The following is a 115,343-nucleotide window of genomic DNA, read 5'->3' as shown; positions in this document are numbered from 1 at the left end:
GACCTGCGTTGTTGACGATAATATCTACGCCGCCGTAAGCCAGAGCCGTTTCGGCATAAGCAGCCTTAACCATCTCTTCGCTCGTTACATCCATCTTAACGGCGATCGCACGGTTCTCACCATACTTCGCGTTAATTTCCGAAGCAACCTTCTCTGCGCCCTCCAGGTTCAAATCCGCCAGCACTACATGAGCGCCTTCGGAAACCAGGCGACGGGCTGTTTCACTGCCGATACCGCCTGCTCCGCCTGTGATGAACGCAACTTTGCGGGAGAATTCCGCCTCTGCCGGAGCCAGGGACAGCTTGTAAAGCTCAAGCGGCCAGTACTCGACGTTGTAGGATTCATTTTCGCTCAGGGAAACGAATTGACCAAGAGCCGTTGCGCCTCTCATAACAGCAATCGCACGATGGTACAATGCGCCGCTCACTTGAGACATCGCCCAGCTTTTGCCGGTGTTGATCATCCCTACGCCAGGGATCAGAATAACGCGCGGCGCAGCTTCGAACATGACGTCGCCTTCGTTTTTGTTGCGCTCGAAGTAAGCTTTGTAATCTTCTTTATAGGCAGCAATGCCTTCTTTTAATTTGGCCTTCAATCCGTCTACATCGTCTGCGTTCGGAGTCCAATCGATGAACAACGGTACGACCTTCGTATGCACCAGGTGATCCGGGCAAGCGGCGCCGACTTGGGACAGCTTGGCAGAATCCTGTCCGCCTACGAACTGCAATACATCTTCAGCGTCATCGAAAGAAAGAATCATTTTCTTAGCATCGCTAACAGCTCCGCGGATCGCAGGCATCACTTGTGCAGCAATGCTTCTGCGCTGCTCAGCCGTCAACGCGCCATGCTTCACGCCGCCGAATACTTTGCTTTCGTTAATGCGTGCTTCGATAAAGCTTTCCGCTTCAGTGATGATTTTAATCGTTTGAGCATAAGCCTCTTCGGAGGTTTCTCCCCAAGTCACAAGTCCGTGTTTCTCCATAAGGACAAGCTCGGCTTTCGGGTTGTTTCTTACGCCTTCTGCGATCATTTTGGACAATTTGAAGCCTGGGCGGATGTAAGGAACCCATACGAAACGGTCTCCAAAAATTTCACGGGCCAGCTCCTTGCCGTTATCTGCGCAGCAAAGGCTGATAATGGAGTCCGGATGTGTGTGGTCTACATGTTTAAATGGAAGAAATGCATGAAGCAAAGTTTCGATAGAAGCACGCGGATGTTTGGCGTCAATCATACAATTTGCCAGATAGGCAACCATATCTTCGTCGGACATCTCGTCTCTTTCATACAATGGACGAATGTCATCCATGCGCAAGCCGGTAAAATTAGACGCCTTCATCGTAGCAAGGTCAGAGCCGCTGCCTTTGACAAACATAACTTCGACGTCGCGACCGCGGAAATCCTTCACGATCGTTTTGCTGGAGGTGTTCCCGCCGCCGTAGTTACATACGCGACGATCCGTACCTATCAGATTCGAGCGATAAACCAATTGATCAAGACCTGTAGTGAGCTCTGCTGCTTTGGATGCATCCCATAAACTTTGTACCATGATTAAACCTCCGCTTTGATGTTTATTTTGTTTTGTTTACATCTTATCATATTTGTTTATTTTTGAATATAGTGTTTTCTGTTGAAAAACAAAACAAAACAAACAAAATATTTTTCTCCCTATCGATTTTTTCGTAGGGGAAGCAGGATATCTCTACAGCGCAGCAAGGCCGCCATCCGGCAGCCTCGCTTTAACCTGAATAGATTCGTAGGGTTTATCATTTTTCTATCAATACCGGATACAGAAAAAGAAAAAAAGCTTCCTTCCAGTAGAAGAAAGCTGAGTTTGTTGAAAAACCTATGAGGCCTGAACTATTGCCAATATACTCCAGTGGGATATCCCCCTACGGCCGGGCTGGTACTATCTCCTGAGTTATCCAATGAAACCGGGGGCCTCTATCATAACCTATTCTTGCCGCGAGCCTCCGCATAGGCTCCTCCTGGGTCCATAAGACGAAACGGGGATAGCCCATGCCGGCACAATAGGCTTGAGCGTACCTTAGCATTTTTTCACCATACCGCTTGCCCTGATAGGGCTCCGATACCTGGATCCACTCTACGTCGGCCACTCCCGCTTGTCTTAAACTGCACGCTGCTTCTGAAGGGAACCATACATCTATTTCTCCTAAGTCTTGGTCCCCCAGGAAAAATTGAAAATGCACCTGAAGCTCAGGAAGATTATCCGTAACCTCTACCTTTATTAAAGAGCTAGTAGTCTCTTCTCTGCTCCCTGAATGAAACCAATAACTGTCCCATATATCTGCAGTCAACGTTGTAGTCGACATGGCTTGCAATAGATGCGGCCAAGCATCCGGGATTCCTGACCAGCCGGACCCAAACGGGTTTCTCGAAGTCGTAAGTCTTTGGTATCCCTTATCGTTCACTACCTGTAAAATAGCTTTATAAAAAGATGCCGTATCGCGCTGCCTGCATCTGTCTGCAAACAACCAGTTCAGTATCGCTTCCGTTGTATCTCCGGCGTCCCCATCCTCGGATTTGACGGGAAAAGTAATTTGAGCCGCCCTGAACAGCTCCCCGTCAACCATTCCAACCAGCGTAACGATATTCCGTTCAAATGAGCCGTAGATCTTATCCGTCATATGGCACGGGTTATGCAAGATCGTAAGGAACTCATCGAAGGTTATCCCGACATAAGGAGGGATTTGAATGATATGATCATGAACCAGCTTATATAACGGCTTACTGTGTGATGAATGGTATAAAGCAGCTTCCATACGAACCTCGTCCCCTCCTCGTTCCGTTAGCGGAGCATCTGGATTGGGGCTGCCGGCAATTTCTTATCCAGCATGGACTTTATATCCTTAACCAGCTGCACGGATGCCTCGATTTCTATTTTCCGGGTAGAGACGCTTTCGACGCTGCAGCCGATAGGGATTCCTTTTTCAAGCGCAAAATCCAACAGATCTTCAAAGATTTTTTGAGACCATGTGATGGATTTCTCCAGAACATCGCTGGAGTATTTCAGATCATTTTCCAGCCACGCCGGTATGCTGATCCCGAGCCACTTCATAAAATCCAACGTTTTGATGGAGCCGCAAGGGGCAAGATTAAACAAGATTGGCACCATGTCCAATTCGTTATTTTGACAGTAGTAATAATAATCCGACAAAAAGTTTTTCGATGCCTCTACATTATAGGTGGCTTGGGACACGAAGAAGGAGCATCCGTTCTTGACCTTATGGACGACACGCAGATGCTCGTCATTCTTTGTCATATGTCTCTCAGGGATGACGACTCCCCCAAACGTTAACCGGCTGTTATGCTGCCTGCTTAATTGATAAGCACCGGATAAATCCAGCTGAACCTCCTGCTTGCTGGAGGAAGCACCGACATAGACGGAGAACCGTTCCTGATCCCTATCCGCGGCCAGCCAGTCCACAAACTGTTCCTCACTGTATTTTCCTACACAGCGGTAAATAATTCGGGGGACCTGCAGCTCACTTAAATATTCATGGCTATAGGTAGTAGGATCGATAGTCGGCAGATACGGAAAAGGCCGCTCTTCCTCCACCCTGTCCGCTTCTTCCTGAACATCGTACAGAAGCAGTGCGTCGATATCGAGATCCTTTATTCTTTCCACTTGTTTCTGGGCAATTTCCGTGATCTTCTCCGGTGTATGCGCTGCTTTTGGCGGAGTCATACCGTACACGACAATGCCGGTCTCTTTCTTTTGTATTTTCTCTTTTAGCATGTTCTCGCCGCTCCTAATTTAGTATTTCTTTACTATTCAGCCTGAAGCTGTGAAACTCCTGTTTGCACCTAGCAGTGCGCCTGATCCTATTTACGCTCTTGATAGTACAAATAAGACCAGCTTGCAATGAAAAACAGCAGCAGTATGAGGTAGTAGTAATTATGGCTCAAACCCATACGATCAAGGATATAATCAGCTGCCGCCATGCAGATGCTTTGAACGGCAAAGATGAGGAGAGCTGCTCGTTTCAATCTCTTTTTCCCCAATTGGTCTTGTTCCAATCCTTTGACCTCCCGGTACAGCACATCATGTATTCATTATTGCTTCGACAAAAGCAATCTCCTCTAGCAGACTTGAATATTCCTCGGAGGCTAATCCGTCTTCTATACGCCAGCACACTCCCATAGCGGCTTCGACGTAAAGGCATTTTTTTAATATTTCGTTCGGAATATGAAGGGTCTTTTCTAAGAAAGCTATAATATCCGCTATTTTGCCATGTAATTCCGAGTTTTTCTCATCTTCAAATTCATTCAATATAAACCGCGGAACATCAAATACCGGATCGCCTAGTACGCCTTTAGGATCGATAATTTTATATGTTTCATGCCCGCATAATAAAATATTATCATGATGGAAGTCGCCATGAAGCAGCATGATTTGCGAAAATGCAGATGAAACCGATAAGCAAATATCTTTTGCTTTTTTCATATGCAAATATAATTCTGTATAGAGCTCCTGCTTGCTCATGTAATCCGTTATTCTGCTTACCCATTCCGTATAAGTTGGAAAGGCTCCTGAGTTGGAGGGCATTCTATGCAAACCTTGATACAACGAACAGAATACCGCTAATCTCCTGTGAAGAGATTCTTCATCCCTTAAAGACTTCCCCGGTTGCACCTGCTCTTCCAGCAGGACTCCCCTTTCAACATCAGCGGCAAACACGGTACAAAACCGTCCACCGTTATATTCAAGCAAGGCCCCATACTCTGTTGCTACCTGCGCGGGATTTCCTATTTTAAGCACGGCGCTTCCAAAAATGTCCGAATGGCATTTTACAACTAAATTTGCCGAATAGGAAGGAATCAATCGTAAGCGGCTCAGGCCCCATTTATCAGAGAAGGTGTCCAGTTCTCTCATAGCTTTTTCATAAAAATCCAGACCAAAGCGTCGTACTATCCTTGCAACCTCATTTGGCTTGAAACCATATCGATCGTTCATCCTATTAGGGACCTCCCTAAATACAAGATGTTTACAAAAAGATACCATGAAACGGAAGCGAAAGGGTAACTCCATTTATCTATATCTAGTTATAGCCTGAGGCTATAGCAACAACTATGTGATAGTGAAATTGGCTCCGTACAAGGACAGGGCTGTTTTTCTAGCTACGCTCTGAGAGGCCAGATTGTCCCATGACGTGCTATATAAAGGAAGAGCCCCTGATTCCCTCACTGCTGCCGCCCATCCGGCGACCGCTTCAGCCGCATATCCTTGGCCGCGGAATGCCTCCAATGTTTCAAGTCCCGCCTCGTGGGCCTTAAGAGTGATACGAACGCTGCGGCAGACCGAAACAGCTTGACCCTCGCGCACTAGTGCTACACAGGGCTGGGCGTAGTCTATTTCTGAAAGCAGCCATTCAAAACCGTTCCGCAAATAGTCCATCCCGTTATCCCTCGTGATAGTGACAACCTGCATGGACGTAGTCAGCTTATCGGGAACTTGAAAACAAGGGCCCATCGTAAATCGCTCCCCGCTCAGGAGACTCATATAGGCTTCAAAATGCTTGGGCTTCGCCTGCAAATCTGTGGCGGCAGGCTCGTCAGCGCACAACGCCTCCAGCTGTTCAATCAGTTCCTCCGGGACATCATGCCGGAACCGGCAGAGAGTCCCTTCCTCTATCGTACGTCCCAAGAAAAAACGGGGCGCCTGCGCCTTTCCCGGCCAAGGCTCGTTAATCAGCCAAAGACGCTTGTTCGAATCGCGGGTAAACAATGCCTCGACATGGAGCTCCATCAGATCTTGGGCGGTTAGACCTATAGCTTCCTTATCACTCAAGCTTCCATCCCCTATCTTTGTATCACTATTCATAGTATCAGAACAGACTGAGATTGCCTGGAAAATTTTTAATTTAATTCAATGTTCCCACTCCCACCTATGGTTCCATCGTCACTATTCTTCTCCAAAAAATGCAGGAAGGATTTCCCTTATTTCACATCGAATTGTTATTTCCAATAAGTACCCGATGGTTGGGAGATACACAGCGTGCAAATGCCCTCAGGAAAGCATGGTCTAAAATAATTCCATAAAGGCGGCGGGAACCTATGACATTAACCAAAATCGTTAAAGACGATTTGAAAAAGCAGTTAAAAGGAGTATTTTCCACAGGAGAAAAGAGCAAGCAGGTCAGAATACATACCTTGCCAGATTTGAAGTATATCATGACAACGAAGGTGGGCGCCTTTGACATCCGTAAGCTGCTGGATTCCAACAAAATTTACAAATGCTTAAACCGGATCAAGCATTACACGGTAAAACACCTCAATAAAAATTTTATTATTGGGCCGGCGGAATTTGAATGTGCGGATCGAACCGGGAAGGAATCTCTCATTACCTTTATGATCTGCGTACCCGATTATCTAGAGGATCTGCATCTGCATAGTGCGATGGTAGATAGTCTGGGCTCCATCGACCCTTCCATTTTCTTCAAGACGGTCCCCGGCGGCATGTTCGCACAAATTTTGCACGAAGGCTACTATGACAACATTGCGCTAACCAAAGCAAAGCTTGAAGAAGAATTACGAGTACAAGGATATGAAGCGATAGGTGCCAGTACCGAAATTATTATGACCCCTATGTTTTTTCATAATCGTTGTAAGGTGATTATTAGACAGCGCATCGAACACGCAGAATAATAGAAGGGTTATCGAGTCCGCACCCAGCCTAACATCGCCGAACGAGGCCGCCGGATCAAACCGGACAGCCTCGTTCAGGCTGCTTGTTACTTCACAGCTTATCCCTTTTAATCGACAATACAAGCTAACGCTGCATCATTAAAATATTCAAAATAATGATAAGGACGATCCTTGATTCTCTTCATCGTCACTTGGAAGTTTATTGCAATGAGTTCATTGTCCGGGTCCACCATAATCTGCGTATTGCCGCGGCCGGAGTGCGAATATGTCCTCTCGGACCTTAAGGTCCCTGTGTAATCATGCTTGGTTCCGCTCACATTCCAGCCCAATCCCCAGGAGGCTTCCTTAAAAAATTCCTCCCCAAGCCGCGATGAAACGCCGGGAACCTGATTCGTGGTCATTTTTTGAACGCTTAGCTTGCTGAGAAGCCTGTTTCCTTCATAGGTTCCGCCGTTTAAAAAGGTTTGGCAAAATACCGCCATATCGTATGCGGTAGAGCATAATCCGCTGCTTCCCCACGGAACCGTCAAATTCTCATAATCAGCAAAGCTCGGGAACGGCGCATTCGGCGGATGCTTGGCTACCCGTGCATATTGCTCGGGAGGTACGACAAACGTAGTATCCTTCATTCCTAACGGCCGGAACATTCGCTCCGCCATAAACTGCTCGAAGCTTTGCCCGGTTACGCGACGGATGATTTCCGTCAGCAGCACAAAGCCGTAGCTGCAATAGCTCATCTCCGTTCCGGGAAATGCGGACAACGGGGCCGTATATCCGGCCGTCACATATTTATAAACCTCCGGATGCTGATTATCCGGACAGCTGTTCATCTGGCTGATAAATTCGGGGTTATTTGATAATTTCCATACGTTCGATGTGTCGATGCCGGAGGTGTGGGTCAATAGATGGTGGATGAGAACGTTTTCTTTTTTCTCTCCGACAAATTCGGGTATGTAATCCTGCACCGGTAAAGCGACGGATACTTTCCCCTCTTCCGCCAGCATCAGGATAGCGGTGGCCGTTACCGGCTTGGAGATCGAGGCCAGCTGAAATATCGTGTCCAGCTTCATCGGGCCGTAGGCTTTATCGTATTCAAGATCGACATACAGCTTGTGGGAAACGATGATGCCTTTGCGTGCAATTAACGAAACGATAATCGGTGCGACCCCGCTGTCGACCCATTGCTGCTGCAGCGACTCCAATCTGGCGATACGCGATTCACACATTCCGGCTTCCTCCGGATGCCCATAACGCAGCTTCATCTTCAACCTCCTCAGAAAATTTGACTTCAAATGAAAATTATACCATATACTTCCACGTTGCAGTGTAACTGTTTTAAATTAGGATCGGCTTGCGCCAAACGAACATGCTGCCAATCATGATCAAACTTCCTGCTATTTAACTGCATATATGGATAACCATTGAGGAAGAGCCGCCAGGGGATTGCTTTGCCAGCTGCACAGGCGGTCAAGCTCTTCTTTGGATACCCCGTCTCGTTCCTGCTGTGAATCGTCGATCCAAAATGAACCCGCTTCATCCGCCATTTCTTCGATTTGCTTCAAGCTGAGGCCGGATGAAACGATAGCATTCAATAGATCCTGGACACGCCATGCATATCTCGGGATCTCATCATTCTCGTAACGAATGATAGAATCATACGGATAGACAACCTGCAGTGTATCGGTATTTTTCCCAAACGGACGGTTAAATGGATGTACATCATACATCAGATAAGTACCTTGATCCTTAAGAATTCTATGTATCTGGGTATACATGGACGCAAGATCATGAATCCAGATATGGACCCCGTTAGAGGTGTATACCAAATCGTATGCCCCGCTTTGCAGCTTGCTTAATTCCATCGTGTCATCGCATACAAACTCAATGTCCCAAGCGTATTGGCGGGCTATCGCTTCGCTGTTTTCCAATTGCCGCTCTGAGATATCACATGATGTTACTTGAGCTCCGAGCAAATGAAAAGCGAATACGGCATGGTTATCCCCGCTTGACGGAACACATATTTTTTTGCCCTGAAAACTGGGCAGCGCCTTGTTCAACAAGGCGAAAGCGGCCGGATGAAATGCCGACGCAGGATTGTCTATGAGCTTCGCAATGGCCTCCTCTGTTCTATACTGCCTGTACCATGTATCCGACCATTCATTCCAGACGGCTTTGGCTTTATGATCCATCCCAGCACTCCCTTCCGATAAAAGCATTCCTCTAAACTAATGTACAACGAGGGCATCCGTTCTACCATGTTAAAAAATCATTAGAAACCATTTATTCCTCTTTTTCCCATTCCATGCGGCAGACTCTGTCGGAGGCGATGCCATTAGCGCCCTGGAAAATAGGCCTTGTGTTGAGTTACCGGCCCATTCCCCCTCAGGTATAATAAAAGAAAAATTCAGACTCACCCGACCTGAATAGAGAAAGAGGTTGAAGGAATGCTGTTATTATCGGATCCCCGATGGCAAGAGCTGCGCGGTCCCTTCGGATCGTCGCACAGGGTCCCTATGCTGCTCAGCCGATTGAAAGAGCAATACGACCCTGAGGTTCGGGACGAATTGTATTGGGAGCAGCTTTTTCATCAAAATACGATATACAGCTGTACCTACGCTGCCGTCCCTCATCTGGTCATGCTCGCGCAAACGTCCGGCCATCTGGAGACGCAGCTGGATATTTACATCTCTTGCGGCATGTTCGAAGCGAATAATCCCAATGAACCGGATTGCGAGATTCCGGCCGAGTTTCCCAGAGACCGTATAGCTCTGGAGCCAGAGGCGGCCAAGGAGATCTGTCGGGCGTATCGGGAGGCTCTAGCGGTTCTGGCCGGTATGGGAGAATCGCTCGTCTCCTATGTACGAACTGAAGAGTCGGAGAAGCGATACTTTCTTGCCGCTTCCGCCGCCTATGCAGGCTTTAGGGATGCGGCCTCCATGCTGACTGTTTTCCCGGACGGCGAGGAATACGTCCTCGGGTGTCCGGCTTGCGGTGAAGACGTGTATTTGTGGCCGGACGCTCAGCAGAGCGGTCCGCTGCTCCTGTATAAGGAGGATCCCGTGTTTGCTCCAAAAAAAGAAGGCCTCCGGATAGGGGTCCGGCCCCCGGAGACGATCGAGGAGCTTAACTGGAAGCACCTGTATCTCCAAGCCAAGCGGATTGAAGATGAGGCATTTCTAGCTCAGCTCCCCTGGTTAGCGGGTGAGTCAGACTGTCCTCATTGCGGCGTCCCCCTGAGACTGTGGCCCGCTCTGCTTCACATGTTCTAATTATTGTTAGTCCACACCCGGCTGGCCTGCAAAAGAAAAAAGCCGACAGTGCGCGCCGTCGACTTCTTTTTTCCCTTATTCCAATGGATTCCCGCCCTCAACGATTCTGCATCGCGACTTTAAGTCCGAGTCCAATATAAATGCCGCCGATCAGCTTGCCGCTCCACCGACCAAGCCAGGATACTTTGTTCACCAGCCGTCCCAGCTGACGGATGCCTAGAGCTATCCCGATTGTGTATAGGGTACCCAGTATGACAAAGATAAGGCCGAGAATAAGGAACTGGGGAACCGATCCTCCCCGCTCCGGATGGACAAACTGGGGCAAAAACGCTAAAAAGAATAGAGCTGTCTTAGGATTCAAAAGCTCCGTCACTATCGCCTGCCCAAAGGACAGCAGAGGCGGCAGCTCCTGAACCTTCGGCAGCGCTGGATCGGACGGCTTCTCGATTAGGGCACGAATGCCCAAATAGATCAAGTAGGCAGCTCCGGCATATTTGACCAATTGAAATGCAATAGCCGAGGTCATCAATATCGCCGAGAGCCCGATTGCAGCGAATAAGGTATGAAGCAAGTCACCGGTTGCGATGCCCAGCGCAGCCATAATGCCGGCCTTCGGCCCGCCTTGAACGGCGCGGGTGGCGGTTAGCAGCACAGCGGGACCAGGCACGAGAAACAGCCCGATAAGGACAGCTACAAACGTACTCAAGGTGGCCCAATCAAACATGAGGTCTCTCCTCCAAATCTAGCATTCGTAAGGAGATTGTACGGAGTGTCTTGCATCTTGTCAATTTGTTATGGTGTCGCAGCAGCAGGCTAAATTCCGCTCTCCCGCCAGATGAAATCCCCAATAGCCTATCCGATCTTGCTTCACAATGAGAGCACCCATCCGTCATATGCGACCTGGATACCGGCCGGCTCGAAGAGCTCCATCAAATCTTCATGCAGCAGCCTTGCATTATGCGAGAAATGCGTAACGACGGCCGGCGCTCCCGGCTTCAACACCCCGTTGGCGTCGAGCCAGGCCTTCGCCTCTATCACAGCCTCGATGTTCATATGATTGTTACGGTGCACACTTCGTCCGGTGGTGCATTCCAGAATCGCCAAATCCAGCTTTTTATCCTGCAGCCAGGCCCATGTCTGTTCGGGAAACCAACCGCTGTCGTGACCGTAAAGGATGGTTTTCCCGTCTTTTTCTATGTAATACAGCAAGCAGGTTTCCCGCTTATCATGATCCGCCAGCAGTGGAACAATTGTCGCCGTTTGGGTCTGGACAGGCTCAAACGGAAGCACCCGATGAAATTCATAGCTGTGGTTGTACTCCTGAAGCGTCTGAAGGCAGAGCCTCAGAGGAAGGTCGTGGCCGTAGACATGAAGGGGGCTACCCCCGTACTGCGCAAACCCTTTGGCCCGAATGACCATATCTTCGGCATACAAGTGGTCGGAATGCGAATGGGTGATCAACAAATCCCGTACCTGGTTCATATGAATTCCATATCGATGAGAATGATATAGCGTATCCGGCGGCAGGTCGATCTTCAGCTCGTTATCGATGATAACGGATGTGCGCGAGCGGATATTTTTCCCTCCGCGTTCACGGGCCTCCTCACAAGTCGGACATTGGCAAAAGAGCGACGGGATGCCTTCAAAAGCCGCCGTTCCGAGAAAATGCACCTTCATAGTTAGGTTCCTCCTTTTATTGGATAGAGCACTTACCATCATCATGCTGGAACCGACTGTTTTTTTCAAGACATTTACAAGGTTTATCATTAGAAACAGGCCTGAGGACCATTAGCTAGGTCTTTTTAAAATATGCTATTATGAAGTGTAAGGGTATATTCGGGTAAGGAGGCCCCTCATTTCATGAGTAAAGGTACAGCCCTGCTAAGGCAGCAAAATGAAAAACGGACGTTGGCGCTCCTTCGCGCAGGACATCACACGTCCAGACAAGAAATCGCTGCCGCTTTGGGTTTAAGCAAAAATACGATTTCATTGATTGTAGATAAATTTATTAAAGACGGCGTCATTAAGGAAGCCGGCATCGATGAACAAGGGGGCGTCGGCAGACCGCGCATCCAGCTGCGGCTGCAGGCCGAAGCGTACAAAAGCATCGGCATCCTGATCCAGCATTCGTACTTTCAGTACGTCGTTACCGATTATTGCTCTACCGTGTTGGACAAGGGCAGCATTCCGATGGACGGGGATGATCCTGATCCGTATATTGAAAAGCTGATTCAGCTGTGCAGCTCCCTTGTAGAGCAGCACCCCGAGGTGCTTGGCATCGGAGTTGCCGTTCCGGCCTTGGTCGATCCGATCGAGGGGGTCGTCCACTTTTCCTCCCATTTAAGCTGGAGAAACGTGCGTCTTAAAGACAGGATGGACGCCAGACTCCCGGTAAAAACCAAGGTGCTGAACCTTGTGAAGGCGGCGGCCATAGCCCCATCCTCCGGGCTTCCTGCCGAGCATGCGTCGAACTCCTTCTATATGCGGATTGACGAGGGCATAGGGGGAGCTCATATCATTGACAGCCAAATTTATAGCGGGGCCAGTTGGACAGCCGGGGAGGTAGGACATTTGTGTGTGGAGCCCAACGGGCCTCTCTGCAGCTGCGGCCAAAGAGGCTGCCTGGAAGCCTTGGTCAGCATTCCCGCGATCATGAGACAAGTACAAGAGCAGCTTCCCGATATCCGGACGGATGCGGATTTGGAGCCGTATCTGTCGAGCCAAGGGGCTGGATCTGCTTCCTTCAATGACCTCATGCGGCGTGCCGGTCAATATGCCGGTATCGCCGTCTCGCAAATTATTTTGCTGCTGAATCCCGGGGTTATCGTCATCGACAGTCCGTTTGAGAAGGTGGAAGCCTTCAAGCAATCGGTGATGTCTTCTGTCGAAAGCCGGGCGTTACAATTTCCGACCGAGAAGACCCGCATACGGTTCATCAAAAGTCATTTTGCCTCCGGCATCGGGGCCGCTTTCGCTGTTATTCTTGATTTTGAAAAGGAATAACAGCTTTTTTCTTGCCATAAAATAAAGTGACAAAATGGTGAATAGATGATTGACACAGGAAATGTAAGCGTGTTAATTTAGTAGTGTTAATTAGTCCTAGTTTAGGATTAATTGTCCGCATCCTATTAAAAATGCAGAGGTGAACTCCATTATGTCAATGTTAGACTGGATCGTGTTGGGGCTGTTTTTCCTTCTCATGGTGGGCATCGGGGTTTGGTCTTTTCGCCAAATCAGCGGTACTCAAGACTTTTTTGCGGCAGGCGGTAAGATGCCTTGGTGGCTGTCCGGCATTTCTCATCACATGTCCGGTTACAGCGCGGCTGTCTTTGTCGCCTATGCGGGTGTCGCTTATACTTACGGGTTCACGCTGTACGTATGGTGGGCCATCCCGGTATCCATAGCGGTATTTGCAGGCGCCGCCCTTATCGCTCCCCGCTGGGCCCGGCTGCGCCAACGGATGAATATCGAATCCCCCATGGAGTATCTTTCCACCAGATATAACGTGCCTACCCAGCAATTGATGGCCTGGAGCGGCGTGCTGCTCAAGCTGTTTGACGTCGGGGCCAAATGGGCCGCCATCGCCGTCATCCTCAATGTGTTCGCCGGGGTCCCGTTAAACCTGGGCATCTTCTTATCCGGCTTGATCTCCCTTATTTACTCAGCTATCGGCGGCTTGTGGGCGGATGCCTGGACCGACTTTGCCCAATTCATCGTTCAGCTCATTGCAGGAATCGCCATGTTCGTCATCGTGGTCATGAAGCTCGGCGGAATGGAAGCGATTACAGGGATTTGGGATAAGCTTCCCCCTTCCCACAGTCAGCCTTTGGTCGGTCCGTATACCTTGGGATTCGTCCTTGCTTACGTTCTGATTGACTTCCTTAGCTACAACGGCGGCACATGGAACCTGGCGCAGCGCTACATCGCTTCTCCGAACGGTTCCGAGGCACGCAAAGCGGCCTTGCTGTCCGGTGTGCTGTATCTGGTATGGCCTCTCATCCTGTTCTTCCCTATGTGGGCCGCCCCCCTCTTCTATCAAAATTTGAAGGATCCGACCCAGTCTTACTCGATGATGACGATGGATCTGCTGCCGCACGGCTTGATCGGCCTGGTGCTGGCCTCCATGTTTGCCCATACGATGGCTATGACCACGTCGGATGCCAATGCCATTACAGCGGTAATTACCCGCGATATATTGCCTGTAATGTCCAAGCGATACCGTTCGCTTAGCGAGAAAGCAGCGCTTCGTGTCGCCCGCGGGGCGATGATCACCTTCGTGGTGCTTACCCTTATTATAGCGGTGTACTCCAGCACCTTCGGCGGCATATTGAATCTGCTTATCGTCTGGTTCGGCGCTCTGGTCGGTCCGATCTCGATCCCGATGCTGCTCGGCTTGATCCCCGCCTTCAAGCGCAGCGATTCTACTGCGGCCATCGTATCTTGGGCGGCCGGGATCGTCACCTTCGTTATCGTCAAATATGTGATTACTGTTAGTACAGCAACACTGGTGGCTTCTCCCGTTGTTGTCTCGGCCATTCTGTTTATTGGCATGGGCTGGCTCAAAGGCAGCGCCCCGGTTGCTCCAAAGGTTGAGGAGCTCCTTCAATCACTCAGTTCCGATACGAAGGAAGCAAATTCTTCAGATCATGGAATGAAAGTTTAAAATGAACCGAATCGCGGGGAGCAAGTACAGTTGAACCGAACCGTTGCAAAACTTGCTCCCATCTACAGGAGGAACTTGCTATGAACAGCATCATGAACGAAGCTTGGGACCCCCGTACGCTGCTGTCATTTTATAAACGCCACCTGCTGGAAGACCTGCTTCCCTTCTGGAAACGTGCAGTAGACCAGCGTCACGGCGGCCTGTTTACCTGCTTTACCAATTCGGGAAGCGAGCTTGTCAGCACAGATAAGTATACCTGGTCGCAAGGACGATTCCTCTGGATCTGGTCACGGATTGCAAGATTAATCGACCAGGGTGTACTGCCAGGGGAAGCTTCTGTCTTTCAACGAGAAGCGGAGCATGCTGCGGCTTTTCTCAAGAACCATGTCGTGCTTAGCAACGGAAATTGTGCCTTTCTCCTGACGGAGGATGGCCGCATGAAGGAGAGCGTTCCGGGCGAGGGCTTTGACACGAGCTTTTATGCGGATTGCTTCGTCGTCCTCGGATTTGCCGAATTATCCCGCTGCAGCGGACGACAGGAGCACGCGAACGACGCGCTCGAACGATACGACCGGATACGGCTTCGCTTGCGGGATGGGCAAATCCGCAGTGAGCCCTATCCAATCCCTCAAGGCTTGAAGTCCCACTCTGTCACCATGATTATGCTGAATATTTCCGAGCAGCTTATGGAGGCGCTGCAGCATTTCCGCCATCCTGCATACGAGCGTCTCAAGAAGGATTGCCTCCATTATGCGGAATCCATCATGACAGAGTTCCGCATGCCCGATCAACGGATTGCCGAGCTGCTCCCTGTCAGCGGCGAGACACCTCCTACCGTTCTATGCCGCCACGTCAATCCCGGCCATACGCTGGAATGCATGTGGTTCGTCATTCAGGCAGCCAGGCAGCTGGGCCGGGAGGATCTCATTACTCAAGCGCTGCCCGTCATTCGAAAGGCCTTTGAGCTGGGATGGGATACGGAGCAAGGAGGCCTGCTGCGCTTTGTCGACCAGGACGGCGGCCCGCCGACAGGCCAGCGGACAGGAGACCCTTACGAAGCGCTGATTCTGGATACATGGGACACCAAGCTGTGGTGGCCCCATTCCGAAGCGCTATATGCCTCTTTATTGGCCTATGAGCTGTCCGGCGATCCGGGCTTCAAGGAGCTGTATAGGCAGACTCATGACTATGTCTTTCGGACCTTCCCCCACACGGACCCTCGGATCGGGGAATGGATTCAGATTCGCGACCGCAGCGGAGAGCCGATGGACAAAGTCGTGGCGCTGCCCGTCAAAGACCCGTTCCATATTATACGCAACGTGCTGCTGATCATCGAGCTTTATTCAGATGCTTCGAGCGCATAAGGAGGCAGGCTATGACAAGATCCTTACATCTCGGAAACGCCAAAGTGGATATTACTCCAGCCATGCCCGTCCCCCTTGCCGGCTTCGCCCACCGTATAGGCACGTTCGAACAGATTGCCCAGCCGTTATACGCGAGAATTCATTGCTTGCAGCAGTCTCGAGATTCAGGCAGCAAGACAACGGTTCTCTTGGTATCGGCGGATTTGATTTGGTGGGGCAGCGACCTTGTGAACCGGCTCTCGCCCAAGCTGCGGGAACGGTATGGCTTGGATTCGGTGCTGCTCCATGCAACCCATAACCATTCCGGTCCCCAGACAAGCGCCTGCTTTACCGATGCTCTTGGCAGGCCGGACCCCGGTTATTTGCTGGAATTGGAGCGAAGGCTCGAGAGCGGCATCGAACAAGCGCTTCAAAGCATGGAGCCCGTTATGATGGAAAGGGGAACCGGACAATGCCGGATCGGACTTAACCGGAGAAAAGACATCGACGGACATATCGAAATGGCCCCGAACGAGAACGGCCCCATCGATCCGGAAGTCACCGTAATCCGGTTCCGCACCCCTGACGGAAGGACCAAAGGGCTGTTCGTTCATTATACCTGCCATCCCACTACGACGGGGGATAACGAAATTTCTCCCGAGTACTGCGGAGCGGCCCTGGAACGGATCGAGCAAGCTCTGGGCAGCGGCGTCACCGGCGCTTTCCTGCAAGGATGCTGCGGGGATATTCGGCCGGCCCTGGTTCAGGACGGTCAATTTTATCGTGGGCACCGCATGGAGGTAGAGCGCTTCGGGAGCTGGCTGTGTGAAGAGGCGCTTCGCATTTGCTGCCAGCCGATGAACGAGCTAGCTCCAGCTTTATTGCCCAGTCACACCCTGGTGCTGCCGCTGCCCTTTCAGTCCGTCCCGACCGTAGAAGAGCTCGAGGAGCAGGCGAAGCTGGCAGACATTCAGGGAGAGCGGGCCCGCCTGCTGCTTGGTCAGCCTACCCGCAGGCAAGGCTCCATTCCGCTCGAAATTACGAGGCTGACTTTGGCAAAGGAGCTTTCCCTTATTACCTTTAATGCGGAAATGGTGGTGGATTACGGTCTTTTTGTAAAAAAAGCCTCCCGCGGAACTATGCTTCCGCTCGGCTACACCAACGGAATGATCGGCTATGTGCCAACGGCGGAGCAGCTGGAACAGGGCGGCTATGAATCACACGGCTCCGTCCCGTATTTCGGGCTGCAGGCGCCTTTTCAGCCGCAGATTGAAAGCCTCATCCGGAATGCCCTAGCCCAAGAGATAAGAGAGGAGATTGAACCATGAACGAAACCATACACCCCTTAAGAACGCAAACCGTCGACCGGCTGCAAGTTCACGTCTACGAGAATAGAGAGCAGCTTGGAAAAGCGGCCGGCAGCGATGTCGCCGCCAAAATGAAGGAGCTGCTCGGCAGCAAGAGCAGCATCCGGATGATTTTTGCCGCAGCGCCTTCACAAAACGAATTTCTGCAGACGTTGAAGCAGGCCGACGGGATCGACTGGTCCTGCGTTACCGTGTTTCACATGGACGAATATATCGGGCTTGCCCCGGAAGCTCCGCAGCGGTTCAGCGCCTTTCTGCGGGAACGGCTTTTTGACGATGTCAAGCCGGGGAACGTCCATTTGATCAACTGCTCGGGTGATATCAACGAGGAATGCCAGCGGTACGCTGGATTGCTAGGGGATGCTCCCATCGATATCGTCTGCCTGGGTATCGGAGAGAATGGTCATATCGCCTTTAATGATCCGCCTGTCGCAGACTTTAACGATCCGGCTCTCGTCAAGAGTGTCGAGCTCGATTTGCCGTGCCGGCAGCAGCAGGTCAACGACGGCTGCTTTGCCAGTCTGCAGGACGTCCCTACCCATGCTCTGACGCTGACCATCCCTGCCCTATTCTCCGGAGCGCACCTATACTGCATGGTTCCGGGTGTCACCAAAACCGCGGCCGTTCAAAGGACGCTGCGCGGTTCCATTTCTACGGAATGTCCTTCTACGATTCTCCGCCGGCATTCGGATTGTACGCTATATCTGGATAAAGACGCATACGGAGACCTCGGTTAGGAGATGAAGGACATGTCGGGAAACGTAACGACGGTAGAAGGAATTCACTACAGGACAAAGGAACCCGTTACGGTTCACATCGAGCGCGGCCGAATCTCGGCTATTCAGCCCTTGTCAACGAAGAAGAAAGCAGCACTGCCCTGGATCGCTCCCGGGCTGGTGGATTTGCAGATCAACGGATACTGCGGATCCGATTTTAATACGATACCGATTGCCGCTGGAGCGGTACAACGCGCTACACGCGGGCTTTGGAAGGAAGGCGTGACCTCTTATTATCCTACGGTCATTACGAACGGGGACGCAGAGATCGAGCAGGCCATGCAGTCTATTGCCCGCGCCTGTGATGAGGATCCTGCCGCGCATGCCGGGGTTGCCGGCATCCATCTGGAAGGCCCCTTCATATCGCCGGAGGACGGGCCCCGCGGCGCACACGACAGCCTGTATACGAAAGCACCGAGCTGGCCTTTATTCCAGCGGTGGCAGGAGGCGGCTCGAGGCCGGATCAAGATCATCACGCTGTCGCCGGAATGGCCGGGATCGGTCGAATTCATTGAGCGGTGCGTGGAGCAGGGCGTGATCGTCTCCATCGGCCACACCTCCGCCTCCCCCGGGCAAATCGACGCTGCCGTCAAAGCGGGGGCGCGAATGTCCACTCATCTGGGCAACGGCGCTCACTTGATGCTCCCCCGGCATCCCAACTATATATGGGAGCAGCTAAGCCAGGACGGGTTAACGGCCTGCCTTATCGCCGACGGCTTCCATTTGCCGGAATCGGTATTGAAGGTCATTTTGCGCACCAAGGGAGAACGTGCGCTGCTCGTCAGTGATGCCGTCTATTTAAGCGGCATGGAGCCCGGCGTGTACGATAATCATATCGGGGGCCGGGTCGTCCTTACCCCTGAAGGACGTCTTCATCTGGCAGACAACCCCGGTCTTCTTGCGGGATCGGTGCAGCTCCTGCCCTGGGGGATATCCCATCTGGCAAGAAGCGGAATGGCAGCGCTCGAGGAGGCGTGGGATATGGCTTCGATACGCCCCGCCGCTTTCATGCAGCTGCCTTCGCAGAACGGGCTCTCCGTCGGTTCGCCTGCCGATCTGGCCCTGTTCGAATGGAACCGTCAGAGCCTCAGCATCGTTCAAACCTATAAGAACGGGAATCGCGTCTTCGATTCCACTACATCCATCCGGGAGGGAAGTCTATGAGCACGGCCGCAATGACCCAATACCTTCATAAAATCATTCAGCATCTGGAGCTGCTTCATCAGGAAGAACAGGCTTCGATCGCCCGGGCTGCCCGCATGATGGCGGAGCATATCAAGCAAAACAAGCTCGTCTATGCCTACGGCCCCGGTGGCCACTCGAACCTGGGCTCGCAGGAGATTTTTTTCCGTGCCGGGGGGCTTATGCATATCAGCGCCATCCTGGACGAAGGTACGCTGCTCAGCGGGGGCGCCCTAAGATCCATGGCCGTCGAGCGGACGCCGGGGTATGCTAATATCGTACTGGATGACTACGGCTTGAAGCAGGGGGATTTATTGATCATTATAAATTCCTATGGCATTAATTCGGCTACGATAGATTCGGCCCTGGAGGCCAAAGCCCGCGGAATTCGAACGATCGGCGTCACTTCCGTCCGGCACGCCCTGGCTACGCCCGCAGACCATGTGGCGCGGCATCCGTCCAAGCACAATTTGCACGATTTGGTCGATATCGTGCTGGATACCAAGATTGAAGTCGGAGACGCGGTGGTGGAGATCGAGGGGCTTGATCAGCGGGTTGCCGCCATGTCCACCTTCGCCAATGCGTATCTCTTAAATTCGCTGGTGGCGGAAACCATCGAGCTGCTGGTCAAGGACGGCATCCGCCCGCCCATCTGGATGAGCGGCAATGCCAGCGGCGGCGATGAATCCAACTCGCGCTTCATTCAGCAGTTTAAAGGACGAATCAAGAAGCTATAGTCAGGCACTCGGTAGAGGAATCTCACAAAGCGGAGCCTTGGAATCGAAGCTTTACAGGAAGTCCCGATATTCTATCTAAAAAAGTCCTTTGGAACTAACCCAAAGGACTTTTTCTATTTACATTTGCAATAATTCAGCGCATAGTGAACCTATACTTGTCTATGCAATCATTTCAGGAGGACAGCTCATGCAAGGTTATAACGTTCTAATGATCTACAATCATAGCATGGATCGGCTGCTCATGTGCAAACGGTTGAAAAACCCGTACAAGGGACTCAGCAATCTGGTAGGCGGAAAAATCGAGACGGGAGAAGCCGGGTTCGAAGCCGCTTACCGGGAGCTGTTAGAGGAAACCGGCATTTCCCAAGAGGATGTCACTTTGCATCATGTGATGGATTTTACCTATTACCTGCAGCAATGCTACGTCGAAGTCTATGCCGGAAGATTGAAGCATGATGTCGCCGTATCAGGGGATGAAAACGAATTATACTGGTCGGACCTGGATCAGGATTTTTTCGATATGTCGCGGTATGCCGGCGAAGGAAATATTGGACATATGATCGAACAAGTGAACATGTACAAGGAGATCCTTTTGACGGATTAATTCCGCTCTTGAAAGACCGGCCGGGTAAAGATGAGATTAACCAGCACGACGAGGCCTGCTCCGATCAGCGTTGCCGTTATTCGGTCCAGAAGCGCTAGACCGTCGAGCGGTTTTCCCGCGTCCATCAGCAAAAAAATAAGCGGGGTCATGGTTGCGGAGTACAGCAAATAATTCCGCGCCTTCAACCACGGTCTCAACCCGGCAAGCAACCCCACCGCCACGACGACCGCCCATTCAGGCAGCGTATAGGCAAAGAGCGCACTGACGGCAGCTACGCCGATGACGGTGCCGGTTACCCTTTGAATCGTTTTGACCGGTACCGGGTCCGCTTTCCGTTCCGTCAAGATCGCCGCAGTCAGTACGATCCAATAAAAATGATGCCCGGGCCATACCCACCGGATTCCCTCGGCTAGACCAAGACAGCACCCTAATCGAAGCGTATACTGCCAGCCGGACAGCTGAGTAAGTGACTTTTTCCACCTGGAGAGGGCTTGGGAGGCTGTCGGCATCCGCTTGAGATCTTCGGCCTTGGGAGCCTTAGGCCTCATCCGGTTCAGCAGCGACTCTACGGCAAGACTGGTACCGGCACGCCATGCGGCCCCGGCCGGAATAAGCAGAAGGAACACTCCAGGATGGGGCGCACCGCTGAATACGTTCATGGCGATGGCCAGAAACAGAATAAACCGGGTCGTCGCGACGACCCAGCTGCGGCTGTAGCCTCCCATCACGGCAGCCAGACAGGCCATGAGGATGAACAGCACATCGGACAGCCAGCCATGACCGGTCAGGAGCAAAGCCAGGAAAGAAGCGGCCATCGTCGGCAATACCGCGCCTGCCAGCTGTCTGCCCTGCGCCAAAAGGCCCGGGCGTAAGCCTATTTCACCTATGGTAATGCCTCCTAGTGCAGCTATCATTCCAAGAGGCAGATGGCCCCATGCGGCGAAGAGGCACACAGGAACGCCCATCCCTATGCAGGAGGAAATGAGCTCGGCAGGTTCCACATTCGCCTCTCTCGACCATTGCAGGGCTTGCTGCCAATGATTGTTTCTATCCGGCTTATCCACGCTTCACGTGAGCATAAGGAGCTTTATCCGACACAAGATTCAAGACGATGCCGTGCTCCAATAGCGCCTTAAGCCCGCAAAGCACAATCGTAAACCCTTCCGTCGATCCTATTGCCTGCTTCACGACATCATCCGCTTCGCCTTGAAAGCCGGTATTGGTAATCGTAACGAAGGTTTCCTTCTCTCCCCTGGAAGTAAAGATCCACTCCACCCTGGACCCGAAATGGATGAGGATGCGCTGATTCTTCTCGATCTCCAGCACTTCAACCTCTGCGGATGCTCCATACATGTCCCATTCCCACTTGACCCGTGCCCCTGGCTCCAGTCTTCCGCTGCTGTGGGTAAACCAGAATTTCGTAGTCACTGCAGGATCAATGAAAGCCTCAAATACTTCTTCAACCGGTCTCCGTATCAGCATTTCCGCCTTTGCAACCGGCGCCTGATTATTCCATGCCGCCATTTTGGATTCTCCCTTCAGCTTCAAGATTCATCTAACGAATATCATACCATACGGAGGTAAAAAATAGAGAACTGCCTGTCCGGCAGCCACTCCGTTGAAAAACCTGCGAGGTTTACAACCATTGCAATGTAAAACCGGCGGGGAATCCCACCCTCCTATTTCGCATATTTCCCGCTATACAGGTGCTCAATATTCATGGAAGAGCATCATTTTATAAAGCCTCTCGCTCTTAAGTCCTCCTTATTCAGCAGAACGCCGTCCTTGGAGTTCATAGCGCGCAGGATTCCTTGTTCTGTCTTTAAAAATTCGGGCTGCAGCTTCTTTACGCCGTTCAACGGGGTGAAATCGAGCTTGGCTTATGTAAATATACCATATATTAACATAACGTTCCGTGAACTTTAAGGTTAGTAAGCTATTGGAAATACAAAAAAATCCGTTCTGTACGAACGGATAGTTTGTCGAGAAACCTATACATGCTGAGAAAACCACAATGATCCCACTCCAGGGGCTCCCACCTGGCATAATTCGATGGGATCCAAGCTCCCTGGGCCTCTAAGCAAATTTCGAAGACGGTGAATCGTTAACTGTGCAGCCCCCCCTCCAGCCGGGGCCGCTGACGGTAATGACCGATCGGAATTTGGATCAGGCTGGTCTTCCCTTGCCCGGTCAATGAATACAGATCATCGCTATTCTCCGAACTGAAGCCGAGCAAGGGCCTCCCTCCCATGCCGATGGCGGACGCCGCCAGCAACAAGCCGTGCACAAGCATACCCGCTTCCATCTGCTGCATGCGATACCCGCGATAACCAAACGCTGATCGATAATAGTTCCGGTTACCCACCACATGAATACATATCGGCACTTGAAATAAATTGACGTTATGCAGAGACATTCCCTCCTGCAGCCGCAGCCGGTGGTCTCCCGGAGCGATACAGCGCAGTGCATGCTCCGTTCTATCGTAGCGGTAGGCTCCGTCCGGAATCCCCTCCACGTTATACAAACAACAATACAGCGATACAAGGGGATCGGACCGGCACGGACTTTGCGAATCATTGGGATAGGCTAACCTATCGGCCGCCTCTCGTAGAAGCACAGCCAGGTCTGACGATGTGACTCTCTTCAGAACAAAATCCGATTCCGGCGAATACCGCTGCCGGCAAAGCGATGCGAGATCATAGGACAACCGTTCCACTTCAGGCAGGTATACGGCCCTCAACCCGCTATCTGCATGCTTCCCCGCCCCCGCACAGCATAAGGAGTCCGTTGATTCCAGCATGGACGCGGCATTCATCGCGGTCAGCACAGGAAACTCCTTGACGTTCTGTGAACGTACGTAGTGATCCGTCCGAATCCAAGGCAGCTCCCTGCATAACTCCATTGCGGTGCTCCCATCCTGTCCCCTCATTCCGTCATGCATCCAGGTCCTCACAGGCTCTGCCGATAAAGGGATGACCGCGTAGACGCTCTCCTCTCTGTCGGATAGCCCGAGCAGATGATTAACCCCCCGGTCCAGAAATTGATAATACAAGGCCGATTCGTACCCGAACTGCCGGGCCGCTTCGCGGAGCTGTCCGATCAGGACTCCCGTATCCAAGCCTTGCAGCCGATAAGCAAAGTTGTGATATTTGTAAAAGTTTTTCCAAAACATAACGGAAACCATAACGGCTCCGCAGCACCCCTCCATCTCGCATTGGCCGCCGAGCGCCCGGGTCAGGTAAGCATCGAAATTCCCCTCCCGAAGCAGAACCAGCCGGTGGTGCGCCGCATCGTAATGGTATATTCCCTCCGGGACATCCGACGTCTTCCAATATACATAAAGTTCATTCGGATACAATCCGCCGCCAGAAGGAACGAAGCGCCGGTACATCGGGACCTGGGTGCCTCCATACATCGTGACGCCCGCAGGAAACTGACTGACTCGGGTCAGACCGTATGCATACCACAGCAAATGGCCTAAGGATAACAAATCAGGAAAAGCCCTCGTTGGACGATCAGTCAGCGATAGAGGCATTTCCGCCGATAAAGGAACAACCGGCAAGCCGCGATACAGCTTGTAGGTCAGCGGCGCATCCTCCCAATCGACTTCCCAATCCGGCGGCCGGGACTCATCATTTGCCGTATGGAGGCTGTGCAGGAATCGGTCCAGACTCATCATTTTTCCTCCTCACGGTTTAGGGGAACGGGTGCGGATGAGGATTAAGCTCCTCAGGAAGTAGTGGCCGCTTTGTATAGCCTAGCTGCTGCGGGACCTTCAATACCCGGTCCAGCCCTGTCAGTCGGACGAGATGATGGCCGAACGTCATCGGAAGCATGCCTGGAATGAGCACCTTGACACAGTGCAGGTCGTTGCGCTTTAACTCCGGGGTCGTTTGATCGACTACGATGACATCGAGCTGCAACCGCCGGAATGCTTGAAGGACGTCTCTCAAATCATCCGTCAAATCCGGGTGCTCCGGCGGACGTTTGAACTCTTCCTCAAACGTCCTTAGAGGCCGATCCCCTGCTAGCAAAAAGTGAAGCCGTTCCTCGGCTTCCCGCAACCCGTACAGCATAGAATGATCCTCCATACCGCGCACCAGCGACGGATCGTGAAGCATTCGGGCATACTGTTCCCGATTCTCCTCGAATTTTCCGTTCAGCGTGAGCATCATCCCCGATAATTCATGAACCGAGCTTTTCGCAGCGCGAACGGGATCGGGGTGAGCCCCTGCGGCGCAAATCAGGTTAAGTCCGTTCGGCTTCGTATTTTTGGCCAGCGCCCAAACGCTAGGAATGCCGTTCTCCATCGTCGCGTTATACAGCAATACGTCAAAGCCCGCTACCGTCTTCAGGCGGTGAAGCATGAGCTCCAGCTCCGAATCACCCGCGGAAAAAGGATCGAGCCGGGGCAGCGGCAGCCTGGCATACCAGGTTAACAGGAACGAATCCCGTTCCACGACCTCCATAATGCCGTAAAAAATGGCTTCCTCCAGACTGCCGCCCAGCGCGCAGCCGTTCGAGGTCTCGTAGACAAAGCCTCGTCCGCAGGGCGAGGTATAATAAGCAAGCTGCAGCGGGACCAAAATTGGGCTTTGCCTGCCAAACGAATAGCCCCATACCCAATCCATCGGGTCATCGGGGTGAAAGGGCTTGAACGGAAAATGAGGCCGTTCATACTGCTCTGTGGCATACAGTCCCGCTGCCGCAGGATGCAGGGCGCGATCGGCCAGATTGCGGTAGCTTTCCCGGATCACCAGCCTTTTGCCGCGAGGCTCCATGCCGCAGTATCTCTCCAGCCCCTCCATAATGGCGGTCAGCTCGCTGTGCGCATATGAATGCGTTCGCCCCGCCGTCACCTCGTCATGATCGAACATGGGAAGATTGACACTGACATCGGCAAACGGAGATACAAAATCCATCATTTTTCCGTTCAGGAAGCCGGTCTTGATATCCAGATAGTCTTGAACCAGAGCTCCCGCCAGATCTTTCAATGACTTGCTCCGGAAGCTTGCTCTGTCCACCTTGGGACTCGGCTGAAGGGTTATTTGGGCTCCCGCCGGAGTATCTTCGGGCAGCTGGCTGCAGACCGGGCATAACGGGTCTGGCAAAAAGAAGTGACTTGAAGCTCTCAATGATTTCATATCCAGGAACAGCATCCGTTCTTCCAGCCGGGAACGTCCGCCCTCAAGCACTGCACGGCATTCCTTCAAGATCAGATGTGCCATCTGGAGCAATCCTGTCCGGGATGCCCATGCATCATGCGGAACTCCGCCATGCTCCGTCAAGCGCTGCTCCAGCATCCACATTTCCTTGCGGTCTCGTCCCGCCATCAGATGCCGCGTGTCGGCGCACTGCGAGCATCCGGTCAGGCCGGGTCGAACCAGCGGGCCTATCATCCCTTCGCCGAAGGCGACGAACCCGCGAAGCCAAGGGATGCCCGAGGAGCGGAGCACCTCTTCCGCTTCTCGATGAAGTAACGGATGCCATGCATCGCTCAGCACCAGGGCAAGCCCCATTCCTTCCGGCACTCCCTCCTTGAAATCACTTCGACGCGCCAGTCGGCACAAAGAGGACAGCTCGCCGCATACAAGCTCCGCCAGCTGGCCTTCTCCGATAACAGCTACCCCGGTATTCATCGGGATCCCCCCTCTCGCAGCAGCACACCGAATACGCCTTGCAGCTCTTCCTTCAAAAACGGCTCCACAGCCAAATCGACTACAAAGAGCTGCTTGCCCTGGCTGCTAATCGTCTCCAAAGCTTCCCGCATGGACCTGGAATGGGACCATCCTTCTATAGAAGGGAACGTGATTTCGCCCGGGACTTCCCTAACAATACGCACGGACGAAGCTGTCTGCACCTGATCCGCAGGAGGGACAGAGCCGTTTTGCAGCCCTAACAGCGCACCCTGCAGCGCCTTCCGCAGAGCCGCCGTCTTATTCAAGCCGCTGCCGCCGTACCAGCCATCGGCAAACCCAACCCACACGGCAGGAAAGCCTGCTATTTCCTCTCCGAAGGCGATCACAGGGTCCCTTCTCCAGGCGGACAGCTGCTGCAAATAATACCGGCACCGTTCGTCTTCTACCCTGCCGGCCGGCACTCGTGCCGCGGACGGCACCCGTTCCCTGAGCTGCATGGACTGTTGTTGGGACAAATGAGCCTGCAAGCCGCGTACAATTCCTTCCGCCCGGGTTGCCCCCGCGCCGATTCCAATCACTTCGTTGGTATGTACAAGCTTCTCCGCCCATCTTGATACATACGCCTCAATCCCTAGTAATCCCGCTTCCCTGCGGGCTTCCTCATGCGTCAGCCCCACTCCGATCTGCTCAGGCAGCAGAGCCGCGGGCCCTTCCGACAGCGGATCAACCGCTTGAACGCGGCACTGGGACAGGGGAAGCTGCCTCAAGTCTCCCTCCTCCCATAAATGGAGAATTCCTGTCTGAGGTGAAGTTAACCGGCTCATATACGATAGCAGACGGTTGGGGTCCCCCTGGACCAAGATCTCTTCCCTGCCGTCAAGCTGCAGATCCGGCGCCTGAATCGCCCGATTCGTCTCGAAGCCGTTCACCATGGGATGAGGGATGAAGGAATGCCAGCTTCCCTCCAATGTTTCCAGATCCAACAGAAAGAATGAATTTCTTGTTTCAGATTGTCCGGTCATCGACTTGAACAGCTCAAATACGATGACATTCGCGAGCATCGCCCCTGCCGTGGTGGAGAAGGAATGAAGCTCAGGGTCCTTCCATACAGAGGCTGGATGCACCCGGCGCCATGCCGACTCCCAGCACCCCTCGGAACCCGGATGCACAACAGGTCCTGCCATGCCTGTTTGATGCAGGCACATAGCCGGCAGCAAAAGCTTCTTCTCTGTTTTGCATACATCGTGAAGAAGCCGGAATTCATCGATATCCCCTTTTTGGGACACATACACGATGGATTGGTATGGCTCTACCATCTCTCTCCAGCCGTCGGCTCCTTCCTTTCGCTGCTCAATTTCCCTAACTTCGACCTCCGGATCCGTACGGCGGGCTTGATTGGCCAGCTCCACAATCCGCTCCCGGTTCGTCGGTACTGATTCGGTTATGAGCATATGGATTTTAGGAAGACCCGACTCCAACAGCGCAGCGACCAGCGAAACGAACATGGGCCCGGACCCGACCGCCAATACGTCAGCCTGACGATAGCATTGGAACCGGTACGCGCCTGAATCGCCGAAGCTTTCCAAAAAAGCGATTTGCCCCGCGAACTTTTTCATAATCCCATCCGTTAATTGATGCGGAATGTCTTGACTTACATCCCGAACGAACCCTTTTCGGTACAATACTTCGGCAATTTCATACACCCTTTCCAGATGAGGGCTCGACAAGCCGTTCGTCAAATCCGCCATCGTATGCTCCCCGTTAAACATGGGGACCAGCTTTTCGATCCATCGGTCGATCATCGCGCCTTCCATGCGGAAGGTACCGACATTGTTGCGGAAATACACACCCTCATCCGGAACCGGGAGAAAAAACGTATCCTCCTTTACCTTAAGTCGCGCAGCAGGGGTTATACTGGTCATTTCACTCCTCCTAACGATTGCGAATTGCCAGTTTATGGTACAATGTATTGTATATTATATGTAGGCAGTTTCGTCCGACATGCCTTGCCATGAAGAAAATGCCCCTGACAACATCATGTTGTGAGGGGCATAGTTCCTCGGCAGGACTGCCGAACGTTGACAACTCAGAATCTAATGGCTTAACGGCAGCGATGGCCGCAGAATCCACCGCAGCGGAATCCTCCGCAACGGAAACCACCGCAACGGAATCCTCCACAGCGAAAACCACCGCAGAAGCCGCCACAGACGCCCGCACAAAAGCCGCTGCAAAACACACCACAAAAGCCGCCGCAGAATCCCGCACAAAAACCGACACATAGCCTGGACGGGTCGTTAGGATCCGCACCCATTGGGAATGGAGCTGCCTGGTACTGGCTTTCATCGACCCAAGGGGTCATGTCGCTCGCTTGAAATTGGGATACATTCAGTTGTTGAAGATCATTTTGGAATTCATTCATCGGGTAAAACCTCCAAATATTTTTTTCTGGTTGCGAGTGAAGGCAGGAAGGAAGGTTCGATCGCTTCTGAAACATAATTCCAATGTATGGAGCATCTCCGCTTTTGTTACTGAGTCAACCGCCCATTTTATGGGCATTTGTACCAGAGCAAGCTCTCGATGCTGCAGAGTGTTGATTCAAGAGGGAGTTCGCAGGGCATCTTGCGTTGCAAATGAAAAAAGATGACTCCCGGTCACTTCGGAAATCATCTATTGGAACAGCTTATATGAAAAATGACTCAAACCGCATACGCCTGAACTAGCTCGTGAATCGCCCGCTCCAAATCCATTTTAGAACGATACTACCCTTCCAGGTTATCAAGCTGCAATTTATGAATAAGAAAATCGGCATCGGGAATTTCCCATCTATTTTTTTCAAGGCTGGGATCCCAGCCGCTTCCCAACGCATACCGTATTAAGCTGGCACAAACACTAGGCTTATGAAACGTTACAGACCAGGCCGCCGTCCAGGAAAACGACATCTGGCAATACGACGTTTTGGTGCTTGCGGGATAGATTTTGAATATGACGGCTTCAAGCTGCGGGGTTTGATCGATGATGCAATGAAATAAACGTCCCTCTACCTCGATATTCTTTATTTCTTTCGTAAAAAGCTTCATAGAACAACTCCCATTCCGAATCGGCTTGCCATCCTGTAAGTTGCTGCTATTGCACTGGCTTAAGAACGCGCCGCCAAATACTTGGAACCAAGCTGCAGCAATGCCTCCTCAGTCCGTACAAGAGCTTCCGAAAGCTTCAAGAATGAATGCAGCCTTTTGCGTGCCGCATCGAATGTTCCCACTCCTGCTGCTGAACGGCCAAGATGATGGATATACGACCCTATATACCTCAGTCTGATAAGGCTGGGAAGCATGCCGATCTCCTCAGCGGTTAACGAAGCCTGTTCGCTGTATCCGGAAATTATGCTTTCCGCCATGTTAAGAAAGGAACTCTCCTCTTGAACGAATGACATTAAGCCTACAGCAAGTTCCATCGCTCTGACGTCCGGTGAACAAAATTCAAAGTCCAATATACCGGAAATGCGTCCATCGTGAATCAACATATTGCTCAATGCAAGATCGCCATGCACCAACTGATGAGGCATTCGTGAAAAGCTCTCTTTCTTCTTTTCCATCGAAACAACCTCTTGCAGCATAAATTCCGCAGCCCGAGCATCCTCCGGGTCCGCCGGCCGAGACAGGCTTTCATGTAGCATCTCTTTGGAAATGAGAGGATGAACCTCATATAAATGATAGGAGCCTCCGCGGTATGGCGGCTTGCCGGAAACTTCAATGGAGCCCAGGGCAACCGACAGCTCCCCTGCAGCCCGCCCGAACCGATAAGCATCCTCCGGACGGGGCCGATCACCCGGAATGCAATGAAATAATACGCCGAGCTTTCCGTTATCCATCCTCGTAATCCATTGTCCTTCTTGATTATGTACAGGGGCAGGGACTTCAAAGGATAGGTCTTGCCGCTTCAATGAAGCCAGCACGTTCAGCTCGAATTGAATGGGCTGCTCGTCATGGCGGTTATCGTAGATGCGGAAAACGTACTTTTGTTCTCCTGAAAGCACATAACACGTAGTGTTATTCACTCCATAAGGGACGGGCTTCGTCCTTATGTCCTGGTCCTTATGAAAATACGCCTTTCGTACTGCCGCTTGGATAGCCTGTTGCTGATCCACTTTGTTTCCCTCCGCTCTGTTAATCCCCCGCTGTTACGGGAAAGGCGCTTTCTATCAACTCCAGCTCGGTTACGTCCAGTTCCCAGCCTATAGCATTTCTATTATCTCTTATATGTTCGATGCCGGCGGCCTTCGGGATGGTCACCATGCCTTCCTGACGGAGGATCCAGTTTAGCGCAACCTGATGAGCCGTCCTCCCGTGCCTGGCTCCGATCTGCTCAAGAATGGCTCTTTCTTTCGTACCGGGTGCTGGAAAGCCTTTCTTGCCAAACACCTCGGGAGCATAACCGAACGGGGAATAGCCCATAACGGTTATTCCATTGCTTCGGCAATAAGGCAATATATCCTTCTCGACCGATCTATCGTTCAGATGATAGCCTACCTGATTGCAGGCCAGGGGATGCTTGCCCAAAGCGCGCTGCGCTTCCATCATCAGCTCAGGGCTAAAATTGCTGACCCCAACGTACCGGACCCAGCCTCTATCGACTAATTCGGCCATCGCGCTCATTGTCTCCGCCACCTCGAACTGCGGGCTGGGCCAATGCTGCAAATAAAGGTCGATATAGCCGGTTCGCAGCCGTTCCAGACTGGCCTCCGCCGCCCGCAAAACTCCTTCGTACGAGCAATTCTTGGCGGACACCTTCGTAACCAGGAAGACCTCCTTGCGCACGTCCGCAATTGCCTCGCCTACGATGCGCTCCGAGCCGCCTTTGGCATATTCCTCTGCCGTATCGATCAAGGTCATCCCATTTTCCAAACCAAACCTTAAGGCTTCGATTTCTCTCGCAGCGTTACTCGGGTTCTCCCCGAGCTTCCAGGTTCCTTGACCGATTACAGGAATTTGTACGTCCGTCACTCCTAATCTTCGGTATAACATCAAGCCTCATCCCTTTCCATGGATTAACAGCGTTGGTGTGCTCACTTTATCGTTTCGCTTATGATGCAAGGCTAAGCCGTCCGCCCCCATTACACTTGAATCTTATGCTGGAACCAATTCATGAACAACTCTGTTATCGCTTTCATCGCTCACTGTAATGTAGATATCTCGATAGATCTCACGTAGCTGCCCTGCATAGGTACGAATAAAGCCTATATTGCCGCCGGCAGGATCATGAGTAGGACAGATCAATGCAATGTTGTTCATATACCATTTCTCCTTGCTTTGTTTATTCCAAACTCATCTTCCATTCAGGGTTGGTATTATTTTACAAGCCGGTCTTATAAGGCAGCAAGAGGTTTTTTGATTATAAGTAAACTTACCTGAGGAGGAACCAATCAGTGGAACAAGAGGCTGGATACCGATAGGACAAAAAAGAGCCGCCAGCACATTAGCATGTTGACCGCTCTTCTTGGGATCATCACTTGCTGTCCGGAAGCAGCAGGATTCGTTCCTTCACTTGCGCATCCGGCTCGGGATATTCCAGTGGCAGCTTTCGCAGCTCATCGACTATGATGCTTAGAACAACATAATCACGGTACCAGCGATGATTCGAAGGGATGATATGCCATGGAGCGTGTTTGAAGCTGCAATTATTGAAAACATCCTCGTATGCCTTTTCATAGGAATCCCAGAAATTGCGCTCCAGCAAATCATTAGGATCGAATTTCCACATTTTGGACGGGTCTTGTAGCCTTTGCTCGATTTTGGAGATTTGAAAGTCTTTGGATATATGGAGAAAAAGCTTAATGACTACGGTGTTATGGTCGCTCAGCAGCTTTTCAAAATGCTTAATGTGCTTAAAGCGCTGTTCTGCCTCTTCATCATCGATCTGTTCGTGGACGCGGGTTATGAGCACATCCTCGTAGTAAGAACGATTGAAGGCGGTGATGTAGCCCCGGGCAGGCACTTCCTTGTGGGTTCTCCATAAAAAATCATGAGCTGCTTCATCCGTCGTCGGTTTTTTAAACGAAACCGCCTTGAAGCCCTGCGGATTCACACCAGACAGCACCTTTTTAATAACACCGTCCTTGCCGCTGCAATCCATCCCTTGAAATACAATAAGCACCGAATATTTCTTTTGGGCGAATAGCATGTCCTGCAGCTGCTGCAGCTCCTCCTTCAGCTTCTCCACAGCTTCAGCGGCTTCTTCCTTACTCGCAGCTAATCCCGTATCCTCCGGATCGTATTGACTTAGCTTCTTTTTCTTTCCGCGGGGCCAGATGTAGTTTTTCAGCACAAGATCAGCCTCCTGAAATATCCATAGTTTTACAAGAATGTAACCTGTCTCAAATCTAGGCTGCAGCCAATTTCTCTGATGTTTTTACCCTTTCAGCTGTGCGGGCGAAAAGGAGTTACGGGATGAATTTGTCATAGCCTTTCGGATCAAGCAGCTTGGGATCCAAGCCGGTTTGCTTCACGGCCTCTCCTTGGATCGACGAATTGCAGGATCGGCATACATAATATTTGGTTTGCTTGGTTTTGATCTTCCTATACTGCGGGTCGCTAGGATCAAGAAGAAATTTGCCGTTGCAGGTAAAGCATTGAACCTCCAGGGCCATCGAAAGACCTCCTCCGCCTTATGCGTTACCTCTCTAGTATCCCATATTTTTCCACACTTGACTGTGACCATTATTTGAACCTGCCGGTGAAAAAAGACTAACGGAGCGTTCTGCGGCGAACACTCCGTTTATTCTCATCAGCCTAGACGTACAGGTACTCCCCGCTCGGCAGATTGAAGAGCAGCTACAGCAATCGCCTGTGTTTTGACCGCATCTTCGTACGTGGATAGTATGCCGCTCGTATCGCCTGTCCGTACGGCATGAAGGAACGCTTCATGCGCGCGAACGTAAGCGTTGCTCTGATTCTTATATTCGCACACTATCGTTTTGCCGATATCCTTCAAACCTCCCTGTGTCAGCTCCATAATGCCTTGATCCGTATACAGATGCAGACCTGTCGGCCCTCCTGCAGGAAGCATGCACGTGTTCGAGATAGTCGCTACCGCGCCGCTCGCCAGCTTGATCGTCACCGTTCCGACATCCGGGGTCGTTACTCCCTCTTCCACGGTATGCATAAAACGGCTGCCGTAGGCTGCGTACACTTCCAGCGCCTCGCCCATCAGATAGCGCATCAAATCGACGATATGCGTCGTCTGCTCGATGAACTGCCCGCCGGAGCCGTCCTGCTTGCGCCACCAAGCCACCCGTGGCATTCCGCCCATCCAGTAGCCGAGACCCATCCCGATCGTACGCTCGGCTAACACCGCCGCCGCACGCTGCGTGGAATCCATATACCGGAAATGATACCCGACGGAGGTAATCAGCTTTTTCTCCTGAACCTTTTGCAAAATCGCGTGAGGAAGCTCCAGATCCAGCCCCACCGGCTTCTCTACGAAAAAGGGGATGCCCCGCTCAATCAACGCGGTTTCGATTTCTCCATGAGCCATCGGGGGAACGCAAATGTAGACGGCGTCCAGGGACGTCTCGTCCAGCATCCGGTGAATGCTGTCGTAGCCTTCGGCTCCCTGCCACTCAGCGGCTAGCCGATCCGCCTTCTCCAGGTTCGTCGCGCAGAAGGCCCGTATTTGCACTCCATCCATTTTGGCCAATAAATTGCAGTGAAACTTCGTAAAGCCTCCGGTGCCGACAAATCCGATTTGCAGTGTCATCGACTCACTCTCCCCTTAATGATTCCATCATGCTTCTTCCTTACAAATCTAGCCTAGCTCTGCAGATAGCTTCGTCCATGCCGACCAGGTCGCTCCCGGCTCCAGCAGCCGGAATCCGGTCACTTCCCCTGGGAGCGGCACGTTAGGCGCGTTATTCGTCCAGGTTTGCGGCTCAGGGCATGTAAATCCGCTCTTGCCGTCATCATTCCAAACCGTCCAATGCCCATATTTACGATCGACCTCATAGACCAGGCTGATGTTCCTTGCCGTATCCTTCATTACAGCACCTGTAAACGGCTTGCCGTTCCGCTCCACGGCGCTGCTTGTAAAATGCTTCGCATACGGCTCCCCCGTTGGAGCAATTCCTTCCTCGCGCAGTGCTCGATCTGCTTCGGATAATGGCAGCAGCTTGCCGGTAGACACGAACAATGGCGTCAGGTCCCATTCTTCCCCTACGGAAATCGCGAGACGGTAGTCCTCCTCCCGTCCTTCCTTGTGAAACGGGACGCGCAGCGCCGTATGAAATCCAACCCCAAGCGGCATCGGTTCATGGCTATGGTTCGTAATCCGCACCAGCTGATGAAGACCCTGCTCTGACAAGGTATAGGTGAGCTCATAAGTAAATTCATGAGGAAAATAGGGATACATTTCACCGTCCTTACCCATGTCCATAACAAGAACCACCTCGGCTGCGTCGTTCTCAAGAACCTTCTCCGATTCGATACGCCAAGGACGTTTGTGCAAAATGCCATGCATGAAATGAGCCCCGTCCGAGCTGTTCAACGGGAGAACATAATCCCGGTATGGCGTGGAAAATTTCCCGTCAATAATCCGGTTAGGAGGAAATAAGGGGGGCAGCCCGTAGCGTTGGCTTTTTTGCCGCAGAAGCTCTCCATTATCCGGGGTGCGAAGAAAGCTCAACCCTTCGGCAGGCCGGCTAAGCTCGACCATATTGCTGCCCACCGCGTACGCAATAACAGCCCGGTATCCTCCGGCATCCAGTTGAATCGAAGGCACATCATCAAAAAGTACATGTTGAATCGAAGCCTGGCTCATGAAAAGCCCTCCTGAAATCTATGTAGTAGTTGGAATAAAGACGATATCCTGACTTCATTATCCAATAAAACCCCTGGAAGCGCAAAAAGGTTTTGAATATTTTGGGCAAAATAAGGCAAGTCTATATATTGACACGATATATATCGGATGTTAATATAACCTCACGATCATTATATCAGTTCGATATAGGAGTGACAAAGATGACAGGTCAAGACGCGATTCTTGGTTTATTGATGGGCAAAAGCATGTCCGGCTATGACATTAAACAGCAATTCGAAGAGCTGCTTTCCTACTTTTTTGACGCAAGCTTCGGTACCATCTACCCTACCCTAAGCAAGATGGAGAAAGAGGAGCTCATTACCAAGGAAAGCATCGAGCAGCAGGGAAAGCCTAACAAAAACGTGTACACCATCACGGAAAAAGGCAAAGCGCAATTCCACAGCTATTTGGAGAGCAAGCTGCAGGATAACGTGCTTCGCTCTGATTTCATGGTTCGGATGTTTTTCGGCCAATTCGCCGACTTTGAGCTGATCCAAAGCTGGATGGAAGAAGCTATCCTTAGAGAGGAAGCGCACCTCGTGCGATTGAAAAAAGACTACGAGCGCTTCGGCAAATACATGACGCCGACGCAGGAAATTTGCATCCAAATCGGGATCGCCAGCGCGGAGAGCAATCTGAAGATCGTCAAGGAAGGATTAGCTAAAATAAGGCAAACGGAGCAAGGCGAACGCCCTGCAACCAACCAAATTGAGGAGGAATGATAGATGAGCAAGCAGCATAACGGTTTGATCTTATTAGCCATGGCGCTCGGTCTGCTGATGTCATCGCTAGATAATACCATCACTTCGGCCGCGGTGAGCCACATTATTAAAGACATCGGCGGCTTTGAAAGCATGAGCTGGGTATTCTCCGCTTACATGCTTGCAGCGACCAGCACCATGCTGGTCTTCGGCAAAATGTCCGATCTGTTCGGACGCAAACGGTTTTACCTGATCGGGATCGGCTTCTTCCTGATCGGCTCCGCCTTGTGCGGCATCTCGCAAAATATAACGCAGCTGATCTGGTTCCGCGCTCTTCAAGGCATCGGTTCCGGAGCGTTAATGCCTATCAGCTTTACGATCATCTACACACTGTTCGCGGACCCCAAGCAAGCCGCGAAGCTGTCCGGCGTCTTTGCCGCCATCTTCGGCTTATCCTCCGTCGCCGGTCCGCAGATCGGCACGCTGCTGTCAGAAGCCTGGGGCTGGCGCTGGTGCTTTTATGTCAATGTGCCGCTTGGCGCGCTATCCTTCCTGACCTTGTTATTCGCCTTGAAGGAATCCCGCTCCGAACGACGTCCCAAGATCGACTATCTGGGCACTCTCCTGCTGATCCTCTCCACCGTATCGCTGATGCTGGCGCTTGAATGGGGCGGCAAGGATGGCAGCTGGACTTCATGGCCGACCCTCTCGTTATTGGCAGTTGCCATAGTCGGAGGTATCTTCTTCGTACGAACCGAGCTGCGGGCCGAAGAGCCGGTGCTTCCGTTGAAGCTGTTTCGCAACCGGATGATTACCGGCACCAGTATAGCTTGCATTTGCCAAGGGGCGATCATGTTCTCCGCCATCACTTATCTGCCTATGTTTTCTGTCGCTGTACTGGGCCAGCCAAATTCGAACGGACTGTTAACTCCCATGATGTTCTCCTTAATCGTCGGTTCGATCGTCTTTGCCTCGTTCCAAACAGTAGTCTCGTTTCGTTCCCTTATTGTCACATCGATGCTATTCGGTATCGTTGCCGCCTATTTATTGATGAACGTACCCAGCAACGCTTCCAATGGCTATATGATCCTCCTGATGATTCTGCTGGGCTTTGGGGCCATCGGGCCGTTAATGAGCATCGCCCAGAGTGCGGTAGCGTTCAGCGTCGACAAGCAATATATCGGCATCAGCTCCTCCATCGTAGGCTTTTGGAGAAACATCGGCGGCGTCCTGGGGGCGACCATGATGGCGGCTATCGTTAACAGCCATTTGTCGCATCAGATACAAGACGGCGCGTCCACACATCAGATTCCTGCAGATAAGCTGGATACATTGGCTAATCCGGAGCTTCTGATGAGAGCAGGGGCCTCGGTTCCCCAGGAAATTAAGGATTTCTTGAGAGAGTCGCTGGCCGCCTCCATCAATCACGGGTTCATTCTGGCTCTGTGCCTTGCCGCCTTGGGGATCATTGCCGGGTTCTACGTCGGACCAGGCAAGATGGTCAAACCTAAAGCCGCTCCTCCCGAAGCGGTCAAATCGGCTTAACCTTAGCCTGCCCACCTCAAAATGGCTCTCCCGTGGTTAACGGGGGAGCCGTCTGATGTCGAGAAACCTATGAAGAGGATAGTTCACTTCAGTACACCGGTAGGGTATCCCCTTCCGGCCGCTGTTGTTCTCGGGAACTTTTTGATTTTATTGCTTTTTAGCGGTTATTTCCCGAGAACAAAGGCGGACGCTAACGCTCCTACAGGGCATACCCACCTTGCTCCCTTTCGTAAACTTTAGGAGTCATAGGTTGCCCTCTAATCAGACGGCTCCCCCATCTATAGACGGGAGAGCCGTTTTTTATCCTTTTACCAATACGCCCGAAGCCGGCTTGACTTCCTTCATTTGCTCCGGATATCCGTAGGTGCCGTGCTCGCTCAGGTCAAGACCCATCATTTCTTCCTCTTCCGTAACACGAATGCCGATAGTCGCTTTCATTGCGTAAAGAATGACGTAAGAGACGATGAAAGCAAAAGCGCCGCAAGCGACAATCCCTATTATTTGAACGCCCAATTGTTCAAAACCGCCGCCATAGAACAGGCCGGCTTTCCCTACGCCTACCTTCTCGGCCAATTCCGGAGTGGCGAAGAAGCCGTTGGACAAGGTGCCCCATACCCCAGCCGTTCCGTGCGCAGAAAGCGCGTAGATCGGATCATCGATGCGCAGCTTCTCGAACAATCTCATGCTGGCGAATACGACGATTCCTGCTACCAGACCAATGACGATCGCGGCCCAAGGCTCAACGAATGCGCAGGAGGCGGTAATGGCAACAAGTCCAGCCAAAGCGCCGTTCAGCATCGTGCTGATGTCGCTTTTTCCCGTAAACATCCAGGAGATTATCAAGGCAGCTACAGCGCCTGCTGCTGCACCCAATTGCGTATTGATCGCAATGTAGCCGAAAAAGCTTCCGTCACCGGCCGTAATCGTACTGCCTGCATTGAATCCGAACCAGCCGATCCACAGCAGCATGACGCCTAAAGTGGTAAACACTTGGTTATGGCCAGGAATTTCGTTCGGCGTACCGTTCTTGTTATATTTGCCGATACGCGGCTTCAGCAGCAAGGTTGCGGCAAAAGCAGCCATAGCTCCTGTAAGATGTACGACAGTGGAGCCGGCAAAATCCTGCTTCCCGTGCTGAGCCAGCCAGCCGCCGCCCCAGATCCAGTGGGCTATGACAGGGTAGACCACGGCGGAGAATAGCACCGCAAAAATCAGGTAAGCCGACAGCTTCGCTCTCTCAGCAAATCCGCCCCACGCCACCGACATCGAAATCGCGGCAAAGGACAGCTGAAATACGAACATGACCGTAGGCGCTACATTGCTTCCTTCCGGCACATTCATCATATTGAAGCCAAAATAATCGCCCCAGCCGATAAGCGAGCCGCCTTGCGTGCCGAAAATAAATGCATATCCCACCGCCCAGAAAACCAAAGAAACAATCCCTACGGTAAAAACCGTTTTTCCTGCTATGTGACCGGCATTTTTCATTCGCGTGGAGCCGGCCTCCAGCATAATAAATCCGCATTGCATGAACAGCACCAGGATGGCGCCCAACATTGTCCATATCCCGTTTACGCCTATTTCCATATCGTCACCCTCGCTCGCTGGTAAATTTAATAGTTGTTAAGAATTTGATGCAATAGTGCTTTGGAAGCTTGTGTCCGCTCTGTCTGTTCAAAGATGCGCTCCGCTTTCTGTATCCACGGTGCCTCCACCAATTCATGCTGCCATCTCTCCAGCATCGTCGTCATGCAGCCTTCCGTCGTTTCCAGATGGAATTGAAGACCAAGAACGTGTTCCCCATAAGTAAACGCCTGATGCCTGCATGCTTCCGACGAAGCCAGCGAAACCGCCCCCGCGGGAATATCAAAGCAATCACCGTGCCAATGAAAGGAGTAAAAATCGTCCGGAACTCCCTCCAATAAAGGATGCTGGGTGCCGTTCCGCTTTACCTGATGCCAACCGATCTCTTTATGAGGGCTGCGGTACACCCGTCCTCCCAACACTTCCGCCAGCATTTGGGCCCCGAGGCATATTCCGAGCACCTTCCTCCCCGATTCGACCGCCTCCCGAATGAACGCCTTCTCGCTCTGCAGCCAAGGATACTCATTATCCTGATAGGCACTCATGGGGCCGCCTAATATGATCATGAGATCAAAGGAATCCATGGCAGGTGCGTGAAATCCGTCGGGAGGAAACAGAATCGTCAATTCAGCTTCATGCTGCCCTGCCCAAGAGATGAAATACGACGGGTCATCGAAGTCAAAATGCTTCAGCAGCAGCATCCTCATGTAACAAAACCTCCCTTTTCTCTATAAACTTTAAAGGTCTTGAACGTATTTTACCGGACTCATGTCGTTTTTGTCAATAAATCTAACATAATATATTGAATAGCCACCAAAACTAACGATAATTAAGTAAAAAACTAACATTTATATCACATAACATAACATACATATAACACGTCATTTAAAATTGGAGTTACTTGCATGTTTTTGGTATTCTATTGTAATAAGGTTCGGATATGGGGTAACATGATATTGTTCTTCCTGATTGTCCAATCTTCAGACTTTTCATAGACTATAGATCGTGCAGGTGACTACCATGATTGAGATCAAGACTTCCAAACTTAGCGACGGAGAATTCAATAGAGGGGTTTTTGCAACTTGTGATATAGCCAAAGGGTCTCTGATCCACGAGGCGCCTGTTATTCCTTACCCTAACGAAGAGCATGTTCACATTGAGAAAACCTTGCTTGCGGATTACGCATTTGAGTACGGTGCCCATCATTCCGCTATCCTTCTGGGCTATGGCATGCTGTTTAATCACGCTTATGAGCCTAATGCCTATTACGAGCTGAACTTCGACAACCATACGGTTGATTTCTATGCGTATACGGACATCAAGGCCGGGGAGGAAATCTTAATCAATTACAACGGGGAAGTCGATTGCGACGATCCTCTTTGGTTTGATGAGAAATCGTCCGCCGAGTAACCCCTCACCCTGCCTGCAAAAAAGAACCGCTGTACCTGGATTCAGTGGGCCTCGGCTTCTATGCTGATTCAGGTGCTTTGCAGGGAGCCCCGAACGTCAAAAAAGACCTTTTCTGACAGAGGAAAGGTCTTTTTCACGGGCTCTTTATTCTAACCATAAAGCTTTTCTAGGCAAAGGATGCTTTCTGTTCAAGCTCCATAGGTAAAATCCGCATTAGATACTTCTTATCGCCGGTTTTTATGTACATTAAGAAATAGTAACGATTGCTGTGTGCCGCAGCTTGATTGGTTGGACTCTTCATTCGGTTCCCCTCCCTTCTTTTCCTCTCTAGTAATCTATTATTCTCACAATCTCTAATTTCTATACATTACTATTACCTGAATTCCAGCTTTTCTAAACAATATCCGCCGCTTTTACAACAACATGCCTTATCTTGAAAAGAAGCCAGTACGCGTACTGCTTATCGGAGCAAGCACATACATATATGCTGGAAGCCATGGTCTATAAAAAAGGAGCCGATCAGACATGCGCGTAGGTATCGTCGATAACAAAACTTTAAAAGAGAAGATGGAAGACCTGCTGTATAACGAGATGTGGAAGCCGCTGGGAATGGGAAGAGAAACAAGACAAGCGCTCTCTATGGAAGGAGATGAGGTTGGCTTTGTCTGCACGGAGGAGGAGGACGTGGTTGGAGCCATGGTCTTGTTCATGAACGGGACAACGGCCGAAATCCGGTTTGCCGCAGTCTCATCACAGCATCGCAAGAAGGGAATCGGACGCCGTCTATGGGAAGGAATCGCCGCGTACATCAAACAACAGACGAGCATCACTACGGTTGAGCTGCACTCGCGGAACCTATCCATAGATTTCTGGAGCAGCCTTGGTTTCCTGGAAGCTTCCCCATGGCTGGACCATAAGCTGTATGAGCCTCACGGCATCCGCTTCAAGCTGATGAAATACGACTTCTCCGTGCAGCCCTGACTACGCCTGGGCAGTTATGGGGTGATGTTTATGAGAGTGAAGAAGGAGCTGCCACGGCACCCCCTTCTAGCTCGTTATACAATGTCTTTATTCCTGGTTCCAGTAGGAACAACTTAACAGATCGTAACCCGAACTTCGTTTTTCATCCATATACAGCATACTAAAAGCTGCTAACATCAAACCGGTTGCCGTCCGGATCATACAGATGGAAGCAGACGCGGCCACGCTGAAGAAACCCTGTGACTTCCGAAACCTCAACTCCGCTATCCCTCAGAAACTGGTGATACTTGAAGAACGACTCCCGGCTAGAAATGATGCACCGGGTTCGGAACAGCCCATCGACGGGGCCGGTTTCGGGACGGCTAGGGTCCTCTTCCAATAGCCATCGGGATTGTCCATCCGGATGGTAATTGATGCCAAGCTTCATGACCGCGTATCCATGCTCGGAACGATCTGTTACCGTTTCCATTCCAATGTAATTGTGGTACCACTCCATCGACTTCTGCAAATGCCGGACTGTAATCCGGAACCGGTTCGCGTCGGCGAGAGAAGACTCCTTCCATGCCGGATCCTCTATGGCCGTCAGCAGCATCTCTTTAGGGCCGGCCCAGAAATCAAAGCTTTCTAAGCCCTCTGGGTCTCTGTACAGCTCGCTTACCCGAACGCCGTTTGCCATTAGCTCCTGGCGTTTTTCCTGCACATTCCCGGTCCTCCAGCACCAGCGGGCGAATGGATCGAAGGGTCCTTTAGCTGCGGCAGGAACAGGCTCTCCTTCGGATGAGCTGCCGGACTCGATCCAGACTCCCCAACCCATATGGGTCATTTTACCGACCGCTGCCTGAGGGACAGGCTTCCAGTTCTCCTGCTGGGCTATTTTCCAACCGGCATGTCGCTCAAGCCAGGCGATCATCTCTTCATGCTCTTCCAATGTCGTTGTAACCGTCCCGCCGTCGAAGACAATCTGCGGAACGAAACGCTCTATGGGAGCTGGCCCCTCTGTCGCCGTTGACCTGTCAACCGAGTCCGTATCTGTGTCATCAAGCGGCTGATGCAGGACTTTGAAAACGGATGGAACGGATGTTGGACGGTAGCCTTCACTATCCTCTACAGGAATACATATATCCATGACGAACGGGCGGCCCGCAGCCCCTGACAATCTCTCCCCGTACGCTTCCATGCTTTCGTAAAAAATTTCAAGCTGGTAAGCTAACGGCTCCGCATCCTTGGGCGCCATCCTTTTCTGTTCGTTCCGGATGAATTTATGAGCGGCAGCATAGATGTCCTTCACATCCTGCCCTGGTTCTTTTCGAACCACTGCGTAGTGATCCGCCCGAACCTCAATGCGCTCGAACTCCTCCGGCAGCCCTTCAAAGCTGCTCACCTCCACGGCCAAATAGTAGGTATGGGTCTCAGCCGAATCCTGTGATACGGAGCAGGGAGCTAGGCCGAAATGCAGCTCCGGGTGAATCCGGTTCGGCACCTTATCCAGCTTTTCGCGCCAACGTTTGGCTGCTTCGGGAATCAATGTCTCGAAGCGCCCCAACCCCTGGCAGCGGATAGCTGCGGCCTTGAAGCTTCTAAGCAATTGCAGCGAGCCCGCTGTTGAAACAGCATGGTCTCCCTTGGTCGGAAACAGGCTGCCGTGTATTATCTTAAATGCGTGCGGCAGCGCAGCAGGCTTATAATCCTCCTCAGCATGCCGGTTCATTTGACTTGCACCTTGTTCCATTGGCCGATTCCCTCCAAATCTTTTGTTTATTTGGTATGATTTGTCACCCATTATAACGAAGTATCAGTGCAAGGGATATGTCCAAAATTATCAGAAACTTTGGAAGCAGCATGCTTCAGGTCGTCTTAGCCAAGCCCGCAAGCTTTTAATGGAAGGTAATGACTGTAATGATCGGCCGTTTCATCTGGCTTAAAGCCTAAAGAGCGATAAAACCGATCCGCTTCCGGATTGTCCGTTCTTAGAACCAGCATGCTGTAATGACTTCTTGCCTCCGCAATGACGGCCTCCATCAACCGTCTTCCGATGCCGAGTCTCCGGCTTCCTGTTGAAACATACATACGGCGAACGCGGCCAACCGGCTGGTCCAAGGCATATGGATCCTGATTCAATCCGCATACACCGGCAAGAGCGCCTTGATAATAAGCGAGAAAGAGCGCCTCCCCCTGCTTATCGAAGGTGTTGATTCCGCTTTCATAATCGCGGATTAGCCGCTGAAGATGTCGAAAGCCCTCCCCCGTGCTCTCTTCTACTAATCGGGTTAGCTCCGAGCCATCCAGCTGCTCCGCCTTATGGATAATCACTTCGTTCACATCCGATCCCCCCCTCTTATATGTACATGTGGTGAAAAAAAGAGCCTGCCAAACAGATAGGCAAACTCTCTCTTCCAATATGCTGCGTATCATTGATCAAAGGAACAGGTGATGACTTTATCGGGAACCCTGTCGAACAAAGGGCTTAAGGACTCCCGGTTATGAATTCGGCTTATGGCCTCCCCGAACAGTGGCGCGACGGAGACCAGCTTAAACTTGTTGGAATGGACCAGATGAGGGTTGTCCACGGAATCGGTGCTGATTACGAGCTCGATGGGGCTGTTGTCGATTTTTCGTACGGCGGCTTCGTTGAGAACCAGATGCGATAAGCATGCGAGGACTCTTGCTGCGCCCCGTTCCACCAACAGCTTCGAAAGCTCGATCAACGTGCCGCCGGAAATGGAGAAATCATCGACGATGATCGCCGTTTTTCCCTCAACATGACCGATGAGCTCCAAAATCTCAGCTTTCTCATCATGACCTTTCCGGGTCTTGTCCCCAATGGCAAGCGACGTACCCAGGTAATCTGCGTATTTGCGCGCCTGCTTGGCAAAGCCCGCATCCGGAGACACGATAATCGGATCGGCTAATTGCATCCGGGCTATCGTTTCACATAGTACAGGCAGGGCAAAAAGATGGTCTACCGGCTTTTTGAAAAAGCCCTGGATTTGGTGGCTGTGCAGGTCCATCGCAACGACCCGGTCCGCGCCGGCCATTTCAATCGCTTCCGCGCATACCCTGGCTCTGATGGAGACTCGGGGCTCGTCCTTCTTGTCCCCCTTGGCGTAGCTGAAGTAGGGCATTATGACCGTCACCGTATTGGCGCTCGCTCTCTTGAAGGCATCGACCCAAAACAAGATCTCCACAAATTCATCGTTCGGCCTGAGTCCGATGGACTGTACCAGGTAGACGTCCTTATCCCGAACGGTCTCCCTGATCCTTACGAAGGTGTTGCCTTCGGAGAAGGTCAACGTTTCCGATTGCCCGACTTCGACCCCCATATACCGGCACATCTTGTCCGCAAAGGCTTTCCCGGAGCTTCCGGCGAATATTTTGATCTCACCAATCTTCATAAGGCCCTCCTTATTTAGCTGCAGCTGAATTCATGTATAATTATTCCATATAAACCTAGATCATGGAGTGACAATATGATGAACGATTGCCGCCGCTTCAAAGAACGGACCCTCCTGCTGTGCTGGCCGGTCAGGCTTTCGCTTTTTCCGTCTCCTGCTCCGGTTTAAACTTGGGAATCCAGAAGGAAATAAGCAAGCTGAGGACAGCTAGTCCTGCAATAATCAAGAACACGCCATGAATGCCTCCGGCAAGAATGGCAGGAGGAACCTCTTCGCCTGCTTTGGCGTAAGTTCCGATACGTTGATTCAGGAACGTTCCCAGCACCGCAACGCCCAAGGTCTGCCCCAATGTGCGCAGAAATGTATTGGAGGATGTAGCCACCCCGCGCAAATTCCATCCCACGGCAGATTGAACCACAATAGTAAAAATCGTCATCGATAAGCCGAAGCCAAGCCCTGATATAAAGATCATGATCAAGATAACCCAGCTAGGTGTCGAAATGGTTATAAACGTCAAGGAAAGAGTGCTGACAACCAGAAGAAATATTCCCATCAGGGATATCAGTCTGGAGCCCAGCCGGAGCAAGAGACGGCTTCCAACCATAGCGCCTATAGGCCATCCGATGGACATCGGCATAAGAATGAATCCCGAGAACATAGCTCCTTGCTGAAGAACCCCTTGAATCCATAGAGGAAGATAAGCCGTGATCCCGATCAGAATGCCGCTTGCCAGAAACGAGACGACATTGGAAATCGTAACCTCCCGATGATGAAACAATTGTACTGGGATCATTGGCTCCGGATGCCGCATCTGAATCCAAACAAACGAGATGAGAAATACGACCGAAACCGCGAATAAAATATACATTGGAGCGGAATTCCACGACAACTCGTTGCCGCCGGAAATCAGCGCATAGAGCAGCGCCGTCGTCCCGACCGTAAAGGTTACAGCCCCGCCGTAATCGATTTTACGCTTCCGTTTTTCAAGATTTTCTTGCAGACTCTTCGCGATAATGAACATGGAGATGATTCCAAAAGGAAGATTCATGTAAAAGATCCAATGCCAGCTGACATAATCGACGAGAAAGCCGCCGACAAGCGGACCGAAAATACCGGCGATCCCCCATATCGAGCTGAACATCCCCTGTACCTTGGACCGCTGTTCAAATGTAAAAATATCGCCGATGATCGTGAAGGTAATCGGCACCACGGCCCCCGCTCCGATCCCTTGAATGGCGCGGAACCAAATCAGCTGCTGCATCGTCTGGGAAAGTCCGCACAGCATGGAGCCCAACAAAAATAAGGAGGTCCCGATTAGGAACACCTTTTTGCGGCCGAAAAGATCCGCTAATTTACCGAAAATCGGAGTGGTGACAGCCGATGTTAGCAGGTAGATGGCAAACACCCAGCTGATAAGCTCCATGCCTCCCAGCTTTTTAACAATGGCGGGCATCGCAGAGCTGATGATCGTTCCTTCAATAGCTGATAGAAACGTTGCGATTAATAACGCTGCTGTAATTTTGCGCTGATATGCATTCATAGCGTCTGCCTCCTCTCGTCTGACTGAACGCGTTGAGTCCCGTAAGGCATCATATAAGCATCATCCATTTCTTTCTAATATCTCCTTAACCACCCGGGTTATACCGGTTCATTTTGAGAAGCAGCTGTAACTGCTCGTACAGGGACCGGGGTGGTAAATTTATGCAGCTTTAATATTGATAACGGCGGAAGCCTATCGGCTAAAGCATCTCCCAGTACATCCTTCTTGGCTGCCTTATTGAGTTCAGCGTTACGGTCTGACTTCATCCGGTCGCCCTCTCCTTCATTACGGTCTAGATCTCCTCTTCATCTACCCGTTTTATACGACTTCCTTCTGCTCCCGCAGGCGCAGGTACAGAATCCCGCAGGTAACCGAGCACAAGAGCGCCAGTACGGCTATAAACCCGTACCCTGCCTGAAGCCCGATAAGCTGGCTGTCCGCGGTGTCACGCATAGAGAACATACTGCGGACCCCATCGATGATATATCCTATCAGAAGATTGCCGATAACACTGGCAATTCCCATCAGCGTAACGGTAAACGTGATCGCGGTATCCACGCCCTTCCCGTATCGCTTGGCCAGCAGCGCCATCACAGTCGGATAGATCGGAGCAATGCCGATTCCGGCGACGGCAAACAGGATGGCTGCTTTTTCGCCGAGTACAATGGCCGCCAGGCTGCAGAGGCCTGAGAATGCGGAAAATATCATGATGGACATCGTATATCCGATCTTATCGGTAACAGGTCCGAGAAATAAACGGGAGAGCATAAAGAAAAGGAAGAAAACCGACAGCATGCGTGAAGCGTCCTCTATCGGCCATGCATATGCTCTTTCCAGGAAATAAACCAGCCAGCTTCCGACAGCAAGCTCCGATACGACCCCGAAGGACAGGACGGCGACGATAAGCCACGCGACAGGATCAGCGACCAGATCGCGAAAGGAGCTGTTGGCCCCCTCCTCCTGATTCCCCGTCGGAAACCGGCCCAGCAGCGAAGGAATGACGGGCAGCAAGGATAAAGACAGCATGATCAGGTACATCCCGCGCCACCCCAGCTCACCACCCATCACATGCCATCCCATCAGGGAAGCCGCAATGATCGGGGCTACCGTCGAGCTGAGTCCATAAAAGAAATGGGCGAGATTCATCATCATTCCCGTATTCCTGGTAAAGATACGCGCCGCCATAATCGCAAGACCGATTTCCAGCATCCCGTTCCCCAGATACATCACAAAATAAGCGGCGGACAAAAAAGGATAAGAGGTGGAGAGATACATCAATACGCCCGAAACTGCCATGGATACAAAGGCGATGATTCCAGTCCATCGGATCCCTATTTTCCTTGATAAAATAGAAGTATAAGAGCAGGCCGCCAAATAGCCAAGCGAATTTAAGGCCAGGAGCCATCCCAGCTGCGCTTCATTCAAGCTGAAATCAGCCTGCATTCTGGGAATGGCCGGACCTTTAATATTTTCCGAAAATCCGAAGATCAGAAAGCCTCCGAAGACGACGATAAGCAGCAGTATCGTATTGTAGCGACTGTATTTTTCCAAAGCGCTAAGCCTCGCTTTCTACACAAGACGGACTCTTTTTCCGGGCCAAGTATACCGCGGTCACATACGCCTTGCGGATGGGCTGATCGCAGCCGGCCAGCAGGTTCGCCAATTCCTCTGAAAGCCGCTTTTTGCTAGAGTCGTCAAGCGATAAATAAGAGGATTGCGTCTTAAACGCTTGCAAATATTCGTCCGGTGTTTGCTCCGTCATCCACTTGTGCTCAAATGCCTCACAGAAGGTAAAGTAACCGCTATGATCGATCTCGTTAATTCGCTTCTGCCTTCGCTCTTGTCTGGATGGATAGTGAAATGATTTGTCCGAATACCGCTCCAGCAGTTCGTAGGACTTGACTATGATATCCGGCGTATCATCCGTATGCTCGTGCCACATCAAGGCAAGAAAGCCATGGTCCACCAGCAGGTCGGAGCATTTCTTATACTTTACCTGCTTATCTATCCAATGGAAGGCTGCAGCCGAATAGATCAGCCTGGGCTGGGGTACCGTATCCGATTCCCACGTTTCAAACGGGCTCACGTCTACCGTCACTTGCGGATATCCCTCACACTTCCGCTTTAAGATAGCGGCAAGCTTCTCTCCAAGCTCGATGCAATGAATGGAAAGCCCGCGCTCGGCAAACGGCAATGTCGCCTGCCCCGTACCCGGTCCTATCTCGATCAGCTGGTCCCGCTCCGTCACCCCGGTCTTGTTCATGATCCAGTCAATCACCGATGAATCATAAGGAGGCCTCATTTCGTCATACAGCTGCGCGTCCGTATTGAAGGATTCATTTCTTCTCAGAAGATTCACCTCGCCGTCTGGAAATTCGTGGACATTTATTATACCATACAACCGTCATCTTCATCCCATCCCCGTTTCCTCATTAGTGCTGCTTGACCTTTCGCCCTGCGGCAGTAAAAGCGTTCCTGTATTCAGCCGGATACAGCTTCATCTTCCTTTTCCCGGGCAATAAAAGACCGCCTTGGAGGGGCGGTTCTATACCCGTTTATTCCACAGACGGTATTTCCAGTAATAATACGCCGGCAGCACGGCAAGCGCTGCAACGGCTCCAACCTTCCAGATCATCCGTTTTCACAGCCTTTCTGCATAGATTACGTATCTTTCTACGTAGTCACAATGCGAAATTCATAAAAAGCGGTAGGGTATTTTCCGAGCACAACTCTTTCCCTTACTCTCTTAAAGCCTTGCTTCTCGTAAAACTGGCATAGCTTAGGCCTATCCGCAGCACAATCGAGTCTGATCCAGTCTTTGCCGGCGCGTTCGGCGTGAGCTTTGGCCCAATTCATCATATGCTCGGACACGCCTTGCTTGGCATACTTCCTGCGAACGGCAAGCTTGTGCACAAACAACGAGTCCTTTTGTTCCAAATCCGGCCACAGCATAGCGTCTTCCTCCTGGAGAATCATCGCGGCTGCCGCTTCACCGTTACAATATCCTATGTACATATCGTCTAGCGAATGATGCTTCAGCAGTCTCTCTGCGGACAGCTGACTGTCGCTCCACATCTCCCGACCGCCTTGCTTCAGCCATAACGCCGCTTCCCGGAGAATGGACAGGAAATCCTCCAGCTCGTTCGAAGCTGTCTTCCTGACCTCTAAGTCCACAGGCGTCATCTCCCCTCCGCAAGCTTGCGAATCCATTCATAGCCGCTTTGGATGAATGCTTTGTCATGCTGGCCATGCGGCGTATGCTCGAATATAAAGACGACATCCTCACATTCGGCTAAAAAACGAATCAGCTCTTGAATCGGATATTGCCTGCCATTCGTTTCGTGGGACGGATGAACGGGAATCCAGTGGTAATGCCCCGACACAAGCTCTACATTATGCAGATGAACCGACTTGATGTGGTTCCTCCACTTGGCCAGATAGGAGAGAATCCGATCTCCCGTCGCCATAAGGTAATCGCCAATATCGATGCACAGGGAAATACTGTATTTCTCCCACACCTCAACCGGAAAATGATGCAGATACTCTATCCCGACGGCAGAACGGTTCCATCCAAGCTTGGGCTCGCACACCAAAGGAATCGAATACTTTTCCTGCAGCGAATGTAATCTTTGCAAGCCTTGTTCGATGAGTACATGATCGTCTTCCGTAGAGGGAAGCTCTTCTTTAAAATAGGGAAAATGGACCAAAACGTATTGGGCACCCAGCCGCGACAATTGGCAGACTTCGGCCTCCAGCCGCTTCCACGCCTCCTCAGGCTCCATATAGACGTGTTGAATCAAGTCATATTTGCTCCCGCTGCGAAGCAGGGGAGAATGAACGCCATACGGCACTCCCTTCTGCCGGGCCAATTCGAGAAATTGTTCAAATGCCCGCTCGTCAGGAAATTCTCCTATTTCAATCTGATCTATATCATCCCAAAATAGCTCTTCAAAACGTTCCGGGTTGGATAAAATGGTACTTCCTGAAACACCGAACTTCGGCTTGCCCACAGTCCTCACCTCTTTCAACCCATATAAATCCAATAGTACCATACGATTGAAACGAAGAGAACTTTTCTTCTGTCCGCTAGCTGCCAAATGCCATTTTCACAATATCCAGCACCCACTTCATTTCTGCGTACAAACCTGCCAAGATAAGACCCGTCAGTACATAATCTCTTGTTCGCAATCCTTTCCAATAGATTTGATATGCGCCCAAAGCCAGCATTTGCAGAACACACAATATAAAATAAACAGCCTGGAACCGGAAGCCGACCATGGAAACAGCTACCCAGCCGAGTGCTACGTATAGGAACATCCACAACCAGCCTAAGTAATAAAGGATGATAATCACTCCATTTTTCTCTCCTTTAGCGAGCCTCTTTATTGAAAAATAAAACCCTTTATCCAAAAACGGAATAAAGGGTTATACATGCTGTTTTCCTATGGAAAATGTAAGAATCGCTGTTTTACAGCCAAGTGGTTTTATCGCTGTGCGGGGTTCTGGAAGTCGCCGGAGGCGTGTCGGCCGGATAGCCGATGAAAATCGTTCCGATCACCTTCTTGTTTTCCGGCGAGCCGATAAACCGGTGCATCCGGTCGTCATGAACCAGGCCGATTCCGCGCGTGCGCCATACGAAGCCGAGCCCCATCTCCGTGGCTGCCAGCCACATCGAGTGAATGGCACAGGCAGCGGCATACTCGTTATCCTTGGTGGAGGCAGGATCATCGGGAATGACATCCGCCGTAACGGCAATGACAAGCGGCGTAGCCGTCAAAACCTTTAATGATTCCTTCACCAGATTCGGCTTGGTCGGAAACCGTTCCTCCAAGTATTGAAGCGCTTCTGCTTCGTAACGCTGCTTCGCCTCTCCGCGAATCACGTAGAAATGCCAAGGCTCACGAAGCCTGTCATTCGGCGCCAAAGTAGCCGCAGCAAGCAAGGCATGAATTTTCTCATCCTCTACTTCTACAGGCTGTACATTGCGCACCGCTCTTCTCTGCTGCAGCAATTCCATAATAGACATGCAGATTCTCCTTCCTATCCCTGTTTATTTCAGCTTGAAGCCGGCACATCGCTCTACCCAGCGTTCTGCCAATTCAGGCGATGATGCGAAATGGATATGGGTATATCCCGCAACGAGCGATCCGCTCTCATTGATGTAGCCTTCCTGCTTCATGCCCCGCAGCCCTTTCGTTTCATAGGCGCTGGAGATGTCAGCCCCTTCATTCGGCTGAAAGGTCGAATAATGAAACTCGTGGCCTTTGGCGCGGTCGGACGGCCCGAGCAGGAAGTTGCCTTCTCTCCCGGTAATGTCCCGGTAGCCTAATGCCGCAAGCTTCTTCTGCATCTTGACGCTGCCGGGGATAAGACCGAGCATCGAATGCTTCCGGCCGTCCGTATGCTCGATGGACTCCGTTAAATACATGAAGCCGCCGCATTCGGCCAGCGTCGGAAGTCCTTGCTCAATCGCCTGGCGGATCGATTGCTTCACCGCCTCATTAGCCGACAGCACCTCGGCGAATTCTTCAGGGAAGCCTCCCCCGAGATACAGGCCCTGGACGCCTTCGGGCAGCGTTTCCCCTGCCAATGGCGAGAAGAAGACGCACTCCGCTCCGTAAGCCTCCAGCAGCTCGAAATTTTCCTGATAATAAAAATTAAAGGCTGCATCCTTCGCTACCGCGATACGGATTGGGGGGCCGGACCGGACGGTCCGGTGGCGAAAAGCGGAAGCAGACTCGGCTTCCGCAAACAATGAAACCGCGGGAGACTGGGCCAGCTCCCATATGCGCTCTACATCAACCGTTGCCGAAACCAGCTCGGCAAGCTTATCGAAGAACGGCTGCAGCTCGCCCCGTTCAATGGAAGGCACCAAGCCGAGATGCCGCTCCGGCATTTCGATGTGATCTTCCCGCTTCATGTAGCCGACGACGGGAATCCCGCATTCCTGCTCGATCGCTTCGCGCACGAGCTTGTAGTGGCCCTCGCTGCCGACCTTGTTCGCAATGACGCCGACTATGTTAACGCGGGGCTCCAGCAGCTGGAAGCCTCGCACAATGGCGGCAGCGCTGCGGGCCATGCTCTGGCAGTTCACCACGAGCAGCACGGGGGCCTCCAGCAGAAGGCTGATTTCAGCCGTACTGCCCTCGTTCGTCTTCGGGTTCTTGCCGTCGTAGAAGCCCATGACGCCCTCGATGACGGAGATGTCCGCCTCACGGCTCGCCCGGGCATATATTTCTTTGACTGTATCATGCGTCAGCATATAGCTGTCCAGATTGCGGGATATGCGTCCCGTGACCGCCGTATGATACGTCGGATCAATATAGTCGGGGCCGCACTTGAAGCCCTGCACCTTGCGTCCGAGACGCTGCAAAGCGGCCATCAGGCCGATCGTCAGCGTTGTTTTTCCGACGCCGCTGCCGGTTCCGGCAATGACAATCTTACGGCTACCTTCCATCGGCTGCCTCGCTCCCTTCCTGCGGGAACGGAATGACGGCTACCGAAATCGTGACGTTGCCCGATTTCTTCTTCACCAGCGCCAGCTCCTTGGCGCCGGAGTACAGCTTCGCCGCCGGCTCGCTCACGCCGTAGGCGCCGGTGAACTGGAACACGGTGTCCGATGGGGCCTCCAGGGCCACCGTGTTCAGCTGCTCGGGCGCGTAGGTGACGAACGCCCAGCCGTGCTTTTGTACGACGGCGAGGAGCCCCTCCTCGTCCTTCTTCAGATCGATCGTGCAGACGGCCTTCACGCTCTTCATCGAGAACTGCAGCTCGGCCAGCGTCTCCGATATTACCGATTCGATCTCTTCGGCGGATGTGCCGCGGTTGCAGCCGATGCCGAGCGCGATGACCTTCGGCCTGTATAGCACGCCGTTCTCGAGAATTGCCTCCTCGTCCGTGCTTAATACGCGGTGCGTCACCACGAGTGCCGCCTGCGGCTTCACCGCCAACGCATCGGCAACGCTGCTATACGTGCGAATATTCGCCGGGAGCGGCGTATCATACAGCCACCAGCCGGGCTCGCCGGATTCTTGAACGACGGCAACCTGCTCCTCGTTCACGACGGAGGCGCTGACAGGCGTCAGCTTATCCGCCGACTCCCATTCCCAGCCGAAGCGGCGCCCGAACAAGTCCACCGCTATCGTCCCCTGCACGTCCGAGGCCGTCGTAATGATCGGCCTCGCTCCCATGGCCGCAGCTACCTCACGGGTCAGCTCGTTCGCGCCGCCCAAATGGCCCGACAGCACGCTGATCACATTCTCCCCTTTGTCATCGATAACGACGATGCCGGGGTCTGTCTTTTTATCTACCAGCAGCGGTGCGATCATCCGGATAACAGCACCTAACGAAATAATAATAATGAGTCCTTTATAGGCCGGGAATAAAGCCGGGAACAGCAGTCTGACACTGCCTTCGAACAGCTGAATGCCCCGTGCTGCTTCATCGCCCCGCTCGAATTTGGACATGTAGTACAAATCCGAATGGCGGAACGTTTCGTGCAGCTTGCGCGCCATCTCGACGCCATGCTTCGTGATGGCTACAATCGCATAATCGCCGTGCTGCTCAATCGAAGGAATCTCGCCCTCGCGCAATGCGATCATGATTTCACCCCTCTGCGGAAGCGGTGCGTAAATTCTTTATCGTACAGCTTGGAGCGGTATTCATCCTTGTTATGAATCTCCGGATCAAGCGCCCAGCCTGCAAGAATCATCGCGTGAGAGCGAATTCCGTTGCTGCGCATATCCTGCTCGAGATTGGCAAGCGTCGTCCGGACAATAAGCTGATCCGGCCATGTCGCCCTTTGCACGACGGCTATCGGCGTGTCCTCACTCCAGCCCGCGCTTCGGAACTCTTCCACCACTTTTTTCGTCAAAGTGGCACTTAAGAATAATGCAATCGTACAGTGGTGAGAAGCCAGATCCTTCAGCTTCTCCAGCTCCGGCACCGGAGTTCTGCCTTCGGCACGGGTCAGAATGAGCGTCTGGGTCAGCTCCGGAATCGTCAGCTCCGCACCAAGGGCGGCAGCAGACGCGAAGACTGAGCTTACGCCGGGGATGACCTCGTAGCCGATGCCTTCTTTTTTCAACAGAGCCACCTGCTCCATAATCGCGCCGAAGACCGCAGGATCTCCCGTATGAACCCGAGCTACCATCTTGCCCTGCTTGACGCGGTCAGCCATGATAGCAACCATTTCATCGAGATCCATGCCGGCGCTCTTCAGAATCTCCGCTTCCGGCTTTGCCTTGGCGATGAGCTCTTCGTTAACCAGGGAATCGGTGTAGAGCACGACGTCGGCCTCCTGCAGAATACGAAGTCCTTTGACTGTAATCAGATCGGGATCGCCCGGGCCTGCTCCGATAATATAAATTTTCATTATTTTCTCACCACCATTAGCGTTAAGTATTCCAAGCCTTTGCCTTGCAGCTCTCGAATGTTGCGCCAGATCATTTCCTCCGAGGAGGTGACCTTGGTCAGTACGGCCGCCTTGTCCGTCAATCCGAGATCGCCCAGCACATGGATCATCAGATCGATCACTTTGGCTACCTTGATGAATACGACGCAGTCGTGATTTTCAATAGCGGTACGCATCTTCTCATAATCGTCCGTTGCAGGAACGATGGCAATTTGCTCATCGCCGTCCGCAAGCGGAATCCCAAGGCGTGACGCCGAAGCGTTGATTGAAGAAATACCGGGAATGGAACGAACCTCCACCTCGGGATGGCGCTCCTTCATCAGCCGCATCAAGTGAATGAACGTGCTGTAAATCATCGGGTCACCCTCGGTTACGAACGCCACGTCCTTCCCCTGCTCCAGATGCTCCCACACCGTGCTGACTGTCTTGCTCCACTGCATTTCCAGCGCTTCGCGATCCTTAGTCATCGGGAAGGTCAGCCCTATCATCGTCTTTTCTTCCGTATTAACATACAGCTCCGTAATCGTCAGAGCGTAGCTCTTAGCCCCCATTTTCTTGCGGGGATAAGCGATGACCGGCGATTCCTTCAATATGCGGAACGCTTTGACCGTGATCAGCTCCGGGTCCCCGGGTCCAACACCCAATCCGTATAACACGCCTAACTTACTCACTTGCTGTCCCCTCCGTTTCCTCTGCTCCACCGGATTCCTTATGTTTAGCGGTAATGATATATATTGGGTTAAGACCCTCGAACCGGGTCAAATTCAAAATCGGCTTGCTTCGCGAAATCTGTGCGAGCGTAATGCTTGTCGCGAAGCCTTCATTCGCGAACGCTTTGTTCGCTTCATATAAATTCTCGATTGTAGCGGCATTCAATACAATGCGCCCGCCCGGACGCAGACGGCTGCAGCACACGTGAAGCAGCTCCTCCATCTCGCCTCCACTGCCTCCGATGAACACGGCATCCGGATCCGGGAACTGCTCCAAACCTTGCGGCGCACGTCCTTGAATCGCTGTAATGTCCGTCCGGAAGCGCTGCATATTGTCCAAGCAGTTCTGCAAATCCGCTTCGTTCTTCTCAATCGCGTATACTTCGCCGTAGCGCGCTATTCGAGCCGCTTCAATGGCGACGGACCCGGTGCACGTGCCGATATCCCAAACGATGCTGTCCGGTTGAAGCGCCAGCTGCGCCAAGCTCATGATGCGAATTTCTTTCTTCGTAATCAGCCCTTTGTCCGGCTTGCGCTGAATGAACCTCTCATCGTCGATGCCCATCGGCCAACGTTTCCCGGCCAATGCGTCCTTCGAAGCAATCAGAATCATCACGTTCAGTGGAGAAAACTCGCGCTCTTCAAGCTCCTGCAGCTCGTACCAGCCCGTCCGTTCGTCCGAGCCACCCAAATTCTCCGCTATAAACGCACGGTATTCGGCCATGCCGAACGACAGCAAGTACTTGGCGATAGCCTTGGGACTATTCGTCTCATCGGTGAGCAGCGCGACCTTCGACTTCCCGTCGATCCGCTGCGCCAGCCCCTTCATGCTTCGCCCGTGAACGCTTGTCACATAGGCATCCTGCCAGCTCTGCCCCATCCGGGCAAAAGCCAGCTGCAGCGAGCTGACGTTCGGGTAGATTTCCACGTTCAGCTTGGAGGAGAGATAGCCGCCGATCCCGTAAAACAACGGGTCTCCCGATGCAAGCACGACGATCCTGCGACCCTGCTCCGCCTCCGATTTCAAGCGGGCTGTGAGCTCGGACAAGCCGCCCTTGATCGCTAGGGTCACCCCGCTATAATCCGGAAAAAACGCCAGCTGCCGCTCTCCCCCGACCAGCACTTCGCTCTCCGAGATCCATTGTATATATTGAGGCAGCAGGCTTCCTTGACCGTCATCCCCGATGCCGATCACCTTGAGCGCTGCCGTTTGATTCGTTGTTCGCTGTTGTATCAACCTGCATTCCCCCGATACCGATTGCTGTATGTAAAAAGCTTCGGCTGACTGCCGCAGCCGTGACCTTGCAGCGCTACTCCTCCGACTTGGAGGCTTGGCCCAATAGGCTCCCCTTCATCGAAATGATGACGGTTTCTATCTCCATGCCGCCCTGCACTTCCTTGAGCCCGGCCTCGCAGCAATAGGCGCACAGCCTCTCGAAAAAGGCGGAATGGCCCCATTCCAGCATCAGGTCCCCTACCATCGCTGCGGTATTTGCATCCAGTATGGTCGCCGCCTGTGCCTGCGTCGCCCCCGCTTCCTCCGCTACCCGCGCCAAAAAGCCGAAATCGACCGGCGCACTCTTGGAGTGCACCATCATGACGCCTTGGGCCACCTTGGAGAATTTGCCCATCATACCGACGAGCGTCACCTTCTCGATCCCCTGCTTCTTGCACTGCGTCAGTGCAAAGCCGATAAAGTCGCCCATCTCGACAAAGGCTTCCTCCGGCAAATCCGGATACATCTCGATGCCGTACTTCTCCGTACGGCCGCCGGTCGAAAGGACGATATGCTTGCAGCCGCATTTGACGGCGACTCGAATCGCCTGCGCCACGCTGGCCTTGTACGCCGCCGTGGAAAAAGGCACCACAATGCCCCGGGTGCCGAGAATCGAGATGCCGCCTACGATGCCGAGACGCCCGTTCAGCGTCTTCTTGGCAATTTCCTCGCCGTCGGGCACAGAGATAACGACTCTGACCCCGCGATGAATGTCATATTCATCCAGAACGGATTCGACCGATTCGCGGATCATCTTGCGGGGGACCGGATTGATCGCCGCCTCCCCTACAGGGACAGGAAGGCCGGGCTTCGTAACCCGACCTACGCCGATGCCTCCATCCAGCTCGATTCCTTCCCCGTCCCGCCACTGAACCTCGGCGATAATCCTTGCTCCATGCGTAGCGTCCGGGTCGTCGCCTCCGTCCTTGATGGTCTCGGCCTCCGCCCGCTCCGCCGTGAACTCGCAGCGAACCATGCTGAACGTCACATCCTGCCCGATAGGCAGCCGTATGGTCGATTCCGTCTGAAGCTGCTGCTCTATCAAAGCCGTTACGGCCGCCTTAGCCGTTGCCGCAGCGCAGGAGCCTGTCGTATACCCATACTTAAGCGGCTTGGAATCCTTCGTATCTTCGCCTTTATCCATAGCCATCGCTCCAGTCTCCTTATCCGAGACGCTCCGCCATCAAGGAAATGGCGTTCACGGCCGCAACCGCTACCGGACTTCCGCCCTTCCGCCCGATATTCGTAATGAACGGAATATCCAGCTTCGCGAGCTCTTCCTTTGATTCCGCCGCCGACACGAAGCCTACCGGCACGCCGATGACCAGACCCGGCTTCGCCTCGCCTTCCTTCACAAGGCGGATCAGCTCCAGAAGTGCCGTCGGTGCGTTGCCGATGGCAAAGATGCCTCCGTCGGCCTCACGAATCGCCTTGCGGATCGAAATGATCGCCCGGGTCGTATTAAGACGCTTCGCCTCTTCCATGACGTCCGGATCGGATATATATACCTTCACGTCGCCGCCGAACTTGGCGATGCGGGGCTTGCTGATGCCGACCTGTACCATTTGCACGTCGGCCACGATCGTTTTCCCTGCACGAATCGCCTGAATGCCCGCCTGTACTGCATCCCGGTGGAACAGCATGCTGCGACCCAGCTCAAAGTCCGCCGACGCATGAATCACCCGCTGCACGACCGAATATTGCTCATCCGTGAAAGGATGCTCCCCGAGCTCCTCGGTAATCATCCGGAAGCTTTGCTCCTCAATTTCTTGCGGTTGTACCGTTAACGGTTTAAACTCCGTTTTAAAATCCATCTCGCTTACGCCTCCTGCAGCAATTCATTTAGTTTATGAATGACTCCGTCAAACTCGCTAAAATAAGTACCATAGTCAACCGAAGGACGGCCGATGACAATCGTCTCAATCCCGAGCTCCAGCGCAGATTCCAGCTTCTCGTCCACCGCTCCGACCTTGCCGCTCTCCTTCGTGATCATCAAGGTAACGTTGTAATGCGTATATAAGGCCTTGTTCAGCTCCTTGGAAAAGGGCCCCTGCATAGCAACAATATTCTTTTGCTCGAGCCCAAGCTCCTCGCATTTCTCCATGTTGTCTCTGCGAGGCAGCATCCGTGCCACCAAGGTGGTATTCGGAAGGCCCAGCAGACGCTTCGCAAAAATATGCAGCGTCTTGCTGCCGGTCGTCAGCATAATGACGCCCTGACGCTGTGCCGCCAGCTCCGCCGCCTGCTCGTAATCATCCGCGAATGTGATCAGCGGATTCTGATCGATGGCGATCCGTCCCCGCTCATAGCGGATATAGGGGACGCCGGCTTCCTGAGAGGCGGCAATCGCATTCTTCGACGCTTCCTCTGCGAACGGATGCGTGGCGTCGACAATCGTGCGGAACCCGCGTTCCCGTACCAAGGCTGCCAGAGCTTCTGCGGTTAGTCTTCCCGTCAGTACAGGGAGACCGGCCTCCTCCATCGACTTGGCGGCGCTGTCCGTAACGACCGTAGTCAAGAGCGGGTACCCTGCCTCCCGAATCTGCAATGCAAGCTCACGCGCATCGCTTGTTCCTGCCATAACCAATATCATGATTTGCGCCTCCATCTGTTAAGATCATGCATTCCGTTTCAGCTGCCCATAGAGCCGGGAGTAATTTCCGCTCCTTAAGATTTGCTTTTCCCCAGCGCAGGCGCTTTCGTATCGTCATGATCATGATGGTGGTGGTCGTGATCATGGTCATGATCATGGTCGTGCCCGTGATGATGATCATGATGATGATCATGCCCATGGTGATGATGCCCATGGTCGTGGTCGTGATCATGATGATGGTGATGATCGATATGCTCCATCGCCGCCAAGCGGTATTGGCACATATCGCAGTTCATTCTGGCCTCGCCCTCTACGGCCTCTAGCGCCCGCTCCCGCAAAATCAGCTGCAAATTCGGATGGAACCCGAAATAATCAGCCAATATAAATTCCTGCTCGGGGTATTTCTCCGAGAATTGAAGCAGCATTTGCTCCATCCGCTTCATCAATACGCCCGTGAACAAGAAATACGGCAGGATAACGACCTTGCGTGCGCCGAGCTTGATACAGCGCTCGATCCCTTCATCCACTAAAGGCGCCGTCACTCCGATAAACGCCGTCTCCACCCATTTGACCTTCAGCTTTTCCCAGAACAGCCGGGATATTTTGAACAAATCGCTGTTGGCGTCCGCATCGCTGCTGCCCCGTCCTACGACAAGCACCGCCGTCTGCTCCCGGTCGGCTTCCGTTGCAGCGCCTGCACCGGCCGCTTCCAACCGCGACGCAAGAATATCCAGCACCTGCTCATGAACCCCGATAGGCCGTCCATAGTTGAACCGAACGGACGGGTAACGCAGCCTCGCTTCGTCAATCGCAGCCGGAATATGTATTTTGGCATGCCCCGCCGAGAATAAAGTGATCGGCACTACCGCAATCTGCGTAGCTCCCTGTTGAACACACTGCTCGATACCCTGTGCGATGGTGGGCCGTTCAAATTCCAGAAAGCACGTCTCCACGATCGGCTGGTCCATCTTCGATGCAATAGAACGGACGAACTCCCGTACCTCCTCATTACCTTCCGCATCCTTACTGCCGTGGCCTACAAACAAAACCGCATTCATCCTGTTCCCTCCCTGTCTTTATTTCCGTATTAATCGCCGCATACCGCGTTTTCAATTTGGAAAACCGGCACCTCTTGGTGACGATAACCTTCTACTTCCTTTACTCTTTTAAAATATTTATGGAATCGCTCATTCGGATGACCATCCGAAATATACCGCTGTACAATCCGTTCGATCATGTCTACCAATTGATCCGGCTCAATACCCTCGGCGACCGGCTGTCCCGGATGCGCATTGCGCCCGACCGTCTTGCCGCCCAGGAACAAATCGAATTTCTCCTTCCGGTATACGATGCCGATATCCTCGTGCACCGCCCCATAACAAGCCATTCCGCACCCGTTCAAGCCGATGCGCAGCTCCTTCGGCACGCTCAAGCCGCCGATCCGCTTCTGCAGCTCCTCGGCGTAAGGAATCGCATCCGCCTTCTCCGCATTGCAAAAGTCGCAAGCTTTAAGCTGCGCTACATCGCCGATCGGCGCCAGAAGGAAGCCTTCCTGCCGCAGCTTCGTCGTAATGTCATCGGGATTCGATGTCGGAACCCGGATAATCATTTGGTGATGGGGCGTGTACTCCATCGTCCCCGTCTCGCCAACGACCTCAGCCAGCGCAAGCATCTGTCTGGCGGTAAAACGCTTCTCGGCGACGCCCGGACTTACCGCAAGCTCGAAGATCGCTTGCTGGCGGAACAATCCCGCCGAGGCAGGCAGGCTGCCCGGCTCCGTGACCACGCCTCGGCTGAGATCGGACAGGCGCAGCGCCTCCATCGCCAGCATAAGCGGCGAGTCGGTACCGGGGCCGCTGCTCCGCTCCTCGCGCTCAGCCACACTGACCGCGCTGGCAGCCAGCACCGCTCCGCCCGTGCTTCCGCCGCCGGCGGAGCTTGCAGGAGCCGTCTCCCTTGCGGTGCGGGCCACGGCTTCCCGGCCGCTTTCCACTTGGCCTTCGCCTTCCCAAGCCCAATCCTCGTCATCCGCATCGACCGCCTCTGCCTCGTCCCACTGCTGCAGCGCCCAAGGCTCCGCCGCTTCCTGCAGCCGTTGGTGCGGCTTAAGCGGCTGTACATCGGCGCCGAGAGTATACTTGCGCTGATAACCGCGCGGGGTGATCATCAGACCGTCGTAGACCGTCGTCGACGCATTGCCGATAATGACCGTCGTCAGCATCCCGATCTCATGATCGAGCATATCGCGCAAAGTTGTCAGCACCACATGCTGACGGTCCCGGTAGGCACTCTTCACGATGCCGACCGGCGTCTCCGGCGAGCGGTATTTCAGCAATATGCGCTGCGTCTCCACAATTTGCCGGGTTCGTCTGCCGCTGCGGGGGTTGTACAGCGCAATGACGAAGTCCGCCTGGGCCGCCGCCTCGACGCGCCGGGCAATCAGCTCCCACGGCGTCAGATGATCGCTTAAGCTTATCGTGCAGGCATCGTGCATGACCGGGGCCCCAAGCAGCGAGGCGGAAGAGTTAATCGCCGATATGCCGGGGATTATCTCGACTTCCACGCCGCCGTCCCGCCTCCAGCCTTTTTCCATCAGCACCTCGTACACCAGTCCGGCCATCCCGTATACACCGGCATCGCCGCTCGAGATAACCGCTACCTTTTTCCCGGACTCCGCTTGCCGAACGGCCTCCTGAGCCCGGCTCACTTCCTCCGTCATCCCTGTCCGTACAATCTCCTGATCGGTGAGAAGTCCACGGATAAGATCCACGTACGTGTTATAGCCGATGATAACTTCACTTTCTTCAATGGCCTCCCGCGCCCGTTTCGTAATATGCTCGAAGCTTCCCGGTCCGAAGCCGATGATAAGCAGTTTTCCCGCCATTCGCCGCACATCCTTTCCTTCCTATATAAATACATCATGATGGTTGCAACTCGAACATGTCTTCCTTACTTTTATGCAGCACAAAAAAGAGCATTCCTACAGAAAGTGTTAGAAATGCTCTTGCAGCCCGCGTTCTCAAGAATTCCAATGACATTACATTCGATATGCCATTACCATTCCTTAAGTAAGCCGATCTCTAACACCTCCCTATCCTCGTAGGTCAACAGTGTTTTGAAATTAGGCAGGTCTCCTGACTTCGAGCTTCGTCATCCGATTCCCTTCCCAGACGCGCTCTATGGCGCTCCAGTGGCAACAACATCGGCATAACAAGCCTTTCTTATGGAAAGGCACTCTTCACAGTGGCGGGACCGTGCCGGCTTTGCACCGGGCTTCCCTTTTAAGCCAAATGAGGCATGATTTCATTCAGCACCTAATTCATCCGTATTTGATTGTCCAGAGTCATCATATCACCCGGAGCGAAGCTTTGTCTATAACTGCGCGCCCTCCCGCCGTTAACGACAAGCCGTTCGATGCCCCGGGAGGTATGGGCCGAAGTTCTTATTTTTTACAGCATACCCATTGAAACAAAACGATAGCTTACGAACAATATAGCCGACTATACAGAAGAGCTGGAATGAGGAAGGTCAGCCGATTTACAACAGCAAAGGTGGAAGGATGCTCTATGAAATACGGGCAGCGAATAGCCAAACTGCGGAGCAAAGGGTACATGACCCAGGAAGAGCTTGCCTATAAAGTAGGAATTACCCGTTCCGCCCTTTCTCATTATGAAAATAATAGGAGAGAGCCGGATTATGAAACCATTCAAAAAATTGCCGATATATTCGGCGTATCGATAGACTATTTGATGGGCCGCACGGATCATCCCGGAAGCTTTGCGGACGGCACGGAGGAATTTATCAGCTATCTTGAGCTTTCGGACGAAGCTATTCTGGACAAATTCATTCTGACTATTGACGGAAGAGAACTCACACTGGAGGAGTCCAAAAGCTTCATCGCTTTCATTCGGTCCGAGCGTTCTCTCCCTGCCGACAAAAATAAGCCATGATGAGGTACGGCTACTTGCTGTACTCCATCATGCCTAGTTCCTTGTACATATATGAAAATAACGGTTTATCGAGGCCTTTGTATTGAGGCTTGATCGGTTCCTTCACGGCTTCTTGAAGAGCCAGCCATTGATCGTACTTGTCTCTGGGGATACCGAGCTGATTCAGGACGGTGTCGATATCCACCGTTTTCTTGTTCTCTTCCATTTGCAACCCACACTCCATCTCGTCTCATAGACTTTCAATGTCTAGTATTATATCGGAGATGTTCAAAAAAAGGTGTCGCATACTGGGAGTGTTTTGGTAAAAAACACCGATCATTTTGTCGAATAAGCTATTCTAAATAAATCTTTATCAACGCGGTTCAACGGCTTATAAAGAGGAAGTTTTCAGCCTTCGGGCCGATTTCTTCACGGCCATACGGCGAATCAGCATACTGGCTGCCACAGGCTCGGGCGCCGTTTCCTGAACTCCATTGATTTTGTCCATAAGCCTTTGGTACATAAAATCCCCCATAAGCTGGGTCAAGCCCTCCCGCAGCTGGATCCTGGGACTCCATCCCCAGCCCTTGGCCGCTTTGTCCCAGGAAACGCAGACATGCAGATGGTCCTCCGGACGCGCCGTTACGAATACGGGCTTTACTTTTTGATTCGTCATCTCATTCATCAGCTCGAACAATTCCAGAATGGACGTTGCCGTTCCCGTGCCTATGTTGTAGGTATCGCTGTTGGACAAGGACAGGGCTTGAACGTTGGCGGAAGCCACATCGGATACATAGACGAAATCCCGGGTCTGAAGGCCTTTCCCTTGAATGATGGCTTTCTCGCCGTTGACGAAGGTTTCCAGAAAGGCCGAGATTACGCCCCCGCTTCCATACCTCTTTTGCCGGCAGCCATACACGTTCGCATACCTTAAAATCGTGTAGTTAAGTCCATACAACGCGCCGTACAGCTTTATGTATTCCTCGGGAGCCAGCTTGGACATTCCTGTGCAGGAGACCGGAGCGCATGGAGCGGCTTCGTCAATCGGCTTAGGCTCATAGGAACCGTAGACCTCTGCGGAGGATCCGTAGACCAGCTTCTTGATCGAAAATTCCTTGCACAGATCCAGCAAATAGATCAATCCGCGCAAATTGGGACTCAGCCCCCGAACGACCATCGCTTCGTTCAAATCGGTTTTCTCCGCCAGATGGATACAGTAATCCGGCTGCTCCAGCTCAAAAATATTTCTTAACTCCGTGCTGGCAACATCCATTCGATACAGCTTGCATGCCGGATGCAGATTCGCTTCCTTCCCTGTGCTCATATTGTCGACTACTACTACATCCAGCCCTGCCTGAATGGCACAGTCCACCGTATGGGACCCTATAAAGCCGACTCCGCCTGTAATTAGTACTTTCATCCTTATCCCTCCACCGATTCGATATTGTCGTTTAAGCGTTCGTTCGGGTGCTTTCCCAAAGTCCTATATCCTTAAGCGCATGATGCGCTTGACCCGTCGAATATTGATACTTTTTTATCAATATAAACAAAAAAAGGCCTCCAGTCAAGAGGTCCCAGAAAAGTTAACCGAAATTAGGTGCCGCCGCCAATTTTAGTAGGAAAGACGGATTGTTCCATGATCCTACGCTCTTGAGCAAAGAACAGGAACTCACATCCTGGTTCTCCAGGGACATCATGACTAGGTCCGATCAGAACACAAGCTCTTCTTGGGCGGCTTTTTATTCACTTGGAAGCTGATCTGTGCGGGAGGATAACGGGAGTTTTATGTAAACCAAAGAGGTAATTTTAGTCATCTACAGGGGCTTACTAGCAGGAAGAACCAGGAGTCGGGGGCAGCGTATCAGGTCCATGAGGACCGAACAATGCAAGCTTGCTCGCATCAATGTTCAACTGCGCCAAGATTCTCAACACATCTACATTCTTCTTCTCCTGCTGCTTGTTGCTGCTGCTCATTCTATTGCACTCCTTCTCTTATTCCGTATATTTACATGAATTTCTCTATCACAGTATGTGGTCTCTTTATTCACTGTATGATACGTAATGTATCTTGTCAAAGGAGATTGTGTCGAATTCCATAAAAAAATGTTTACTTTATTAAATTTTTGGATGACTTTTGTTCACCATCAGTGAAAGTGCATTAGCATGTACGACTTTTATTGGACATACACTTTTAGTAAGATTTAGTGTACCATGAATCATATCGGCTCTAGAGGGGGGAAAATCATTGTGCTGTATGCCGCCGCCTTCATCATCCTGCTCGCACTTGTGTATGCCTTATTCGTTTTGCCGACCCAGTGGCTAAAGGTAGAGCAAATCCGTAACCCAATCGGCCTTAATCTGTCCATACTTCAAATCAGCGACCTCCATGTGGAGCGGCTGCGCATTTCCCCATCTGCCTTATCGAAGCACATCACTCGGCTTAAGCCCGACTACATAGTCATTACAGGCGATTTCACCGAATTGGAATCGCAGCTGCTTCGACTGGACAGCTATCTGCGGATGTTAGAGAAGCATCCCATTCCCACCTTCGCCGTCCTCGGTAATCATGATTACCAGCAGCGCAAGGTCATCCGTCTTATCCGTCTCCTCCGCTACCGGGGCATCCACTTGCTGCGCAATGAGTCGGTCCGTTTGCCCGGATTTCAGCTGATCGGCATCGATGATTATCACACCGGAAAAAGCAACATCCTCCAAGCGTTCCGCATGACCGATACTCAGGTACCACGGGTCATCATCACACACGATCCCAATGTGGTTCTGAGCATCCGCGAAAGCTACGATTACTTAATGGCGGGACATCTTCACGGCAAACAATTCGCCATCCCCTGCTTCTATAAGCTGCGGCCAATGGGCGAGCTGCCTGCGCAGGGCATTTACAAGGGACTGCACAGGAATTCTTACGGGACTTACTATATTTCCAAAGGCATTGGCCAGACCGGCATCAACCTTCGCTTCCTGGTACGAAGCGAGGTCACGATGCATTATTTATAGCTGTTCCTTCATGTCTATGATACATTGATACTAATTGTATCAAAATAGTTACACAAGGAGCATGTTTATCACCCTATAGTACCAAAAAGATGTACAGACCTTAGGACAAACGGACAGGAGAATCGTTGCCGGACAAGCAGGACCTAGGTTTGAAAGTAATAGTTCGGGGTACAATGGTCGTAGGAGTAAAAGGAAGAGTAGCTCGCCAGGACTCTATTCGTGATAGAATGAGATTCCCCCAGGATGAGGTTAACGGACGAAATAAACAACGACCGCTCGGTCTCATCCAATTCATGCTTCACTTCATAATGATAATCCGGACCCATGTACTTCCGTTTTATTCCGCTTCCGCTAAAATGAATGACTCCATCGGATGAAACCAGCTGGAATGACAAAGTCATTTGCCTTGTGACAGGCAGCAGCAGCGAAGAGGTAAAGTGAATCTCGCGTGCGTCCAGGTTCGTTACCTGTACAATCCCATAGTTCGTTTGGACCGGTTTGTTATCCAATTTGCTGATCCACATCCGGCATTCCATGGAACCTAGCATGTTCCGTAATCTATTTTGCTTGCTTCCGATTTGTTTTTCGTTCACATGGCATCTTCCCAACCTTCGTTTTTTTGGGTAAAATAAACGTATTGCGATACATTTTGTACTTTAAAGCGCACAAAGGGGCTGGACCACGGCCTTTTAGTGCAGCCTGGTCATATTAAGTCTGGTAAATGGAATATATTATCATTAACATACGATACATTTTGTATCAATGTCAATAGGACCGAAAGCTTTATAGCGGTCCGGTGACAACGTGCGTGAGACTGCATCAAAAATACCGAATCCATCAACTATGGTCGTATTAACTGGAGGTATATGATATGAAATACGGGGAGCGGATCGCATCACTTCGAGAAAAACATTCCCTGACGCAAGAGGGGCTTTCCAACAAGCTTGGCATTACGAGGGCTTCTCTATCGCATTATGAGAACAACCGGAGAGAGCCGGATTACGACACGATCGTAAGCATCGCCAATTTGTTCAATGTATCGATTGATTATTTAATAGGCAGGACGGACGACCCTCACCGGGTGCTGGATGAGGATGTTCGTGAATTTGTCGATGCTCTGGAACTATCCAACGAGAAAATTATGGAGAAGTTCGCCCTGACCATAGACGGAAAGAAGCTGACACCTGAGGAGGCACGCCGGTTCATTGCGTTTGTAAGGGCTGAAAGATCCATTAACAACGGCTAGTTTTCCTCTATCTGCTGGTGCGGCGGCAGGCTGCAGATCAAATCCCCCCGTAAAGTGATGCCTTGGCTTCGAAGCGGATTCAGGCGCTTTGCGGGAGGCCCCCGACATTTCTGTAAAGTCAAAAAAATCACCCTGTCTTATGCGGCAGAGTGATTTTTTTGTTACGTTATTTGTTTGTCAGGTCGACTTGTGGAGCGCCGTACTTGTCGAACCAGCCTTTGATCGTATCGAAATCCTTGGAGAAGGCCAGACTCACGAGCAGCATAATACGTGCGTGCTGCGGGTTCAGGTTATCTCCGGCAATCACTCCCTTGCCTCCGGAATAAATGCTTCCGGAACCGGTACGTGTAGTCGTAACGAAGATGACGCCCTTCTCGTCAATCGCCTTTTGCCTCGCCTCGCTCATCGCCTTGGATATGCCGCCCGCTCCCGTTCCAGCTGTGACGATTCCTTCGGCTCCTCCTTCGACAAAGCCTTTGATCGCCTCTCCTCCTGCTCCCTGATATGATACGGCGATTTCTACCTTCGGCAAATCCTCCTTCTTGATTCTCTTTAGATCAAATGGCGTCGCCCATTCCTCCGTCGGTTTAAAGCTCCTTGCCGGTGCGCGGTAAATACGGATGTTGTTCTCGTCAATAAATCCGAACATGCCGAGCTGGGGTGACTCGAACGTATCGGTCCGGTAATCGTTGGTTTTCGTTACCTCCCTGGCCGCATGAATCGTGTCATTCAGCATAATCACCGTGCCGAAATATTTGGTTTTCCCGCTGCCTGCCAGCTTAATCGCATTGTACAGGTTAGCCTGCGCATCGCTTCCAATGACCGTCCACGGTCTCATGGAGCCGGTAACGATGACCGGTTTGGGGCTTTGCACCGTCAAGTCGAGGAAATAGGCGATTTCCTCCATCGTATCCGTCCCCGTCGTCACTACAACTCCATCCTGCTCCTTCAGCGCTTCGTCGACCTGCAAGGACAAGTCGAACAGATCCTGCATGGAGTACGCGGAAGATCCGGAATTACCGAACTGAGAGGTCGTGACCTCCGCTATTTTCTCTTTATTCGGGAGCGCGTCGACCATATCCTGGATCAGCAAGCTCCCTGCTTTATAATTCTGAAAGCTCGTTTCATCCTGCGATTTGCCCGATATAGTCCCTCCCGTTCCGATGACCTTTACCTTCGGAAGCTTGACGGCTTGGGTTTGGGCATCACTCTCGGCAGCGAGCACCTTCGGGGACAACGGGACTACCGCAACGGCAGAGAGCAGGGACGACAACAACAATCCCGAAGATAAACAGACCTTGACCATCATAGAACCGGATTTGAGCATCATAAGCAAATTCCTCCCACAGCTGTTATTATGTAATAAAACATTACATATATGTAACGTTTATGAGAGTTATCTTAATTTAATGTTAGATAATATTACAAACACTGAACATATCCAATAAATCGCATACATTTTATGTTTACGGGCTTTGCAGCGTATTTTCACTGCTATGCTCATGTTTGCATTTTCATTAATGGAAGCTGAACATACCGCAAATAAAAGTGTATCTACGCTATGTCGTTTCCAAAGCCTTCCCTTATAATGGAATTGTAGGTCATGCAAGGAAGGGAGCGTGCCCCATTGGGACGCAAAATCAAGCTCGCATTCATATCCGGTTTCACTCTGGCCGCGGCAGTTCTACCAGGATGCACGATGCCTCCAGAGACTCCCCTTCGAGCAAAGCAGGCAAGCGAAGCTCCAAGCGGCAGCCCTGCCGCTTCCCTGCCCACAGCGAACCAAGGGGAAAATATGACTATAGCGAAGGAGGCCGCTGAGCCGGACACTCTTATTCTGAATGCTTCCGTGCTGCAAGATATTCGAAGCAAGGTGAAATCAAACCAAGCGGCGGACTTTCAGGCCGCACTCAACCAATTGCGCAAGGAAGCGGATCTCGCCCTGAAGACCGGGCCGTTCTCCGTTGTCCATAAGCAGAGCACGCCGCCGAGCGGGGACAAGCACGATTATATGAGTATGGCTCCTTACTGGTGGCCTGACCCCGGCAAGCCGGATGGCAGACCCTATATCCAGAAGGACGGCCAAACGAATCCCGAGCGGGCAACCAACCGATATGATGCAACCCGCCTTGGGAATATGGCTTCCGCCGTGGAAACGTTGGCGCTTGCTTATTATTTGACCGGCCATGAGCCTTACGGCGAAAAGGCAGCTATGCTGCTGCGAGTCTGGTTCCTGGACGCGGAGACGCGCATGAACCCGAATATGAACTTCGGGCAAAGCGTGCCCGGACGAACGGATGGACGCAAGGAGGGCGTGCTCGATTCACGGCATTTTCTGACGACCTCCGATGCCGCCGCCCTGCTGGCGGGCTCGCCGAATTGGCCTGACAAGGATATGGCCGCTTACAAAAGCTGGGTCAAGGAATATACAGGATGGCTTAAGGTAAACAAGCTGGCGCTCGAGGAAAAAGCGGCCAAAAACAATCACGGGACGTGGTATGACGCGATTTATACGGGGCTTACGCTCTTTATCGGGGAAAAGGATGCCGCGGCTGCGTATTTACGTGAAACGGTGCCCAAACGAGTCGCCGCGCAAATACAGCCGGACGGCAGTATGCCTCTGGAAATGAGCAGAACCCGTTCCTTTCACTACCCTGTATTTAATCTGGAAGCCTTCTCTATGCTTGCCTTGTACGGGAGTAAAGTCGGGTTCGATGCATGGAATTACCAAACAACGGATGGAAAAAGCATTCATCAGGCTTATCAATTCCTGGTGCCTTATTTTAACGGAAAACCATGGGAGCGTGAACAAATCAAAGCGGAGAATGAATCCGAATTCGCTTTCTATTTGCGCGAAGCGGCGGTTGTATACAAGGATCCATCGTATGCGGACGCAGCGGACAAGACACTCGGGACCTCCAGGAACAGTTCACGGACGAACCTCATTGCCACGAAGCCGGTGTTTAAGTAAGCTGGAACATAACAGCATGTCCAGACAGCGTCCTGCCCAAGCCCCTGCGCGGGCTTTTTTTTTGTAATTCCTTGCAGGCTACTGCTTGGCTTTCATCATCTCGCAGACATGCTCGCAGGAGCACAGCGCCTTCTGAACGGAGCACCAGGACCTTTTGGCATAATAGATCGGAAGCTCCTGATCCTTCGCTTGCTGCTTAATGACCTTGGTCAGGTTATGGTTGATATAGTCGGTGAGCACCAGCACGGCATCAACTTTTTCGGGAATCCCTTTGCGAACCATCTGGCACTTGCGGCCGGACATATGCATTACATCATCAAAACCGATATTGGCAAGCTGCTCCGGCATATTGCCCAAATGATCGGCACCTACTACTAATATGGACGCCATTGGCTTGCCTCCTTTCCTTTGTATAGTACGTATATTGAGGAACTTATGTGATTCATGAATGGTATGAGCTCTAACGCTTCTCCGAACGGAAGCCGGTATACGAATACTCCCCGCGCATGCCCCAACAGTACATCCCGATAAGTATCAAAGACACAAGCAGCGCCGGCAGCAGCAGGCAAATAAATATCAGCACGAATGCATCTCCTCCTTACTCTTTTCTACAAGGAAAGATTACGTTGTGGCCGGAACGAAGGCCGTTTAGAATATGTAGGACTTCTTAGGCTATTTTTTAGCCAATGCCGTTGAGGCATTATGGCAGATAGTCTGTTTGTATCAGTTGATAATTGTTCTCACTGCCTATACCACAATGATAATGGTTCTCATTATCATTGTCAACATCTGCAGGGGGAAATTTCTCGACGATACAAAATCAGGGATTCCTGTAAGTCTGCTTTCCGGGCCTCTAGCCCAATTATGAAATCCAATCTCTCCTGTGGTAAAATAAGAAGCAGCAACCGATCCATCGGAGCCCCCTTGCAGAGAGCAAGGGGACTTTTTATATCATTCACAGAAAGGGTTGTTCCGGCATGAATCCAACTATTGACCTTCTTCGTAACCATCGCTCCATCCGCAAATATAAAGAAGCAGCCCTTCCCGAGGCACATACGGAAGCTATCATCTCCTCCGCCCAGATGGCCTCCACTTCCAGCAACGTGCAGGCGTACAGCATTATCGGGGTCACGGATCCCGCCCTGAAGAAGGAGCTTGCGCAGCTCGCCGGCAATCAGGCGTACGTCGAGCAGTGCGGACTTTTCCTCGTCTTTTGTGCCGATTTGCACAAGCTCAAGGGAGCGACTGAGCAGCACGGCCAAACGTTTCATCACAACACTGAGAGTTTTATCGTCGCAACCGTCGATGCCGCTCTGGCTGCACAGAACGCTGCCGTTGCCGCGGAATCGCTCGGCTACGGAATCTGCTACATCGGAGGCATCCGCAACAAGCCGCAGGAGGTCTGCGAGGCCCTTTCCCTGCCGGAGCTGGTCTATCCCGTGTTCGGCATGTGCGTAGGCGTTCCGGATCAGGAGCCTTCCTACCGTCCGCGTCTTCCGATGCAGGCCGTATATCACCAAAATGCTTATAACGCCGAACAAGTGGCGCAAGGCATTCAGCAGTACGACGATACCATGTACAAATACTACCAAGAGCGTACGAACGGCCAAACGCTGACGACCTGGTCCAAAGGGATTGCGGACAAATATGCGAAGCCGGGGCGGGCGCATATTATGCCGTTCCTTAAAGCAAGGGGCTACCGCTTCGAATAAGAAGCCTTATTGCAGTAAAAAGCAAGAGTCCGGAAGATCAGTCTCTCCGGCTCTTGCTTTTTTAGTGCGGTATTAGCCGGCAACGAAGCCCATTCTCGACTCCGGCTGCGTCGTATGCCAATGCTGGGTCTTCTCCTTGTTGAGCTCGGCCCTCATCCCCCGGATCAGCTCCTCGATCTTCACTTCCGGCTCGTAATGCTTCTCCAGCGCGGCCGAAACGTACAGCTCGTTCAGCTGGGCGAAGGTAAAGCCGTCCGTCAGACGCACGGCCTTCTCCGCCTCGTCTTCGCCAATCAGTGCCGATAGCTGCTTTTGCGCCAAATAACGCCTTCTCAGCGGCTCATCCGGCAGCTTGATTTCGTAAGCCCGGTCAAAGCGTCCCGCTCGGTTCATCAGGGCCGGATCGATGCGCTCGGGGTAATTGGTCGTTCCGATAAGAAAGATGCCTTCCTTGGAGGTAGCCCCATCCAATGTATTCAGGAAAAAGGACCGCGCCTGCTCCGGCATGGAATCGATATCCTCAATGACAAGCACCATCGGCGCCATCTTCACGGCCGATTCGAACGCTTCCTGAATCGTATAGCTGCATGTATGCTCCGTAATCTGCCAGTAGGTTACGGGAGCATTGACGCTCCCCGCTATGGATTTGACCAGAGTCGTCTTGCCGTTGCCGGGCCTGCCGTACAATAAAATTCCCCGTTTATAAGGAATCCGGTACGTTTGGAAAAACTGCCGGTCCTGCGCAAAAAACTGATCGATCGACCTGTAAATATCCTGCTTCAGCGATTCGCTCATGATCACCTCGTCCCGGCTCACACTCCTGGTAACGGGCTCCCGATGCTGGTCCAGGCCGTTGCGGCTGTCTGTAAATACCGTCACATGCTTGCGGTCATTCTCCCTCTGCCTTTCGCGCATATAGCCAAGAAACCGGCCTAAGCAGTCATCGTTTACGGCGAATACATACTCCTCGCTAAAGCTCCCGTTTGGGCGGAATACGGGGATGCGGACCAAGGCAACCCCATAGGACGGATAGACGAATAGATTGTTGCGCGAGGCCGGAAAAATCCGGTAACCCGCGTTATCCCCAAGCTCTCCCTGGTAAGAGAACGCCTTGGATTCGACCCGGTCGTAAATGACAGCCGCATGCTCCACCTGCCCGCTTCCTTGACGAACGTCCTCGTCGAGCATATCCCATATCTCGTTGCCGTAATCATCCTGAACATACATCTGAAAAGCAGCCCCATACCGGGACTCCAGCTCCTGCTGGATGCGCTCGATTACGACCGCCGTATCAAAATATTGCGGGATTTCCTGCGGCTCGCTCGCCCTGATAGGGATGATGTAACATCCATGACTTTCGTTGACATGGGTACGGCGTCCAGCCTCCCGCAGCCGTTCCGAATAAAGGGCGGCCCCTTCAGGCCTGCTGCTTTTATTGCCTGGATTTATCATGGCTACACCCCTTTCACGGCGGCGAGCGGCTTGCATTTGGCGACAACAGAGGCCAATTCCGCCCCTACGACGCTGTCGATGATTTGGTCGACGTCCTTATAAGCTTGAGGCGACTCATCAATAATCGATTCCAGCATCCGCTGATTCACGACGATTTCATCATCGTGACCGACACGCAGCGAGGATTCGAACTGATCCAGCGTCACCAGCCGCTTCGTCGCGCTGCGGGAACGGATGCGTCCAGCGCCGTGGCAGATCGAGTAATAATTGCGCTTGCCCTCCGGCCTGCCGACCATAATATAAGAGGCCGTCCCCATGGACCCCGGGATGAGCGCAGGATGTCCCGTCTCCCGGTACGGAGCCGGATTGTCGGGATGCTCGGGCGGAAGCGCCCGGGTAGCGCCTTTGCGATGGACGAAAAGCGAACGGCCATCGTGCTTCTCCTCCCAGGCATAGTTATGCATTAAATCATACAGCGTACTCATTTCAAATTTCGGGCCGAACACTTCCTTGCCCGCCTCTCGTATTCCGTACGCAATCAAATGCCGGTTGACTACCGCATAATTCAAGGCGGAGTACATCAGGTGGACATAGGCCTGCGCGCTTTCGCTCTCCAGCGGAGCAAACATCAGCTTCGGATCGGAAGTCCCGAGTCCGCTGCGGCGCATCGCTTTCAGCATTTCGCTGCTGCAGTATTGGTTGACGGCTCCGCCCCAAGCCCTGGACCCTGAATGGATCATGATGACCACCTGGCCGTCGGATAATCCCCACTGCTCCGCCACCTCGCGATGCTCCTCAGCGATCTCAATCGCCTGCACCTCGGCAAAATGGTTCCCGTTGCCCAGCGTTCCCAGCTGCCGGTGCGAGCGGTGCCATACCATCTCCGGCAGCCGCTCCAGATACGACTCGTCGAAGCCGAACTTGCCGCACTCGATCCGCTCAAGCGAGGTCGCCTTGCGGGGCGTGTAAGCGTCCGGCACGTATTTCTTCGGCAGGCCGAACAATCCCTTGCGGATGACGTGCTCAAGCCGAATATCGGAGAAATGCCCGCGCGACTGCTCTTCGACCGGCAGATGCCGTTCGATCGCTTTGACCAGCTTGCGGCGCAGCTTCACATCGCGAAGCTCGTCACGATGCAGATTGGTCAAATGCAGGCGCATCCCGCAGCCGATATCGCTGCCGACAATCGACGGGGATACATACCCGTTCCTCGTATCCCATATCGCCGTGGTTCCGATGCAGGTGCCAACGCCAACATGTACATCCGGCGTATAGCTCATATACATCGTGTTCGGAATTTGCAAATTGTTATTCGCCATATCGAATACCTTGTAATCCAGTCCGGCGAACAGCTGCTCCCCGGCATACACATGCAAATGGCCCGCAGGGAGCTGTACCTGCCTGTAAAATGAATCTGTTTGTTGATTGGTTCCCATGATTTATTTATCCTTTCTCTCTTTGCGTTCTTGAAAATGAAAATGAAAATGATACAATCCTTTTTTTTGAAACAACAAAAAAACCGCAGGCTCCACCAATGCCTACGGTTCATTATTCATTCGCGCATATGCGGTTGTACCTTTGCCGAAGCCATCCGGTCACACTTCATGTGCCGGATTAGGCCGGAAATATCCGCTTGCAGCAGGCCCGTAGAGGCCAATGGAATCCATTGAATTATTCGGTTGTATGTGCAATCTCAGTCTGTTCAGTCGGATCATGATCATTGGCCTCCTTTCACATTCAAGATACGGTTATGATAAACGCCGCAGGTAAACTTTGTCAACCTTTAGATAAAAAATATTTATTGATTATATTAATTCTTTCTATTGATTTTTCGTATCGGTCCTTCGATGCATTAAATACGGGTAGAGCAGAATAAGCCCCGCTATATACAAGGCAGCGGCAAAATAAGCAGGCAGCAAGTGGATAAAATCGGTATATCCGATAGCCCAATGAACGCTGAAGCCGGCCAAAAAACCGGGAAACCCTCCGATCAAGAACGTCCACCACAGCCAACGGCGTCCTTGGCTTACTCCCCACAGCGCGGCAGCCAACAGCGCAATAGCGTCGGAGAACAAAGCTCCCCCGAAGCCTGCCCGGTCATGGGCGATCAAAGGGATCAACCGGTCGTTAATTTCATTCAGCATCGCCGGGGTCGCGCATAAATATTGTAAATCCTCGGGGACGAACACCCGGGTGATCCCTATCCAAGATATGACTCCCCCTCCGATGGCCAACGAGAAACCGAGCATGACCATCATGAGCTGTCCCCATTGCGCTCTCTTCCATAAGCGGTCGTTGTAAAGATTGGGCGGTTCAACGGAAGGGTTATCCGCCCTGCCTCTCATGGACAGAATGAACATGGGCAGCAGCACCGCCCCGGCCAGAGCATGCAGAGGATCGAAATAACCGTAGCCCAAATAAAGAAAAAAGCTGCTGAACCCGACGATACATGACGTCATCAGTGCCGTCTTGACCCAATGAAGCCCTTGACGCAGGCCGTAATAAGCAAACTGAAAATACAAGATGCCGATGGAGATCATCGTGCCTGCCAAGGTCACCCTGTCATGAGACATAAAGCGAAGCAGCAGCGGATTCATTTGCCGGATCGTCAGCGTGTCCATGCCCAAGAACTGGACGTCATAGGGCAGCATGACCGTGCTGGCCGCTATGAGCCAGGCCAAGATTCCCCCAACGATCATTCCGGCACCTAACAGGCACATCCAGCCCCAGTTATACCAGAAAGACGGTTCGGCGCTTTCCGTTAGATCCTCATGCTCCTTATTACGGAACCGTTCATAGATGACGGCCTCATTAATGCGTTTGGGGAGCCCTGGACCGGCATATACAAGACCGCTATGAAGCTGTACATAACGGGCGCCGGCCTGCATCAAATCCAGAGCGTCCTGCGGCTCATGAACGCCGCCGCTCGCCACGATGGGGATCTCGTCACCGCAAAGCTTCCGTATCAGACGGATTTTATGGAGACCCGGCTCCTTTCCCGCCCGGCCTACGACGGCGCCCTCTTCCGTCATTTGCCTTTCACCGATCACGAAGCCCGCCCAATGCTCCATTCGTACTCGCTTCAGCAGCTCAGCCAGCCGCTCCAGCGGATAATCGAGCGGAATATACAGCAGTATCGGTCTGGACCCGCTGCCGCCTCGCCCGGCTCCTCCCGCCTCGGCTTGAGCCATCGCTTCAAGATGATGTAGCGTTTCTTCTATCGTCCACCGCTCATCCAGAGAATCCACATAAAATGCGGCCGCATAGGGCCGCAGAGCGTCCATGAGCTGCCTCTGCTCCTGGAGCGCTTCCTTCCATTCCCGTCCCCTCCTGCTGCTCGTTCTGATCATAAGCGGCAGCGAATGCCCCTGCTTATGCTTCAGCCGCCGAACGGTTTCCTCCAGCCCGGCATTGACGGGATCAGGCGGGTAAATAATCGCTTCCTTCTCGATATCCCGCTCAATGGGCCGATCGCTCTCTACAGGCTCCAGTGTTACCGGACCTATCTCAATAAAGCCGATACCGAATTGAGCGATCGCTCTATGGGCGACACCACGAGGGTCCAAGCTGCCGGACAATCCGACAGGATACGTTATACGCACGCCTGCCAGCTTGCTTTCGAGCATAGGTGCTGACTCCATATGACCCAGGGTGCGAATGACGAGACTGCCGCCGGGAAGACGGCTCAACGCTCCCATGGCATTCAGGGTAAAATCACGCGCGATCCGGGAAGGCAGACGGAACAGTGCGGGGCGGAATAATGTTTGATAGGACCAATCCGGCATCTAAAACACTCCAAACGATCGTCATGACCTGTTATTATTCAGTACATATTCCACCATTTGCCGGAAGATTCCTCTTCGGACGTTCCGCCTTTTCCCCAACCCTTGGTTTTTCTTATTGAGCTCATGCCGATATCTATCAGCTCACCCCGTTCCTAACCGCTGATAAAATGACCAGCCCTGCCCTCTTCGATCTCGTCCCTTCCCCTGCGATTCAGCCAGCCGTTGGCAAAGATCAACAGCACAGCATAGGCGAACAGCAGCCCGGCAGCCCCCCAGGCCATATAGCCCAAGGTCCCGTTCCCCTGGTTGGCCGCGCCGATAGCGACTAACGCCCATACCGTAGCCAGCATATAAAATGGATCCTTGCGGAGAAATCCGATCAACAAACTGAGCAGTGAAACGATGAGAATCATCAGCACCGTCCAGAAGGTTTCCGGCCATCCGAAGCCGTCCCAGCCGTTTGCATAAAATACAACGGCCGTGTTCACTATAGCGGCTGCAGTAACCCATCCGAAATAGAGGCTGAAAGGAACTTGAAGCCACCAGCGGACAGCCTGATCCTCCGACCAGCCGTGAGGGCGGGTATTGGCATAGATGACGGCCAGGGATAGAAGAAGCCCCAGCATAGCAAACAAGGAGGAAGTGATGTTAAGACTTTGCCACAGCAGAAGCCAGGCAATGTTGAAAACACAGGTTACGCCGAACCACGGTCCGATGGAACGAAGCTCATGACGCCCCCGCTTTGACGGTAAAAATTGCACGATTACGAAGCCAAGCAGCAGCGCATAAATAAGCCCCCAAATAGCAAAAGCATACGGGGCCGGCGTGATTTGGACGGGAAACATCGCGGATATTTCCCCCGTCGTCATTCCTTTGACCGGCTCTGTTTCAGCAAACCGGTTCACTGCCAGCACCGCGAACAAAGCCGCCACATTATACCAGCGAAGCAAGATCTCGAACATCGAACATTTCCTCCTTATATGTTCCGGATTTTAACATTAGAAAGCGCTGTCAAATCTTGCTCTATAGGACTAGCTGCCTATTACCATGTGTATGAGGCTTTGTTGGAGAACATGCCAGAGGCCAAAAAACAACAAAGCCCCCGGCGACGAAGAATAAATCTCCATGCCAGAGGCTTGCTCATTATGGCTTTCGCTTTATTAAGCGGGGCTTTTATTAGCTTAGCTGGACTCAGACAGCAACAAGGACATGTCGAACAAAGGCTCCTTTTTTCACCTCGCAGCGGTCGATAATGCGGAAGCCTGCTTGTTCCACAGGCTCATCAATAACCTCCGTAGCAATAATCACCGCTCTGTCGGCCAGCCTTCGCGCGCTTTGCAGCATCTCCAGCTGTTCCTCTGCCGGGAGAACCGAGCATAGGTTATAAGGCAAATCGAGGACAAGCGCATCGTAGTGTCCCGGTACCGTTCGAATATCATCAATCGCCACCACATCCGGAAAACCGAAATGCGCCAAATTCAATCGGGCTCCTTTTACGGCAAGCGGGTTCAAATCCCGGCCGGTCATATCTATCCCCATGGATAAAGCTTCAATTAGCACCGTACCAATTCCGCAGCAGGGGTCGATCGCCCGTATTCCTTCCGGACAAGGAACGGCAATATTAGCAATCGCGCGCGCTACACGCGTGCTTAAAGCGGTTGAATAGTTCTGCGGCTTTTGGTTGTGCCGGAGCCATAGTGCCTCATTCTTGGCGCAGGGGCCGAACACCCACTGATCTCCGGTATAAGCTATGCCGAAGATCCGTTCAGGCTTACGCATCTCGGCCCGGCCGTGAATATGAGAGCCGATCCGTCTTTCTACAGCCCGCCGGGCGTCATAATCCAGTGCATCTGCCGCTTCGACGAAGACCACCTTGAACGTCTCCCCGTTCAGTTGAATGGCTTCGACTCCTCGCGCAATTTCATCCAGGCTGCCGCCTTGGATATGGATCTCCACGCGCTGCTTGATAAACGGGCTTCGGCTTGCATCAATGCCGCGGTCGCTTACTATAAATCCGTCGTGCTCCGGGTTGCTCCCGAATAAAGCCCGAAGCTCCAGCAAGCACAGAGGCACCTCGTCCTCATGACAAACGTACGTATATAAGTACGATTTCAACTTCTGTTCCGTATTCTCCATAGCACTTAAATCCCGCCCTTATTGATGAAAGTACCTAGATTGTCTCATGACCTCCCGCTTCTGTCCAATGTAAAAAGAGGTGCTAACCAAAAGAAATAGCCGCATAGCCCAAGCTGGCTATACGGCAGAGGATTGAGAACCCTGTAGTTTTGAGAAATATGGTATTTGGGAGTTGCCTTGCTTATTTTTTCGCCAAATATTTGCGGATATCGAAAGCGACGGCCGCAACAATGATCAACCCTTTAATAATCAGCTGCCAATACGGGCTTACGCCGATAAAAGTAAGGCCATAGTTGATAACCCCGAAGATCAAGACGCCGACCAGTACCCCGGGCACCGTGCCGATCCCGCCCGCTGTCGATACTCCGCCGACCACGCAAGCCGCTATGGCATCGAGCTCATACATATTACCGTAGTTATTCGTCGCGCCGCCGGTTCTTGCCGCTTCCAATACCCCGCCCAGACCGTAGAGAGCGCCGGCAAAAGCATAAATGTAGAGCAGGTTCCGTTTCACATTGATCCCTGATACTGTGGCAGCCTGAATGTTGCCGCCGATAGCGTACATATTTTTGCCGAGCCGCGTCTTGTTAAACACGACCCAGACGATTAAGGCCACAATAATGGCAATAATGACGATATAAGGAATGGAATAAGAGCCGCCTGAACCGAAAAAACCGGTCCCGATATTCGTAAAATCTTTTCGCAGACCGGCAATAGGCTGCGATTCGTTGGGCTTCAAATCGAAGTAGATCGAGTTAGCCCCGTACACGATGACCATCGTTCCCAGAGTGGCGATAAACGGCGGAACGCTAAGCCTGGAGACGATCCAGCCGTTAAGCAGGCCGACTATAAGGCCGGCAAGAATCCCTATAACGATAGGAGCCCATAACGGCAAGTCCGGCATATCCGGAAAAAACCGGCGCGGATAATCCGACATTTGCAGCATGGAGGCGGACAGCACAGCGGTTAAGCCTACGACACGGCCAGCTGAAAGGTCGGTGCCTCCGGTAATCAGAATAAACGCCATGCCGAGAGCAATAATGGCTCTGGTTGAATTTTGCAGCAAAATATCGCGCAATATATCTATGGACAGGAACCTGGGGTCGGATATCGCAATCCCGATAACGAGAACGATCAGGACCATGTAGATCGCGTTCTGCGTTACAAAGTTGCCTATTTTGTTTGTGTTCATTGTTGATCCTCCTAAGAGTTTCGCGTTAGCGAAACTTTCTTCGTAAGCGTTGCCGAGTTTTCGTGGGAAAACTTACTTCGTAATCCTTACACCATATATTTAGTAGCCAGCCGCATAATCTCTTCTTCCGTAGCATCCTTGCCCTCGACAATTCCGGAGAGCCGGCCCTCACACATGACCATAATGCGGTCGGACATACCGAGCAGCTCAGGCATTTCCGAAGAGATCATAATAATGCTTTTGCCCTGTTTAGCCAGGTCGGCAATAATGGAATAAATCTCGAATTTCGCCCCGACGTCAATGCCGCGGGTCGGTTCGTCGAGCAGCAAAATATCGGGCTCAGTCAACAGCCAGCGGGCCAGCAGAACCTTCTGCTGATTGCCTCCGGACAAGTTTTTGATCAAGGTTTTGATCGAAGGCGTTTTCACGCGCAGCTGCTCTACGCTTTTGCCGACCTCGTCCTTGATCCTCCGCTCGTTCAGCAGATGGAAGGGATTCAGGTACCGGTCCAAATTGGCTATCGCGGTATTTTCCTGAATAGAAAGCACCGGGAAAATGCCGGTAACCCGCCGTTCCTCCGTCAGCAGCGCGATCTTATGCTTCTTAGCATCGAGCGGCGACTTGAATTTGACCGGCTTGCCGCGCAGCGTGATAGTTCCCGAGGACACGGCCCTTAGTCCGAACAAAGCCTCGATAAGCTCGGTTCGCTGCGCCCCGACCAGACCGCCCAAGCCCAGCACCTCTCCCTTCCGAAGCTCGAAGGACACATTGCTGAACGACTTGGCAACCGGAGAGGTGAGTCCCTCTACCTTGAGCAGCACATCGCCTGGAACATTCGTCCGTTCAGGGAATCGCTGGCTCAGATCCCGGCCAACCATCCTCGTAATGATCAGATCCGTTGTCAGCTCGCCCGCAGGCCAAGTGCCGATGAGCTTGCCGTCCCGCATAATCGTCACCTCATCCGAGATCCGGAGAATCTCCTCCATTTTGTGCGAAATATAAATGATCGCGACACCGCGGCTTTTCAGCTGATCAATGATTTTAAACAGCGCCTCGACTTCATTCCCCGTCAAGGAGGATGTCGGCTCATCCATGATGATGACCTTTGATTGATACGAAACCGCTTTAGCAATTTCAAGGGATTGGAGCTTCGATACGGACATGGAGCCCGCAAGTGCAGCCGGATTGATATCCATTTCCAAATCCTTGAACAGCTGCTGCGTATCCTTGTACATCTTTTTATGATCCACCAATTGGAAAGGCCCCAGACCTTTTACGGGAAAACGCCCGAGCCATATATTCTCCATCACATTGCGCTGCGGAATAGGGTGAAGCTCCTGATGAATCATGGACACGCCATGGTCCAATGCATCCTTGGAGCTGTTCAATTCCACCTTATTGCCGTTCAAATAAATCTCGCCCCCATCGGGCTTATAGATGCCGAATAAGCATTTCATCAGCGTCGATTTTCCGGCGCCGTTTTCTCCCATTAATGCATGAACCGTGCCCGGACGTACTTTGAGCGTTACATTATCCAGCGCCTTGACGCCGGGAAATTCCTTGGAAATGCCGTTCATTTCAAGCAAAAATTCATGTTCCGTCATGGTAATGCCCCCTTCGAAAAAAGAGAAGGCAAGGGTACAACGAAAGCAGCCATTGCCCCTTGCCCAATACTACGTACCGGCTTCCTGCCGAGCCTTTCGTGTGCAAAACGTGGCATTCCGATAAGGTTTCCCCTCCGGCTGCTGTTACCGGTAATTCCTTGCCACCGCTTATCAGCACATATCTGTCATCGCTCGATTTGCAAGCCTCTAAATCATTTATTTGGCGTCATTCATGTTTTCTTTCGTAATTTTTTTGTATGGAACCCATACGTATTTACCGTCTGTAATTTCATAGCCTGTGTTCTCTTTATTAGGCGTTTGGCCCTGTGCGAGGACGTTGGCCAGATTGAAGGTCGCTTTGCCCTGGTTCTTCGCATCGTTCAGCACCGTTCCGAGAAGGGTGCCTTCTTCAAGCGCTTTCAATGCAGGCGCCGTCGCATCCACGCCTACAACCGGCATATATTTGTTGTCTTTGAAATAGCCTTTGGCCTTCAAGGCCTCGATGGCTCCCAGCGCCATGTCATCGTTGTTAGCGAACACGGCTTCGATCTTATCGCCGTGGGAAGCCAGGAATGCGGCCATTTTCTCCTGCCCTTTCACGCGGTCCCACATCGCCGTATCCTCCGCGAGCTTCTCCACCTTGATTCCTGCGTCTTCGACGGCTTTGATAGAGAACTTGGTGCGAAGCTCCGCGTCCTGATGGCCCGGCTCACCTTTGAGCATGACGTATTGAAGCACGCCGTCTTTATTCTTGTCCGCCTCCGGATGGGCTTTGAAATAATCGACGACCAGCTGGCCTTCCATCGTGCCGGATTGCTCCGCCTTGGCTCCGACGTAATACACCTTATCCCATTTCTTCATGTCGTCCGCCAGAGGCTCGCGGTTGAAGAATACGACCGGCGTATTGGCTGCCTTGGCTTTATCGATAATAACGCCCGCTCCCGTGCGGTCGACCGGATTGATGGCCAACGCGTTAACCTTCTTTGTAATAAATAAGTCCACTTTATCGTTTTGCGTAGGCTGCGAGTTTTGACTGTCCACAATATCGGTCTGAGCTTTACCTTCCGCGTTCGCGGAGATCGCATTGCGCACGCCGGTCATGAACGTATCATCGAATTTGTAAATCGCAACGCCGATAACCGGTTTCTTGGCGGCGCCGCCTGTCTCTGTCTTTGCGCCTCCGCCCGGTGCCGCCGTATTTCCCCCGCCTCCGCTCGCACAGCCGGCCGCTGTCGTCACTAATGCCGCTGCGAGCAGCGCTGACATAACCTTTTTCATATCCATGACCTCCGTTTGGTTAAAGATTTCATCTCTCTTGCTTTCTCATTATCGTTTATGTTGAGTCAAATGCACATGCAAAATTCTCATCTGTTCTATTAAAATTCTCATGTGTTTTTTCGGTAGTTCGCTGTTCTGAACATGAAATAAGCCAAGTCAACCCGCTGCCGCGGTTAGCTGACTTGGCTTACTGCTTCTGATTTCTGCTGGTTAGAATGATTCAGGTGAAGGAGGCGTACTAGCTTTTCCCGATTTGAATACTTTGCCCATTTTTAGCTTGGTATTCTCAATCATTTCGTATACGACCGGCACAACGAGCAGGGTGAGCAGCGTCGAAGTGGTCAAGCCGCCGATGACAACTACGGCGAGGCCCTTGGAAATGATCGTTCCCTTGGACAGTCCCAGAGCCAGGGGCATTAATGCGATGATCGTGGCTCCTGCGGTCATAATAATCGGGCGAAGCCGAGTCTGCCCCGCTTCAAGCAGCGCATCGCGGACCGTATAGCCGGACTCCCGGAGCTGCTGCACCCGGTCGATGAGAACAATCGCATTGGTAACTACAACCCCGATCAGCATCAGAAAGCCGATTAAGGAAGTAAGATTCAAGGATTCACCTGTGACCAGCAGGCCCAGCAAGCCTCCGATAGCCGCCAGCGGAAGCGAGAAGAGGATCGCGAACGGAGCGCTCGCATTGCCAAAAGCAAGAACCATGACCAGATAAACAATGAAGACAGACGCTCCCATCGCAACAAACATATTACTGAACTCTTTATCAATATCTTGAGCCGCTCCGGTCACTTCGGTATGAACCCCGTCCGGCAGCTTAAGAGTTTGCAGCTCCTGGGAAGCTCTGGCACTGACACCACCCTTATCCTTGGAATCGATCTTGGCGGTCACTCTCACAAATTGTTCCTGCATATCGCGCGGAATGGAGGCAGGGCCATCGATTTGACGGATCTTTGCTACCTCGTTCAGCTTAAGAGCCTGACCAGCCGGTGATTGGATCAAGAGACTCCCGATTTTATCCACCGAATTTTTAAAGCTCGGGTCAACCATGATTTTGGTCGAGAATAGCGTATTATCGAACTTCAAGTCGCCGATTTTCTGCTCCGCTACCCATGGCTGCAAGGATTCGATAATTTGGGAGGAGGACAGGCCGTATAGGCGAGCCTTATTCTGATCTACAGCAATCTCTACTTCCTTCTTCGTCTCGCTCAGGCTGTCTTCCACATCCCGGAATTCAGGAATTTCGTTCATCTTGGCCTTCACAAGCTCAGCGGCCTTAATGAGTGAATCCACATCATCCCCTCTAAGCACATAGGAGAAATCAATCCCGCTGCCGCCGCCGCCCCCTCCAATACTGACAACGCTGCCTCTCACCTCGGAACCCTTGGGAAGCATCTCCGTAATGTTCCTTTTCATATCGTCAACCAGCTTCTTGGCGTCCGTTCCCTTGGTTGCCGCTGCACTGAATTTACTTCTATAGGCCACGCGCTCGCTTCCGCCTCCTAATCCGACATACGATTGCACGTAGTCAAAGGCCGGATCGCCCGCAGCATTCTTGGCATCGCGCATCATAGCTTCGATTTGCTTCACTACTAAATCGTTAGAGTCCATGGAGGTATCCCGGGGCATCTCGATGGATATCGAGATCTGCTTATCCGAGTTGCTGCTCGGCATGAATTCAAAGGCCAGGAAGGGAACCGTTCCTGCTATTGCTGCAGCAAACACAAGAAAGGCGAGCAGCATGCTCTTCTTGCGGTTGTTAAGCGACCATTTCAACACCTTCAAATAGCTTGCGGACACTTTACTGGTTTGATGCTCATCATGATGCTTTAAACGTTTGGAACGCAGCACCATCAATTTCGCCAGCATAGGAATGACTGTAACAGCCACTAACAGGGAAGATAGCAGTGCCGCGGAAAGCGTAATAGCGAATGGACGGAACAAGTCTCCAAGCTCCCCGCCGACAAAGGCAATCGGAGCAAATACCCCCACCGTTGTAAGAGTGGAAGACGTGATAGCGGAAGCCACCTGTGCCGTCGCCGTCTTGATGACCGATTCTCCCCGCTCCTGACTTTTTACCAGCTCACTATAAATATTCTCTATGACAACGATGCTATCATCCACCACGCGCCCGACGGCAATCGCCATTCCGCCTAGTGTCATAATATTGAGTGTAATGTTCAGAGGGGCCATAATGAGCAGAGTGATCAGGATCGATAACGGGATGGAAACCAGAACGATCACTGTCATACGGACGTTTTTGAGGAAAATAAGAATCATAATGGAGGCCAGAATCGCGCCAAGCGCCCCTTCTTTAACCATTCCATGGATTGATTCCTTCACAATGTCCGCATTTTTCTCGATCGACTTGAAGGCAACGCTCGGATAATCCTTCTCCCACTTAGCTATCAATGCATCGGCATGATCGGAAAATTCCACTGAATTGATCCCGTTAGTCTTGTAGAGGATCACTCCAATAGCCGGCTGATTGTTCAGCCGCGAGATGAACTTGGACTCTGTTATCGCCTCGACCTTGGCTATCTGCTTGAGGAGCAGCGTTCCTCCCCCCGGCGTGTTGATTTTTATATTTTCCAGGCTGTAAATGGTATTAATATCGCTTTTTACACGAACCATCTGGTTATCGCCGCCCATATCGATTTCCCCTATAGGGCTCGTTCGAAGGGCCGACTGGATGCCTTGAGCCACTTCAGCAGGCATGAGCCCGTAGCTCAGAATGGCGTTGCCGTCCAGCTTAAGCTTTAACACAGCCTCCTGATTACCGATAGAATCGATATGGTCAACCCCTTTGATCGTATTAAAGCCGGGCAGAAAAACATCCTTGTATAATTTATCCAGCTCCTGCTGGTTCATATTGCCCACTCCATATACCGCCAAAGAATATTCCGGTATGGAGGCCATACCGTAGGTCATCACCTTCGGCTTCTCCGCTCCCTGGGGAAGCTTCACATTCGCAATCAGCGCTTCAACATCCACCTTGGCTTTATCGGTGTCCTGCCCGTGCTCCAATTGTATTTCTATGGACGAGAAGTTATCGCTGGAATTAGACTGCAAGCTCTTAATTCCTTTCAGGCCTGCGACCGCCTTCTCCAGCGGCTTCGTTATTTGTTCCACAATATCCTTGGGAGGTGCCTGATATTGCGTCTGAATAAATACGTAGGGAATCGATACCTCCGGATAAAGTTCTGCCTTCAATTGGGTAGCGGCATAGGTCCCCACGCCAAACAGCAGCACGATAATGATGATGACTGCCGATATATTTTTCATAGAAAACCGGGTTAATGCGTTCATCTCTCTACTCCTTCATACTTATGGTTACAGACTTAGACGATAACTTCCCGGAAACCCCTTCAAAATCGTGGCATTTTTTGTAAAAAACCAACTTAAAGTGTACGCTGAAATACCCTCGAGCAAGGCGGGGCCCCTTAATCTATTCTATAACGCCTCTATAAAGCCAAAATAACCCCACAAAGTGGGGCCTTGGCTTCGAAGCTGATTCAGGTACTTTGCGGGGAGCCCCGAAATTTATAAACCCTATAATAGCAAAAAAAGGAGCCTCCTCTCACGGCTCCCCCGGCAAATCGTAATTACCATTCATATCATTTTACAAAAGGAAACAAGAGCTTCTGGTTATCCGACCAAAACATATTTTCCTGGTCGATCACCTTCGTGCCGGTATCCTTGAATTCGGGTATTTTTTTGCCGTCCAGCGCATCCACGGCGTATTTTACACCAAGATAGCCCATGCTGAACGGGTTTTGAATGATCGTCGCCTGAATGACCCCCTCCTGCAAATACTCGATATCCTCTGGGGTACTATCGAAGGTCACTATCTTAACTTTCCCTGCCAGGCCGGTTTTGTCCGTCTCCGCGGCTACGCGGATCGATGCGGCGGCATCCAGCGCAACAATACCGTCAATGGAGCCGGGTTCGCTTAACAGGCGGGCAGTCAGCTCATCGCACCGCTTTACGTCCATGGAGCAGTCCAGCTTTGTATTCGTCTGGATTCCCGGATACTGGGAGATGGCTGCAAGCAGCCCCTGCTCTCTCTGCACGGCATTTCTTCCGCCCTGTCCAAAGCTGATGACCGCAATTCGTCCGCTCTCCCCCGTCAGCTGAATCAGCTTCTTGCCTGCCTGCTGTCCGGCATCATAGTTCTTTATTCCGATAAAGCTGCGTACCTTGGTGGAATTGACCTCGGAATCTATCGCGATCACAGGGATTCTTGCACCCGCGACCCGGTCTACGGTCTCTCCCAGTGCATCATAGTCGTTGGCCGCCAGCACGAGCGCATCCACGCCTTCCTTTACAGCCTGATCGATCAGCGCAATCTGGCCGTTCACATCGCCTTCGAATTCCGGACCCGTTACCTTCAAATTAACGCTGAATTCCTTGGCGGCAGCCTCCGCCCCCATTTTGACTGTGTTCCAATAATCGCCGGACTTCTTCTTCATTATCAGCGTGACATTCCTTGCCGTCCCGGTCGTTCCCGTATCCCTTGTATCTGTACAGGAGCTCATCAAAGGCAGCAGGCACAACAGGAGCGCCAGCCACGCGTAACGGAATCGGATCATAGCTCCTTGTCGCCCCCTTCCTGCCGCAGCAGCGGCAGCCAGACCTGGACGGTCGTCCCTTCCTCCAGCGCGCTTTCCACATGAAGCCCGTACTCATCCCCGAACGTCAGCTTGATCCGCTGCTGTACATTACGAACTCCCACACCGGATCCCTCCTCCGACCGGACCTGGCCTTGCAGCAGCGGCTCCAGCTTCTCCGGCGGGATCCCCAGCCCATTGTCCCGAACCTCGAACAGCAGCTTTCCTTCCCTGATCGAAGCCGATATGTGTATATGTCCTTCATCGACCATATACTCGATTCCGTGATAGATGGCATTCTCGACGAGCGGCTGAAGCAGCAGCTTCAGGGTTTGGCAGGGCAGCGCCTGCTCCTCAGCCTTAATTTCAAAATCAAATTTATTTTTGTAGCGTATTTTTTGGATAATCAGGTAATTGCGGATATGCTCCAGCTCTTCCTGAACGGTAATAATGGTTTTCCCCCGGCTAAGACTGATCCGGAAAAACTTCGATAACGAAGTAATCATCGTAATGACGTCCTCGCTCTTGCCGCTGCCCGCCATCCGTACGACGGAATTCAGCGTATTGTATAAAAAGTGGGGATTGATCTGCGACTGCAGCACCTCAAGCTCGCTCTTGCGCTTCGATTCCTGCTCCCGAATATTCTGATCCATCAGCTGGCGAATTTGCGTCACCATCAGATTGAACCTCCGCGACAGCCTCCCGACCTCATCGTTGCCGGTGATGGGAATATGGATGTTGAAGTCCCCCTGCTCCACCCTGCGCATCGATTTGTCCAGCCGCTTGATCGGCTGCGAAATTTTGGCCGACATGAAGGCCGAGATCAGCACGACGAACAAAATGACAAAGAGCAGCAGCCAGAAGATAAAGGTGCCGATCTCCTTTTTGGTAGCGACAATCTCATCCATATAGGAGACGCCGATGATTTTCCAGCCGATATTGTTCACGGTCTTGATCGTAATGAGCCGCTTCTCCCCGTTCGATTCGTCCAGATAGCTGCCGTAGGTATACTTGAGAGCCTGCTCCACGTTCTCATACTTCAAGCCTATGAAGATAAGCTGCTGCTGCGGATGGTAAATGATATTGCCTGCGGACTCGTCGATAATGTAGACATAGCCCTTCTTGCCCAGGTTCACTCTGCGGAACAGCTCATCCATCGTTTTAAAATTGACGTCGATCAGCAGCACGGCATTGACCGGCGCATTATTGCGCGTAATCGTGATCCCTTTGCTCATGGACACCACCCATTTGTACTGCCCTTTGTACAAATTCTGGATGTGGGGCAGCGAAAAGGAAAGGTGATTCGGGCTTTCCAATGCGGACAGGAACCAGCTCTGCTCGGTCAGCTTCGTATTCTTCCTCATCTCCGCCGCCGGCAGCCCGGTTATCAGCTCCCCCGACTCCGTAAATAAGGCCATCGATACGATATCTTCACGGGTTTCAAAAATGGTCGTCATCTGCTCCAGCAGCGGGCCGTTCGGAATCGCCGGGCTAGTCCGTATTTTTTGATCGACAAGCTCGAACACTTCCGTCATCCCTTTCAGGTAAACATCCAGGTTGTAATTGATCTGCTCGACGATTTGCTGGTTGCTGAGAAACGTATTTTGCTCCGCGGTGCGCGCAAATTTGTTGTATACAAGGACGCTCACAATAATCATGACCGTGATGGTGATTAACGTAAAGGAGGCGGTGATAATAAACTGGATGCTTCGCGTCCTCCACATATCCGCCAATGCGCGGTACCGCTTCCGAATCGGCTTCATAGCGGGAACACCCCCGATCTATATCTCTCTGGAGCTGCTTTTGTATTCTTTCGGAGAAACGCCGACATGCTTTCGAAAGGAGAAGCTAAAGTAGTTAGGCTCGGCGTAGCCTACCCTCTCGGCGATTTCAAACGTTTTCAAATCGGTTGTACGCAGCAGCTCCTTAGCCGCTTCCATCCGAATATGCATCAGATAATTGACGAAGGTCATTTTCGTTTCTTTTTTGAAAATCCCGCTAAAATAGCCTGCGCTAATATGCAGATGACTGCAGACCTTATGAATGGAAATATCGCTGTCCTGATAATGCGCCAGTGTAAATTCCTTGGCCTTATCGACCAGCGACTTGTAGGAGGACTGCCGTTCGCTGACGATGCTCGTCATGATTCGCGTGCATAATCCCAGAATCCACTGCTTCGCCTCCTGCGGGTTCGTCATTTTATGAATATCGGCAAAAGGGTTAAAGGCGCTCCCGAGGATCGAATCCAGATCGGCGTTCGAATCCTTCGCCGCCTTCAAAATAGCGGTCAGCAGTTCAAGCAAATAGATCTGGTAATCCTGAAACGAGACCGGCGTATCGGCAATGCCGTAAAACAGCTCGTCCACAAGCTCCTTCATCTCCTGCTGAGTGCCTACCTTGATGCAGCGGATCAGCGAATGCTCCTTCAGCTCATCGAACCGCAGCTTCTCTACCTGTCTAGTCTCGACATCATCAATGCATATGATCCGGTTATTGCCGAGAACTACCCGGTAATCCAGAGCGAGAACCGCATCGCTGTAGGAATAGCTGACATCCGTAATATCGGATACAACAGTGCCTACTCCGATAGTGACGGTCAGCTTCAAATATTTTTCGATGCTTTGGCGTATTTCTTCCAGGGCGGGGAGAGTCCGCTTCATGACGGCTTCTTTGTCCGTCTCCTCCTTGGACGTGCTCAGCAGAACCAGATTGCCGTTGTGCAGGAAGACGATGCCTGCCTGATGCTTCGACACTATTTCCTCGGAAATATTTAATATGGCAAACAATTTGAGCTCGTTATCCTTGGAATACTTCAATGATTGAGAGGCCGCTCTTGCTTCGTCTCCCTGCATCTCCGGGTTATCCATGCTGAGGACGGATACCAGGAATACGTCCCCCTGCAGAGCGACATGGTAGTTTAACGCCTTCTCTTCGATTTCCCCCTTGGGCAGCTTGCGGTGAATGAGCGAGCCAAGGAACACTTCCCTTAGGACCGGCAGACTTTGCCGGTAATGCTCCTGCAGAGTCTGTACATTTTTCTTGCGGGCGGTTTCTTCGTCGATGAGCTGCCTTATTTTGACCAGCGCCTGGATAAGCTCCTGGGCCGAAAACGGCTTAAGCACGTATTCGTCAATATGCATTTTGACCGCTTTTTGCGCATATTCGAATTCATCGTAGCCGGTCAGAATAATAATCTTCGTCGTCGGATATTTACTGCGGATCCATTCGGAGAGCTGCATGCCGTCCATGAAGGGCATACGGATATCCGTGACGACGACATCCGGCGTCCATCTCTCAATCTGCTCCATGGCTTCTTTGCCGTTTTCCGCCGTATCCGCCACTTCAAAGCCGTACCGGGCCCAGTCAATTTCCCGAACAATACTCTCCCTGACTTCCTGTTCATCCTCCGCCAATATCAGCTTGTACATATATGCTTTCTCTCGCCTCCGGGTGGCTTATTGCAATCCTTTGCAATTCCGTTAGAAGTTGGTGATAATAATGTAACAGAGTTTGATTTCGTTTGAAAGTCTCTGCAGGCCGCATCGGCAGCCTATAGGCCGCGGCTTACAGCATTCTTCATTTCAAAAGGAGGTCCGCCGAAACTGTGGCTCCAGCAATGAAACAAGGACGGCTCATTGCCGCTATTGTCTTCCTCGGTTTGTTCGCGGTATCGTTAGGGGCTTATCTCTATCTGCAGCGCGGTACACCCGCCAGTCCCCAGGCTTTGATGGTTCAGCAGGTTCATATGGATGATGGAAAGCTTCAGCTTACCGGAACTACCAGCCACAGCGCGGCAGGGTTCAGCGGCTATTCCTACAAGAGATCCGGCGGCGATATGTATGTGAAGCTTCGCTATAGTATACTGAGCTCTTCCGGTGACTTTTCCATTACGATTCCTGCAGGTCAGGAGGCTGTCCGCAATGTCTACTTGCAAGGGAGCTCTCCCGACGATTTGCGCTTACTATGGAGTCAATGAGAAGGAACTCGGAAGCTTATACACTCTACTGGGTAAAAAAAACGGGGTGCGGAAGAAGCAAATTCTTCTCTCGCATCCCGTTTCGTGTTCTTATGATCAGGATCAGCGGCCCGAACCGGTTGTATCCTTGGCTGCGGTGACATTTTTCAATACGTTAATCATGAAAATAACGACTCCGATAGAGGTCAGGGTTCCTCCGACTGCGATGACGGGCTCCGTATTGGCCGCTCCGCTAACCAGCACGAAAAGGCCGATCATCATGATGGGGAGGCCGATATTATGAAGCCAAAAATGAATTTTGCCAAGCGCCGATTCCGCGCTTTTCGGAAATACGTGGTACACAAAGCCGGACAAAGCTAGCGACACCCAACCAAGCAAATTAATGTGGGCATGCACGGATGCAAAATCAAACCTGTGCGATATGGACATGTACATCCCCAAGATAATCCCCACAACAAAATAAATCGAAGCGATCTTAATGAGCTTTACTCCCACGCTTCATTCCCCTCTCCATCATCGGATACTTTATCCTTATAAGGAGAGGAAACGTTTTATGACCGCCGCACTTCATTTTTTCTTAAGCGCGTCCGCTTTTTTCATAACTGCGTCTATTTCCTTCTGCGCCTTCTCCAGATCCTTGAACATCTTCTGCATTTTCTTGTTCTCCATCATAAACTTGAGGCCCTGCTTGAAAGTGTTATTCATGGCTGTACACCCTTTCCTTGTATTCGTCCCTTTATCTTATGGACAAACAACAAGAAAGGCTTCCGCATGCGCCGAGCGGATCAGTAATTTTCAAATTGCTTGAAGGCTGCCGCCTGCCCGGCATAGCGTCCCGACGCGTCCCTCAGGTTCCATACAACCGCTTCTTTAATATAAAATCTGCGTCCCGTGCTGGAGATCCGGATCCCGGTGTAGTTGTCTATGTACCCCTTCTCGGCCACCGCTTGGAGAAACCGGTCGCGCTCCGACCGTTCCATGGCCTCCGCCGTATAACGGGATGGCGTCCGCGTGAACGTCTCCCAGTCCATCTCCCACAGCGTTAAGGCGGCTCGGTTGCCAAAATTCAGCACGGGATCGGCTTCCGTCCCATGGGATAAAATGACGGTTGGCGAATCAAACAGCTGCTCCGCCAAGCTCAGACTGTCGGTCGTTTCGATTAAATCTTTGCCCAGCAGCTGACGATAGCTGTTCAGAATAAGAGACGCATGCTCCTCTCCCGCTCCAATACCTCGGGTAGGTCTTTGAATGTGATTCATAGGTTCCTCCTGATTTATTAATAATGGCTGAGCTTCTTACTAAGAATCGGCTGTTTTTAGACGCAGCACGTAAGCGCCGACTTCAATCGCTCCGGCTGGATCTGCAATGGCTTGCGAGGGCCTGCCTTCCTTACAATTCCTTCCATGGCCAGCTCGTTTAGCAGCTGGGTCACCGTCTCACGTATGCTGCCCATCATGCTTGCTAATTCCTGATGCGTCAACGATACGTCCAGCTGCATCCAGCCATGCTGCCTATCCGGGTCCTCCGGTTCGATTCCAAACTTATGCAGCAGCTTATCGAGCAAATAAAGCAGCCTTTTGCGTACGCTGCCGTAAGCCATCTGCTCCAACAGCTCCTCCACTTCCTTCAGGCGCTCGGATACGATTTCAATAAATCGAAGAGCGAGCTGAGGCCTCTCTCTTACGACTTGATCGAATTGCGCTTTATCCATAGTACAGATGACGGAATCCTCCAAGGTCTGCGCGAACAGATGGGGCGAGCCAGTCGTAAAGGCCCCGGCTTCTCCGAATAGATGTCCAGTTCCTAGGATATCCATCGTAAGCTCTTTGCCGCTGTCCGATAGCCTATAGAGCCTGACGGTCCCCGATTTAATGAGGAACAGCCTCTTCTGCTCCATGAGCGGAGATAGGATGACGGTTCCCTTCTTTATCTTATTCAAGGGTGCCGCAGGCTCCAGAAGCTCCAGCTCCCCCCTATCCAAGCCGCTCAGCCAGTGAATTCTCGATAAATATTTCACCTTGTCCAATCCTGTTCCCTCCCTTTTCGGCTTTGCTGTAGTCTGGACTACTGATTATTAGCATTGTACAAATTATGATTTTATGCAAGAGCTTCAGGACCAAATTAGTCCCGTATTGTGTTGTGGGCCATGTAATGTGATAAAAAAGGAGAGTGAACCCTGTGCACCAGGCTTCCGTCATGATTCAAATCGTATTGGCAAGTATGTTTGTATTATCCTCCGTCATAAAATTCGTCCGAACCGCCTCCATGGTCAGACATTGGCGCGAATACCGTTATCCCATGTGGCTGATGAGCGTCATCGGCATGGCGGAGCTGCTGGGAGCAGTGAGCATGCTCGCTGCTCTATGGATTCCGGGCATCGCCAAGTATGCTGCCATCCTGTTCATCATCTTGATGCTTGGCGCAGTTCATGCTCATCGGATACGGGCAAAGCATAAACCGATCATGGCACTGAACGCACTGCTGATGCTGGCGCTATCGGTTGTTCTGCTAGGAATCGGTTAGATTGCGGTGCGGTTTCATGCTTTTGTTCCATTCGCGCGATAATCCTTCTCTCACCAATCGGAACCGCCTGTCCGAAAAATGATTTTAAACAATCCGCCAGATAAGGTATACTTCTACTATAGCCAATTTTGTCATGGGGGTAGAAGAAATGAGTCAACAAGAAAATATCGGCGGATTGGGCCGTCATTACTTGCAAGCGGAATCATACGGCGTCGCCGCGTTTTGTTTTTACCGTGCCATTCTGGAGGACCGGGCGAACGGTAATGCTTGGAATGGCCTGATCCTGGCTCTCAGCCTCATGCGAAAGGAACACGACGCGCAAACGATGCTGGCGCGCTACGCGCTGCATCATGAAATTCTGGAATTCGACCGCGATTTGATTACGTTCGCGATGATGCTGTGGCAGCAAAATCCGGGAGCCATGGGTGAATGGATCCTGCTGATCTCCCAAATGAAGGGTGTCAGCCCGTCTGATCAAGAGCTGTTCACCCAAATGGGCGAGGACTTGAAGAAGGCGCATGAAGAGCTGGTAAGCAAGCATGGTCTGGAAACGCTTCAAGAGCAAGGCATGCTGAACCTTGGAGAATATGCCGCACGCCGGATCGAACTCGATTGGATTCTTGAGGAATCGATCGATAAGATCTATGAGCATATCCAAACCTGGCTCGATGACCCGGAAGCGGTTCTGACAGGGGTAAGGCTGCTCTGTATGCTGCCGGATCCGCGAAGCGAGAAGCTGCTCCGCAGGGTATGCCGCAACGAGGAAATCGACGGCAAGGTAAGAACCCACGCCCTGCTTGCCCTTCGCTGGCTCGGAGTGCGCGGCAATGCCAAACTAAACAAATTTGACGAATCGTTCGTCATCAATCTGGACAATCCGGAGCCGGAATTAACCGTCTCCGTGCCTGCGGCGTTCAAGCCTGCGCTCAATCGGATGAAGCTGTGGATGGCCAAGGAGCAGGGCGTCATTACCGAATTCGAGTACGAAAGTCACGCATCGAATGATGAGGCGGAGCTGCCAGAGTTGCTGGCGGCCAAGCTGGAGAAGGCCGACATCCCAAGTGTCCTTCAGGAAGTCGCGCATGCGCTGATTCGTGCAGCCTATGACAAATACTACCCTCTCGTTCCGGGAGTTAAAGGCGCACGCCAATGGAGCGCCGCACTGTTGATGCTCATCAAGGAATATGTGGAGGCAAACGGGGAAACCTGGCCATACGGTGAGCCGGAGCAGGATGAAACTGCTATTCGCCACCGCAACTGGCTTATCAGCGGCAGCCCGAATTACGTCGATACGATGAAAATCTAGGATATGCAAAAGAGGACAGCCTTGCCGGCTGTCCTCAGGTTTTTGAGAAATCTATTTTGCGTGAACTATGCTAAATAGGGAGGTGGGGTATGCCTCGGAGGAGTGATAAAGCCCTGCGAAGCATAAAACCACCTTCTCCATATGGTAATTACTGGATAACTACTCATACGCAAGGAGCATCCCGAATGTTGCGCTGCGGACTAGCCTGCTGGAAGGTTTTTCCTGTCCATATCATACAGCAAGGTGCCGAACGCATGAAGCGACGGCACCTTGTAAAGAACGAACGATTCTATGAAATGTTATATTCCTATCTGTCAAAGCATTATTCCGCCTTATCGAAGCAGCGTTCCCCGTTCAGGTAGTAGCTATCCTCCCGATAGGTCGTAAACGCTATTTCCACCTCAGGAATCCCGAGCGCTCTGACATGATCAGCAACCGCCTTGGCAAAGCGGTCTCTTACCTGAAGTCCCCGTTCGAACCAGGCGACCTCGATAAACGGATAGGTGTCTACAAGACTTCCACTATAGACGGATGTGGTATGAAGACAGTCGATCGTAAAGTTATCCGTTCCGCATTCGCAGACGGCAGCTAGCTCCTCCACCAAAGATGTACTGATTTTACACATTTGCTCGGCTGTAATACCTCTAACGATAAGCTGCGGCATATCCATACTCCCTTGTTTTAGTTGTAGTGTACCGCGTTACAAGCCCTGATGCAAACGCATCGGCCGGGCAGTCTGCATACAACTGCAAGGTTCATGGACTTTCCGTCTCGTTACTCTTATTTCGTTACTCTTATTTCGTGTTCCCGGTTAGCTAAGCATGAGCCCTCGAGGAGCGAATCTCCTTCAAACGATCAGGGAAGTCGGTAATGATGCCGGAAACGCCCAAATCCATCAGCGCTCGAAGATCCTTCTCATCGTTGGCCGTATAAGGATAAACCTGAATGCCTGCCCGATCCGCCTTTTCAACATCCTCTTTATCCACAATCCGGTAGTCCGGATGAAGGGAATACACATCGACTCCCAGCGTTTTGGCATAGGCTGCAGCGTCAGCCAATCTCAGCTGATACAGCAGGCCGATTTTAACCTTAGGCTCCAAACGTTTGATTGCGCACAAGCATTTATGATCGAAGGAAGATACGACCACGCGGTCGAACAAGCTGCGCTCCCGCAGAAACTCGACGAGCTTGCGGTCCATCCTTCCGTCATAGCTGTTTTTGACTTCCACGTTAATCATAATCGAATCGGGAACAAGATCGAATACTTCGCCTAACGTAGGAACCTTCTCCCCCCGGTATGCCTCGGAGTGCCAGGAGCCGGCATCCAATGCCTGAATCTCTGCCAATGTCTTGTCAATGATCTTCCCTGTCCCGTTCGTCGTACGGTTGAGCGTTTCATCGTGACATACGATGATTTCTCCATCAGCGGACAAGTGGACATCGAGCTCGATGGCTTCACAGCCCTGCTCCACTCCCAGCCGGAATGCACCAAGCGTATTTTCGGGTGCGTGCCCTTTGGCCCCGCGATGAGCAATAATAATCGGTTTCTCGTTAAGCATAAGTTTGATTCCTTTCCCGTCTTTGTAGACGTCAGAATTGGGGGTTAACGCAAAAAAACACATAAACTGCTTAATCCTATCCATTAAGCAATCCATGTGTATGTCTCCGTGTCTCCTACACAATTATCATCTTGTCGTCATTATACTACTTCTAAATGATTGCAATTGTCAACCGTTATTTCTTAAGGAAGCCGCAGCGTACCGGTCTAGCGTAACCCGCCGGAAACGCTCCTTCCAATAAGGCGGACCCGGCATCGATTCAAACAGCTGCTCTGCCTTATCATAATACAAGGCTTGTATGATTCTTGCATACTCCAGACAGCCCGAATCGGTGATTGCTTGAAGACAAGCCTGCTTGTGCTGCCGGATAAAGTCCTCCGCCCCCAGCCTTCCGTCATAGTATTGAGCCAGCTCGGGGAAGCCGTCTTGTTCTTGCGAGAGCATGTACACGATGGGCAGCGTTCTTTTTTTCTGCAATATATCGTTGCCGGGTCCGAGCTGCTCCAGATTTCTCACATCGTTCTCGATTTGAGCTACGACTCCCAGGCAGGCGGCAAGCTCGTCGATCTGTCCGGTAAGCCCGGCGGATGAGGACTCGGCCAAGGAGTAGCCCAGATAACAAGCCAGCTGAATCAGCGACCCGGACTTAAGCTGTACCATCTTGAAATAGTCCGCCTCATTGGCGATATGGGCATGCGGATTCAAGTCCTTCTGCTGTCCGTTGACCGCCGAGAGAACCCATTGGCTGATCTCAGGAAGAAACGGCGTCATCGTACGGCCTGTTTGCCATTGAAGCTGCCCCGCTTCGCCCATAAACATCATGAGAAAAGCAAGCACCGCATTCAAGGTGTAAGCCTCCGGGCAGGTCATCCATATCCGATGCCCTTTATCCCGATCCTGTAGATCATCCACGATATCCAGCGTCAGCATCACAAGCTCCGTCAAGGCGGCTGCCTTGATGATATAGGGCGATCGGCCTCCCAGCATTCCATGGGTGCTCTCCGTCAGCTCGGACCAGATGCTGTCCCCCTCGGCTCTTGCTGCTATAAACGATTTCATCCATCCGTTCAAATCCTCGGCATGAATGGCGCGATCGACCATGGCTTCCATCTCGTCTTGTATTTCCCGATTCAAGCTAATCCCCCCTGTTCGAATCCGTATAATATTTGCTCTGCACAAATTGCTCCAATGCTTGAACCTTGGACTTGACTCCCAGCTTGCCGTAAATTTTTTTCAAATAATTGTCCACCGATCGTTTGCTCACATAGATTTCACCCGCAATCTGTTCGTGCGTCGCTCCTTTGACCAGCATGGACATGATTTGCACTTCGTCCTCCGTCAGTACGACCTCCTGCGCAGGCAGCCCCGTCATCAGCCTCATATTGTGGTACAGCGATAACGGCAAAACCGTGTAATGATCCATAACGCATCTCACCATATGCTGAACGACGCTCTCGCTGGATTCCTTGGAAATAATGCCGCTAACCCCGATTTCAAGCAAATGATTATACATATCCGCCACATCAATTCCGGTAAAAATGATGATATGCGTCTCCGGATAACGGCCCTTGATCTCCTTCGCGACTATGCTGCCGAACTTATCGGGCAAATGGTAATCGAGCAGCACGATGTCGGGGCGATGCGTATCTACAAAGTCCAGGCATGCGGCCCCGCTGCCTGCCGTTCCAATAACTTCAATCCCGTTGATTCGCTCGAGAATTCCTTTGGTCGCATTTGCCATTACCGGATGATCATCAACAACAAGTGCTCTCATTGAGCCGTTCATGCGGTCAGCACCTCCTTTAATGGTACGGAAATCCATATTTGCAGCCCTTTCCCCCTGCCTGTCCTGAAGTCCATCTGCCCATCCAAATACAGGACGCGGCTCTTCATTTGCTCCATGCCCGTGCCGGATGCTCCGATCTCCAGCTCCGCCTCATTAACCTTATACACAGTAAAGCCGACACCGTCATCCTCATACGTCAGCAGAATGCAGTCGTTCTCCTGTTTTATCGCTATGCTGACCCGGGATGCCTGCGAATGCTTCTTCGCATTGTTCAGCAGCTCCTGAACGATGCGGAAGAAATGGCGCTTCGAATCCATATCCCACGCTTCAATCTGCTCGGCGCCCTCGGCGATAAATTCCAGCCGGAACGGGCAGAGAGAGCTTTCGTTGTCAATCACCTTTTGTATCGTTCGAATCAGTCCGATTTCATACAGCAGATGCGGATGCAGTTCGAAGCAGCTTTGGCGGAGATTCGTATTAATGATTTCCACATAGTCGATGATGTTCCTCATCCGCTCCATGTCTTCCTTGGAAAAATTAAGCTTGTCCACTATCGAGCTGAACCGTTTCTTGAGGAAGAACAAATCCTGCAGCGTCGTGTCGTGCAGATCGGTTGCAATGCGCTTGCGCTCGGCCTCCTGAAGCTCGAACATCAGCTTCCGGAACCAGATGAAATCCTGTGAAGCATCCTCGTTAGGGATTTGTGCGGCCAACCGCTGAAGCCTCATATGCAGCTTGCTGATCAAATGCATATTTTCCAGGCTCACGGCGAGATACGAGATGATCAGATTCAACCATTGGATCTCTTCCATGCCGAGAAACGTATTGGTCCTTTTCCTGGCGATAATCAAATAGCTGGTATATTCCTCATGGCGGTTGATTTCAAAGCGCCGAAGGAACGGGTGCTCCATGGATTCCGATGAGGTCAGCCATTCCACCTCGGAAAGCTCGATATCCCCCTCCAGAACCGTCTCCATCCGGTCCTTATATTTGAACACGATGGCGGCTCCAAACACCTGCAGCGTATTCACGATATCTACCAGAATGATATCTTTCAGCTCGCGGAAGCTGGAGATCGATTGCAGATTGACAGCGATTTTTTTGAGCGCGTTTTGCAGGTGGTATTTCCTGGGGAACATCACCGCCTCCAATTTTGTAGCGAAATATTCAAGTGAATACATGACGAAGGAGAGCAGCATTAAGATAAAAATAAAGCTGAGCAGCAGGTGCTGCACCGTTACCGCCTGCCGAAAAATGACGGCTGTCAGCAATACAATGACACAGGCCGGGATGATGGAAATAACCGTCGTAAAGGCAAACCGGCGCAGGACCAGATCAATATCGTATAGTTGCTTGGACATTATCAAATAAGTGAAGGCTATAGGGAAGAACAGTACGAACCATGAGGTATACAGCGAGCTGATCCCGTCTTCACCCATAAGCTGAGGGACAAACGACAAGAAGGCAAACGGAAAGAAGGAGATGGCAAGCGCCCACCAAACCGTTCGGATAATCGTAGATAAGTAGGAGACCTCGTTGCGAAATTTGACAGACACATAGGCAAGAAAAAAGAAGTTAAGCAGCAAGCCGAACAAAAAGAACGTGATAACGAACTGAATGCTGTATTGATAGAACAGGAATGATCTCGGCGTGCTGAAGGTCAATACAGGCAGCAGCAGGATTGCGAAAGTACCGTACAAATACCGCAGAAATCGGAAAGGGAACTGGATTTCTGCCTTCTCCTTTAGAAATACGAACAAAAAATGCAAGAAAACGACGGGAAGCAGCATCATAAGCGAGCTCATGGCTACTTTACCCAATGTATCTCCCCTTTGCGATGCGCCGATACTGGCGAAGATGAAGCCGATGTTTAGAAATACTATCGACAGAAAGCGCGCCGACCGGGAATGCCTCGTCTTCCAGTAGAGCATTCCGGCCAGGGAAAGGCAAAGGAGCTCTACCAGAATCGGCAATATAATCGGAGGATTGGCAGCATTCCCCTTGTTGAGCTCAACGGTCAACGGCTCCCCTTTTCGTTCCAGCTCCAGTGTCCTCGCCTGCTCCACCAATCTCCATTTCTTGACCGTAGGATGCTCGTCTGCGGGTCTTCCATCGATTCGATTGACGATATCTCCAACCTGTATATTCATTTCCAGACTGGCGCTTTCCGTTTCCAGCTTAGTGACGACCCATTCTCCGTGCATGCCCTTCTTTAAGGTAATCCCAAGATACGGGTACTGAAAGGTGATATAGGCAAACCATAGGTGAATGATCAGAAACAAAACAACGACCAATCGAAAAAAAAATTTATAAATCACCAAAATTCCCCTTGATTTGTAATTTTTTGTGATATAATAAACCTGTAATAATTGTAAATAATTGTCGGAAGCGAGGTGATCAGCATGCAAGCAGTAACTTACTCTCCTGGATTGCATCAAGTTGTACGCTCGTTGAAACAGATGGACACCCAAGACGTCTTGAACCTGTTTAAGGATGCCAATTGGTTCGAAGCGAAGTCTCTGTCCGCTGCAGAAGGACAAGCCGTCATGAAATTATTTACCCAATCAGCCAGCGACTACATAAGAAAAATCGGTGCTTACGGCCCTTGGATTTAATTCGTGCTATTTTTCATTATTTTACCAAATCATAAAGAGATTGTATATTATGGACCCTTCCAGGTATGCAGTCTCTTTTCCTATTAGAACCGTTTTTTTGACGAAAATGCAAAAAAGAATGTATACTCGTGCAAACATTTTGCGCTGATCTGATGATCTTATTATACTATAATTGAAAGTATAAAAATGGTAATTGTGGGGATTTCATGAATAATTTTTTCGAAGTTCATCGACCTGTTTCCAGTGCCGCTTTCCATGACGAGGAATGCTTGACTCTTGCCATCCAGACGGTGCTGTTTAATAACAAGGAGCAAATCCAGTCGATTCTGGATTCCTTGTCCAACGAGCAGCTCCTTCAGGAAATGTCGAGAGAAATTATGCGGAGAGCCTACAAATTCAAGCATATTGCCGATTCCGTACACAGCGAAATCCATTTGCAGGCCTATGATGTAAAAGGAGAAGCATCGCAATGTATCCAACGCTTAGAGACAAGGAGTTAATATTTTGCTATTTGGAAGCCGTCCGGCTTCAGCTTGATGAAGAATTTCTTGTGCTGCTCCGCGCCGAGATCAAAAACAGGGACTTGCCGATTACGCTTGATGCGCTGTCGGAAGAACCCTGTACATCTCGGGCGCAGCAGTCCATCGTCCGCAGTTAAGGACGGTACGCCCCGTCCTATCCCCTTTTTTCCGTCTTTTCACGCTTATTCATGAAAGCTATGCCCCAATGGAGTTAGGATTCCGTCCATACTGGCGGCATTTTTTTGTTGGCGATAAGCGATAAGTCCCTGTTCCCCCTTTTGCTCCGCCCACTTTTTCAGCGTTTCGCGCTCCCCTGTATAATCGAAGAACGGCACGCTGAAGCCGCAGGAGGTTTTGACTGCATGAAGCTCCGCGTAGATGATTTGCCGTGCGCCCGGCAGCGGGTCGAAGCGCTCCATCAATGGATCCCACTCCGGCATGTCAGGCAAAATTACCCTTCCGCGGCCATACAGACGCAGGATCATAGGCGCCCCTTCAAAGGCAATGAACATCAAGGTTATTCTGCCGTTATCGAGCAGGTGAGCGCTGGTTTCATTCCCGCTACCCGTTAAATCCAGATAGGCCACCTCCGTAGGAGACAATATCCGCAGCACATCATGCCCTTTGGGGGAAATATTAACGTGGCCGTCAGCACTTAACGGAGCGGAGCCGACAAAGAAAATATGCTGCTTTTTAATAAACGCCTCATGCTCGGGGAGAAGAGAAGCATACATGGTTCCCACAGGTCATCGCCTCATTTCAATAAAATGGAAATCAACTTTTACTCTATAGTATGAAGGGGTTAGCTTAGTTTGTAAAATAGATAAATCAGATTTACTTTATAGGTACAAGCTATAAATGAATAGCAAAAAAGACCGCCCAAGGCTTAAACGGGGCAGTCTGTATTGGAAGCAGGATCTAGTGCGTAAGCTCCGATAAAATGCCCTCGCAAGCTTCGACCAGATCGGTTCCCTTTATGAACATTTGCAGCCCGCGGCGCCCTGCGCTGATGCTTACCGGATCTTTCGACACGACAGACCGATCGATATACAAAGGATATTTCTTCTTGACCCCCAAAGGGGAAACCCCGCCGCGAATGTAACCGCTCAGCGTCATGATATCTTTGACAGGCACCATCTCGACCTTCTTGTTCCCGCTTGCGGAGGCCATAGCCTTCAAATCGAGTTCCTTGTCTCCCGGGATGCAAGCCATCACCACGCCTGTCTTATCACCGCGCAGCACCAGGGTCTTGTACAGCTGCTCGCAGGGGAGACCCACCTTCTTCGCAACTGTCGATGTGGCAAGATCGTCCTCGTCCCACTCGTATTCATGCAGCGTGTAGACGATCCCGAGCTTATCCAGGATACGGCTCGCGTTCGTTTTGGCAGCCATCGAGCGTTTCACCTCTTACTTATTTAGTACAAAAACCCTTGCTGAACAAGGGTCTGGTTGTTGAGAAACCTATAGAGCTTGAACTATGCCGATATACTCCGGTGGGTTATGCCCCTCCAGCCAGGCTTCCGAAGCAGGCTTTGCTACACAAAGCCCATAGCTGTTGAAACCCGTGAAATGTGATTAGATTTAGCGGTATTTTCACGGGTTTCAAAGGCGGACGTAAACTCCTCCGAGGCATACCCCACCTCCATATGTAGCAAAGTTCACGCAAAACTCGGTTTCTCAACAACCCCCTATAGACAAGGGTTTTTGTGCAGCTTACAACGCCCAGTTGCCTTTTCTGAATACAGGCTCTACCGTACCGTCGGCAAGCTCTCCGTCAATCTCCAGCTCCGCACAGCCGATCATAAAATCGACATGCGTCAGGCTGACGTTAGCCCCGCGTTGCAGCAATTCTTCTTTGGACAGCTTCGTGCCGTTTTCCAGCGTGAACGGATAGGCGCTTCCAAGCGCAAAATGGCAGGAGGCGTTCTCATCAACACCTGTATTGTAAAAGATTCGGTTCAAATTGGAGATCGGAGAGTCAAAAGGAACGAGCGCAACCTCGCCCAAGTAGTTGGCCCCTTCATCGGTGCCAAGCAAATCCTTGAGATATTCCAAACCAACCTCCGCCGTATAGTCAACGACTCTGCCGTTCTCAAAACGGAATGAAAACCGGTCAACCAGTCTGCCGTTCAAATTCAGCGGCTTTGTACTGCTCACCGTACCATTAACTCCATCCCGCTTCGGCAGCGTGAACACTTCCTCCGTCGGCATGTTCGCTACGAAGGCAATCCCTTGATCGTTGAGGCTTTCGCCGCCGAACCACAGGTGGCCTTCAGGCAGCTCTACCGATAGATCGGTTCCCGTGGCCTTATAGTGCAGCCGCTTGTACTTCTTGTTATTCAAGCGCTCTCTCATGCGTTTGAGCTTCTCGATATGCTCACGCCAAGCCGCTACAGGATCCTCCTGATCTACCCTGTTGATCTTGAACAAGGTCTCCCACATAGCGTTCACCTGCTCGTCTTCCGGAAGGTCGGAGAATACCTTGGCTGCCCATGCTTGAGTCGGAGCCTTGACCAGGCACCAGCTGAACGCTTTGTTGCGAACGTAGCTCTGGAATTTTTGCCGCGCAACGGAAGCCGCTTTCGTAGCAGTCGATACTTTGTGCGAATCGATGCCCTGGTACAAATCCGGATTCGGTACTTTAATATTTAACAGCGCCCCGCCGCTTTCGGCCAGCTGCTCCATCATTTTCGCCGTCCATTCCGGGTAGAAGCCGAACGATTCCTCCGGCGCATATTCGAAGCGAGTGCGTGTCACCGCTTCATCGTCCCAATTGACTTGAACGTACTTGGCTCCGGCCTCGTATGCTTTTTTGACGATATAACGGGTTAATGGTGCGACCTCAAGCGGAGATTCAATCATCAACACTTGTCCCGGTTGAATATTGACCCCGATTTTGACTAGAAGATCAGCGTATTTTTCTAAATTTGTGTCCAATGAGTTCATGCGGCAGTGCCCCTTTGATCATTTTTATCCATTGGTTAATTATCCGGCTTTTCAGAGAAAACATCAAGTTTAATCTTACCATGTCTTCCTAATAGATCAAAGCCCGCCTCCCCCTAGATGTCAAAAAACAGCCTGGCCGTCTGCGTCGTCGCCTGAGCCACTTCCTCCGGGCTTCGCCCGATGCAATCCGATACCGCCTTCACCACATGCGGAAGAAATGCCGGCTCGTTGCGCCCGTTTGCCGGCTTAGGCTCCATATCCCTTGGGGTAAGGAAAGGGGCGTCCGTCTCCAGCATCAAGCGATCAAGAGGAATGGATTTGACCAGCTCGCGCAGATGCTTGCCCCGCCGTTCATCGCAGATCCAACCGGTAATACCGATGTGGAACCCCATATTCAAGTAGGTCCGAAGCTCGTAGGAGCTGCCGGTAAAACAGTGCACCACCGCCTTGCCCAGCCGGCCGCGGAATGGCTTAAGTATCGCTGCAAAATCGTGATGAGCCTCCCGCTCATGCAGAAACAGCGGCATCTGCAGCTCACAGGCCAGAGCAGCCTGCTCCTCGAACCAGCGCTTCTGTACATCGCGCGGGGAGAAATCGCGGTTGTAGTCCAGACCGCACTCCCCAATGGCCACAACATGCGGCAGCGCCGCAAGCTTCTTCAAATCACGAAGGGTCGATTCGCTGCAGCTTTTGGCATCATGAGGGTGGACGCCCGCCGTAGTGTACAGCTGTCCCGGAAACCGTACGGCATAGCTTGCAGCCTGCTGGCTGCTGCGGAGGCTCGTGCCGGTAATAATCAACGGCGACACTCCGGCCTGTGCGGCCCGCTCAACCACCTGCTCCCGATCCTCTTGGAAGGAACGGTGCAGCAGATTGACACCTATATCAATCATGTTCTCATTCATGTCTTATCCTTCCCTCTCCTTGCCGTCAAGAGCCTTAAAGCATGAAGCCGGCACGGCATCTGCGAGCCATACTTCATTGCCGGCATAATAAAATACGACGCCCTCAGACTCCGCCTTGCCCGTATCTATCGTCAGTATGACAAGCTCACCTCGGCGGCTTCCAGCCATGGCCGCAAAATGAGTTCCCTCCGACAAATGAACGTACTTCCGGTTCATCGGACGGAGCCCTTCACGCAGAATGGAAGGCAAAGCTTCTGTATTCGTTCCGTGATATAATACGGACGGCGGCGTGCCGGGAGTATATTGAACCTTATCGTGACTATGGCCGTATCTGGCTCTGATCCGGTCGCCGCGGATTTCGAACCGCTGTTTATCCGAATTGGCTACTACCGTTCTTATGTCCTCTGCCGTTACCCGTCTCCAGCGCGGCTCTGCTTGAATGACCGCAACCAGTTGATCGAACGGACACGAGCCATCCTCCGGATCCAGCTTCAGGCCATGGCTCTCCGGCGTATGCCGAAGCAGCCTCGTCATAAATTTGCTCAGGCTGATTTCCGACTTTTGCTGATGCATTTACTTCACTTCCTTACATAACTTAACCTTGAATTTGTCTCCACAAATCTGATGATTCTTATTATACCGATTCCAAGCGAAAAGAAATGGTAAAATTTAAGTATAACGATCTAACTCGCGCCGCTCCGCTGCATCCTATGCCCTTGGAAAGCTTATAACGCTATGAGGGCAAAAAAGCTGCGCAAGGAGATATCCCTCACGCAGCTCATAACCCTTACTTAGACCATTCTGCTCTCAATGCTTCCACATAGCTTGTCAGATCCTGTTTAGCGGGGACAGAAATATGCCCTGCCAGCGCTTTATTGTCCATATGCTTCAGCATCTCTTCCAGAAATTTGATAGCCTGCTTCGCCGATCCCTTATCCTTGTGATGCTGCGCCTGCTTCAAAGCGTTCCGCAGTTGCCCCGCCAGGGGATCTTCCAGCTCCGCTGAAGCCTCATACCGCTCCAGCTTCGCCGTTAATGTCGACAAGGTCGGTACAAGCCTGAACGTTACGGCATCCTCCCGGCGATTTCCTGCCAAGTCCTCGACACGGACCTTAACGCTTTGCTCACCCCATAACCCGGCGAAATCGATAACCCCCTGCGATTCATAGGTTACACCGGTTACCGTGAAGGAATGCTTCGCCAAGCCGGACAAGGCGTCCTGAGCCTGCAGCTTCAGCGTCAAGACCGGCTGGTCGTCGGGAAACGACGCCGTACTCGGTACAGGCGTACCGTTGACTGAGAGCTGATAGACCGGTGCTGACTTATCTATAGGGATAGCCAAAGATTTGACCGGCTCTTCATTGCCGGCGGCATCGACGGAACGGTAATACAGCGTATGCTTCCCTTCCTCCTTCAGGACTATGGGAGTCGTATAGGGCACCCAATCCGCCTGAGAGTCGATGCGGTACATAGTCGACACAGCGCCATAATCGGCATCCGGGACATTTAACGCCACCGTAACGTCGGTCGTATACCATCCGTTCGTTCCTCTTCCCTCTGCGTGAGCGATTGTCATAGCATAGGGACCTACGTCGGCCGGAGTGAGTGCTTTGCGTACGACCGGCGCGGCGGAATACTCATCGGCTCCCACGTCATAAGCTTCCCGGGGCTGCCCGTCAAAGTCGTCCGTGACGAACGGATAGCCGCCTGCGCCTGCCCCTATCGCAGGGCTGGAGGAAGAGAGCTTCCACAGCCCGTCCACTTCCGTAAGCGCCGGATCGATATTCAGAATCTCGTTCGGGGCGTGAGGTTCATTGCTTAGGACGGCTCCGAAGCCGATATTGCCTTCAAACACCGTGTTGGATTTCAATCTTTCGTTGTACAGCGTGCCCTTCGAATTTCTTACGATATTATTGGCAACCCGGCTGTCCACGGGAGGCTTGTCCTTATCGTATTTTCTTCCGATCGTAATGCCGTTGGCGCTGTCCACGATGGTATTGTTAACTACGAGTGCACGGTACACCCGCCAATGCTTGGACAAATCTCCGCTCGTATAGCTGCTTCCATCCGGCCCGGCGTCAAAATCGCCGGAATCGATATCGATAGGAAAATGGGTCAGATTCTGCATGTAGTTGTTATAAATTTTATGGTCGTTGCCATAAATCCGAAACCCTCCTACTCCGGCCTTAACCCCGTCCCCACGAAAATAGTTGCCGTAGAAGCTGTTATTCATGCCATGACGCGAGGTCACCTGCCCCTTGCTGTTCAGAAATGTGTTGTATCGAACCGTGTTGCCGGAGCTTTTCACCGAAACAATTTCATCGTCGCTGTCGACATTATCGAATACATTGTACTGTATCGTAGCGAAGCCCTCCGTCATGGATAAGCCGGACAGGCCTGCACGAATCGTCTCGCCCCCGTTCACAGGCTGAGCCAGCGAATCGTGGAAATAGTTGTATTCGATGACATCATACTTGGACATGACGCTGCCTTGAAAGGCGATCATCTGACCCAGATCGGACCGGGGTCCGAATTCATTATGATCGATGCGGTTATGATGGCTGCTCGCCCCTTCCAGCGAAACCCACTTGTATCCGTTCTTGTTATACGGCTGAGTCAAGGCGAAAGTATTCCGCGTCAGACGAATATGATCGGAATTCGTCAGTCTGACGGCTGCGGGAATCGTGGTGGCGTCTTGAATAAACTTTAATCCTTGAATCGTTACATAAGAAGACTTGTCTACATTAAAGTAGCTGCTGCCCGCTATGACAGCTTGTCCTTGGTGGGCCGCCCGGATCACGATAGGCTTCGATTCGCTTCCGCTTTTCCCCGCAATGGGAAAAGCCGTATCTGCGTACGTTCCGTCCGCAAGAACGATCACCGTTCCTTCTACAGCTTCGGCGATAGCAGCGTTAAGCTCTGACGGGGTGGCAACGTATACGGCTTGGACCTCGCCGGCCAAACTCGCAGTCTCAGCAGGAGCCGACAGGGCCGGTACCGTTCCAACGGGAAAAGCCAGCATACACGCGCAAACGAATGGCAATACAAACTTCTTTTTAGGCACAATATCCATCCCTTCTTTGATCAAATGGGCAACGCGGGTTATCGCTAAAAGCCGCAGTCCTCTTCACTATATTTGTATGCGCTTTCAATCGCAATGTTCTAAATTCACATTTATATGCAGAATATTCACCTTCCGTGAGCAGAAAGGGAAAGGGTCACCTGTCACTTTGGCGCTATAGCCCCATTAGCAGATGATCCTCTTCCCATCCTTTCGTAATATCCCTTCAGCCGCTATGCTCCTGCCCGGCGACTCCCCAAACTTCCTTCAAAGCGGCCCGGAACAGGTCATCCAGCTGCTGATCCCTTTCTGCCGCCGCATCGCTCATCTCTCTAGCCGATTGCTCAAAATGCCTGATCTGCTGCTCCAAAAACGAGTTGATCGGACCGATTCTCGGCTCCAGATCCAGCTCCTCTCCGGATGTCTTGCGCTCGACCAGTGTCTGAATCGCTCTGTCCAGCTCGCTGCCCCCCGGTATCAGCTCTCTCACCAAGGAACCGAATTCCATCGGCGGCATCGTCCCTACCCGCTCAATCCATTGACAAGCTAGAATCGGGCGAAGCACGTAAAAATATTTTTTGATCTTCACCTGCTCTCCCTGCAAATAGTCCCGGTAATTCCGCTTCGCCATGTGGAGGTAATGGTACAGGCAGGACTTAGGTGAAAACGTGAGCGGCGAAAGGCTGCGGATTTGCTCGGTTATCGTATAGCTCTCGTAATAAATGATCGGAGATTGAAGCCATTCAAGCAAGGGTGGATTCGATTTGCGGAACAGGTTCAATGCCTTCTTGATATCCCAACCGTTGATATCGAGCATGCTGCTGATGGGCCGCTCGATTACATCTCTTTTATCAAATATAGATAAATACCAGTCGACAGGCCGGATATAGAGAAACCGGACGTCATAATCGCTATCCCTGGACGGGAAGCCCCACGCGCGGCTGCCGGATTCACAAGCGAACAGGATGCGTACCTGCTCCTTCTGTTCGATGAGCTTAAGCTCATCCTGGATTTGCTGTCTTATAGAGGACTCGATCATCCTGCAATCCCTCCCATCCGATATAAAAAGTATGGAAGACCAGGACGCCTCGTTCGAACGCCTCTTTTAAGGCCCCGGTCTTTTTCTTGTTCCTAGTATTGCTCATTCGGCGGTCAATGAACACGGCGGAAGTATGGCGACCGGATTTTTTCCATTTTCACCCTCCCCTTCCCCTGTTACAATGATAGAATAGCCTGACATCAACGGAGGATCCCTCATGGCCAAAGAAAGCTTCGATAAAGAAATCCAGTTTCTGCGCATGCTTGTGCTGACGAGCGGCGCCTACAACCGGCAGCAATTCGCCGAACGTCTCGGCATTTCCGTTCATACCTATGATAAAACGATACGGCGCCTTAAGGCCATTGTCCAAACCATGTATCAACAGCTTCCGCAGGAGCAAAGCAAGGAGTTCGCCCAGGCACTGCGCTTCAATTATTACGAATCGGCAGATCCTATGCTGCTGTTCCTGTATAGAGCCAAGTCTCTGAAGGACTCGGAGACGTACCGGCTTTCCCTGCTCCTTACGGCGATGCAGCAGGAGCCGATGACGGCCATGGCGCTGTTGGACCTGTGCACCGAACAAATGCCGGCGGACCTGCCGCTGCCCGACGAAAAGACGCTACGCTCCGACCTCAAGTATCTGGAGGAAGTCGGGGTCATACGTAGAGAGGCGGGGGGACGCCCCTACCGCTACCGGCTCCAGGATGATTTGCTGAAGGAGCTTACTTACGACGAGCTTGTCGATTTATACGACTTTGCGGATGTGATGTCCAACACCCAGGTGCCCTCAGTTCAAGGATATTTGCTGAGGGACGTGCTGAAGAAAGCGCTGCTGCAGGCGAATAACGCTGTTCCTTTTGTCATGCCCTTTTTATATAAATATCATTACCCTTCACGCATTCTGGATGAGGCGCATTTTCACACCTTGCTTCAAGCGATACGGGAGCGGCGGCTTGTCAGCTTCATCTATTTTTCTCCCAAATCGCATAAAAGCTACGCCTCCAAAAATACGAATCCTTTGTTCGAGCGGGAGACGGCAGGCAAACAAGAGCTGGTTCTGCCGATCAAAATCGTCTACGACCATCAATACGGACGATGGTATCTGCTGGGCAGTGCCGTCAAACACACCTTGAAAAAATACCGGATGGAGGGAATCACTCAGATCGAGGAGGGGGAGTCAGTGTCGGAGGAGCTCTTCGCTCTTAAGCAAAAAGGCCTGGAGGAGCAAATCCGTTATAGCTGGCTCATCGATACCGGTCGCCGAGTGACGGTCAAAGCCCGGTTCTATCACCCGGAGAACTCGAAGAGCAATTTTGTGAAGGAAAGGGTACTTCTGCAGGGCCAGTGGGGGCGGATAACGGAAGAAGACGATACGTCGTTCCTCTATGAGATCGAGGTGAACGGGACAACCGAAATCAAGCCTTGGCTGCGCAGCTTCGGGTCCAGCTGCGAAGTGCTGGAGCCGCTCTATTTCCGTAACGAAATGATTGAGGAATGGAAGGAGATCCTAAGCTATTATGAATCTGTTTGAGAAAATGTTCAATTACCAAATCATCTCCCGCCTCGAGGATTCCGGCACCTTCACCGTTACGGCCCAGGAGAGGGCATGGCTGAAAATCATGCTGGAGCACCCCGGCGCATCCGACGCCTTCATGCCGTCAACCAGGGAAAAGCTCGGGCGTATGCTGGAGCAAGAGCCTGAGCTGGACTTTGCCGGCGCTTTGATAGAGAAGGCCAAAAATGTGGAAAAGCAGGTCTACCATCCGATGCTTCGCCTTCTTCGACGGGTTATCATGAACAGGAACGCTCTTTCTATCACGTTTCAGGTCAAAGACGGGCGTTCCTTTCATGAGCAGCTCGGCTTTCCCTTTAAGCTGGAATATTCGATGGTCAAGCGGGAATGGTATCTTCTCTGGCATCATTTGAACAAGCGGGCCTTCATGTCCACGAAGCTTCAGCACATCCTGTCGGCTGTCGAAGTGCCCTTCCCGGACGAGGAAGCGGAGAGGCTGAACGAGCGGATATCTGCCCTTCTCGAATCGCGCAGGGAAACGGCCCTGATCGAGGTGGTGCAGGCGTATAATAAGGAGCTTTCGCGAATTCTTTACGCCTTTTCCTGCTTTGACAAGGAAGTCGCTTACGACGCAGAATCCGATACTTATCGTATCACCCTTACATTTCCTAGTGATGAGAGTGAGACGATCCTTTCCAAAATCCGTTTTCTCGGGAAAAGAGTACGCGTTGTTGAGAGCGGCAAGCTACAGCGGCGCATGCTGGAAACAGCGACGAAGGCATTGGACCGGTACAGGCCTTTGGAAGAGCCGCGGTCCGACGATCTTCAATGACTGCGAGACTGCAATCCGGATGGTCCCGCGGAGAAGAAGCGCGTTAGGGAACCATTCGGGGAGGAATGGGTAGGAATGATAACAAATGATGGTGGAGGAGGCGGCTTATGCTTACTAAAAGCTGCCTTTTTTCCAGTTTCTCCGAAAATGCTCGTACACCTCGTAGTTGTACCAGCCAAGCTTTTGCTTGAGCGCCGCGCAGAAGGCGATGATCAGCTCCGAGCCCTCGGAATGCTCGAACTGTACGCCCCTCTCAGCAAGATATTCAGCCATGGCTTGAAACGGCTCATCCTCATGCCGAATGCGATCCCGAAGCGCTAGAATCTCGTCCAGCAGGGATTGGATCTGAAGCTCCCCGGCTTGCTCGGAATGCTCTCCGGCAGGCTTATAGATGCTGGTGAATAAGGCATCGATACGTTCGTTATCGATCTCCGCCCTTACCGTGCCTTCGCTCCGCCCGCTTCCGAACAATGCCTCAATCTCTTGCTCCAGCAGCGTAAGCAGAGGGAAGCCGGACTCATAGCCGAGGCTTTCGATCAGTTGACGATAGTACCAGGTTTGCTGCTCCTTGCCCCTCTTGAACCGTTTCCAGACGGATTCTCCCTCCGCCTCCATCGCTCTTATCGTGCTGCGGACATTATGCAGCTTATCCGCACAGGCGACCATACGAATCGGCCTGGGCGCTGTTTTCAAATATTGGATCGTATGCTCCTTGCGTTCCTCCCAGGACAGCGACTTATCCGGCTCCGAGCACCCCAGCACAATATCCGCCACCTGAGCTCCGAATAGACGGTGCAGATCCTCGTAAGTGGTCTCGGTATCCTCCAAGGTGTCGTGCAGAATGCCTGCCGCTATGACCTCGGGCTTGCATCGAGCCTCCTGCAAAATCATTCCTACCGCAAAAGGATGTGAAACATAGGGAATATCGGTCCCTTTACGTACCTGCCCCCGGTGGGCTCTTGCCGCGAACTCGATTGCTCTGTCTATGATAGATGACAATGCATTCCTGCCTCCTCTGCGAATAAGATCCATCAGGGACTCCAACGGCTGAACAAGGTTTGTCCTTCCGCCTTCATCCTGATTCCTTACATTGTACCTCTTTAAAAGGTGAAAACCAAGGACATGCCGGCCGTTAAGCTGCTATCGTGAGAATAAATCCTTAACGATACCAGCCTCCTGATAGCTTGATCAAATTCCCTCCACAAGCTCCGTCAAGACCTTCCCAATGCTGTCATGTATCAAGTAATCGGCACGACGGTCGTAGGCTGTTTCCGAGCGGTTGATCAGCGCAAGATGATTACCGCCGTAGTATCGGATGAGTCCAGCCGCCGGATTGACCGTCAATGACGTGCCGCCGACGATCAGAATATCCGCATGAGCTATGTAGTCGGCCGCCTGCTCCACCACTTCATGATCAAGCGGTTCCTCGTACAGCACGACGTCCGGCTTCACCGTGCCGCCGCATCCCTCGCACTTGGGCACAGAATCGCCACAACTAACCATATGTTGCAATGGATAAAATGTGCCGCATTTCATGCAATAATTTCGATGGACGGAGCCATGAAGCTCCAGTACCTTTTGGCTGCCTGCCGCCTGGTGAAGCCCATCGATGTTTTGCGTAATAACCGCCCGAAGCTTTCCTGCCTGCTCGAGCTGTGCCAAAGCCTTATGAGCGGCGTTGGGCTCTGCGTCCTGATAAATCATCCGGGATCTGTAAAAGTCGAAGAACAGTTCTGTATGCTCCATAAAAAAGCTGCGGCTCAGCATCGTCTCCGGAGGGTAAGGGAAGCGTTCCTTCTCCTGATACAGTCCGGATGCCGAGCGAAAATCCGGAATGCTGCTCTCCGTCGAGACGCCCGCTCCGCCGAAAAATACAATATTATTGCTTTCCGCTATAACGCTTTTTAATTGATGAAGGTCCATTTCATCCACTCCACTTAGTGATCGTTTGGCATTCCTTGCAAGTCAAAAAAGCCATATTCCTATTCTATACGCAATCTAGCCAAATAAGATTCATAGCAGCTTCGATCCCTCCACCCTCCATTCAGAGGATCATTGGTCATACAGCCGGAAGAGTACTATAATGAGATATAGAGGCTTTCATGGACAAAAAAATCAAAGGAGATTCACCTTATGAGTACAGATTACAGCAAGGAAGCGGCGGAATCGGCCGGTACAGGTGCAGGATCGCTTACCGGCAGCCGCCGGATCCTTATCATGACCGCGGTCGATGCGGAAAGGGACGCTGTGGTAAGGGGGCTTCGCGGGAATCCCCGCTTTGACGTCAGGTCCGCAGGCGTCGGGCCTGTAGAAGCCGCCGTGACGACAGCGACCCTATTGGCAACAGCGAATGAAGCCTACGATCTCGTAGTCTGTGCGGGAATCGCAGGCGGCTTTAAAGGACAAGCCGAAATCGGCTCTTTGGTCGTGGCAAGCGAGATTGTCGCAGCCGACCTTGGCGCACAGACGCCGGACGGTTTTCTCAGCCTGGACGAGCTGGGCTTCGGAAGCTCCCGCATTGCGGCAGCCACAGAGCTCGTCGAGCCGGTTACCAGCGCATTGCGCAGCGCGGGTCTGCAGGCCGTCTCCG

The 115,343-nt window shown here is 51.9% G+C and carries 111 protein-coding genes and 1 riboswitch (2 of these 112 only partly in view); of the genes, 28 read left to right on the top strand and 83 right to left on the bottom strand.

The window, feature by feature from the left end; translation table 11 throughout:
* The 6 genes from B1728_RS20365 to aac(2')-IIb all read right to left on the bottom strand — a co-directional run.
* A protein-coding gene (locus B1728_RS20365) for a bifunctional aldolase/short-chain dehydrogenase (RefSeq protein ID WP_079912229.1) crosses the window boundary here: on the bottom strand, window positions 1-1,546 show its 5' portion. Its footprint begins 524 nt before the window's first position; 1,546 of the gene's 2,070 nt are visible here — the first part of the coding sequence; the start codon lies at window positions 1,544-1,546; the stop codon falls past the left edge of the window.
* A gap of 343 nt (window positions 1,547-1,889) precedes the next feature.
* Window positions 1,890-2,780 (bottom strand): GNAT family N-acetyltransferase, encoded by an 891-nt coding sequence (locus B1728_RS20360; RefSeq protein ID WP_079912228.1) that lies wholly within the window; start codon window positions 2,778-2,780, stop codon window positions 1,890-1,892.
* Window positions 2,781-2,806: 26 nt separating this feature from the next.
* Window positions 2,807-3,757 carry a methylenetetrahydrofolate reductase gene (locus tag B1728_RS20355; RefSeq protein WP_079912227.1) on the bottom strand — a complete coding sequence of 317 codons (951 nt, stop codon included), beginning with the start codon at window positions 3,755-3,757 and terminating at the stop codon, window positions 2,807-2,809.
* An 86-nt stretch (window positions 3,758-3,843) separates the two neighbouring features.
* Entirely contained in the window at window positions 3,844-4,038 is a 195-nt protein-coding gene (locus tag B1728_RS20350) for a hypothetical protein (RefSeq protein ID WP_144027935.1), read from the bottom strand.
* A 25-nt stretch (window positions 4,039-4,063) separates the two neighbouring features.
* Window positions 4,064-4,975, bottom strand: coding sequence for an aminoglycoside phosphotransferase family protein (locus B1728_RS20345; RefSeq protein ID WP_079912225.1), 912 nt, complete (start codon window positions 4,973-4,975; stop codon window positions 4,064-4,066).
* Window positions 4,976-5,089: 114 nt separating this feature from the next.
* Entirely contained in the window at window positions 5,090-5,809 is a 720-nt protein-coding gene (aac(2')-IIb, locus tag B1728_RS20340; protein ID WP_256865433.1) for a kasugamycin N-acetyltransferase AAC(2')-IIb, read from the bottom strand.
* Between the two features lie 266 nt (window positions 5,810-6,075).
* Between aac(2')-IIb and B1728_RS20335 the strand changes: the two genes are divergently transcribed.
* Entirely contained in the window at window positions 6,076-6,666 is a 591-nt protein-coding gene (locus tag B1728_RS20335; protein WP_079912224.1) for a GyrI-like domain-containing protein, read from the top strand.
* 107 nt (window positions 6,667-6,773) lie between these two features.
* On the opposite strand, the gene B1728_RS20330 is transcribed toward B1728_RS20335, so the two are convergent.
* On the bottom strand, window positions 6,774-7,928 hold the full coding sequence (locus B1728_RS20330; RefSeq protein ID WP_079912223.1) for a serine hydrolase domain-containing protein: 1,155 nt from the start codon (window positions 7,926-7,928) through the stop codon (window positions 6,774-6,776).
* Window positions 7,929-8,060: 132 nt separating this feature from the next.
* Window positions 8,061-8,855 (bottom strand): class I SAM-dependent methyltransferase, encoded by a 795-nt coding sequence (locus B1728_RS20325; RefSeq protein ID WP_079912222.1) that lies wholly within the window; start codon window positions 8,853-8,855, stop codon window positions 8,061-8,063.
* 255 nt (window positions 8,856-9,110) lie between these two features.
* Here B1728_RS20325 and B1728_RS20320 point away from each other — a divergent pair, with 255 nt between their 5' ends.
* The gene (locus B1728_RS20320; RefSeq protein ID WP_079912221.1) at window positions 9,111-9,935 is read left to right on the top strand and encodes a hypothetical protein; all 825 of its coding nucleotides are present in this window, start codon (window positions 9,111-9,113) and stop codon (window positions 9,933-9,935) included.
* Between the two features lie 97 nt (window positions 9,936-10,032).
* Here the strand turns inward: B1728_RS20320 and B1728_RS20315 are convergent, their stop codons facing one another.
* Together B1728_RS20315 and B1728_RS20310 are read right to left on the bottom strand one after the other, a co-directional pair.
* On the bottom strand, window positions 10,033-10,659 hold the full coding sequence (locus tag B1728_RS20315; RefSeq protein WP_079912220.1) for a LysE family translocator: 627 nt from the start codon (window positions 10,657-10,659) through the stop codon (window positions 10,033-10,035).
* Between the two features lie 143 nt (window positions 10,660-10,802).
* On the bottom strand, window positions 10,803-11,612 hold the full coding sequence (locus B1728_RS20310) for an MBL fold metallo-hydrolase (RefSeq protein WP_079912219.1): 810 nt from the start codon (window positions 11,610-11,612) through the stop codon (window positions 10,803-10,805).
* 183 nt (window positions 11,613-11,795) lie between these two features.
* Between B1728_RS20310 and B1728_RS20305 the strand changes: the two genes are divergently transcribed.
* The 8 genes from B1728_RS20305 (at window position 11,796) to B1728_RS20270 (ending at window position 20,607) form a co-directional block, all read left to right on the top strand.
* On the top strand, window positions 11,796-12,938 hold the full coding sequence (locus B1728_RS20305) for an ROK family transcriptional regulator (protein WP_079912218.1): 1,143 nt from the start codon (window positions 11,796-11,798) through the stop codon (window positions 12,936-12,938).
* Window positions 12,939-13,089: 151 nt separating this feature from the next.
* Window positions 13,090-14,598: a sodium:solute symporter family protein gene (locus B1728_RS20300; protein WP_079912217.1), complete on the top strand. Its 1,509-nt coding sequence runs from the start codon at window positions 13,090-13,092 to the stop codon at window positions 14,596-14,598.
* Between the two features lie 80 nt (window positions 14,599-14,678).
* Window positions 14,679-15,962 carry an AGE family epimerase/isomerase gene (locus tag B1728_RS20295; RefSeq protein WP_079912216.1) on the top strand — a complete coding sequence of 428 codons (1,284 nt, stop codon included), beginning with the start codon at window positions 14,679-14,681 and terminating at the stop codon, window positions 15,960-15,962.
* Between the two features lie 11 nt (window positions 15,963-15,973).
* On the top strand, window positions 15,974-17,269 hold the full coding sequence (locus B1728_RS20290; RefSeq protein WP_179136111.1) for a neutral/alkaline non-lysosomal ceramidase N-terminal domain-containing protein: 1,296 nt from the start codon (window positions 15,974-15,976) through the stop codon (window positions 17,267-17,269).
* Entirely contained in the window at window positions 17,266-18,045 is a 780-nt protein-coding gene (locus B1728_RS20285) for a glucosamine-6-phosphate deaminase (protein ID WP_079912214.1), read from the top strand. Before B1728_RS20290 ends, B1728_RS20285 begins: the two co-directional genes overlap by 4 nt.
* A 12-nt stretch (window positions 18,046-18,057) precedes the next feature.
* Window positions 18,058-19,248 carry an N-acetylglucosamine-6-phosphate deacetylase gene (locus tag B1728_RS20280; protein WP_079912213.1) on the top strand — a complete coding sequence of 397 codons (1,191 nt, stop codon included), beginning with the start codon at window positions 18,058-18,060 and terminating at the stop codon, window positions 19,246-19,248.
* A complete protein-coding gene (locus tag B1728_RS20275; RefSeq protein WP_079912212.1) occupies window positions 19,245-20,003 on the top strand; it encodes a sugar isomerase domain-containing protein in 759 nt (252 codons plus the stop codon). Before B1728_RS20280 ends, B1728_RS20275 begins: the two co-directional genes overlap by 4 nt.
* 187 nt (window positions 20,004-20,190) lie before the next feature.
* On the top strand, window positions 20,191-20,607 hold the full coding sequence (locus B1728_RS20270; RefSeq protein ID WP_079912211.1) for an NUDIX hydrolase: 417 nt from the start codon (window positions 20,191-20,193) through the stop codon (window positions 20,605-20,607).
* On the opposite strand, the gene B1728_RS20265 is transcribed toward B1728_RS20270, so the two are convergent.
* The 13 genes from B1728_RS20265 to B1728_RS20205 all read right to left on the bottom strand — a co-directional run bounded on the left by B1728_RS20265 (window position 20,604) and on the right by B1728_RS20205 (window position 35,054).
* Window positions 20,604-21,671 carry an FUSC family protein gene (locus B1728_RS20265; RefSeq protein ID WP_144027934.1) on the bottom strand — a complete coding sequence of 356 codons (1,068 nt, stop codon included), beginning with the start codon at window positions 21,669-21,671 and terminating at the stop codon, window positions 20,604-20,606. The genes B1728_RS20270 and B1728_RS20265 overlap by 4 nt on opposite strands.
* Window positions 21,664-22,131 (bottom strand): SRPBCC family protein, encoded by a 468-nt coding sequence (locus B1728_RS20260; RefSeq protein WP_079912209.1) that lies wholly within the window; start codon window positions 22,129-22,131, stop codon window positions 21,664-21,666. Before B1728_RS20260 ends, B1728_RS20265 begins: the two co-directional genes overlap by 8 nt.
* Window positions 22,132-22,711: 580 nt before the next feature.
* A complete protein-coding gene (locus B1728_RS20255) occupies window positions 22,712-24,283 on the bottom strand; it encodes a SagB family peptide dehydrogenase (protein ID WP_079912208.1) in 1,572 nt (523 codons plus the stop codon).
* Window positions 24,284-24,302: 19 nt separating this feature from the next.
* Window positions 24,303-26,246 carry a TOMM precursor leader peptide-binding protein gene (locus B1728_RS20250; RefSeq protein ID WP_079912207.1) on the bottom strand — a complete coding sequence of 648 codons (1,944 nt, stop codon included), beginning with the start codon at window positions 26,244-26,246 and terminating at the stop codon, window positions 24,303-24,305.
* Entirely contained in the window at window positions 26,243-28,168 is a 1,926-nt protein-coding gene (locus tag B1728_RS20245) for a putative thiazole-containing bacteriocin maturation protein (RefSeq protein ID WP_079912206.1), read from the bottom strand. Before B1728_RS20245 ends, B1728_RS20250 begins: the two co-directional genes overlap by 4 nt.
* Before the next feature lie 837 nt (window positions 28,169-29,005).
* Window positions 29,006-29,323 (bottom strand): hypothetical protein, encoded by a 318-nt coding sequence (locus B1728_RS20235; RefSeq protein ID WP_079912204.1) that lies wholly within the window; start codon window positions 29,321-29,323, stop codon window positions 29,006-29,008.
* 59 nt (window positions 29,324-29,382) lie between these two features.
* Window positions 29,383-30,390, bottom strand: a complete 1,008-nt coding sequence (locus tag B1728_RS20230) for a phosphotransferase (RefSeq protein ID WP_179136110.1) — start codon at window positions 30,388-30,390, stop codon at window positions 29,383-29,385.
* 19 nt (window positions 30,391-30,409) lie between these two features.
* Window positions 30,410-31,267, bottom strand: a complete 858-nt coding sequence (locus B1728_RS20225; protein ID WP_079912202.1) for an aldo/keto reductase — start codon at window positions 31,265-31,267, stop codon at window positions 30,410-30,412.
* 102 nt (window positions 31,268-31,369) lie between these two features.
* Window positions 31,370-31,534 (bottom strand): hypothetical protein, encoded by a 165-nt coding sequence (locus tag B1728_RS36365; RefSeq protein ID WP_179136109.1) that lies wholly within the window; start codon window positions 31,532-31,534, stop codon window positions 31,370-31,372.
* A 214-nt stretch (window positions 31,535-31,748) separates the two neighbouring features.
* Entirely contained in the window at window positions 31,749-32,567 is an 819-nt protein-coding gene (locus tag B1728_RS20220) for a PPK2 family polyphosphate kinase (RefSeq protein ID WP_079912201.1), read from the bottom strand.
* A gap of 115 nt (window positions 32,568-32,682) precedes the next feature.
* A complete protein-coding gene (locus B1728_RS20215) occupies window positions 32,683-32,889 on the bottom strand; it encodes a DUF2197 domain-containing protein (RefSeq protein WP_079912200.1) in 207 nt (68 codons plus the stop codon).
* A gap of 137 nt (window positions 32,890-33,026) precedes the next feature.
* The gene (locus B1728_RS20210; RefSeq protein ID WP_079912199.1) at window positions 33,027-33,998 is read right to left on the bottom strand and encodes a Gfo/Idh/MocA family protein; all 972 of its coding nucleotides are present in this window, start codon (window positions 33,996-33,998) and stop codon (window positions 33,027-33,029) included.
* Between the two features lie 48 nt (window positions 33,999-34,046).
* A complete protein-coding gene (locus B1728_RS20205; protein ID WP_079912198.1) occupies window positions 34,047-35,054 on the bottom strand; it encodes an aldose 1-epimerase in 1,008 nt (335 codons plus the stop codon).
* Between the two features lie 200 nt (window positions 35,055-35,254).
* On the opposite strand from B1728_RS20205, the gene B1728_RS20200 reads away from it, so the two are divergent.
* On the top strand, window positions 35,255-35,815 hold the full coding sequence (locus B1728_RS20200; protein WP_079912197.1) for a PadR family transcriptional regulator: 561 nt from the start codon (window positions 35,255-35,257) through the stop codon (window positions 35,813-35,815).
* Window positions 35,816-35,818: 3 nt separating this feature from the next.
* Window positions 35,819-37,339 carry an MFS transporter gene (locus tag B1728_RS20195; RefSeq protein ID WP_079912196.1) on the top strand — a complete coding sequence of 507 codons (1,521 nt, stop codon included), beginning with the start codon at window positions 35,819-35,821 and terminating at the stop codon, window positions 37,337-37,339.
* 300 nt (window positions 37,340-37,639) lie between these two features.
* On the opposite strand, the gene B1728_RS20190 is transcribed toward B1728_RS20195, so the two are convergent.
* Both B1728_RS20190 and B1728_RS20185 read right to left on the bottom strand, forming a co-directional pair.
* Window positions 37,640-38,926, bottom strand: coding sequence for an ammonium transporter (locus B1728_RS20190; protein ID WP_079912195.1), 1,287 nt, complete (start codon window positions 38,924-38,926; stop codon window positions 37,640-37,642).
* 26 nt (window positions 38,927-38,952) lie between these two features.
* Window positions 38,953-39,630 carry a type 1 glutamine amidotransferase gene (locus tag B1728_RS20185; protein WP_079912194.1) on the bottom strand — a complete coding sequence of 226 codons (678 nt, stop codon included), beginning with the start codon at window positions 39,628-39,630 and terminating at the stop codon, window positions 38,953-38,955.
* A gap of 313 nt (window positions 39,631-39,943) precedes the next feature.
* On the opposite strand from B1728_RS20185, the gene B1728_RS20180 reads away from it, so the two are divergent.
* Window positions 39,944-40,333: an SET domain-containing protein gene (locus tag B1728_RS20180; protein WP_079912193.1), complete on the top strand. Its 390-nt coding sequence runs from the start codon at window positions 39,944-39,946 to the stop codon at window positions 40,331-40,333.
* A gap of 166 nt (window positions 40,334-40,499) precedes the next feature.
* Here B1728_RS20180 and B1728_RS36885 read toward each other — a convergent pair whose 3' ends face one another.
* Window positions 40,500-40,634, bottom strand: a complete 135-nt coding sequence (locus tag B1728_RS36885) for a hypothetical protein (RefSeq protein WP_256865432.1) — start codon at window positions 40,632-40,634, stop codon at window positions 40,500-40,502.
* Window positions 40,635-40,858: 224 nt separating this feature from the next.
* On the opposite strand from B1728_RS36885, the gene B1728_RS20175 reads away from it, so the two are divergent.
* Window positions 40,859-41,314, top strand: a complete 456-nt coding sequence (locus B1728_RS20175) for a GNAT family N-acetyltransferase (protein WP_079912192.1) — start codon at window positions 40,859-40,861, stop codon at window positions 41,312-41,314.
* Between the two features lie 160 nt (window positions 41,315-41,474).
* Here B1728_RS20175 and B1728_RS20170 read toward each other — a convergent pair whose 3' ends face one another.
* The 20 genes from B1728_RS20170 to cobJ form a co-directional block, all read right to left on the bottom strand.
* On the bottom strand, window positions 41,475-43,043 hold the full coding sequence (locus B1728_RS20170) for a VOC family protein (RefSeq protein ID WP_179136108.1): 1,569 nt from the start codon (window positions 43,041-43,043) through the stop codon (window positions 41,475-41,477).
* Between the two features lie 125 nt (window positions 43,044-43,168).
* Complete coding sequence (locus B1728_RS20165) at window positions 43,169-43,633, bottom strand: GNAT family N-acetyltransferase (protein WP_144027933.1); 465 nt, start codon at window positions 43,631-43,633, stop codon at window positions 43,169-43,171.
* Between the two features lie 89 nt (window positions 43,634-43,722).
* Entirely contained in the window at window positions 43,723-44,706 is a 984-nt protein-coding gene (locus tag B1728_RS20160) for a ribose-phosphate diphosphokinase (protein WP_079912189.1), read from the bottom strand.
* A gap of 130 nt (window positions 44,707-44,836) precedes the next feature.
* Complete coding sequence (locus B1728_RS20155; protein ID WP_079912188.1) at window positions 44,837-46,246, bottom strand: MDR family MFS transporter; 1,410 nt, start codon at window positions 46,244-46,246, stop codon at window positions 44,837-44,839.
* Window positions 46,247-46,564: 318 nt separating this feature from the next.
* Entirely contained in the window at window positions 46,565-47,797 is a 1,233-nt protein-coding gene (locus B1728_RS20150; protein ID WP_079912187.1) for an MFS transporter, read from the bottom strand.
* A 4-nt stretch (window positions 47,798-47,801) separates the two neighbouring features.
* The gene (locus B1728_RS20145; protein WP_079912186.1) at window positions 47,802-48,647 is read right to left on the bottom strand and encodes a class I SAM-dependent methyltransferase; all 846 of its coding nucleotides are present in this window, start codon (window positions 48,645-48,647) and stop codon (window positions 47,802-47,804) included.
* A 272-nt stretch (window positions 48,648-48,919) separates the two neighbouring features.
* Entirely contained in the window at window positions 48,920-49,420 is a 501-nt protein-coding gene (locus B1728_RS20140; protein WP_179136107.1) for a GNAT family N-acetyltransferase, read from the bottom strand.
* Between the two features lie 5 nt (window positions 49,421-49,425).
* Window positions 49,426-50,256 carry a sugar phosphate isomerase/epimerase family protein gene (locus tag B1728_RS20135; RefSeq protein ID WP_144027932.1) on the bottom strand — a complete coding sequence of 277 codons (831 nt, stop codon included), beginning with the start codon at window positions 50,254-50,256 and terminating at the stop codon, window positions 49,426-49,428.
* 76 nt (window positions 50,257-50,332) lie between these two features.
* The gene (locus B1728_RS20130) at window positions 50,333-50,599 is read right to left on the bottom strand and encodes a hypothetical protein (protein WP_079912183.1); all 267 of its coding nucleotides are present in this window, start codon (window positions 50,597-50,599) and stop codon (window positions 50,333-50,335) included.
* A gap of 115 nt (window positions 50,600-50,714) precedes the next feature.
* A complete protein-coding gene (locus B1728_RS20125; RefSeq protein ID WP_079912182.1) occupies window positions 50,715-51,272 on the bottom strand; it encodes a nitroreductase family protein in 558 nt (185 codons plus the stop codon).
* A 24-nt stretch (window positions 51,273-51,296) separates the two neighbouring features.
* Window positions 51,297-52,703: a cobyrinic acid a,c-diamide synthase CobB gene (locus tag B1728_RS20120; RefSeq protein WP_079912181.1), complete on the bottom strand. Its 1,407-nt coding sequence runs from the start codon at window positions 52,701-52,703 to the stop codon at window positions 51,297-51,299.
* Complete coding sequence (locus B1728_RS20115; protein WP_079912180.1) at window positions 52,693-53,847, bottom strand: cobalt-precorrin 5A hydrolase; 1,155 nt, start codon at window positions 53,845-53,847, stop codon at window positions 52,693-52,695. The genes B1728_RS20120 and B1728_RS20115 overlap by 11 nt, the downstream gene beginning before the upstream one ends.
* The gene (cobM, locus tag B1728_RS20110; protein WP_079912179.1) at window positions 53,844-54,620 is read right to left on the bottom strand and encodes a precorrin-4 C(11)-methyltransferase; all 777 of its coding nucleotides are present in this window, start codon (window positions 54,618-54,620) and stop codon (window positions 53,844-53,846) included. Before cobM ends, B1728_RS20115 begins: the two co-directional genes overlap by 4 nt.
* Window positions 54,620-55,330: a precorrin-2 C(20)-methyltransferase gene (gene cobI, locus B1728_RS20105; protein ID WP_079912178.1), complete on the bottom strand. Its 711-nt coding sequence runs from the start codon at window positions 55,328-55,330 to the stop codon at window positions 54,620-54,622. The genes cobM and cobI overlap by 1 nt, the downstream gene beginning before the upstream one ends.
* Complete coding sequence (gene cbiE / locus B1728_RS20100) at window positions 55,323-56,606, bottom strand: precorrin-6y C5,15-methyltransferase (decarboxylating) subunit CbiE (RefSeq protein WP_256865431.1); 1,284 nt, start codon at window positions 56,604-56,606, stop codon at window positions 55,323-55,325. The genes cobI and cbiE overlap by 8 nt, the downstream gene beginning before the upstream one ends.
* A 73-nt stretch (window positions 56,607-56,679) precedes the next feature.
* The gene (locus B1728_RS20095; protein ID WP_144027946.1) at window positions 56,680-57,789 is read right to left on the bottom strand and encodes a cobalt-precorrin-5B (C(1))-methyltransferase; all 1,110 of its coding nucleotides are present in this window, start codon (window positions 57,787-57,789) and stop codon (window positions 56,680-56,682) included.
* A 19-nt stretch (window positions 57,790-57,808) separates the two neighbouring features.
* Window positions 57,809-58,459, bottom strand: a complete 651-nt coding sequence (locus B1728_RS20090) for a precorrin-8X methylmutase (RefSeq protein WP_079912176.1) — start codon at window positions 58,457-58,459, stop codon at window positions 57,809-57,811.
* A gap of 5 nt (window positions 58,460-58,464) precedes the next feature.
* Window positions 58,465-59,238: a precorrin-6A reductase gene (gene cobK, locus B1728_RS20085; protein WP_079912175.1), complete on the bottom strand. Its 774-nt coding sequence runs from the start codon at window positions 59,236-59,238 to the stop codon at window positions 58,465-58,467.
* A gap of 74 nt (window positions 59,239-59,312) precedes the next feature.
* Window positions 59,313-60,296 carry a sirohydrochlorin chelatase gene (locus B1728_RS20080; protein ID WP_079912174.1) on the bottom strand — a complete coding sequence of 328 codons (984 nt, stop codon included), beginning with the start codon at window positions 60,294-60,296 and terminating at the stop codon, window positions 59,313-59,315.
* Between the two features lie 29 nt (window positions 60,297-60,325).
* The gene (gene cobJ / locus B1728_RS20075; RefSeq protein WP_079912173.1) at window positions 60,326-62,122 is read right to left on the bottom strand and encodes a precorrin-3B C(17)-methyltransferase; all 1,797 of its coding nucleotides are present in this window, start codon (window positions 62,120-62,122) and stop codon (window positions 60,326-60,328) included.
* Between the two features lie 223 nt (window positions 62,123-62,345).
* Window positions 62,346-62,571: riboswitch (cobalamin riboswitch) on the bottom strand.
* A gap of 233 nt (window positions 62,572-62,804) precedes the next feature.
* On the opposite strand from cobJ, the gene B1728_RS20070 reads away from it, so the two are divergent.
* The gene (locus tag B1728_RS20070; RefSeq protein ID WP_079912172.1) at window positions 62,805-63,188 is read left to right on the top strand and encodes a helix-turn-helix domain-containing protein; all 384 of its coding nucleotides are present in this window, start codon (window positions 62,805-62,807) and stop codon (window positions 63,186-63,188) included.
* Window positions 63,189-63,198: 10 nt separating this feature from the next.
* On the opposite strand, the gene B1728_RS20065 is transcribed toward B1728_RS20070, so the two are convergent.
* The 3 genes from B1728_RS20065 to B1728_RS36360 all read right to left on the bottom strand — a co-directional run bounded on the left by B1728_RS20065 (window position 63,199) and on the right by B1728_RS36360 (window position 65,141).
* A complete protein-coding gene (locus B1728_RS20065; protein ID WP_079912171.1) occupies window positions 63,199-63,393 on the bottom strand; it encodes a hypothetical protein in 195 nt (64 codons plus the stop codon).
* Between the two features lie 165 nt (window positions 63,394-63,558).
* Complete coding sequence (locus B1728_RS20060; RefSeq protein ID WP_079912170.1) at window positions 63,559-64,587, bottom strand: NAD-dependent epimerase/dehydratase family protein; 1,029 nt, start codon at window positions 64,585-64,587, stop codon at window positions 63,559-63,561.
* Between the two features lie 407 nt (window positions 64,588-64,994).
* Window positions 64,995-65,141 carry a hypothetical protein gene (locus B1728_RS36360; RefSeq protein ID WP_179136106.1) on the bottom strand — a complete coding sequence of 49 codons (147 nt, stop codon included), beginning with the start codon at window positions 65,139-65,141 and terminating at the stop codon, window positions 64,995-64,997.
* Window positions 65,142-65,378: 237 nt separating this feature from the next.
* On the opposite strand from B1728_RS36360, the gene B1728_RS20055 reads away from it, so the two are divergent.
* Complete coding sequence (locus B1728_RS20055) at window positions 65,379-66,179, top strand: metallophosphoesterase (RefSeq protein WP_079912169.1); 801 nt, start codon at window positions 65,379-65,381, stop codon at window positions 66,177-66,179.
* A gap of 143 nt (window positions 66,180-66,322) precedes the next feature.
* Here the strand turns inward: B1728_RS20055 and B1728_RS20050 are convergent, their stop codons facing one another.
* Window positions 66,323-66,772 carry a hypothetical protein gene (locus B1728_RS20050; RefSeq protein WP_079912168.1) on the bottom strand — a complete coding sequence of 150 codons (450 nt, stop codon included), beginning with the start codon at window positions 66,770-66,772 and terminating at the stop codon, window positions 66,323-66,325.
* Between the two features lie 278 nt (window positions 66,773-67,050).
* Between B1728_RS20050 and B1728_RS20045 the strand changes: the two genes are divergently transcribed.
* The gene (locus B1728_RS20045) at window positions 67,051-67,425 is read left to right on the top strand and encodes a helix-turn-helix domain-containing protein (protein WP_079912167.1); all 375 of its coding nucleotides are present in this window, start codon (window positions 67,051-67,053) and stop codon (window positions 67,423-67,425) included.
* 166 nt (window positions 67,426-67,591) lie between these two features.
* On the opposite strand, the gene B1728_RS20040 is transcribed toward B1728_RS20045, so the two are convergent.
* Window positions 67,592-68,752, bottom strand: coding sequence for an asparaginase (locus tag B1728_RS20040; RefSeq protein WP_079912281.1), 1,161 nt, complete (start codon window positions 68,750-68,752; stop codon window positions 67,592-67,594).
* Between the two features lie 300 nt (window positions 68,753-69,052).
* Here B1728_RS20040 and B1728_RS20035 point away from each other — a divergent pair, with 300 nt between their 5' ends.
* Entirely contained in the window at window positions 69,053-70,396 is a 1,344-nt protein-coding gene (locus tag B1728_RS20035; RefSeq protein WP_179136105.1) for an alginate lyase family protein, read from the top strand.
* Between the two features lie 78 nt (window positions 70,397-70,474).
* On the opposite strand, the gene B1728_RS20030 is transcribed toward B1728_RS20035, so the two are convergent.
* Together B1728_RS20030 and B1728_RS36880 are read right to left on the bottom strand one after the other, a co-directional pair.
* The gene (locus B1728_RS20030; RefSeq protein ID WP_079912165.1) at window positions 70,475-70,786 is read right to left on the bottom strand and encodes a DUF2325 domain-containing protein; all 312 of its coding nucleotides are present in this window, start codon (window positions 70,784-70,786) and stop codon (window positions 70,475-70,477) included.
* A gap of 70 nt (window positions 70,787-70,856) precedes the next feature.
* Entirely contained in the window at window positions 70,857-70,979 is a 123-nt protein-coding gene (locus B1728_RS36880; RefSeq protein WP_256865430.1) for a hypothetical protein, read from the bottom strand.
* 394 nt (window positions 70,980-71,373) lie between these two features.
* On the opposite strand from B1728_RS36880, the gene nfsA reads away from it, so the two are divergent.
* Complete coding sequence (nfsA, locus tag B1728_RS20025) at window positions 71,374-72,108, top strand: oxygen-insensitive NADPH nitroreductase (RefSeq protein ID WP_079912164.1); 735 nt, start codon at window positions 71,374-71,376, stop codon at window positions 72,106-72,108.
* 72 nt (window positions 72,109-72,180) lie between these two features.
* Here the strand turns inward: nfsA and B1728_RS20020 are convergent, their stop codons facing one another.
* The 12 genes from B1728_RS20020 to B1728_RS19965 all read right to left on the bottom strand — a co-directional run bounded on the left by B1728_RS20020 (window position 72,181) and on the right by B1728_RS19965 (window position 91,599).
* Window positions 72,181-73,560 carry an ATP-binding protein gene (locus tag B1728_RS20020; protein WP_079912163.1) on the bottom strand — a complete coding sequence of 460 codons (1,380 nt, stop codon included), beginning with the start codon at window positions 73,558-73,560 and terminating at the stop codon, window positions 72,181-72,183.
* 2 nt (window positions 73,561-73,562) lie between these two features.
* Entirely contained in the window at window positions 73,563-74,996 is a 1,434-nt protein-coding gene (locus tag B1728_RS20015) for an RtcB family protein (RefSeq protein ID WP_079912162.1), read from the bottom strand.
* Window positions 74,997-75,380: 384 nt separating this feature from the next.
* The gene (locus B1728_RS20010; RefSeq protein ID WP_079912161.1) at window positions 75,381-77,345 is read right to left on the bottom strand and encodes a beta/alpha barrel domain-containing protein; all 1,965 of its coding nucleotides are present in this window, start codon (window positions 77,343-77,345) and stop codon (window positions 75,381-75,383) included.
* A 152-nt stretch (window positions 77,346-77,497) separates the two neighbouring features.
* Window positions 77,498-78,307, bottom strand: coding sequence for a hypothetical protein (locus tag B1728_RS20005; protein ID WP_079912160.1), 810 nt, complete (start codon window positions 78,305-78,307; stop codon window positions 77,498-77,500).
* A 229-nt stretch (window positions 78,308-78,536) separates the two neighbouring features.
* Entirely contained in the window at window positions 78,537-79,481 is a 945-nt protein-coding gene (locus tag B1728_RS20000; protein WP_079912159.1) for a TRM11 family SAM-dependent methyltransferase, read from the bottom strand.
* 181 nt (window positions 79,482-79,662) lie between these two features.
* Window positions 79,663-80,673 carry a galactose/methyl galactoside ABC transporter permease MglC gene (mglC, locus tag B1728_RS19995; protein ID WP_079912158.1) on the bottom strand — a complete coding sequence of 337 codons (1,011 nt, stop codon included), beginning with the start codon at window positions 80,671-80,673 and terminating at the stop codon, window positions 79,663-79,665.
* An 86-nt stretch (window positions 80,674-80,759) separates the two neighbouring features.
* Entirely contained in the window at window positions 80,760-82,277 is a 1,518-nt protein-coding gene (locus B1728_RS19990; protein WP_079912157.1) for a sugar ABC transporter ATP-binding protein, read from the bottom strand.
* Between the two features lie 216 nt (window positions 82,278-82,493).
* The gene (locus B1728_RS19985) at window positions 82,494-83,555 is read right to left on the bottom strand and encodes a galactose ABC transporter substrate-binding protein (RefSeq protein WP_079912156.1); all 1,062 of its coding nucleotides are present in this window, start codon (window positions 83,553-83,555) and stop codon (window positions 82,494-82,496) included.
* A gap of 210 nt (window positions 83,556-83,765) precedes the next feature.
* The gene (locus tag B1728_RS19980; protein ID WP_079912155.1) at window positions 83,766-86,870 is read right to left on the bottom strand and encodes an efflux RND transporter permease subunit; all 3,105 of its coding nucleotides are present in this window, start codon (window positions 86,868-86,870) and stop codon (window positions 83,766-83,768) included.
* 308 nt (window positions 86,871-87,178) lie between these two features.
* Window positions 87,179-88,153, bottom strand: a complete 975-nt coding sequence (locus B1728_RS19975; RefSeq protein ID WP_079912154.1) for a substrate-binding domain-containing protein — start codon at window positions 88,151-88,153, stop codon at window positions 87,179-87,181.
* Window positions 88,150-89,934 carry a sensor histidine kinase gene (locus tag B1728_RS19970; protein WP_256865429.1) on the bottom strand — a complete coding sequence of 595 codons (1,785 nt, stop codon included), beginning with the start codon at window positions 89,932-89,934 and terminating at the stop codon, window positions 88,150-88,152. The genes B1728_RS19975 and B1728_RS19970 overlap by 4 nt, the downstream gene beginning before the upstream one ends.
* Before the next feature lie 18 nt (window positions 89,935-89,952).
* Window positions 89,953-91,599 carry a response regulator gene (locus tag B1728_RS19965; protein WP_079912153.1) on the bottom strand — a complete coding sequence of 549 codons (1,647 nt, stop codon included), beginning with the start codon at window positions 91,597-91,599 and terminating at the stop codon, window positions 89,953-89,955.
* Window positions 91,600-91,775: 176 nt separating this feature from the next.
* Between B1728_RS19965 and B1728_RS19960 the strand changes: the two genes are divergently transcribed.
* Window positions 91,776-92,147: a hypothetical protein gene (locus B1728_RS19960; protein ID WP_079912152.1), complete on the top strand. Its 372-nt coding sequence runs from the start codon at window positions 91,776-91,778 to the stop codon at window positions 92,145-92,147.
* A gap of 102 nt (window positions 92,148-92,249) precedes the next feature.
* Here B1728_RS19960 and B1728_RS19955 read toward each other — a convergent pair whose 3' ends face one another.
* The 4 genes from B1728_RS19955 to B1728_RS19945 all read right to left on the bottom strand — a co-directional run bounded on the left by B1728_RS19955 (window position 92,250) and on the right by B1728_RS19945 (window position 94,173).
* Window positions 92,250-92,642, bottom strand: a complete 393-nt coding sequence (locus B1728_RS19955; RefSeq protein ID WP_079912151.1) for a cytochrome-c oxidase — start codon at window positions 92,640-92,642, stop codon at window positions 92,250-92,252.
* A gap of 72 nt (window positions 92,643-92,714) precedes the next feature.
* Window positions 92,715-92,852, bottom strand: a complete 138-nt coding sequence (locus B1728_RS36355; protein ID WP_179136104.1) for a hypothetical protein — start codon at window positions 92,850-92,852, stop codon at window positions 92,715-92,717.
* 80 nt (window positions 92,853-92,932) lie between these two features.
* Window positions 92,933-93,406 carry an MEKHLA domain-containing protein gene (locus B1728_RS19950; protein WP_079912150.1) on the bottom strand — a complete coding sequence of 158 codons (474 nt, stop codon included), beginning with the start codon at window positions 93,404-93,406 and terminating at the stop codon, window positions 92,933-92,935.
* A 56-nt stretch (window positions 93,407-93,462) separates the two neighbouring features.
* Window positions 93,463-94,173, bottom strand: coding sequence for a Crp/Fnr family transcriptional regulator (locus B1728_RS19945; protein ID WP_079912149.1), 711 nt, complete (start codon window positions 94,171-94,173; stop codon window positions 93,463-93,465).
* A gap of 152 nt (window positions 94,174-94,325) precedes the next feature.
* Here B1728_RS19945 and B1728_RS19940 point away from each other — a divergent pair, with 152 nt between their 5' ends.
* Both B1728_RS19940 and B1728_RS19935 read left to right on the top strand, forming a co-directional pair.
* Entirely contained in the window at window positions 94,326-94,670 is a 345-nt protein-coding gene (locus B1728_RS19940) for a DoxX family protein (protein ID WP_256865428.1), read from the top strand.
* Between the two features lie 148 nt (window positions 94,671-94,818).
* Window positions 94,819-95,976, top strand: a complete 1,158-nt coding sequence (locus B1728_RS19935) for a hypothetical protein (RefSeq protein ID WP_079912148.1) — start codon at window positions 94,819-94,821, stop codon at window positions 95,974-95,976.
* A 322-nt stretch (window positions 95,977-96,298) separates the two neighbouring features.
* On the opposite strand, the gene B1728_RS19930 is transcribed toward B1728_RS19935, so the two are convergent.
* The 5 genes from B1728_RS19930 to B1728_RS19910 all read right to left on the bottom strand — a co-directional run bounded on the left by B1728_RS19930 (window position 96,299) and on the right by B1728_RS19910 (window position 101,639).
* Window positions 96,299-96,640 carry a DUF1904 family protein gene (locus tag B1728_RS19930; RefSeq protein ID WP_079912147.1) on the bottom strand — a complete coding sequence of 114 codons (342 nt, stop codon included), beginning with the start codon at window positions 96,638-96,640 and terminating at the stop codon, window positions 96,299-96,301.
* A gap of 151 nt (window positions 96,641-96,791) precedes the next feature.
* Complete coding sequence (locus B1728_RS19925; RefSeq protein WP_079912278.1) at window positions 96,792-97,535, bottom strand: glycerophosphodiester phosphodiesterase; 744 nt, start codon at window positions 97,533-97,535, stop codon at window positions 96,792-96,794.
* A gap of 168 nt (window positions 97,536-97,703) precedes the next feature.
* Complete coding sequence (locus tag B1728_RS19920) at window positions 97,704-98,669, bottom strand: polyprenyl synthetase family protein (protein WP_079912146.1); 966 nt, start codon at window positions 98,667-98,669, stop codon at window positions 97,704-97,706.
* A 1-nt stretch (window position 98,670) separates the two neighbouring features.
* Window positions 98,671-99,321 (bottom strand): response regulator transcription factor, encoded by a 651-nt coding sequence (locus B1728_RS19915; protein ID WP_079912145.1) that lies wholly within the window; start codon window positions 99,319-99,321, stop codon window positions 98,671-98,673.
* Window positions 99,318-101,639, bottom strand: coding sequence for an ATP-binding protein (locus B1728_RS19910; RefSeq protein WP_179136103.1), 2,322 nt, complete (start codon window positions 101,637-101,639; stop codon window positions 99,318-99,320). The genes B1728_RS19915 and B1728_RS19910 overlap by 4 nt, the downstream gene beginning before the upstream one ends.
* Window positions 101,640-101,723: 84 nt before the next feature.
* Between B1728_RS19910 and B1728_RS36350 the strand changes: the two genes are divergently transcribed.
* From B1728_RS36350 to sda, 3 genes are all read left to right on the top strand, one after another.
* Window positions 101,724-101,936 (top strand): hypothetical protein, encoded by a 213-nt coding sequence (locus B1728_RS36350; RefSeq protein WP_179136102.1) that lies wholly within the window; start codon window positions 101,724-101,726, stop codon window positions 101,934-101,936.
* 206 nt (window positions 101,937-102,142) lie between these two features.
* Window positions 102,143-102,436: a hypothetical protein gene (locus B1728_RS19900; protein WP_079912142.1), complete on the top strand. Its 294-nt coding sequence runs from the start codon at window positions 102,143-102,145 to the stop codon at window positions 102,434-102,436.
* Window positions 102,406-102,594 carry a sporulation histidine kinase inhibitor Sda gene (sda, locus tag B1728_RS19895; protein WP_079912141.1) on the top strand — a complete coding sequence of 63 codons (189 nt, stop codon included), beginning with the start codon at window positions 102,406-102,408 and terminating at the stop codon, window positions 102,592-102,594. Before B1728_RS19900 ends, sda begins: the two co-directional genes overlap by 31 nt.
* A gap of 45 nt (window positions 102,595-102,639) precedes the next feature.
* Here the strand turns inward: sda and B1728_RS19890 are convergent, their stop codons facing one another.
* The 7 genes from B1728_RS19890 to B1728_RS19860 all read right to left on the bottom strand — a co-directional run bounded on the left by B1728_RS19890 (window position 102,640) and on the right by B1728_RS19860 (window position 110,408).
* Window positions 102,640-103,200, bottom strand: a complete 561-nt coding sequence (locus tag B1728_RS19890) for a pyridoxamine 5'-phosphate oxidase family protein (RefSeq protein ID WP_079912140.1) — start codon at window positions 103,198-103,200, stop codon at window positions 102,640-102,642.
* Window positions 103,201-103,375: 175 nt separating this feature from the next.
* The gene (gene ybaK / locus B1728_RS19885; RefSeq protein WP_079912139.1) at window positions 103,376-103,849 is read right to left on the bottom strand and encodes a Cys-tRNA(Pro) deacylase; all 474 of its coding nucleotides are present in this window, start codon (window positions 103,847-103,849) and stop codon (window positions 103,376-103,378) included.
* 321 nt (window positions 103,850-104,170) lie between these two features.
* On the bottom strand, window positions 104,171-105,403 hold the full coding sequence (locus B1728_RS19880) for an aminopeptidase (RefSeq protein WP_079912138.1): 1,233 nt from the start codon (window positions 105,401-105,403) through the stop codon (window positions 104,171-104,173).
* A 113-nt stretch (window positions 105,404-105,516) separates the two neighbouring features.
* Window positions 105,517-106,308 carry a TatD family hydrolase gene (locus tag B1728_RS19875; RefSeq protein ID WP_079912137.1) on the bottom strand — a complete coding sequence of 264 codons (792 nt, stop codon included), beginning with the start codon at window positions 106,306-106,308 and terminating at the stop codon, window positions 105,517-105,519.
* A gap of 3 nt (window positions 106,309-106,311) precedes the next feature.
* Window positions 106,312-106,881: an RNA 2'-phosphotransferase gene (locus B1728_RS19870; protein ID WP_079912136.1), complete on the bottom strand. Its 570-nt coding sequence runs from the start codon at window positions 106,879-106,881 to the stop codon at window positions 106,312-106,314.
* 214 nt (window positions 106,882-107,095) lie between these two features.
* On the bottom strand, window positions 107,096-109,372 hold the full coding sequence (locus tag B1728_RS19865; protein ID WP_179136101.1) for a polysaccharide lyase 6 family protein: 2,277 nt from the start codon (window positions 109,370-109,372) through the stop codon (window positions 107,096-107,098).
* A 223-nt stretch (window positions 109,373-109,595) separates the two neighbouring features.
* A complete protein-coding gene (locus B1728_RS19860; RefSeq protein ID WP_079912134.1) occupies window positions 109,596-110,408 on the bottom strand; it encodes a nucleotidyltransferase domain-containing protein in 813 nt (270 codons plus the stop codon).
* A gap of 217 nt (window positions 110,409-110,625) precedes the next feature.
* On the opposite strand from B1728_RS19860, the gene B1728_RS19855 reads away from it, so the two are divergent.
* Entirely contained in the window at window positions 110,626-111,939 is a 1,314-nt protein-coding gene (locus B1728_RS19855; RefSeq protein WP_079912133.1) for a helix-turn-helix transcriptional regulator, read from the top strand.
* Complete coding sequence (locus B1728_RS19850) at window positions 111,926-112,753, top strand: WYL domain-containing protein (protein WP_079912132.1); 828 nt, start codon at window positions 111,926-111,928, stop codon at window positions 112,751-112,753. Before B1728_RS19855 ends, B1728_RS19850 begins: the two co-directional genes overlap by 14 nt.
* Window positions 112,754-112,867: 114 nt before the next feature.
* Here the strand turns inward: B1728_RS19850 and B1728_RS37255 are convergent, their stop codons facing one another.
* The gene (locus B1728_RS37255) at window positions 112,868-113,752 is read right to left on the bottom strand and encodes an HD domain-containing protein (RefSeq protein WP_306293540.1); all 885 of its coding nucleotides are present in this window, start codon (window positions 113,750-113,752) and stop codon (window positions 112,868-112,870) included.
* A gap of 189 nt (window positions 113,753-113,941) precedes the next feature.
* Window positions 113,942-114,676, bottom strand: a complete 735-nt coding sequence (locus tag B1728_RS19840) for an NAD-dependent protein deacylase (RefSeq protein ID WP_079912130.1) — start codon at window positions 114,674-114,676, stop codon at window positions 113,942-113,944.
* A 210-nt stretch (window positions 114,677-114,886) separates the two neighbouring features.
* On the opposite strand from B1728_RS19840, the gene B1728_RS19835 reads away from it, so the two are divergent.
* Window positions 114,887-115,343: the 5' portion of a futalosine hydrolase gene (locus B1728_RS19835; RefSeq protein WP_079912129.1), read on the top strand. It continues 257 nt past the right edge of the window; 457 of the gene's 714 nt are visible here — the first part of the coding sequence; its start codon is at window positions 114,887-114,889; its stop codon lies off the right edge, out of view.

This window comes from Paenibacillus sp. 32352 (assembly GCF_002042965.1).
GTDB lineage: Bacteria > Bacillota > Bacilli > Paenibacillales > NBRC-103111 > Paenibacillus_S > Paenibacillus_S vulneris.
This window is presented reverse-complemented; position numbering and strand designations above follow the sequence as displayed.

Coding starts and splice junctions, on each gene's coding strand:
- B1728_RS20175 (WP_079912192.1), top strand. CDS start 40,859: ATGCGCGTAGGTATCGTCGATAACAAAACTTTAAAAGAGAAGATGGAA.
- B1728_RS20210 (WP_079912199.1), bottom strand. CDS start 33,998: ATGACACTGCAAATCGGATTTGTCGGCACCGGAGGCTTTACGAAGTTT.
- B1728_RS19870 (WP_079912136.1), bottom strand. CDS start 106,881: ATGCATCAGCAAAAGTCGGAAATCAGCCTGAGCAAATTTATGACGAGG.
- B1728_RS20250 (WP_079912207.1), bottom strand. CDS start 26,246: ATGAATACCGGGGTAGCTGTTATCGGAGAAGGCCAGCTGGCGGAGCTT.
- B1728_RS19925 (WP_079912278.1), bottom strand. CDS start 97,535: ATGCTTAACGAGAAACCGATTATTATTGCTCATCGCGGGGCCAAAGGG.
- B1728_RS20305 (WP_079912218.1), top strand. CDS start 11,796: ATGAGTAAAGGTACAGCCCTGCTAAGGCAGCAAAATGAAAAACGGACG.
- B1728_RS20345 (WP_079912225.1), bottom strand. CDS start 4,975: ATGAACGATCGATATGGTTTCAAGCCAAATGAGGTTGCAAGGATAGTA.
- B1728_RS20235 (WP_079912204.1), bottom strand. CDS start 29,323: ATGAAGCTTTTTACGAAAGAAATAAAGAATATCGAGGTAGAGGGACGT.
- B1728_RS20190 (WP_079912195.1), bottom strand. CDS start 38,926: ATGGAAATAGGCGTAAACGGGATATGGACAATGTTGGGCGCCATCCTG.
- B1728_RS20000 (WP_079912159.1), bottom strand. CDS start 79,481: ATGGAGAATACGGAACAGAAGTTGAAATCGTACTTATATACGTACGTT.
- B1728_RS20320 (WP_079912221.1), top strand. CDS start 9,111: ATGCTGTTATTATCGGATCCCCGATGGCAAGAGCTGCGCGGTCCCTTC.
- B1728_RS36355 (WP_179136104.1), bottom strand. CDS start 92,852: ATGAATAACACTTTCAAGCAGGGCCTCAAGTTTATGATGGAGAACAAG.
- B1728_RS36885 (WP_256865432.1), bottom strand. CDS start 40,634: ATGAAGAGTCCAACCAATCAAGCTGCGGCACACAGCAATCGTTACTAT.
- B1728_RS20080 (WP_079912174.1), bottom strand. CDS start 60,296: ATGAATGCGGTTTTGTTTGTAGGCCACGGCAGTAAGGATGCGGAAGGT.
- B1728_RS19965 (WP_079912153.1), bottom strand. CDS start 91,599: ATGTACAAGCTGATATTGGCGGAGGATGAACAGGAAGTCAGGGAGAGT.
- B1728_RS20260 (WP_079912209.1), bottom strand. CDS start 22,131: ATGGCGGCATGGAATAATCAGGCGCCGGTTGCAAAGGCGGAAATGCTG.
- B1728_RS20270 (WP_079912211.1), top strand. CDS start 20,191: ATGCAAGGTTATAACGTTCTAATGATCTACAATCATAGCATGGATCGG.
- B1728_RS20315 (WP_079912220.1), bottom strand. CDS start 10,659: ATGTTTGATTGGGCCACCTTGAGTACGTTTGTAGCTGTCCTTATCGGG.
- B1728_RS19880 (WP_079912138.1), bottom strand. CDS start 105,403: ATGAACTCATTGGACACAAATTTAGAAAAATACGCTGATCTTCTAGTC.
- B1728_RS20325 (WP_079912222.1), bottom strand. CDS start 8,855: ATGGATCATAAAGCCAAAGCCGTCTGGAATGAATGGTCGGATACATGG.
- B1728_RS20020 (WP_079912163.1), bottom strand. CDS start 73,560: ATGATAAATCCAGGCAATAAAAGCAGCAGGCCTGAAGGGGCCGCCCTT.
- B1728_RS20335 (WP_079912224.1), top strand. CDS start 6,076: ATGACATTAACCAAAATCGTTAAAGACGATTTGAAAAAGCAGTTAAAA.
- B1728_RS20255 (WP_079912208.1), bottom strand. CDS start 24,283: ATGAGTCTGGACCGATTCCTGCACAGCCTCCATACGGCAAATGATGAG.
- cobM (WP_079912179.1), bottom strand. CDS start 54,620: ATGAAAATTTATATTATCGGAGCAGGCCCGGGCGATCCCGATCTGATT.
- B1728_RS20125 (WP_079912182.1), bottom strand. CDS start 51,272: ATGTCTATTATGGAATTGCTGCAGCAGAGAAGAGCGGTGCGCAATGTA.
- B1728_RS20300 (WP_079912217.1), top strand. CDS start 13,090: ATGTCAATGTTAGACTGGATCGTGTTGGGGCTGTTTTTCCTTCTCATG.
- B1728_RS20290 (WP_179136111.1), top strand. CDS start 15,974: ATGACAAGATCCTTACATCTCGGAAACGCCAAAGTGGATATTACTCCA.
- B1728_RS20115 (WP_079912180.1), bottom strand. CDS start 53,847: ATGATCGCATTGCGCGAGGGCGAGATTCCTTCGATTGAGCAGCACGGC.
- B1728_RS20170 (WP_179136108.1), bottom strand. CDS start 43,043: ATGGAACAAGGTGCAAGTCAAATGAACCGGCATGCTGAGGAGGATTAT.
- B1728_RS19900 (WP_079912142.1), top strand. CDS start 102,143: ATGAATAATTTTTTCGAAGTTCATCGACCTGTTTCCAGTGCCGCTTTC.
- B1728_RS19855 (WP_079912133.1), top strand. CDS start 110,626: ATGGCCAAAGAAAGCTTCGATAAAGAAATCCAGTTTCTGCGCATGCTT.
- B1728_RS20245 (WP_079912206.1), bottom strand. CDS start 28,168: ATGACCAGTATAACCCCTGCTGCGCGACTTAAGGTAAAGGAGGATACG.
- cobK (WP_079912175.1), bottom strand. CDS start 59,238: ATGATATTGGTTATGGCAGGAACAAGCGATGCGCGTGAGCTTGCATTG.
- B1728_RS20160 (WP_079912189.1), bottom strand. CDS start 44,706: ATGAAGATTGGTGAGATCAAAATATTCGCCGGAAGCTCCGGGAAAGCC.
- B1728_RS20055 (WP_079912169.1), top strand. CDS start 65,379: ATGAATCATATCGGCTCTAGAGGGGGGAAAATCATTGTGCTGTATGCC.
- B1728_RS20015 (WP_079912162.1), bottom strand. CDS start 74,996: ATGGGAACCAATCAACAAACAGATTCATTTTACAGGCAGGTACAGCTC.
- B1728_RS20275 (WP_079912212.1), top strand. CDS start 19,245: ATGAGCACGGCCGCAATGACCCAATACCTTCATAAAATCATTCAGCAT.
- B1728_RS20095 (WP_144027946.1), bottom strand. CDS start 57,789: ATGGATAAAGGCGAAGATACGAAGGATTCCAAGCCGCTTAAGTATGGG.
- B1728_RS20155 (WP_079912188.1), bottom strand. CDS start 46,246: ATGAATGCATATCAGCGCAAAATTACAGCAGCGTTATTAATCGCAACG.
- B1728_RS19985 (WP_079912156.1), bottom strand. CDS start 83,555: ATGAAAAAGGTTATGTCAGCGCTGCTCGCAGCGGCATTAGTGACGACA.
- ybaK (WP_079912139.1), bottom strand. CDS start 103,849: ATGGCTGCCAAAACGAACGCGAGCCGTATCCTGGATAAGCTCGGGATC.
- B1728_RS20030 (WP_079912165.1), bottom strand. CDS start 70,786: ATGGCGTCCATATTAGTAGTAGGTGCCGATCATTTGGGCAATATGCCG.
- B1728_RS20200 (WP_079912197.1), top strand. CDS start 35,255: ATGACAGGTCAAGACGCGATTCTTGGTTTATTGATGGGCAAAAGCATG.
- B1728_RS19975 (WP_079912154.1), bottom strand. CDS start 88,153: ATGATCCGATTCCGTTACGCGTGGCTGGCGCTCCTGTTGTGCCTGCTG.
- B1728_RS36360 (WP_179136106.1), bottom strand. CDS start 65,141: ATGAGCAGCAGCAACAAGCAGCAGGAGAAGAAGAATGTAGATGTGTTG.
- B1728_RS20285 (WP_079912214.1), top strand. CDS start 17,266: ATGAACGAAACCATACACCCCTTAAGAACGCAAACCGTCGACCGGCTG.
- B1728_RS20310 (WP_079912219.1), bottom strand. CDS start 11,612: ATGAAGGTGCATTTTCTCGGAACGGCGGCTTTTGAAGGCATCCCGTCG.
- B1728_RS20360 (WP_079912228.1), bottom strand. CDS start 2,780: ATGGAAGCTGCTTTATACCATTCATCACACAGTAAGCCGTTATATAAG.
- B1728_RS19850 (WP_079912132.1), top strand. CDS start 111,926: ATGAATCTGTTTGAGAAAATGTTCAATTACCAAATCATCTCCCGCCTC.
- B1728_RS20355 (WP_079912227.1), bottom strand. CDS start 3,757: ATGCTAAAAGAGAAAATACAAAAGAAAGAGACCGGCATTGTCGTGTAC.
- B1728_RS36350 (WP_179136102.1), top strand. CDS start 101,724: ATGCAAGCAGTAACTTACTCTCCTGGATTGCATCAAGTTGTACGCTCG.
- B1728_RS19950 (WP_079912150.1), bottom strand. CDS start 93,406: ATGAATCACATTCAAAGACCTACCCGAGGTATTGGAGCGGGAGAGGAG.
- B1728_RS20295 (WP_079912216.1), top strand. CDS start 14,679: ATGAACAGCATCATGAACGAAGCTTGGGACCCCCGTACGCTGCTGTCA.
- nfsA (WP_079912164.1), top strand. CDS start 71,374: ATGAATCCAACTATTGACCTTCTTCGTAACCATCGCTCCATCCGCAAA.
- B1728_RS19915 (WP_079912145.1), bottom strand. CDS start 99,321: ATGAACGGCTCAATGAGAGCACTTGTTGTTGATGATCATCCGGTAATG.
- B1728_RS20090 (WP_079912176.1), bottom strand. CDS start 58,459: ATGGATTTTAAAACGGAGTTTAAACCGTTAACGGTACAACCGCAAGAA.
- B1728_RS36365 (WP_179136109.1), bottom strand. CDS start 31,534: ATGAACAACATTGCATTGATCTGTCCTACTCATGATCCTGCCGGCGGC.
- B1728_RS20070 (WP_079912172.1), top strand. CDS start 62,805: ATGAAATACGGGCAGCGAATAGCCAAACTGCGGAGCAAAGGGTACATG.
- B1728_RS19935 (WP_079912148.1), top strand. CDS start 94,819: ATGAGTCAACAAGAAAATATCGGCGGATTGGGCCGTCATTACTTGCAA.
- B1728_RS20225 (WP_079912202.1), bottom strand. CDS start 31,267: ATGTTATACCGAAGATTAGGAGTGACGGACGTACAAATTCCTGTAATC.
- B1728_RS20205 (WP_079912198.1), bottom strand. CDS start 35,054: ATGAGCCAGGCTTCGATTCAACATGTACTTTTTGATGATGTGCCTTCG.
- B1728_RS20005 (WP_079912160.1), bottom strand. CDS start 78,307: ATGTTCGAGATCTTGCTTCGCTGGTATAATGTGGCGGCTTTGTTCGCG.
- mglC (WP_079912158.1), bottom strand. CDS start 80,673: ATGAACACAAACAAAATAGGCAACTTTGTAACGCAGAACGCGATCTAC.
- B1728_RS20040 (WP_079912281.1), bottom strand. CDS start 68,752: ATGCTCAAATCCGGTTCTATGATGGTCAAGGTCTGTTTATCTTCGGGA.
- B1728_RS20185 (WP_079912194.1), bottom strand. CDS start 39,630: ATGAGGATGCTGCTGCTGAAGCATTTTGACTTCGATGACCCGTCGTAT.
- cobJ (WP_079912173.1), bottom strand. CDS start 62,122: ATGGCGGGAAAACTGCTTATCATCGGCTTCGGACCGGGAAGCTTCGAG.
- B1728_RS20010 (WP_079912161.1), bottom strand. CDS start 77,345: ATGCCGGATTGGTCCTATCAAACATTATTCCGCCCCGCACTGTTCCGT.
- B1728_RS20065 (WP_079912171.1), bottom strand. CDS start 63,393: ATGGAAGAGAACAAGAAAACGGTGGATATCGACACCGTCCTGAATCAG.
- B1728_RS20195 (WP_079912196.1), top strand. CDS start 35,819: ATGAGCAAGCAGCATAACGGTTTGATCTTATTAGCCATGGCGCTCGGT.
- B1728_RS19840 (WP_079912130.1), bottom strand. CDS start 114,676: ATGGACCTTCATCAATTAAAAAGCGTTATAGCGGAAAGCAATAATATT.
- B1728_RS20180 (WP_079912193.1), top strand. CDS start 39,944: ATGATTGAGATCAAGACTTCCAAACTTAGCGACGGAGAATTCAATAGA.
- B1728_RS19980 (WP_079912155.1), bottom strand. CDS start 86,870: ATGAACGCATTAACCCGGTTTTCTATGAAAAATATATCGGCAGTCATC.
- B1728_RS20120 (WP_079912181.1), bottom strand. CDS start 52,703: ATGGAAGGTAGCCGTAAGATTGTCATTGCCGGAACCGGCAGCGGCGTC.
- B1728_RS20330 (WP_079912223.1), bottom strand. CDS start 7,928: ATGAAGCTGCGTTATGGGCATCCGGAGGAAGCCGGAATGTGTGAATCG.
- B1728_RS19990 (WP_079912157.1), bottom strand. CDS start 82,277: ATGACGGAACATGAATTTTTGCTTGAAATGAACGGCATTTCCAAGGAA.
- B1728_RS20215 (WP_079912200.1), bottom strand. CDS start 32,889: ATGGCCCTGGAGGTTCAATGCTTTACCTGCAACGGCAAATTTCTTCTT.
- B1728_RS20060 (WP_079912170.1), bottom strand. CDS start 64,587: ATGAAAGTACTAATTACAGGCGGAGTCGGCTTTATAGGGTCCCATACG.
- B1728_RS20045 (WP_079912167.1), top strand. CDS start 67,051: ATGAAATACGGGGAGCGGATCGCATCACTTCGAGAAAAACATTCCCTG.
- B1728_RS19875 (WP_079912137.1), bottom strand. CDS start 106,308: ATGAATGAGAACATGATTGATATAGGTGTCAATCTGCTGCACCGTTCC.
- sda (WP_079912141.1), top strand. CDS start 102,406: ATGTATCCAACGCTTAGAGACAAGGAGTTAATATTTTGCTATTTGGAA.
- B1728_RS19970 (WP_256865429.1), bottom strand. CDS start 89,934: ATGAAGCCGATTCGGAAGCGGTACCGCGCATTGGCGGATATGTGGAGG.
- B1728_RS20280 (WP_079912213.1), top strand. CDS start 18,058: ATGTCGGGAAACGTAACGACGGTAGAAGGAATTCACTACAGGACAAAG.
- B1728_RS19930 (WP_079912147.1), bottom strand. CDS start 96,640: ATGCCGCAGCTTATCGTTAGAGGTATTACAGCCGAGCAAATGTGTAAA.
- B1728_RS19860 (WP_079912134.1), bottom strand. CDS start 110,408: ATGATCGAGTCCTCTATAAGACAGCAAATCCAGGATGAGCTTAAGCTC.